This window comes from Streptomyces sp. NPDC001851 (assembly GCF_040297165.1).
Taxonomy (GTDB): Bacteria; Actinomycetota; Actinomycetes; order Streptomycetales; family Streptomycetaceae; genus Streptomyces.
Map to the genome: position 1 here is coordinate 55,203 of NZ_JBEOYR010000014.1, position 111,977 is coordinate 167,179.

A 111,977-nucleotide genomic window follows, 5' to 3' on the forward strand; every position below is an offset into this window, starting at 1 on the left:
AGGTGGAACTGGCCTTCGATCACCGCCGGATCGTGGCGGACGGAATCGAACGCGCGCGTACCAAGCTCGAATCCTCGGCGCTGGCCACGGCATTCTGCGGAGAACTCTTCACCATAGCCGAGTTGCAGCAGGTGTACGAGGCGGTTTGGGGCACCGAACTCGACACCCGTAATTTCTACCGGAAAGTCCAGGCCGTGGACGGATTCATCATCCCCGCCGGCTCCGGACGCAGGAGCACGGGAGGACGGCCCGCACGGCTGTACCGGGCCGGGCCGAAGACGGTGTTGTTCCCGCCGCTGATCCGACCTGTGCCGCCCATGACGGAAGAGAGCACGAGAGGGGAAGGGGAATAGATGCCGAAAGACCTGGTGGTGATTCTCACCGCCCTCAATCTGGAGTACCAGGCCGTGCGCCGGAAACTGGCCGGTCCACAGGTGCACCGTCATGAGCGTGGGACGCTGTTCGAGGTGGGAACCGTGCAGGGCACTTCATGCCGTGTCGCGCTCGGTCTGACGAACAAGGGGAATCATTCTGCCGCGGTGATCGCCGAGCGCGCGATACAGGAGTTCTCGCCGGTGGCCGTGTTGTTCGTCGGCGTCGCCGGAGCGCTGTGGGACACCGCCCGGCTGGGCGACGTGGTGATGGCGACACACGTGTACGCCTACCACGGCGCGACCAGCGAGGACGACGGGACCAAGGCCCGTCCCCGGGTGTGGGAGACGGCGCACGGTATCAGCCAGCTCGGCTCGCATCTGGCCCGCGTGAACGACTGGGCCGACGACACGCCCGGTCAAGGGCGCGCCCCGCAGGTGCGCTTCGGCGCGATCGCCGCCGGCGAGGTCGTACAGAACTCGAAGATCTCCGCCGAGGCGCGGTGGATCCGGCAGCACTACAACGACGCGCTCGCGATCGAGATGGAGGCCGCCGGTGTGGCGCAGGCCGGTCATCTCAACGGGGCACCGGTGGCCATCATCCGGGGAATCAGCGACCGGGCGGACGGTACGAAGAACAGCGCGAAGGACCGTAACTGGCAACCACGGGCCGCGGCGAACGCGGCGGCATTCGCCACCCGGCTGGCCGTGGAACTGGTGGGGGAACAGGAGCAGATCGCCATGTCCCAGGCAGACAAGGCGCACACAGCCGACAGGCTCGGAGGCCACGTCAGCAACACCGCCCACAACAGCACCGTCGGCATCATGGCCGGCTCCGTCAGGGAGAGCAGCGTCCACCTGAACGCGGACCCGAGGGCGGCCGGCCCGGCGGACCTGGTCGCGGAACTGGACGCTTTCCGTGAGCACCTGAAGCGTCACCACGCCGAGGGCACCCTCGACGACGACACCTACCGAGAGGCACTGGCCGAGCTGGGCTTTGCCCGCCGGGCGGCCAGGGAGAACACTCCCGAGCCGGCCAAGAGGGCGACCATGGCACTCAAGAGGTTACGCGGTCTGATCGCGGAGATTCCCGAGCTGGTGGCCATGCTGGCACCGCTGGTCGTTGCGGCGGGTGACCTGTCATGAACGACGGCAGCAGTGTCACGAACAATTCCGCATACGGCTCCACCGTCGGAATCCAGGCCGAGGTCGTACACAACGCCAGCATCACCATCGGTCACCAGGACGCATCGCCGCAGGAAAAGTACAAGGTCGGCGTGCGGTTCCTGGAGGACGGCGTGCCCAGCCGTGCTCGCGACCTGATCAGTGACGCGATCGCCAACGGACACGACAACGCGGAGGTCCGATTCCACTGGGTGCTTGCCATGCTCAGTGGCCGCGCCTACGACGACCTGAGCACCGAAGAGCTCCAGCGGCTGCATCGCGCCTCCGGGCTCGTACGGACCTACGCCGAGGGAGGGTGGAAGGACGCTCTGCGCGTCGCTTTCGAACTGCTGGCGATGCTCAGCACCCCGGACGGCGAGACAGGGCGCGTACGGGAACGGCTGCGAACCCTGCCACCTCACCTGCGCGACCTGATCCTCCACCACTTCGACCTGGTGCTCACCGGGGGGCTGAAGGACAGCCTGTGGGCCGAGAAGCGCGAGCGGGCCGAGGCGGACCGCTTCGGCAACGGCCGGGTCCAGCGGGTCTGGGCGTATTTCGAACCCGACCCCATCGGGCCACGGGCCCTGCCGCCCCATCCGAGCACCGCCGCTGCCGCCCGGGCAGCCCTCCCGGTCCGTGCCGGCCTGTGCGCCGTCGGCACCGCATTCCTCTGGATCCTGGCCCTGGTCGCGGATCCGGCCGCGGCAGCCATCGAGGTACTGGTGGCTGCCGGTGCGGGCCTGACCGCGGTTCACTTCGGCCGCCGGTGGTGGTACCAGGAACATCACCTGAAGACCGGGAACCGTGGGTCCCGGATCCCGCACACGCGCGATCCCGCCTCTGCCGGGGACGGGTTCACCAACCGCGTCCGTCATTCGTTCGACCACTACTTCAGTACCCGCGTGCCCCACGGGCTCGCCCCGCACGAATGGCTCGGCCATACCGTCCACATCCGCAACAGCCTCGTCGCCGAGATCGCGGTTCTGTACCGCGAGAGCCGGATCGGCGTGGAGCGGGTCGACTGGCTGATCCGCCATCTCGCCGAGGACGCCCGGGACCGCTACAGCAAGGGCACTCTGTTCGATCAGGGCCACCGGAACCAGACGCCGGCGGGGGTGAAGGCGCTGTGCGTGGCCGCCCTCGTCGCTCTCGGTGTCATGACTCTGGCCCTGCTCGGCACAGTGGCCTCAGGTGCCGGTGCGGCGCAGCTGCTGCTGGCCGTCCTGGCCGTGGCCGGCGCGGGCTGGTCCGGACGCGCGGCTGCGTCCTCATGGCTGGAGGCCCGGGGTGAGGACCAGCGAGTGGCCGAGGAGACCCGGGCGTACCAGGAGCGGCTGGCCGCGCGGCAAGCCGCTTACCAGAACTGGAAGTCGTTCCTGGACGCCACGCGACCCAGCGAACGGGAAATGGAGACCTGGCTCGCCTGCGACAAGACGCTGTTCGTCGACGAAGCACTCCGCCACTACCAGCTCACCTGGCGCGACCTGGTCACCCACACCATCCTGGTGACACCCGCACGCCCCTACAAGCGAGGGCGTGTGAAGGGCGGTCCCTGGCGGTACTCGCGCTACAGCTTCCGTCTTTTCCTGGTCACCCAGGACGGCGTGCGGGAAATCAGCTCGGAATTCGATTTCACGGACGCACAACGCGGGAACAGGCAGCGAAGCAACTACCGGTTCGACGCGTTGTCCTCCGTGCAGGTCACAGAACGCAGCGAGATCGGCTACGAACTGGAGCTCATCCTCACCAACGGGCCGGCCAGGAACATTCGTGTCAAGGACGCCGACGCCCATCAACTCGCGCCGGACGAGAACGCCCAGGAGATCGCCGAAATCAACCTCGATGCGGCCGGTTTCATCCACACCTTCCGCCTCCTGGAAGGAATCGCGGCGGACGGAAAGGGCTGGATCGAACGAAACAACCCCAAAAACCTGCCGTCCTTCCACGCTGCCGACTGAGTCTTGCGGCCCGAGCTGAGGAATGACCGTGGCCGCCACAGAAGACGTCACCGAGAGCACACTGCTGCTGGCCGAGTACGACCGCATCAAGGAGGAGCAGAAAACCCGGATAGGCTTCCGTGACAACCTGCTGTACTTCACGCTCGCCGCGGTCACGGCGGTCCTGGCGATCACCGTCCAGAGCGGGCGGGCTCAACTGCTGCTCGCCGTCCCCGTGGTCTGCCTGGTCCTGGGCTGGACCTACCTGGTCAATGACGAGAAGATCTCGGCGGTCGGCTGCTACATCCGCGACCGGTTGGGACCGCGGCTGGCCGAGCTCACCGGCGCCCACGGTGCGGTGTTCGGCTGGGAGACCTACCACCGCGACGACGCGGGCCGCACCACGCGCAAGCGACTGCAGACCGCGGTGGACCTGTTCACCTACGTGGCCCTGCCGATGATGTGCGTGACCGCTTTCTGGTGCTCTCCCGCCGTCCAGGCTTTCCTCGTGATCGTCTCCCTCGCGCAGACACTCGCCCTGGCCGTACTGGGCTGGCAGTTCCTGCGCTACACGGAGCGGTGAGGTGCCGCGTCGATGAGCATGAGCGCGTCATCGCCGGCCATGCGTCCGCACCTCCGTTTCCGCTGCCGCAGGAGCCTTTCGCCGGCTGCTGAGGATCGTGGCGATCGGCAGGGCTGCTGCCAGGCCGCTCAGCAGGATGGCGGCGAGCGCTCCGAGGATGGCGGGCTGGTTGTCGAAGGCGATGCCGATCGCGGCCAGGGCGGGACCGGCATTGCGCACGGACGCGACACCGCCCATGGTGGTGCGCCTGACGGGCGGACCCGTGGCCAGCAGCGTTCCCGCGGCGAAGGCGACGGCCGAGAGCAGGAACCCGGCGAGGAGGGCGAGTGAGCCGAGGAGGGCGACGACGCCCTGCCAGTTGCCGAGCAGCATGCCCGCCAGCACGATCAGGAACGTGACGTTGGAGACCGCCGCCGCCGGGGGGTGCCACGACCGGGCGGTGGGCTCGGCGTAGCGGCGTATCAGCAGGCCGATGGCGAAGGGCACGAGTTGCAGCAGGGCCACGGTCCGTACGAGGGCTCCGACGTCGAGGGAGACGTTGGTGCCTGCGTCGGCGGCGGTCAGGAGGCCGTTGACGGTGGGGGCGAAGGTGATGCTGCCGACGGAGGCGAGCAGCACCTGCATCGCCGCGCCGCCGACGACGTCACCGTTCTGCACCATGGCGAGTTTCGCCCCGAAGGGGCCGCCCGGGGACGAGGCGACCAGGATGAGCGCGACGAAGGCGGCGGAGGGGAGGCCGAACAGCGCACCGATGCCCCAGCCGAGCAGCGGGACGACGACCATGTTGGTGATCAGCGCCAGCAGCAGGAGCGGCACGTCGGTGAGGACCCCGCGCAGCGCCGGGACCGTGGCTCCCAGGCCGGCGGCGAACATGGTGGCCGCTATGAAGATGACGGTGACTGCGTTGAGTGCCAGGTGCAGGGTCTCCATCGGGTCACCCACGCTCAGTCATCAAGGCCGCCGAGCCAGCGCAGGGCGGTCAGGCTCGGCAGGAAGCAGTACTCGCCTCCTCGGGTGACGACGAACCGCGGCAGCGCGGCGAGGCGCCGGCGCAGCGGACGCCGGGGAATGGTGAAGTCGGAGGAGCCCTCGCGGGATCCGGTCACGGGGTCCTGGGCGTTGCTCGCGCCGAAGAAGACGCCGTCGTTCATCCACTGGGACTGGACGAACTCGAACTGCCGCCCCAGGTGCGCGCCGATGAACGCGAACATCAGGCCCCGGTCGGCTCCGTCGTCCTCCAGTACCCCCTCGGGCAGCGGCGGCCCGTAGACGGCGCCGCGCCGGATCATGCGATGCAGCCGCACCTCTCCCGCCACCGCGGCGTCACGGGGGTTGGCCCGGCGGATGTGGCAGCCTCCGGGCGTCTTGAATCCCGCCGGATCGTCGCTCTCGTACAGGAAGGTGTTACGGCGGTGCGGGTCCGCGCCGAGGGCTGGATCGTCGGCTTGCGGAGCAAGCGCCAGGGGAGCGCCGCTGCGCCAGCGTCCCATGATCTTCGCGGCGATCAGTTCCTCGTCCTGGGGCCCGCTGGAGTTGTCCTTCAGATAGCGGCGGAACCCGGCGACGTCCTGGTGGAGCTTGCGGAAGACGGCGTAGCTGCCGTTGCGTCCCAGGACGGTGGGCTGCGGGCTCTGGATGCCGCCGATCTCGTCCCGGTGGCCGAGGACGAACTCGCCTGCCTTCAGCGGCACTTCCAGCTGGTTGGATCCCGGTATGCCGCTGCCTTCGACGGCCGGATGGCTGACCCCGTCGCGGTAGCCGAAGTGCTCGGTCTCGGTGGGCAGCGCGTAGCAGTCCTGCCGCCACACCGCCGTCACGCCGGTGAGCCGGTGGTAGGCGGGGCGGGCGCGGTCGACGGCCGCGTCCAGGCGCGCGGGGTCGGGCGCGACCGCCGTGATCACTACGTGCACATCGGGGCCGCCCAGCGGTGCCTCCCAGTGCTCCGGGCTGCTCACGCCCACATCGCCCAGAGCTTCGGCGCGGGCGGCCATCCCCTGCCGGAACTCCCAGGCGAACGTGGACAGCGAGGCGCCCGGCACCCCCAGCGCTTCCAGGCCGCGGCAGGTGACGGCCACACTCACCCAGGTCTCTCCGAGTGGACTGACGGAGTCCGCCGCGGAGGTCACCGCCGTACTCGCGCGCCGCATCAACTCCCGCCCGTCACCCCGGTCGTCGATGCGGAAGGCGAGGTAGGTCGCCGCGTACGGCGTCGGCCGGGCGCTGAGCACCCCACGCTGGATGTCGTCGAGTTCCAGTGCGACGTCGTTGCACACGCTCACGGTTGACCTCCGCGCCGGCCTTACTCGGAGACGAGGTTGCGCCAGAAGTTCCGCAGGCTGTCGTCCTCGCCGAACAGGGAACTGAAGATCGTCGAGTCCGCCAGCAGCAGATCGGCCGCGCGGTCACCGCTGGGCGGCATCCACAGGAACATGTTGAACTCCGTGTTGCCGGCCTCGGTGAACGGATGCGGATTCGAGGTGTCGATCGGTTGCCTGGCCAGCACGCGGATGGCGTCCGGGGCGTCGGTCGTCACGTCGTAGTGCGGCAGGTGCATGTGGAAGTTGAAGTTCGTCACCCCCTCCAGCCAGCCCTTCGGGTCCAGGTCCCGGACCGTGGACAGTGGGGCGATCTGGTGGCCCTCGCGCGTTGCAGGACGCAGCCCGTACCGGTTCATGACCGGCACGTCGAGGCCCTTCATCAGGTCCCTGACGTAGGTGGCGAACCGCTGCTGGCGGGGCACCAGTGGATCGCCGTGGTGGCGGTACTCCATCTCCCGGACCTTCAGATCGTCCGAGGCGCCGACATCGTGGTGCGGGCCCAGGACGAGGCAGGCGTCCTCCCGGCCGAGGAACGCCCGCAGCGCCTCGATCTCCCCGGGCTGCGCCTCCTGTTCGGTGACCGCATGGTCCAGCCCGAACACGAACAATACGTCCGTGTCGCCGAGCACCCGCTCGTCGAGCGGTGTGAAGAAGCCCGCCTGGTCGATGCGCTGATACACCGGGACCGGATGCCCCGTGACCTCCTCGACGTAGTCCTGGAAGGGCACCCAGGCCCAGAAGAACAGCTCCAGCGACCCGGCGATGCCCTGCTGGAACCGGTACGGGTCCGACCACTTCGGGTCCTCGTACGCGGGCCAGGCCACCCGCCTGACCTCGGTCATCGTGGAGAAGCGGTTGTCCAGCTCGGCCGCGTCGCGACCGGCCTCGGCCGGGTAGCTCCACGAGACGTAGATGCTCACCCGCCGCCCGCCGGGGGTGTACTCGCGCGGAATGTGCCGCTGGTTGTACGTGCGCGCGGTCCTGATCTCGCCCATTGCGCTCAGCCTCACTGCATCTGATCGAGCATCTCCGAAAGGGCGCTCTTGATCCGCAGAGCCTTCTTGATCTCGTCCGCCGTCACGTACGGATACTCTCCGTACTCGATGAAGCTCGGACAGTGGTGTTCCCGGACGAAGCGGACGAACGCCTCGGGGTTCGTCCGCCAGTCCTCGGGAAACCCTTCGAGGTTCTCGAAGGTGGTGCTCACGCCCGCCTTGCTGAACAGCGCGACGGCGTCCTCGGTGTACTTGTCGAAGTCGGTGTCGAAGATCCCCTGGTACATGAAGCGCGTGTCGTCGTCGAAGAGCACCCAGCGCAGGTAGTGCAGCTTCAACGGTGCGAGAAGGTACGGATCCTCCTCCAGCGCCTTGGCCAGGGTGTGGCCGTGCTCCCGTATGGCGTCGGCCCTGCCCGGTTTGACGTCGGCGATGATCGTGAACCCGTAGCACGCCGGAGTCCTCGGGAAGACGGGGCCGTACTTCCCCTGTTCCAGATGGTCGGTCTCCTTCGGGATGGCGACCGCCTGCGGCTTGATCTCCATGTCCGCTCCTCCGCACTCCACGGGCCGGAACCCGCCTCCAGCGTGACACCGGACGGCTGGGCGCGCCCGCCGAGCGGGAGGGGGACCGATGGGCCCGCCGCCGGCCACTGAAGGGGGGCGGCTTGCGCGGAGCGTGCCCCGCGGTCGTCGGCGTCGGGCTGGTCAGGCGCCCTTTGCCCACGCCCAGGCCGTGAGCCGCCACTCCGTGTCCACCCTGCGAAGCGCCACCGTGAACACCGAGCCGGTTTGGGTGAGCCGCTTGCCTCGCAGGTCGAACGTCATGGTGGTAGGAACAACCACATAGGCGTGATCGCCGGTGACCTCGACATGCCGTGGCTCGCCGAGGGTGATGTGGTACCCCGACGCCCCTACGTGCTCACCCTCGGCAATCACGTCCCTCCACCAGTCCTCACTGGCTGTCGGCCCCTGCCACACATGAGGTGCCATCCCGTCGAGGATCTGCATCGGGTCAGCGCATACTGCTGCCATCGCCTTCGCATCACCGCGGTTGACGGCGTCGACGTACTGGACCAGCGCCGCCATGGGATCGTTCGGCACACCGGTCTCCTCTTCCTGCGTACTCGGGCCCTTCATGGAGCCCTTTTCATCGTCGCTGGAAGGCGGGACTTCTGCCCGCTACGCGGTACGCGACGTCTCACGTCCGGGGCAGTGGGCCGAAGCCGGTGGAATGCAAGCCCAGTGGGTGGCTGGTGCCGGCGGAGGCCGGAGCCGACGACGGTGACGCGCCCGCTGGCGGCTTGGCGGCAGTACGCTCCGCAGCGCTCCGTCAGGAGCCTTTGCACAGGTTGGAAGCGATGAGGAGGGGCTGGTCGGGGGATACCGGCACTTACTCGTGTGTGAAGTGCCAGTGCAGGCGAACGGAGAGGGCAGCTCACAGCGGGCGATGGCCGGTTATAACGCAAACCGGACGTCCGGCCTGACAGTCGAGGCATGGAGGTGCCCGCGTCGTGAGGAACTGAGATCGCTGGCACCGCTCGGGGGCGAGGTCAGTCTCAGTGTTGGCCCGGCGGCAGACCTGATCGATACGGTCACCACAGGACACGGCACTGACTTCCACCGCCGGACTTAACGAACTACCGGTAGAGGCCCCTCTCAATTGCAACCGCAAGAGAGCGAAGGCGCTTCGCTGCCGATCGCGCATCACTAATCCGATAGGTCGCGTAGCGCGGATCTGGCCCGTCCTCGATACTCCGCACAATATCCGAGCCAAGGCGATCAAACAGCCTGAACGTCTCAAGTAGCTCATCAATATTTGGCGCCAATTGCGATCCGCGCTCAATCAGCGAAATGTCACGAGCTGAAACCGCCTCCTCCGTTTCTGACTCGACTTTCAGTCGAGAAATCACGAGAGTCAAGATGTCAAGCTCCCGCTGCCGTGCGTCGATTAGGCCAGCTAGCCTCGACAATCCATCTGGCGTCTCGAATAGAATTCCGATATCCGCTGGTCTCAGGCCAAGCGCCTCCGATGAGCTGACGACTTGACCCAACTCTTCAGCGGTGATGAGCGCCCACTGCTTCTTCTGGGCCATATTCTTGATGGTGTCGCCACTGAATCCAGGACCAATGATTGCAACGTATTCCGCGGAGCGCTTTTCCTTGTGCGTGTCAATCGCTACGTCACTCACATTGTTGTGTGAGACTCGGCCAGATGACGTCGACTTTCCGTCCACAATTGCGGTCCGCAATGATCCATTGCTGTCGTACCATTGCACCAGGATATCAGTGTCGCCAGGACCGCTAATTCGCTGTGTCCGGAAACCCATATGCCTAAACGCGTTCTCGATGCATCCTTCAAATGCGGCACCCGACGCTTCCCCATCGGCGGACGGGTCGGCGGATGTGCGCAGCAGCGATTCCATAATGAGGGAGACTTCGTCCGGTTCGCCTAGCGCCCGTGGTGTCAATGCGGGCGCTGGCTCAAGCTGTGCAGCAGCCTCCGGAATGCGTGGTTCAGCAAGGGGGAGCGTCTCAATAAGGTGTAGCCCAGTCGCCGTGGCTTGTACCGACGACCAAGATGTCTCGACGAGCAGGCCCGATTCAATCATGAAAGCCGTGAGCCAACGCACCTTGTCCTTATTCAAGCCATACTTGACGCCTTCTTGATACACATCATTACGTGGAGCAGTAATCTTTGCCGCGCGAACCAGTTCGCCGACGAACTTCATATTCGCGTGAAGGATTCGAATGAAATCAATATCCGATCCTGTCTCCAGCCATGCCTTGGCTGCCGGCGTTGCGGAGAATACTCCGCGGCGAACTTCTTGCAGCAGTCCAGCGGCCCGCATGAATGGCAACATGGAATCAACGCTGCTGCGCTTCAGGCCAAACCGATCCGCAATAAACCTTAGCAGTGCATCCTTTTCAATCTGATCTGATGCTGCCGCAATGCAAGTCCGCATATTTTCAATCTTGTTAGGGTCCTCCTTTGGGCTTGGAACCCAAATGTTGTAGGTGTTTCTAGCCTCTTGGGCGCCTTGAGTTGTGGCTAGCTGTTCGAGAAGGGTGGCAATCTCCTCTGGAGCTTCAGGGATGTCAACCACTTCACCTGAGTCGTGAATGGCCAAGGCTGAAGGCGTCACGATTTCCCAGGTGGCAAAGAGTTTGCGCCCCTCAGGCGTCGCGCTTTGCTTCCGCCCTCCGAGCCATTCGACCATCCCCAAGACTTCAAGCCACGTCATCCGAAGGCGTGTATTTTGTACGGATTTCCAGTCGAGATTATATGACTCGACCAATTCAGCGTTAGCCTCTTCGACTGTCAGCGGTTCACGCACGAGTAGTCCGAGCACCTCTGCGAATAGCCGGGTTCGATCAGCCATCAAAGAGGCGAGACGTGAGCACGACTCGTCTGCGAGCAGTTCAGAGCCATCGGTGGTCAGTCGAAGAACGCCCTTTCGATTCTGGATCAATCCCATCTGGCGCAGCGCGTACGAGTATTGCCGCCAAGATCTTGGTGACTCTACACTCGATAGGATTGGGTGCGCGTCGAGATCAACAGCTTCGCCGTTGTCAATCATCCGAACGAGTTCAAGAGTGAGCGGAAGGATCTCATCTTTCCCGCACAGGAGGTTGGGCGCAGATGACGCCTGCTGCATCCACTTGTTTCGCTGGATTGCGAGAGCAGTCATATCCGAAGTGGCGGCCGGTCGACCGTCGGCTGCGCGGAGGTGACCCGGTTTCATCACTTTTCCTACCCCGTCTCTTCCAGCTCCAGGTTTACTGAACCCTCATATTACTTCCTGCCCCAGCAGTGCAGCAGCACTTTGAAGAAATTCCAGTCTTCTGCGGCGCGAGCCCGGATAATGCCACGCACTTACACCTACCGAGCGCTCACGATTTCCCGCTCACGTCAGATGTCCGGCGAGGCGCTGCGCGAGTTCTTCGGGCGTTATGGTTTCGATGCCTAGGGCGCGGATCTTGTTGAGCTTGCTGTCGGTGTTCTCTCCGGCGACGACGAGGTGAGTGCAGACGGAGACGCTTGAGGATGCGCGGCTCCTGCCCTAGTGATCAGTTCGGTCATCTCGGTGGGGACCGGTCCACGAGTGGTCTTGACATAGAGCCGGTGACGATCACGGCCATCCCGGCCAGCGGCAGCTCGCTTGCAACCTTCTCGGCGGTCGACTCCGTGTCCACCTCGGGATCTACGCGCGGGATCCTTGATTGGCACCCGCACTATGTGAAGCCATGTCCCGGCCTGCCAAACACGAGCAGCTCAACGCTCCTCAGCTTGAACTTTTTACGCCTCCATGGTGAATGCTGCTTCGTATGCACTGTCGATCTTGATGTCCTCGTACACGACGGTCTGGCATAGACGGTTCCACCGGTTGCCCAGCAGAACAGCAACTCCCATGGGGCAGGCGAGGAAGAGGTGCATGCGCCGGATCCTACGGGTGGAGCGTCTGGATGAACTGCAGGTGCAGCGTGACCGAGGTGAGCACCTGGGTGCCGTCGGCGGTGAGCAGACACCCCCTGTCGTTCGGTTCGCCGGTGTACAGCACCGGAACGACGTCGATTCAGACCGCTGCTCCGCATGGTGATCCAGATGGCGTGGTCCGACGTCTTTAAGCCGTCCGCCTCCATGGTGGCGCCATAGAACCTCGATACAGCGGCCTCGCAGCCAGGTCGGCATCGTCGAGACGTCGATGTCGGTATTCGTGGTCCGCAGGTAGGCGGCGACGTCTGCATCGGACCCCGTGCCGTTCCTGCGTCGGTCGCCGTGCTACCGGACGATCGGAGCTTCACCAGATCGAAGTCGGGGTGGGCCGCGATGTGGTCCTCCGACCGCTCCCGCAGGTGCTTAACCTGTCGGCGGCGCTCCTCTGCCTCCTCCGCCGGCACGTTCACCTTGCTCTGCGCGAATGCTTTGAGGACCTTGTGGTCGACGTAGCGCTCTCCCGCCATAGCTGTTGCCTTCCACCCGAGAAGCTGATCGGCAGAAGAACAGACTTACCACCCACCACTGACAAACCCGTTCCGAAGTTGCGAGCGATAGCCCCGCTCCGGTATCGGGCCTTCCGTGGTGGTTGGAGCCTGGGGAGGGCCGTCTTCACGCCGTCCCACCACCCGGTTCCTTACCTGAAGGTGAGTTCGCGGAAGGCATTACGGATGTCGGTCAGCGGTCCGCGGTCGCGGGTGTAGTAGAGCTTGTTGGTCAGGAGAACCGCCCAGCGGTCCTTGGTGGCAGAGATCCACATGCCTGTGCCGGTGAAGCCGTAGTGGACCCAGGCGTCCTCGTCGGCGGTCGTGCCGGGAGCGGGGTGCCAGAACAGGCCACGAGTTGGCTGGAGCTCGCCCGTCTGGATGGTCAGGGACCGGGTGATCCACCTGCTGCCGAAACCAGCCCGCACATGGGACGTGTCGGGGGCGAGCATGTACCGGAGGAAGGCAGCGAGATCGTCGAGGACAGTGAAGGCGCCGGCGATGCCGCAGACGCCGCCCAGGAGGCGGGCCGAGAAGTCGTGGGCGACTCCCTTGAGGTGGGTGTCGGTGTCCTGGTCGAGTTCAGTGGGCGCGCAGCGGGCGGCGAGGTCGGCGGGCAGCGGGCCGAAGCGGGTGGAGGTCATGCCCAGTGGGTGCCAGGTGCGGGCGGCGGCCAGTTGGTCCAAAGGCTGGCCGGAGAGGTGTTCGGCGAGGTAGCCCAGGATGAGGGCAGCCCGGTCGGTGTACTCGACGGCTTCTCCAGGTGTCCGATGGAGTCGTTCACGGAGGACGCCTCGGCGGATCTCCTCGGGGTTGGTGCCGTAGAGGTTCTTCAGTTGGGCTCGTAGCGGGACACCGGCGGTGTGGGTCAGCAATTGTTGGGTGGTGACGGTGCCGAGTGGGTGGCCAGCGACCTCGGGCCAGAACGTGCCGAGCGGCTCGTCGAGGTCGAGGGTGCCGTCCTCCCAGAGGGCGCCGACGGAGGACCAGACGGCGAGGATCTTGGTGAGGCTGGCGGCGTCGAAGACGGTGTCAGCGCGCATCGGTACGTCCGGCTCGTCGGGGTCGAGGACGCCGGTGGCGCCCTGGGCGAGGATGCCGGTGGCGTCGCCGACGGCCCACACGGCGCCCGGGTACACCTTGTCGCGGACTCCCTCGTCGAGCAGGGCTTCGATGCGGTCGCGGGCGTACGTCATGGTCTCCCTCTTCGCCGGGGGTATCCCGTCGGTCAGCGTAGTGACGTTCGCGGAGCGGTTCGGGTAGTGACGTGTCGGGTCGTCTGGCGGTCGGTTCATGTGAGCTGTCGGCCGAGGTCGGTCAGGGATCGTGCGGTTGCCGAGAGGGGATAGCGTGCTGCGTTGGCATAGCTCGCCTGTCGGAGGGCGGTCAGCAGCCCGGGTGTCTTTCTCAGCCGGTCGAGGTCGCGCGCGAGTGCGGCGGAGTGGGTGAAGTCGGTTGCCATGCCGGAAGCGGCGAGGACTTCGTTGAGGCCGGGGACGGGCTGGTAGAGGACGGGGAGTCCGCACGCTTGGGCTTCCAGTGCGACCAGTCCCATGGCTTCCAGGGTGGTGGACGGCACGACCAGTACGTCGTGTTCGGTGAAGGCTTTCCACAGCTGTGGGCGGCGGAGCCAGCCGAGGTAGCGCGCTCGTACGCCGGCTCGTTGCAGCAGTGGAGCCAGTGCGCGGAACTGGGCTCTGGGCGCGGCGACGCTCAGTTCGACGCCGGGCACGGGAGCCAGGCTCTTGATCAGTGTCTCGGCGCCCTTTTCGGCGGTCAGGCGTCCTGCGTACAGGAGCCGCAGGTGGCTGGTGGAGGTGCGTGCCGGCTGGGCGGGCGGGGTGGTGAGCAGATGGTCGGGGATGCCCCAGGGGATATGGATGATCTTGCGGTGTTCGATCTGCGGGGCGAGCTTGAGGAGGCGGTCGGCCATTGCGGTGGTCGGGACCACGATGGCGTCGGCGGCCCTGGCTGTTTCGCGTAGCACCTGGAGCTGGTCTCGGTGGGTCTCGGCGAAGAGCAGGTCCGTGCCGTGGACGAGGGCGATCCGGGGATGCGAGGGCAGAGCCCGGATGAGGGCAGGAGTGGCGCCGAATGCGAGGTGCTGCAAGTGGAGGACGCCGATCTGTGTGGGATCGAGCGTGGCTGTAAGCGCTCTGCGCAGGGTGGCGACGTAGCGGCTGAAGGCCGTTCCTTCCAGGCATTTGCCCGCTACGGGGAGCACGTTGAGTCCGGCGGGTGGACGGGGAGCGTGACCAGGTGGTGCGAGCATGAAGGCGCGGGACGGGATGAGGGGTTGTTGGCCGGTGTAGAGGTCGAGGAAGAGCTCGACGCTGCCGCCGGCGCTTCCGACGGGGAGATCCAGGAAGGTGGCGGCCATCGGACCGGAGGCCGAGCGAGGGTTCACCGCGCTCCTCCGTCGATCTCCTCGTAGAGGCGCGAGATGTCGATGCCTTCCGTGGACGCGTACTTGGCAGGCTGCTGCTGGTAGCTGCCCGGGGCGCCGAAGGTGGTGAGGAAGACGAGTTTGCCGAAGGTCATGCCCGGATACACGCGCACCGGTCGAGCGGCGCGGATCTCCAGCGTCCAACGGATCGCATGGCCCTGGTGTCCGAGCGGAGCCGAGACGTGAACCCAGATGCCTAGGGATCCGGTGGTGCGGTCGCCGTTCAGTAGCTGCGCGTACGTCTCCGAACCGGTCCGCTCCAGCGTGATGCCGAGGTAGAGCAGGTCGGGGCGCAGCACGAGGCCGGTGTCGGGGATGGGCTGTTCGGTGAAGGCGGTAGGGGTCGCGGCGTCGAGGTTGCCGTCGCAGACGCGAATCGTGTCGCCGAGCCGCCAGTCGTAGGCGTTGGGGGAGACGCGGCTGGGCTCGTACGGGTCGATGGTGATCTCGCCGGCCTGGACCGCGGCGGCGATGGCGAGGCCGGTGAGGATCACGATGCCACCGCCCGGAGTCGGGCGAGGTCTCGCCAGTAGGCGGAGGGCTGCGGTCCTGCGGCGGCCTGGTACTTGCCGCGGTAGAGGTCGATGGCGCCAGTGGAGACGAAGAACATGATCTGCCCGATCGCCATGCCGGCGTACACGCGCAGCGGTCGGATCGGGGTGAGCATGAGCGTCCACTGGCCATGGAAGCCGATGTCGCCGATGGGGGCGGTGATCTCGACGAACAGGCCGAGGCGGCCGACGGAGGAGCGGCCGAACAGCAGCGGCACGAAGGTGTCGGAGCCGACCTCTTCGAGGGTGTGGCCGAGGTAGAGCTCGCCTGGCTGGAGGATGTGCCCGTCCGGGCCGATGGTGGTTGCGCGGGTGGGGTTGGGCCGGTGTGCGTCCAGGACCGTGCTCGTGTAGGTGATCAGGGTGGGGCCCAGACGCACGTTGTAGCTGTTGGGGTTGACCTGGCCGGCGGCGAACGGGGTGATGCGGAGGCGGCCGTCGTGAGCGGCAGCGTTGATCTCCGGGCCGGTGAGGATCATTGCCTGCCTTCTTCCGCGGTGTCGGGAGCGATGAGGACGTGCTGGACGGCCTGGTCCAGACGCAGGCCGGCCTCGTGCGTGCACTCGCCGAGGTAGGTCTCGGCGAGGTAGTCGGTGGTCAGCACGGTGGTGATCGCGTCAGGCAAGGGATCGGGTGCGATGACGAGCGGGCCGGTCTGGGCGGTCAGATGTGACAGCCAGCCAGTGAAGTCCCTGCGTGCCGGCTCGGGTACGTGGGCGTTCACCAGCTGGTTGGCGAACGGCTCGATGGAGAGCAGGTCGCCCTGGGTGAGGGTGTCGCCGAGTGGTACGGCGCGTAGTGCCGTCTCGTTGAGGATGACCGCGTCTGATCCGAGTGCCGTACGCAGGCGGGTGGTGAGGTCCATGAGCAGGCTGCGCCGGTCGAGGGACTGGTGGCGGTAGGCCGGTCTGATCGGGCCGAGGACGCCGGCCAGCTGCTGCTTGACGTCCTCGATGCGTGAGCGCAGGCCCACAAGCTCCGTGGGAACGACGCTCGGGGCCCGATCCGGGAAGGACGTGGTGCCCGCACCCCATCCCCTGCCCACGGGCGTGGCGATGGCATAGCCGTCGGCGAGTTCCCGGCCCTTGACGACCAGGGTGTCTTCGATCCGGACCGGCCCGTACTGATTGCTGTGGCAGTGCCCGGCGAGGACCACGTCGAGGAAGGGAGAGGCTGCCGCGAGTTTCCGGTCCTCGTCGAAGCCGGAGTGGCTGAGCAGGACCCAGCTGTCCACCTCGTGGTGGTGAGCGAGCATCAGCTCGCCTAGGGCCTGGAGGGGATCGATGACACAGTGGCCGGTTCGCTGGGAGGCTGGGATCGAGTGGAAGGCTTGCCGACCGATCACAGCGGTTACGCCGACGCGACGTCCAGCGATGTCCGCGATGTACAAGCGGCGGAAGAGTGCGTCGCCGGTGTTGGCGTCGACGACGTTGGCACAGACAGTGCGCCGGTGAAGGTCCGGCTCGAAGTGGTGACCCCAGCCGTGGTTGCCGGGGGCCAGCACGTCGTACAGCTTGAGCAGGATCTCCCGCTCGATGGTGCCGCGGGCGAGGCGGTAGTAGCCGCTGCCTTCGAAGAAGTCGCCGCAGTCCACGATGAGCGAGGTCGGGCGCAGCGCGTGGAGGTGGGTCAGGAACGGCGCGGCGTTGTGGAAGGAGGAGTGGACGTCGGTCGTGGCAACGATCTGGCGCAGGTTCCGGCCGTCGGTGGTCATGGGGTGACCTCGCAGATGTCGGCGCCCAGGGTGCGCAGCTTGCCGGACAGGTCGGCGTGGCCGCGGCGCAGTTGGTCGAGGCCGCCGATAGTGGTGACGCCTCGGGCGGTGAGGCCGGCGACCATGAGGGCGGACCCGGTGCGGATGTCAGTGGCTTCGACGCCCGCGCCCGTCAGCTGTTGGGGCCCGGCCAGGCGGCATTCGGTGGGGGAGATCTCGTCGATCTCGGCGCCCAGGCGGGACAGCTGCGGCAGCAGGTTGCCGTGGCGGCCGGGATTGATGGCGTCGGCGAACAGGTGCGTACCGGGCAGTCCGAGGGCGAGTGCCATGAGCGGTGGTTCGAAGTCGGCGTCCAGGCCGGCCGGGCTCAGGGAGGCGATGGCCCGCAGGGGACGGCCAGTGGGGGCTGTCTCCTGGGCGCGGACGGTAAGGCCATTCGGCTCCGCGTCTGCGGGGATGCCGAGCTGATGAAGGGCAGCCACGAACGGGCCCACGTCCTTGCCCTGCACGCCGTCGATACGGGCAGTACCGCGCGTCGCGGCGATCGCGCAGGCCAGTGTGGCTGCCTCGATCTTGTCTCCGGGCACTGTCCAGGCAGCGGGGGCAGTCGGCGGCGAGGAGGGCGGTGAGAGAGTGAGTGCATGCTCGCCGACTCGCGTCTCCCAGCCCACCGAACTGAGGGCGTCGAGCACGCTCAGGACTTCGGGCGAGAGGTTTGGCTGACCCAGCCGTAAAGGTCGGCCGGTTGTGAAGGCGCGCAGTGTCGCGGCCACGGTCGCACCGCGGGAGCGGAAGGGCAGTGCGATGGAGACGGTGCCGGTCTGTGAGGTGTGGGCCTCGATGCCGTATCCGGAACTGTCCTGCCGGCTCTGGTCGCCGAACGCCTCGTACACCTTGAAGTGCAGATCCATCCCGCGCGCACCGATCCGGCAGCCGCCTGGCCAGGGCAGCCGCGCCTGGCCGTAACGCGCGAGCAGGGCGGGGACGAGGTAGTACGAGGCTCGGATGTGGGCTGCCTGCGCCAGATCGGGCAGTCCCCGAGATGACTCCGTCGGCAGGATCACATGGGTGGTCGGTTCGCCGACAGGCTGCGTGACATGCCAGCCCGCTTGTTGCAGCAGAACGAGCATGACCTGGACGTCCGTGCTGTCCGGGACGTTGCTCAGCCGAACCGGGCGGTCGAGGGCAGCCGTGGCGGCCAGGAGCGGCAGAGCGGCGTTCTTGGACCCGTCGACGCTCACGGTGCCGGCGAGCGGCGGCCCAGGGCGTACGGCGATCACCTCGGCGGCCACGCCGGGGGCGTGGGTGGTCGTCATCATCAACTCCTCTGCAGAGGAAGGAAACAGGCCATGTCCTGGCTGGGTTTGGTGATCAGATCGATCTCGGCCCAGCAGCGCTTGCCGTTCTCCGTCGGCTCGGCGCGGTACCGGTCAGCGAGAGCGGCGACGAGGAACAGGCCCCGGCCGCCCTCGCTGTCCGCATCGGGCAGAGCCGGCTGGGGCAGCACCGGGCTCGCGTCGCAGACCTCGACTCGCAGGACGGCCTCGTCGAGACAGACTGTGAGCGAGGCCGATCCGGTGCCGGCGTACTGCACCGCGTTGGTGACGAGCTCGCTGACCACTAGTGCAGCCGCGTGCACCACCTCGGCGTCCAGCTCCGTGTTCCAGCCCGCTATCGCGACCACGGTCTGGTGCCGGGCCTCGCTCGCTGCGGCGGGCGTCGAGGGCAGGGAAAGAGCGAGCTGGTGCGCTTCCATGAGCGGCCTCCCGGTGTAGGTGGGGCCACACCAAGCAACCAGCCCGTCGCCGTGAGCGGTTAGCTCGTGCGCGTGTGCTGCATGAGTTATGCAGGAGCTGCATCACCGCCAACTACGACTGATCTATGCTCGATTGAGCAGGCAGGATCAGCGACGGCGGAGGGAGCCGTGGCAGATGGCCGATGCATATGGGGAAGCGAGACGGATCGGAGAACGGATCCGTCGGGCACGGGTGTTACAGCGGCGTTCACAGCACGACGTGGCCGCAGCGCTCGGGTATCACCAGTCCAAGGTGAGCCGTCTGGAGAGCGGTCGTGGCACGGAGGACATCCGCGTATTACGCGCCGTCGCGCAGGAACTGGACATCCCACCTGACGAGTTGGGCCTCGCCCCCGCTCAGGGCGCCTCTGTCGCCGACCCAGAAGCTGATGACATGCACCGCCGCACCTTCCTTGCCGCGAGCATTGCAGCGCTCGCGACCCCGGCCGGCTCTTCGGCCCCGCACACCGCCCTCGTCCAGGCACTCTTGCCCGGCCCCGGCCACGCGGGCACCGGTGGCCCACAGGACACGGCCGTCCTGTACGAACGAGTCGGATCGGCGCTCAGGCTCTTCCACGCCTGCCACTACACAGAGCTGGAGCGCACCCTCCCGGATCTGATCGGTGACCTGCGACTGGCCGCCAGCGAGGCGACGGCCAGGGGCACGGTGTCCGGGCTCCTGGCCACGGCGTACCAGACCGCGACCAGCCTGCTGCTCAAACAGCACGACCAGGGCAACGCATGGCTCGCCGTCGGCCGGGCGATGGCCGAAGCAGAACGTTCGGGCGACCCGGTGGTCCTCGCCTCCAGCGTCCGTGTCCAGGCCCACGTCCTGGTGCGCGAGAAGCACGCCACCGAAGCTGTCACTTTGGTCAGGCACACCGCCGACCAGCTCACCGGTTCCTACGACCGGCGCCCTCCGAAGTACCTCGCCGCCGTAGGACTGCTGCTCCTGCGCGGCGTGACCGCGGCCAGCAGCCGCGGTGATCGCGCGGCCACGAAGGAATTCCTCACTGAGGCCAAGGAAGTCTCCCGGTACGTGACCCTGGACCGGTGTGACGCCTGGGCCACCTTCAGCCCGACCAATGTCGCCTTGCACGAGCTGAGCGCCCTGGTGGCCTTCGGTGACGCCGGCCTTGCCCTCCAGGCGGCCCGACCCCTCATGCGCCGACACATCCCGGTCCCCGAGCGCCGCGCCGCCCTATGGGTCGAGGCGGCCCGCGCGTACAGCCAGCAGGGCCGCCTCGCCGACGGCTACCAGGCGCTGCGCATTGCCGAGACCTGCGCCGCCCAGGACATCCGCCGTCCCGACGTCCGCAACCTGGTCGCCGACATGGCCGCCCGCGACCGCCGTCGTACGCTGCCGGAACTGCACCACTTCAGCCGCCAACTGGGAGTCCCCGCGTGACCGAACCGACCGCCCCGGACAAGAAGCCCTTCCTGTACGTCGTCGTGTGCGCGGCCGGTGTCGCCCGTGACGTCGGCAAGCTGATCACCGCTGCCCAGGAGGCGAACTGGGACGTCGGTGTCGTCGCCACACCGCAGGGCCTCGGCTTCATCGACGCGACTGCGGTCGAGGCACAGACCGGCTACCCGATCCGCTCCGCCTGGCGCTCGCCGGGCGACCCTCGTCCGCTGCCGCCGGCGGACGCCATCGCGGTCGCCCCGGCCACCTTCAATACGATCAACAAGTGGGCCGCCGGGATATCCGACACCCTGGCGCTGGGCATCCTGTGCGAGGCGTACGGCATGGGCATCCCGACTGTGGCGCTGCCCTACCTGAACTCCGCCCAGGCCGCCCACCCCGCCTACCAGGAGAGCCTGGACCGGCTGCGAGGCATAGGTGTCCTGATCGGCTCATGCGAACCGCACCGGCCGAGGGCTGGCGGCGCGGCGGATGCCTTCCGCTGGGAGGAAGCACTGGAGTTGCTGGAGCCTCTGATCAGCACGGTGCAGTGACGCCATCCTTCCCCATGAGCGGGTCGCGACGATCAGCGCCCACGGCGACCCGCCCGCCGTGTCCGAGTGAAACCACCGTCCCCCTTCGAGGTGCCTGGCCGCCCGACGGCCCCCTCCGGCACTGAAAAGGGCGAGGCCCGAAGGCCCCGCCCGATCCGCAAGGAACGCCGGCTCAGGGCCAGACAAGGCAATAGGGCTGGTGCCCCGCCTCATGCAGCCGATGCGAGAAGTCCTGCCACTCGTGCAGCAACTGGTACACATTGAACGCGTCCCGCGGACCCCCTCGGTCCGGGACCGTCGACCAGATGAAGGCCGCCGCGCCGACCGCCTCCTCGCCGATGCCGCGCAGGGGGTCGACGACGGTCATGGGGAGCTTGACGACCGCGTAGTCGGGGTGCAGGACGACCAGTTCCAGGGGCGGGACCTTGTGCAGGGGGACGCCCTCGATGCCGGTCAGGACCATCGCGGCCATCGTCTCCGGCTTGATCTTGGTGAACATGCCGTTCATGCCCAGCTCGTCGCCGCCGAGTTCCTCGGGACGCATCGAGATGGGGACGCGGGCCGCGGTCGCGCCGTCCGGCGCGCCGAAGTATTTGTACGTCACCCCCACCCGACCACCATTCCTGCTCCCCGCCCTCAGGCGGTCGGCCCGGTGGTCGGACCGGCCGTCGATCGGTCGCTCCAGCCGGCTCTCCAGCTGCCGATCACCCTGCCGGTCGTACCGCTCGGGCTCACCCGGTACACCCTGTGTCTGACGTGCGTCGCTCTGTCGTGCCTCGCTCTGCCGTGCTTCGGTCGCTTCGTCCGCGTCGCGCCGGTGCCTTCCCCGCCGGGCACGTCGAGGACCCAGGTCATCAGTCCCCTCGCCCAGTCCGCCACCGCGATGCATATCTCCACCCGACTGCTTTTCTAGGACGCGTGGCCCCCGCCGCGCAACCCGATCATCGTGTCAGTGACCTCCCCCACGGCCGCCCGCCGAAACGTGCGGTGAACAACCAGTCCACGGGTTCTGGTCCGGCCCCTGATCATTACGTGCGTGAGAGCTGTGTGTATCAGCTCTCAGTCTCGCAGATGGCGGATGGCGGCGCTTGGATCTTGAGGCGGGCCACGCGCCCGTCGGGTCGCGGCCTACCCTGAGGAGGTCACCCCAGCAGCCGGAGTCCGAGAAGCCGGAGAAGCAGCAGGTCATGAGTGCCCTGAGCGAAATGCCCTATCCCTACGACGCGCCCGCCTCCCAGGCGCTGTTCGACCGTGCCTCCGGCGTCACGCCCGGCGGTGTGAACTCGCCGGTGCGCGCCTTCCGCGCCGTCGGCGGCACGCCCCGCTTCATGGTGTCCGGCCAGGGCCCGTACCTCACCGACGCCGATGGCCGCGAGTACGTCGACCTCGTCTGCTCCTGGGGGCCCATGATCCTCGGGCACGCGCACCCCGAGGTCATCGCCGCCGTCCAGGAGGCCGTCGCCCGCGGCACCTCCTTCGGCACGCCCGGTGAGGGCGAGGTCGCGCTCGCCGAGGAGATCGTCGCCCGGGTCGAGCCCGTGGAGCAGGTGCGGCTGGTCAGCAGCGGCACGGAGGCGACCATGAGCGCGATCCGGCTCGCCCGCGGGTTCACCGGCCGGTCCAAGGTGATCAAGTTCGCCGGGTGCTACCACGGGCACGTGGACGCGCTGCTCGCCGCCGCCGGGTCCGGGGTCGCCACGTTCGCGCTGCCCGACACCCCCGGTGTCACCGGCGCCCAGGCCGGCGACACGATCGTGCTGCCGTACAACGACCTGGAGGCCGTGCAGGAGGCCTTCCACCGGTACCCGGGTGAGATCGCCTGCGTGATCACCGAGGCCTCGCCCGGGAACATGGGCGTCGTGCCGCCGGACCCCGGGTTCAACCAGGGACTGAAGGACGCCTGCCGCAAGAACGGCGCCCTCTACGTCTCCGACGAGGTCATGACCGGGTTCCGTACCAGCCGTGCCGGCTGGTACGGCATCGACGGGGTCAAGCCGGACCTGATGACCTTCGGGAAGGTCATGGGGGGCGGTTTCCCCGCCGCGGCCTTCGGCGGGCGGGCCGATGTGATGGCCCACCTCGCCCCCGCCGGGCCCGTCTACCAGGCCGGCACCCTCTCCGGGAACCCCGTCGCCACCGCCGCCGGGCTCGCCCAGCTGCGGCTGCTGGACGACGCGGCGTACGAGAAGGTCGACGCCGTGTCCGCGCAGATCCAGTCCCTGGTCAGCGAGGCGCTCGGCAAGGAGGGCGTCGCGCACCGGGTGCAGACCGCCTCCAACATGTTCTCGGTGTTCTTCACCGACCGGCAGGTCCGCACCTACGAGGACGCCAAGCGGCAGGAGTCGTACCGCTTCACCGCGTTCTTCCACTCGCTGCTGTCGAACGGCGTCTACCTGCCGCCGTCGTCCTTCGAGTCCTGGTTCGTGTCCACGGCCCACGACGAGCGGGCCATCCAGAAGATCGCCGACGCCCTCCCGGCGGCGGCCCGGGCGGCTGCGGAGGCCACCGCGTGAGCATCAGCAACGGCAGCAGGGACAAGGACGTCACCGTCGTCCACCTCATGCGGCACGGTGAGGTCGACAACCCGGACGGGGTGCTGTACGGGCGGCTGCCCGGGTACCACCTGTCCGAGCTGGGGCGGCAGATGGCGGACCGGGTCGCCGAGCACCTCGCCTCCCGGGACGTGACGTACGTCTGTGCCTCGCCGCTGGAGCGGGCTCAGGAGACGGCCACCCCGGTCGCCAAGGCGCACGGCCTCGACCTGGACACCGACGAGCGGCTCATCGAGGCCGACAACGTCTTCCAGGGCAAGACCTTCGGGGTGGGGGACGGCGCGCTGCGCAGGCCCGAGAACTGGAAGCACCTGGTCAACCCGTTCAAGCCGTCCTGGGGTGAGCCGTACGTCGACATCGTCGTGCGGATGATGGGCGCGCTGAACGCGGCCAAGGACCAGGCACGCGGGCACGAGGCGGTGCTGGTCAGCCATCAGCTGCCGGTCTGGATCGTGCGCTCCTACGTCGAGCGGCGGCGGCTGTGGCACGATCCGCGCAAGCGGCAGTGCACGCTCGCCTCCCTGACGTCCTTCACCTATCTCGGCGACAGGATCGTGTCGGTCGGCTACAGCGAGCCCGCCATCGATCTCGTCCCGGCCCATCTGCGGGCCGGTGCCAAGCCGCAGAAGGGCACGGGCACCGCCCAGGGGAAGGCCTTCGGAGCCTGAACCAGCGGTTTCTGACGGTCCGTTTGGAGTCGCTTAGCACGGTTTTTCGGTACCCGTTACTAAAACCATACAAATTAACGGAACCTCCCCGATCGTCGCGCCCTCTGACTGGGTGACCATCAACCGGCGCAACGATCGGGGATCTCCATGCGCACCGTCTCCCGGACCCACTCCCGCAGGGGAATGCTCGGACTCGGCGCGGGCGTGGCGGCCGCCGCCACCCTGGCCGGCTGCGGGAGCCACACGTCATCGGACGGCTCCGGGCGGCCGGACGGTTCCGATCAGGGGAAGAACGCCGAGGGCGGCGGGACCGGCTCGCGTCCGGGCAAGCCGATCGGGGACGGCTCCACGTCCTTCACGGGCAAGCAGCCGCACCAGCCGGCCAAGCCCGAGCCGCTGCAGCCGGGCCAGACCCCGCCGCAGTTCGTCATCTTCTCCTGGGACGGCGCCGGCGAGGTCGGCAACGGACTCTTCCCGCGCTTCCTGGACCTCGCCAAGGAACACGGCGCGAGCATGACCTTCTTCCTCTCGGGGCTCTACCTGCTGCCCGAGTCGAAGAAGCGGCTGTACCTGCCCCCGAACAACCCGCGCGGCGCCTCCGACATCGGTTACCTCACCGACGAGCACATCAAGGCGACGCTCACGAACGTGCGCCGGGCCTGGCTGGAGGGCCACGAGATCGGCACCCACTTCAACGGGCACTTCTGCTCCGGCCACGGCACGGTCGGCAACTGGACCCCGCGCCAGTGGAAGAGCGAGATCGACCAGGCGAAGGCGTTCGTGAAGCAGTGGCGGACCAACACCGGCTGGCACGACCTGCCCTCGCTGCCCTTCGACTACGACAAGGAGCTGGTCGGCGGCCGTACGCCCTGCCTGCTCGGCCAGAACAACCTGCTGCCCACCGCCCGTGAGCTGGGCTGGCGCTACGACGCCTCCTCGCCGGGCGGCCGCCAGGTGTGGCCGCAGAAGCGGCTCGGGATCTGGGATCTGCCGCTACAGCAGATACCTTTCCCCGGACGTTCCTTCGAGGTGCTCTCGATGGACTACAACATGCTCGCCAACCAGTCCGTGAACTCCACCAAGGCGCCCGCCTACAACTACCCGGCCTGGCGCAAGCAGTCCGCGCAGGCGTACATAGCGGGCTTCCAGCGGGCATACGAGACAAACCGGGCACCGTTCTTCATAGGCAACCACTTCGAGCACTGGAACGGCGGCATCTACATGGACTCCGTCGAGGAGGCCTTCAAGCACATCGCGCGGGAGAAGGAGAAGGGCGCGGACGTGCGGCTGGTCTCCTTCCGGCAGTTCGTCGACTGGATGGACGTGCAGAAGCCCGAGGTGCTCGCCAAGCTGCGCACGCTGGGCGTCGGGCAGAAGCCCGCCGCCGGGTGGAAGAGCTTCCTGGCCTAGGGCCGGGCCCTGGCGTGCTGCCGGAAATGTCCCGTGTAAATACGCCCTGAAATGCGGTTTTCCGCCCGGCAGGGGGGTGCCACAGATCGCCGGGACGGGCATGCGAAACTTTTCACATGAGTACCCGTAGCCGCGCCGCCCTGCTCAGCGCCGTGGCCGCCGTGGCGGCCCTGTCCCTGTCCGCGTGCGGCAAGGGCGGCATCTCCGGCGGCGGTGGCAACACCAACTTCGTCACCGGCAACAACGGCATCGAGACCGTGCCGGCGGGCAAGCGCGCCGCGGCCCCGGACCTGTCCGGCGAGACCATCGACGGCAAGACCCTGGACGTCGCCCGGTACAAGGGCCAGGTCGTCGTCATCAACGTCTGGGGCTCGTGGTGCGGCCCGTGCCGCGAGGAGGCGCAGTACTTCTCCAAGGTGTCGAAGCAGTACGAGGGCAAGGGCGTGCAGTTCGTGGGCATCAACACCCGCGACACGAGCACGACCCCCGCGGTCGCCTTCGAGAAGGAGCACGGGATCGCCTACCCGAGTCTCTACGACCCGTCGGGCAAGCTGATGCTCCGCTTCCAGAAGGGCACGCTCAACCCGCAGCTCATCCCCTCCACGCTCGTCATCGACCGGCACGGGAGGGTCGCCGCCAGGGCCCTGGAGGCGCTCGACGACACCTCCCTGCTGGACATGCTCAAGCCGGTCGTGGCGGAGAAGTGACATGAGCGCACTCGTGACGCTGGCCGAGACCGGCCGGAACATGACCGTACTCAACGGCGCCCTGATCGTCTCCGCGCCGATCGCCCTGATCGGCGGGCTGGTCTCGTTCTTCTCGCCCTGTGTCCTGCCGCTCGTCCCCGGCTACCTCTCCTACGTCACCGGTGTCGCCGGCACGGACCTGGCCGAGGCCAGGCGGGGGCGGATGGTCGCCGGAGCCTCCCTGTTCGTGTTCGGCTTCAGCGCCGTGTTCATCTCGACCGGGGCGCTGTTCGGCTTCTTCGGCCAGAACCTGCGGGCCTACCAGGACACGCTCACCGAGGTGCTCGGCGCGCTCATGATCCTCATGGGCGTGTTCTTCATGGGTCTGCTGCCCGGCCTCACCCAGCGCGAGTTCCGCTTCCACCGGCGGCCGGTGACCGGCCTGGTCGGCGCGCCCCTGCTGGGAGCGCTCTTCGGCATCGGCTGGACCCCCTGCCTCGGCCCGACGCTGTCTTCCGTGAGCCTGCTCGCCATGCGGGAGTCCAGCGCCGGACGCGGAGCACTCCTGCTGGTCGTCTACTGCATCGGTCTGGGCATCCCGTTCGTCCTCACCGCGGTCGCCTTCCGCAAGGCGCTCGGTGCCTTCGGCTGGGTCAAGCGTCACTACGTGTGGGTGATGCGCATCGGCGGCGCGATGATGATCGTGACCGGTGTGCTGCTGCTGACCGGGGTGTGGAACAGCATGGTGCAACAGCTGCAGATCTGGTCCGACGGCTTCAATGTGGGGATCTGACCGATGAGCAAGACGGAAACCGGCAAGGGCCGGGACCAGCAGGACGGTCAGGAGGACCTCGGCGCGGCCGGCTCCCGGCTGTCCACCGCGCCGCGGGACGAGATCTCCTCCGCGCCCGCCCTCGGCGTCATCGGCTGGGCCCGCTGGTTCTGGCGCCAGCTGACCTCCATGCGGGTCGCGCTGCTGCTGCTCCTGCTGCTCTCGCTCGGCGCGATCCCCGGCTCGCTGATCCCGCAGAGCAGCGCCGACCTGAACAAGGTCGACGACTTCCGCAAGGCCCACAAGACGCTCGCGCCGGTCTACGACAAGCTCGGCCTGTTCCACGTCTACAGCTCGGTGTGGTTCTCCGCGATCTACATCCTGCTGTTCGTCTCCCTCATCGGCTGCATCGTCCCGCGCACCTGGCAGTTCGTCGGCCAGCTGCGCAGCCGGCCGCCGGGCGCGCCCAAGCGGCTGACCCGGCTGCCCGCGTACACGACGTGGCGTACGGAAGCCGATCCCGAGCAGGTCCGCGAGGCCGCGCTCGCCCTGCTGAAGAAGCGCCGCTTCCGCGCCCACGTCGCCGGTGACGCCGTCGCCGCCGAGAAGGGCTATCTGCGTGAGCTGGGCAACCTCGTCTTCCACATCGCCCTGATCGTGCTGCTGGTCGCCTTCGCCTCCGGCCAGCTGTTCAAGTCGGACGGCACCAAGCTGGTCGTCGAGGGCGGCGGCTTCGCCAACGCGCTCCCCAACTACGACGACTTCAAGTCCGGCAGCCTGTTCCAGAGCGACGACCTCGTGCCGTTCAGCTTCGACCTGAAGGACTTCAAGGGCACCTACGAGGTCACCGGCCCGAACCGGGGCACGCCGCGCACCTTCGAGGCGAAGATCGACTACAGCGAGGGTGCGTACGGCAAGGACAGGTCGACCACCATCAAGGTCAACGAGCCGCTGCGCATCGGCGACTCCAAGGTCTACCTCGTCAGCCACGGCTACGCGCCCGTCATCACCGTCCGCGACGGCAAGGGCAACAAGGTCTTCCACGACGCGGTGCCGCTGCTGCCGCTCGACGGCAACGTCACCTCCAACGGCGTGGTGAAGGTCTACGACGGCTACCGCAACCCGCAGGGCAAGACGGAACAGCTCGGTTTCCAGGCCTTCTTCGTGCCGACCTTCAACCCCAAGGCCGGCACGATGCTCTCGCAGTTCCCCGCGCTGGTGAACCCGCTGCTCGCGGTGAACGCCTACCACGGCGACCTCGGTGCCGTGAACGCGGGCATGGCGCAGAGCGTGTACCAGCTGGACAAGACGCACATGAAGGCGTTCAAGGACAGCAAGGGCCAGCTGCTGAAGAAGCTCCTGCAGCCGGGCGACACGCTCACGCTGCCGAACGGCGCCGGGTCCATCACCTTCGAGAAGGACGTCAAGGAATGGGCCGGCTTCGAGATCGTCCAGGAGCCCGGCGGCGGCTGGGCGCTCGGCGGCGCACTCGCCGCGATCCTCGGTCTGGCCGCTTCCCTGTTCATCCAGCGGCGCCGGGTGTGGGTGCGCGCGGTGCGCGGCTCCGACGGCGTCACGGTCGTCGAGATGGCCGGGCTGGGCCGCAGCGAGTCCGCCAAGGTGCCCGAGGAACTGGGCGCCCTCGCCGGAACCCTCTACGACCGGGCGCCGGGGGCTCCGGACCCCGGCGACGAGCCCGACGACGACTCCCCCGAACTTCCCGTCGTACCTGCCGAAGGGGCTGAGAAATGACTCTCGCCGCCGCAACGAACGAACACCTCGCGAGCGTCAGCAACACGCTGATCTACTCGGCCATGGCCGTCTACACGCTTGCCTTCTTCGCGTACATCGCCGAATGGCTCTTCGGCAGCCGCAGCAAGGTCGCCCGGACGGCCGCGGCGCTGACGGCGGCGTCCCCCGCGAAGGCTCCCGCCGTCACGGTGAAGCGGGCGGGGGGCACCGCCGTGCTGGAGCGGCCCGAGGTCGTCGTCCGCTCGGCGTCCGGCGCCCGTGACGTACCGGACGGGCCGGGCGCGCACGGCGGGGACGCGCAGGGCGACCTCTACGGCCGTATCGCCGTCTCGCTCACCGTGCTCGCCTTCCTGGTGGAGCTGGGCGGTGTCGTCTGCCGCGCGGCCTCCGTGGAGCGGGCGCCGTGGGGCAACATGTACGAGTTCAACATCACCTTCTCCACCGTCGCCGTCGGCGTGTACCTCGCGCTGCTGGCACTGCGGAAGAACGTGCGCTGGCTCGGGCTGTTCCTGATCACCACGGTCCTCCTCGACCTCGGCCTCGCCGTCACCGTCCTGTACACGGCGAGCGACCAGCTGGTCCCCGCGCTGCACTCGTACTGGCTGTACATCCACGTCTCCACCGCGATCTTCTGCGGCGCGGTGTTCTACGTCGGCGCGGTCGCCACGATCCTGTACCTGTTCAAGGACTCGTACGAGAACAAGCTGCAGACCGGCGGCAAGCCCGGCGCGTTCGCGACCTCGGTGCTGGAGCGCCTGCCCGCCTCCGCCTCGCTGGACAAGTTCGCCTACCGGGTCAACGCGGCCGTCTTCCCGCTGTGGACCTTCACGATCATCGCGGGCGCGATCTGGGCGGGCGACGCCTGGGGCCGGTACTGGAACTGGGACCCGAAGGAGACCTGGTCCTTCATCACCTGGATCGCCTACGCCTGCTACCTGCACGCCCGCGCGACGGCCGGCTGGAAGGGCCGCAAGGCCGCCTACCTGGCGATGCTCGCCTTCGGCTGCTGGCTGTTCAACTACTACGGCGTCAACATCTTCGTCAGCGGCAAGCACTCCTACGCGGGCGTGTGAGCCGCGGGTCGCCCACACTGGTGTCATGAGCGGTTCCATCGCACAGGGCACCAGCCAGACCCACGGGAACACGCACATACTCCACTTGCTGGTGCGGCTCCCGAGGCGCATGGAAGACGTCTGGCCGGCGGTGGCCACCCCCGAGGGACTCGGGGCGTGGTGCACCGCCGTCGACGTTCTGGAACCCAGGCTCGGCGGTGCGGTCACCCTGCGGGAGCTGGGCTCCGGCAGGGTCACGGCCTGGGACGTGGACCGGGTCGCGGAGTACACCGTCGCGCGCGGCCGGATCCGGTTCCACCTGGAGCGGGACGAGGGCGGCGGCTGCGCGCTGCGGTTCACCCACGAGTTCCAGGGCGAGGGGGAGTCGGAGCAGAACTGGCGGACCCGATTCGAACGTCTGATCGGACGCGGTGAGGGCGCGCAGGCCCTCCCGGGGCAGGAGCCCTCGCAGCCCACCGAGCCTGCGGAGCCCCTTCCCGGGCAGTTCACCTAGGACACCGCGGACAGGCTTCCGTGGGCCACCGAGGCGATGTGGTCGCGCAGCCGCTCGACGTACAGCCGCAGGTTCTTCGCCGCCACGTCCGTGTCCGGGTACCGGCTCGCCAGCCACAGCCCCTCGTGCAGCCGGTTCACCCACACGCACACCTGATCGCCGTACGACACCCGCAGCAGCGCGTGCGCCCGCTGCTCCGCCCAGCGTTCGGCGCCGGGGAAGGTCCGGGTGTCGACGTAGGAGACGATCGAGTACAGGTCGGGTGAGGTCGGCCGGAAGTCCGCGCCGAGCAGGCGCAGCACCCGGGCCAGCGGCATCCGGGCCAGTGACCGGTTGGCCTGCAGCTGCGCCCGCACCGCCCGCAGGGTCTCCGGGAAGCCCGCCGTACGGCCGACCGGGACCTCGATGGGAGCGCCGCCCACGTACCAGCCCACCGAGTCGTTCCACCGCGACTTCACCCGGGTGTGGAACGGCACCACGGTCCGGTACACCGACTGCCCGCCCAGCTCGTGCACGATCAGCCCGGTCGCGGCCAGCAGACCGACCATGCTGCCGCCGTACGGCCTGCAGTACGCCTCGAACGCCGCCGCCTCGGCCGCGTCCGTCAGCGGCTCGCACAGCATGCGCTGCCTCGGCAGCGGGCCGCCCGGCTCCACCCCCAGGTCGACCGGGAAGCCCGGCAGCATGCCGTCGCAGCGCTGGATGAACTCGCGCCAGCGCTCCACGACCGCGTGCCGGCCGTCGATGCCGTCCGCGTCGGCGCGCTCGATCTCGCAGAAGTCGACGTAACTCGCCGCCGGCGCCAGCGAGCCGGGCTCGGTGCCGGCCAGGCCCGCCGTGTACAGCTCGTCGATCTCGGCGGCGATCCGGGTCAGCGAGTAGGCGTCGACGTTGCTGTGGTCGAAGGCCATGTACACGCTGACGCCGTCGTCCCGGACGACCGCGGTGTAGATCAGGTTCGGCCAGCGCAGCGCGTCGGCGACGGTGTCGAAGCGGTCCTGGAGGTGCCGGACCAGCTCGTCGGCGTCGTCGAAGTCGCCCGCGTCCTCGCGGTGCAGGGACACATCCGCGGCGTCCAGCGTGAAGCGCCGCAGTTCGTCTCCGGAGGGGCCGGCCCAGCGGAAGCCGCTGCGCAGCGTCTCGTGCCGCACCGTCCAGGTGCGCAGCGCCTCCTGGAGCGCGTCGAGGTCGACCGGGCCCGGCAGGTCGAAGGCGGTGCCGAGCCAGGTGGGCACGAACAGCCCGTCCTCCCGGACGCACCTGGCCGTCCTGATGTGCGACTCCTGGATGTAGGCGGGCGGCCGGGAGTCCTCCGGCAGTGCCGTCGCCGCCGCCACGGTCGCCGGGCTCAGCGTCCATTCGACGAGCCGTCCCGGCCGGACCTCGCAGCGCTGGATGTCAGTGATTCGCACGCGTCTCCTATCGGCAAAAAAAGGGGGGCCCTGAAGACGGGCCCCCTTGATGGCAATGCCACGGGACGCGGCCGGGACATGCCCGCCCGGTTCTTTTCAACGGATCGGGTGGTGGGCCGAACGCGGGAGTGAATAACGGGGAGTGACGGAAGAGGGGTGGGGTTCAGCCGACGGTGATCGAGTCGAGCTTCTCGCGCAGGTACACATGCGAGTCGACCGGCGGGTACGCCACCCGGCCCACCGGCGCCGGCACGGACTCCACCCGGGTGCCCGGGGTGCACTCGCCGAAGTACACGAGCGACATCAGCTCCTCGGCGGGCGCGTCGAGCGGCGGCGGCAGCACCCGGTGCCGCCCGGACCGCCACCGGTCACCCGTCCAGCGGGCCAGCAGGTCGCCGACGTTGACGGTGAACGCGTCCGGGTCGTACGGCGCGTCCTCCCAGCCCCCGGCGTCGGTGTAGATCTGCAGCCCGCCCTTCCCGGCCTGCCGGTCGAGGATGGTCACGGTCCCGAAGTCGGTGTGCGGCCCGATCCGGAACTGCCCCGGCAACGGCTCGCCGGTCACCTGGGTGCCCGGATACCAGTTGATGTTGAAGCCGTACGTCGGATGGTCCATGTGCCGCGAGAAGAAGTCGCGCTCCAGCCCCAGCGCGTAGCCCAGCAGGGACAGCAGCTCCTTCTCCAGGGCGGCCATCCGGGCCAGGTACTGCCGGCACAGCGTCCGGAGCGCGGGGACCTCGGCCGGCCACACGTTGGGCGCGTACCACTCCGCGTTGACGACGGGGTCCTCGAAGGGCTCGTCCGTCGCGAAGGTCAGCGACTCCTTCAGGTCGGGCGGGGTCTCGGTGCCCTCCGCGTACCCGTTGGCCTCGGCACCGGGGCCGAGCCAGCCCCGGCCGCCGACCTTCGCCTCGTACGCCTGCTTGGCCCCGACGGGCAGCAGGAAGAACTCCCGCGCCGCCGCCCGGATCCCGGCCCGCAGCCCCGGCTCCACCCCGTGCCCGGTGACCAGCAGGAACCCGGCGGTCTGCAGCGCCTGGTCGACGGTACGGGCGAGGGCGGCGCGGGCCGCCCGGCCGCCGTCGAACCAGGGGCGCAGATCGATGGTGGGGACACGCGTACTACTCACCGATGTCCTCATTCCACAGCTCAGGGTTGTCCTCGACGAAGCCCGTCATCAGGGCCGTGCACGTGGGGTCGTCGAGCAGGACGATCTCCACACCGTGCGCGGCGAGCCAGTCGTGGCCGCCGTGGAAGGTGGCGGCCTCGCCGATCACCACCCGGGAGATTCCGAACTGGCGGACCAGACCGCTGCAGTACCAGCACGGGGAGAGCGTGGTGACCATGGTCGTGCCGCGGTACGTGCGCTGCCGTCCCGCCGCGCGGAACGCTGCCGTCTCCGCGTGGGCGGAGGGGTCGGCGTCCTGGACCCGGCGGTTGCGGCCGCGGCCGAGGAGGGCGCCGTCGGGGGCGTAGAGCGCGGCGCCGATCGGGATCCCGCCCTCGGCCAGCCCGGCACGGGCCTCGTCGAGAGCGGCGGCGAGCCAGGCGCGGGCCTGTTCCTGGTCCATGGCTTCACTGTGCTGGGTCGGCCGCCACGAGGCAACGGGCACCGTTACACGTCACCGGCGTTCCGTGCCGTGTCCGCCTTGGCCCGGCGACGCCTGAGGTGCCTGCACAGGGCCGCCGAGGCGGCCATGACGCCGGCCGTGGCCAGCTGGGCGGGCAGCTCTGTGAGGATTCCGTGGGCGATGACGGACAGCACATGATTGAGTTGACCGGGCATGGGAGTTCCTCCGGAAGAGGTCCGGTGCCGTGCGCCCCGGGGGAGCGGTACGGCGGACGGGCGATGGCGTCAGCGTGCTGGCCCGGCCCACCGCGGCTCCACTAGTCCAGGTCTCCGTGCGTACAAGTCCGGACAAGGCCGGAGCGGGTCGACGCGTGCCGTGGGCGGGCGGGAGAGCGGAGGTTCGGTGGTGGGCAGGGGACGTCGCACGCGCCCGTGGGCGCGGTTACGCGGGCCCACGGAGGAGGCCAACCGCCTCGCGGAGCTCCTTCGGGGATGGCTGGACGATGCCGGCCTCCGCCTGGACGACCTGCTGGGGGAACTGAAACCCGAGCACTTCGAGAGCCAGACCGTGCCCGGCAGGTCGACCGTCGCGGACCGGCTGGCCGGGGTGAACCTGCGGTGGGACTTCGTGGAGGCCGTCGCCGACGCATGCTCCGGCAGCGCCGCTGAGTACGAAGGGTTACGGCAGCAGGCACGCCCCCTCCACCAGGCCGCCGTCGCCGCCGCACGTCACGGGCGGTCCGGTGGCGTCGGCCGGCAGGACCCGTCCCCGGGCGACGCGCGTCCCGGCACCCCGGACCCGGAGCGGGAACTGGTCGTCGCGCAACGGCGGTCGCTGGAACTCTCCGATCAACTCATGCGGGCACTGCACCGCACGGCGGAACTGGAGAAGGCGCGCAACGACGCCCACCACATGGTGCTGATCCTGCTGACGCTCGTCGACAAACTGCACCGTGACATCGCGACGCTGACCGCGGAACGGGACCGCAGCGCCGCCCGCGCCCCGGCCTCCGAAGCCCTCGCGGACCTGCAGGAACAGTTGGGCCACAGCGAGGCCCAGCGTCTGCAGGCCGAAGCCGAACTGACCCGTGCCCGGGACGAACGGGAGAAGGCCGACCGGCTGGCCGAGCAGTCCGCCGAACAGGTGCGCAGGCTCACGGCGGAACTCGCGCGGCTGCGGCTGGAGCAGGACGCCGCGCACCCGGAGGCCGACGCCGTACCGGCGGACCCCGGTCCCGCACCGGTGCTGCCGACGCACCCCACCGCCCACGACGACATCGACATCGCGCTGATGAAGGCCGCGCACATCCTGGACTCGGGAGCCGAGCGGCTCGACCGGCTCGCCGAGGAACTCCGGGAGGAGCCCGACGGACTCCCGGACAACTCCGCCGGGCGCACCCCGGACAACGCTTCCGACGAGGCCCTGCGCACCGTGACGGCCGCAGGCGAGTCCCCGGACAACGAGCCGGACAACAAGCCGGACAGGAAGCTGGACAACCGGTCCGACGACCAGCCGCATGACGAGGACGACGCGGACGTCGACACGTTCGTCGCGTGGGCCCTTGAACTGCCGACCTTCGACGCTCTGGAAGAGGCCTTCCCCCGCCTGATGACCACGGGCCGCGACTGGCCGCCCGGGCCGCTCACCGCTGCCCTGCAACGACTGCGGGCGACGGAGGCGACGGACAGGGCCGACGCCCTGGCCCTCGCGATCGGCTGGGCCCGTCCCGCCCCCGGACTGGTCACCCTGCTCGGCAGCCTCTCCGCCCCGGACACCGACGCGGTGATGATGGGCATGGTGGAACGGCCCGCCCGGAGCTTCCAGCAGGCCATCGGCCACCTGCGCAAGGCCGGCTTCGGCAGGTTCGCCCACCGGGTGCTGCTCGCCGCGGGCCGGCACCGCTCGATGAAGGACCTTCCGCTGCTCCTGTCCTCCTTGCCCGACGAGAGCTTCGCGGACAGGGTGCTCCTCCTGAACGGCGTGTGCGCACGCAGCGCACACCGGGTCGCCCAGATCGTCCAGCGGCTGCGGGAGGTCGGGATGTGCCAGGACGCCCACCTGCTGACGGTCGCCGCCCTGGCGAACCCGGGCGTCACCCTCACCCCGTTGGACTCCGTGCCGTGGGGACCCGAGGCGTGGTTCGACGGGGCACCGGTCACGTCACCGCACAGGCCGACACGGTCATCCGGGCCGACCGACACGGTCCTGACCACCCGTATCCGCATCAACATTCCGGGAAGCCGCCCCATCCCGCCGGTCGTCGTACGCCGCCGCGCCGCCCCGCCGCAGGAGCCGCCCGTCTCCGGGTGAGGGGGAGGATCAACCTGGTTGCAGGACCGCCATCCAGGTGCCGGCGTTCACTTCCTCTCTGCGCTGACCGACAGCCAGATCCTGTCCGGCAGGACCAGCGCCGCCCGGTCCAGGTCCACGTCCTCGATGCCGGACAGCCAGCGGCGGGCGACGCCGACGACCGGGCCGAGGATCAGTGACTCCAGCAGGGGTGCCGGAAGCGGAGCGAGGTCGCCGGAGTCCACGTACCGGTCCGCCCACTGCGCGAGCGGGGAGAGCCGGGCCTCCTGGGCGTCCCGGAGCCGCTTGCCGTCGGCCATGCCCTGGCGGTCGGCGTACGAGGAGTGCAGCAGCAGCGCCGCCTCCCGGTGCTCTTGTACGAAGTTCAGGTAGGCCCGGACGAGGGCACGAATACCGGTATGGGCGGTACGGGTGTGCTCCAGCGCCGCTGCCAGCTCGCCGAGCAGCCGGCCGAGCCAGCGCGTCAGCAGCGCGTTCATCAGCCCGTCGACGCTCCCGAAGTGGTGGTACAGGCTGCCGAGGCTCACCCCGCTCGCCCGGGTGAGCGCCGCGACCGTCAGCCCCTGCTCACCCGACTCGGCGTAGACCCGCAGTGCGGCGTCCAGGAGCTGTTCGACCGTGGCCTCGCCACGCTGCTGCTTGGGGCTCATACTGAAGTGCTTTTCTAGAAAGATATTTTAGTTCTGTGGGCTGCCGGCCCACACTGGTTGCCTCATCCTCACATCCAGGAGCGGCTGGTGTCGTCACCCGAGAATCAAGGAATCCCCGAGATCCCCGTCTCCCTCACCCCGCAGCAGGCCGCCTCCGGTACGGTCCTCAGGCTGCCGCCGGGCACGGGTGTACCGCCCGTCCGCATACCCCCGGTCCGCGACGGCGACCTCGTACGGCTGCGCACCGCCGACGGCGAGGTGCGGCTGCGGATCCGCGTCACGGCGGCCGCCGCCGGGGCGGGCTCCGAGAAGAAGCAGGGCCTCGCCTGTCTGGGCGTGCTCGGCGTCGTCGCCGTCGTCGTGTTACTCCTGGTGCTCGTCAACCGGGGCGGCGGCAGCGACGATTCGTCCGGCGACACGCTCAGCTCGTCGCCGTACTCACCGTCGTACCCGACCGCCACGGCGACCGACGAGCCGTACACCGGCGACCCGTACACCGGCGACCCGTACACCGGCGCCCCGGGCACCGGCGGCACCTACTCCAGCGACCCGTACCGCACCGGCGACCCCTACGGCACCCCGAGCCCGGACCCCAGCCCCTACACCTCCGGCACCTGCCTCGACGGCACCCTGCCGGACTCCACCACCGCGCAGTCCGTCAGCGGCGTCGACGAGGTCTCCTGCTCCGCGTCCGACGCGCACTACAAGGTGATCGAGACCATTCCGCTGACCTCGGACATGAGCCGCTGCAACGACAACCCCCGGACCCAGTACGCCTTTTCCTCGCGCTACACGATCAACGGGGCGACCATCAACGAGTATGTGTACTGCCTGGTGGGCCTCGGCTCCTACGCACGCTGAAACAGGGGGAAAGTGTTGAACGGGGAACACCACGGGGTCGGGCCGCTCGAAGACGACGATCCGCGCCGGATCGGACCGATCCCGCTGGTCGGGCGGCTCGGGGCGGGCGGCATGGGGCGGGTCTACCTCGGTGTGCACGAAGGGCGGTACGCCGCCGTCAAGCAGGTCCTGCCGTCGGTCGCCGGCGAGGACGAGGACTTCGTCCGCCGCTTCGGGCACGAACTGGACAACCTCGCCCGGCTGCCCGCCGGGGCGACCGCGCCGCTGTTCGCCGGGGACCGGGACGCCCGGCCGCCGTGGTTCGCCACCGCGTACGTCCCCGGGCTGACGCTGCGCGAGGCCGTCGAGGCGCACGGCGGGCCGCTGCCGGCCGAGTCGCTGTGGCTGCTGCTGCGGGAGGCGGCGGCGGGGCTGGCCGCGGTGCACGGGCTCGGCATGGTGCACCGGGACGTCAAGCCGTCCAACGTCATGCTGACCCTCGACGGGGTCACCCTCATCGACTTCGGGGTCGCCCGGGCCGCCGAGCAGAGCCGGCTGACCCGGACCGGCATGGTGGTCGGCACCCCGGCCTACATGTCACCCGAACAGGCGTCCGGCGCACAGCGGTTGACCGGCGCGGTGGACGTCTTCGCGCTCGGGTCCGTGGTGGCGTACGCGGGGTGCGGGCGGCCGCCGTTCGGTGACGAGTCCGGGCACGGGGTGCTGTACCGGATCGTGCACGAACAGCCCGACCTGGACGGACTGCGCGCGACCGACCGCGAGCTGGCGTCGGTCGTCGCCTCCTGCCTGGACAAGGACCCCGAGGGCCGCCCCGGCGCGGCCGAGCTGCTGGAGCTGGCCACCGCGCACGTGCCGCCGTCCGACGCTCCGCTGTGGCCCGCCGTCCTCAGCGAGCGTCTCACCGCCCGCGCGGAGTTCGCGGCACAGGTGCCGGAGCCCGGCGGCGTCGGGCCCGGGCCCGAGCCCGAGGCCGAGCCGGAGATCGTCGTACGGCCCGGCGCGCGGCGGCCCGAGCCGGAACGGCGGCGCAGGCGGGTGCTGGTGGCCGTCGTGCCGATCGTGGCCGGCGCCGGTGTCGCGACCCTCGCCTTCCAACTGGCGCCGTATGCCACGGACGCCCACCGCAACGGCGCCGCCGGCACACCGGGCGTCTCCGTCTCCGCGCCGGCCGATCCCGCGCCGGGCGCCTCCTCGGCGACCCCGGCCGGGACGCCCCGGGAGGACGGGAACGACGGGAAGGGCGGGAACGACGGGAAGGGCGCGGGGAAGAAGCGCTCCGTCTCTCCGGCGAGCGGGGAGAAGCAGAAGAAGCACGGAGACACGGGGGACACGGGGCGCGGCGGGAGCTCGCCCACGGATCGGCAGGGCGGCGGCGACAGCGGTAGTGGCTCCGGCGGCTCAGGCAGTTCCGGTGGCGCCGGCAGTTCAGGAACCTCCGGAGGTCCCGGCGGCTCCGGCGGAGCGAGTGTGTTCCGGCTGGAGAACGGCGAGAACGGCAAGTGCCTGATCCAGGTCTACGGCTCCTCGGGCCTCGGCGACTGCTCGGACGCCACGGCCCGCTGGACCTTCCGCAGTGCCACCGGCGGCAGCGTCAAGGTCGTCAACGTCTCGACCGGCGCCTGCCTGAGCGCCAACGGCAACGGCCAGGCGGTCTTCGTCGGCGACTGCTCGCAGGGCGGCGGCAACCTGCGCTGGACGACCGGCCACGGCAACTCCCTGCGCACTGCCTACGACGGCGGCTGCCTCGACCTCGCCTTCGGCGGCGGCGTGGCCGAGGCGGGCTGCCAGTCGGGGGCGTCCTCGCAGAGCTGGGCCCGGACGTGACGACAGCCCCTAGCCGCTGACCATCGCGGTGATCGCCCGTACGGCCTCGGCCACCGGCTGGCCGACCGCTCCGACAGCGGCGGCGATCCCCGCGATCGCCCGCAGCGCCCGGTGCCGCTCCAGCGCGGGCACGGCGGCGTCGGGGCTGAGGGCGGGCAGGGACTCGTCCAGGAGCTGGGCGTCGGGCGCCGACACCTGGGTTCGCAACCGGGTGATGAGCCCGTTCAGTTCGGCGAGTGCGGCGGCCAGGGCCGGGTCCTGCTGCCCGGCTCCGGCACCGCCCTCGTTCCTGACGATGCCCTGGTTGCCCTGGCCGCCGTACATGTTGACGTTGTCGCCGTAGTAGTAGTTGGTGCCGCTCATGCGCCGATCCCCACGTTTCCGCTGCCGCCGTACATGTTGACGTTGTCGCCGAAGTAGTAGTTCCTCGGCGAGACGGTGAGGCTCTCCACCGTCACCTTGAACTCGGCCTCCGGATGATCGATGGCGTAGGAGATCTGGCCGACGATCTGGTCGAGATAGCGCGGGTCCTGGCTGGTGACCAGCGCCGTGGAGGCGCCCGAGGTCTCCACCGCGAGCACGTGGTGCGGTGCGGCACCCAGGACCGAGACCATCTCGATGAGGAAGTAGATCTCGGCGAAGAGGGCCACGATCCAGACGAAGGTGACATAGCCCGCGGCGCCGGAGTCCTGCCCGATCTGCCCTCCCTCGCCTCGGGAGGACATGAGGGAGGGCAGGCCGGGCAGCATCGCGATGAACGCGACGACCAGGATCCCCGCGGTGTACCGCAGGAACCTCAGCACCGCCTCCTTGCGCCTGGGGCGCAGGACGAAGGTGTAGACGCGGGCGATGTTCGCCAGCGGGTACACCGCCGCGCCGATCCACAGGATCCGCTTGCTGACCCGGAGATCGACCCGGTCCGGCGCCTGCTGCGCGGGCGGCGCGGGGACGTCCGGCATGAGCGGGGCCGTGGTGGGCGCGGCGGGCGGGGCCGCAGGCGCCGCAGGGGCCGCCTGCGCGGGCGGCGGATCCTGGGCCGGGCGTTCGGGTGGCTGGCCGGTCTGCATCTGTTTCCGTCCCCCAGAGGTCAGGCGGTCCTTCGCAACTCAGTGACCACCATTAACAACGTCGCCGGTGAGTGATGGCAAGTGGTCGCTGGGCCCGAAGTGGCGTCGGGAGCAGAAAAGTTGATGGACACTCACCTGCGCGTATCGGCGGCGCCGATGGCCCCATCGGCAGTGCCCCGCACCAGCACGTGGAACGCGGCCGGTGTCCGGTCCTAGCGTCGGTGTCATGACCCCGGAACTCAAGGGCACCGCCCAGCTGACCACCGCCATGATGCTCTCCGGCACCCTCGGCGTCTTCGTCGTCGAGTCGGGAGCCCCGCCCTTCGACGTCGTCTTCTTCCGCGTCCTGTTCGGCGCCCTCGCCCTCGGCGGCTACGTCACCGCCCGCGGCTGGCTGCGCGACCACGGCTTCACCCCGCGCACCCTGGGACTCGCCGTGCTCGGCGGGGTGTTCATCGTCTTCAACTGGGTGCTGCTCTTCCAGTCGTACCGGAACACGTCCATCTCCGTGGCCACGGTCGTCTACCACACCCAGCCGTTCTACGTGGTCCTCCTCGGCGCGCTGCTGTTCCGCGAACGGCTCACCGCCGCCAAGGCCGGCTGGATCGCCGTGGCCTTCGCCGGGCTGATCCTGGTCTCGGGCGTCACACCCGGCGACTTCGCGGGCGGCGGGTCGTATCTGACCGGCATCGGCCAGGCCCTCGCCGCCGCCCTGCTCTACGGCCTGTCCACCCTGGTCACCAAGCGGATCACCGGTGTCCGCCCGCATCTGATCGCCCTCGTCCAGGTCCTGGTCGGCATCCCGCTGCTGCTGCCCTTCGCGGACTTCGGCGCCATGAGCGGCACCGGCTGGGGCTGGGGCTGGCTCGCCGGGCTCGGTCTGATCCACACCGGCGTGATGTACGTCCTGATGTACGCCGCGTACGCCAAGCTGCCGACCTCGAAGATCGCCGTGCTCGCGTTCGTCTACCCGGCCGTGGCGATGGTCATGGACTGGGCGGTCTACGGCCACCACATCGGGCTCGTGCAGGCGCTGGGCGTCCCGCTGATCGTGACCGCGAGCCTCAAGGTCACGCTTGCTCGGCCACGAGTTTCCGCGCCTGCTCCACGAACAGCCGCGCATGCGCCGGAAGCCGCTTCCCGGCCCGCCACGCCAGTTGCGTCCGAAGCGTGAACGGGGGCTCCCAGCCGAGCCGTACGAGAGAGCCCTCCGCGAGTTCGGCGGCGACCGTCACCTCGGGCAGCAGCGCCACCCCGAGGCCGGCCGCCGCCGCGCGCTTGGTGGCCTCGATCGTGCCGAACTCCAGGAAGTCCACCGGGTGCAGCGTCGTCAGCGTCCGCTCGAACAGATCCCGGTAGGCGCAGCCCGGCTCGGTGGCCAGCAGGGGCTGCGCGGTCAGCCCGGCCGTGGTGACCTCCGCACCGGCCAGGGCGTGCCCGGGCGCCGCCACCAGGGCCAGCGGCTCCACGGTGAGCACCGCGGTCTCCAGCCCCGGGTGCTCGGTCTCCTCCTCCATCAGGAACCCGACGTCGTACGTGCCCTGACGCAGTGCCTGCCGGGTCTCGTCGCCGATGGTGGTGCGCAGCGCGAGCCGCACCTTGGGATGGCGGTGGTGGAAGTACTCCAGCAGCGGCGGCAGCCGGTAGGAGGTCAGGGACTCCATCGTGCCGACCGTCAGGGTGCCGGACGGCTCCTCCGGCTCGACGACCACCGCCCGGGCCTCCTCGGTCAGCTCGATGATCTGCCGGGCGTACGGCAGCAGCCGCTCGCCGGCCTCGGTGAGCCGGATCCGGCTGCCGAGGCGGTCGAACAGTTCCACCCCGAGGGAGGCCTCCAGGGTGCGGATCTGACCGGTCACACTGGACTGCGCGTACGCCAGGTCGGCCGCGGCCCGGGTGAAGCTCAGTACGGTGGCGACCTTCTCGAAGGTGACGAGCAGCCGGAGTTCCATCACGTGTCCCGGTCGTCCTTGTCGAGGGACTTGAGGAACTCGGGGTTGTCGTCGGGCGCGACCCAGGCCGGTGCCGGGCCGTCGGCCGGGGCCCGCCGCACCCGGCCGGTGATCAGCCAGGCGACCGGGCCGACCAGCACCTCGCCGAAGAGCAGGATGATGACCACCCACACCACCTTCGGCAGATGCCGCACCTCTTCCTCGGGGGTGTTCAGGCAGTCCACGAAGGCGTAGATCCACAGAGCCAGGACCAGCAGGAACGGCAGATACCTGAGCATGGCGTGCGCTCTCCCGACGAAGTGAGACGGGCCCGGTGACCGGGCCAGAGTAGCGGGTGGCCATGATGGACACCTTCGTGATCGCTTGCCCGTCGACGACCGGGGGAGAGGTGGCTGCGCTGAGGACAGGCGCGCGCAGGAGAGGGGCGGCGGCCGCGCTGGCCGCCGGGGGCCTGGTCCTCGGCGGAGTGCTGGTCGCCCGGGAGCTGGCCTCGCCGGTGTTCGGCATGCGGCAGGGGCCGCTGGCGAAGGACCCGGCGTGCGCCCGGATCGCCGCGCACTACCCGGACCGCCTGGACGGCGACCGGCGCGACCCGTTCACCTACGAGGGGCTCGCGGCCTGGGGTCACGGGAAGGTGCGCCTGCGCTGCGGCCTCGTCCCGCCCGCCCCGGCGAAGGACCCGTGCGTCGCCGTGAACGGCGTGGACTGGGTGCTGCGCGAGGCCGCCGCAGGCGACGGACGCGACCTGCTCGTCACCTACGGCCGCCGGCCCGCCGTCGAGGTGACGCTCTCGGCCTCGGTGCGGCGGACCGACACCGTGCTCATGGAGCTGAGCCGGCTGGTCGCACCGGTGCACCAGAGTGACCACTGCCTGGCCGGCCACTGAGCGACTGAGCCACTGACCGCTGAGCCCCTGAGCCCCGCTCAGCGCATCCCGTCCGCCTTCTCGGCGAGCAGCGGACGCGTGATGGTGCGCACGTCCGCCTCGGTGAGCCCGGCCAGGCCCCGCGCGGCGATCTTCCCGTTCCGGTCGATGAACAGCGTGTACGGCAGCGCCTGCGCCAGGTACTTCCGGGGCATCCGGTGGACGAGCTGCCGGCTGCCCGGGTCGTACAGGCTCGGATAGGCCAGGTGGTGATCGCTCGCGAAGGCCCGGCCCTGCGAGCGGTCGGCGTCGGTGTCCACGCCCACCACCTGGAGGCCCTTGGCCGCCAAGTGCCGCTGGGCCTGCGAGAGTTCGGGCGCCTCTGCACGGCACGGGCCGCAGTAGGCGGCCCAGACGTTGAGGACGACGACCTTGCCCCGGTAGTCGGACAGCCGGACGCGCCCGCCGTCGAGGGCGGTGCCGTTGAGGTCGGGGGCGGCCCGGCGTTCGGCGGCCGGGACACGGATCACCGGGGACGCGGCGGAGTTGTCCGGGTCCTGCTGCGGCGTGCACGCGGCGAGCGCGATCAGCGGGACCAACGGGGCCAGGAGCCGTGACACGCGACGACGTCTCATGATCGACGAGTATCCCAGCCACGCCGGACCCCGGCCGCGGAGGGGTGGGCGCAGGCGCGAAGCGGTAGGTCGGCGATACTTGACCGCATGGCTTACGACGATCTTCGCTCCCTGCTGCGGGCGCTGGAGCGCGAGGGCGACCTCAAGCGCATCAAGGCCGAGGTCGACCCCTATCTGGAAGTCGGGGAGATCGTCGACCGGGTGCAGAAGTCCGGCGGCCCCGCCCTGCTCTTCGAGAACGTGAAGGGCTCGGCGATGCCCCTCGCCATGAACGTCTTCGGCACCGACCGCCGCCTGCTCAAGGCGCTGGGCCTGAAGTCGTACGGCGAGATCTCCGAGAAGATCGGCGGCCTGCTGCGGCCCGAGCTGCCGCACGGCTTCGTCGGGGTGCGCGAGGCGTTCGGCAAGCTCGGCGCGATGACGCACGTGCCGCCGAAGAAGGTCAAGGAGGCTCCGGTCCAGGAAGTCGTCCTGCACGGCGACGAGGTGGACCTCGACCGGCTCCCGGCGCTGTTCACCTGGCCCAAGGACGGCGGCTCCTTCTTCAACCTGGGGCTCACCCACACCAAGGACCCGGAGACGGGCGTCCGCAACCTCGGGCTCTACCGCCTCCAGCGCCACGACAAGCGCACCATCGGCATGCACTGGCAGATCCACAAGGACAGCCGCAACCACTACCAGGTGGCCGCGCGCAGGGGCGAGCGGCTGCCCGTCGCCATCGCCTTCGGCTGCCCCCCGGCCGTGACGTACGCCTCCACCGCCCCGCTCCCCGGCGACATCGACGAGTACCTCTTCGCCGGGTTCATCGCGGGCAAGCGGATCGAGATGGTCGACTGCAAGACGGTGCCCCTGCAGGTGCCGGCTCAGGCCGAGGTCGTCCTGGAGGGCTGGCTGGAGCCGGGCGAGATGCTGCCCGAGGGCCCCTTCGGCGACCACACCGGTTTCTACACCCCGCAGGAACCGTTCCCGGCACTGAAGATCGACTGCGTGACGATGCGCAGGCGCCCGCTGCTCCAGTCGATCGTCGTGGGCCGCCCGCCCACGGAGGACGGCCCGCTGGGCCGGGCGACGGAGCGGTTCTTCCTCCCACTCCTCAAGATCATCGTCCCGGACATCGTGGACTACCACCTGCCCGAGGCCGGCGGCTTCCACAACTGCGCGATCGTCTCGATCGACAAGAAGTACCCGAAGCACGCGCAGAAGGTGATGCACGCGATCTGGGGGGCGCACATGATGTCCCTGACCAAACTGATCGTGGTCGTGGACTCCGACTGCGATGTGCACGATCTGCACGAGGTCGCCTGGCGGGCCCTCGGCAACACCGACTACGCCCGCGACCTCACGGTCGTCGAAGGCCCCGTCGACCACCTCGACCACGCCTCCTACCAGCAGTTCTGGGGCGGCAAGGCGGGGATCGACGCCACGAAGAAGTGGCCGGAGGAGGGCTACACGCGCGACGGCGGCTGGCCGGACATGGTGGAGTCCGACCCGGAGACGGCGGCCCTGGTGGACCGCCGCTGGAAGGAGTACGGGCTGTGAGCAGCGCCTCCGCAGCGATCCCCCAGCCGGGACGCACGAAAGCCTTCCTGCGCCTGGTGATGATCGAGCACTCGGTCTTCGCGCTGCCCTTCGCCTACATCGCCTCCCTCACGGCGATGTACGAGTGGGACAGGAGCATCCACTGGGTCCGGCTGCTGCTGGTCACCGTCTGCATGGTGGGCCTGCGCACGTTCGCGATGGCGGTCAACCGGATCATCGACCGCGAGATCGACGCCCGCAACCCCCGTACGGCGCACCGGGAACTGGTGACCGGCGCGATGTCGGTCCGGCACGCCTGGACGGGCGCCCTGATCGCCCTGGTGGTCTTCCTCTGTGCGGCGGCCCTGCTCAACCCGCTGTGCCTGGCCCTCGCCCCGGTGGCCGTCATCCCGATGGTGGTCTACCCCTACGGCAAACGCTTCACGAACTTCCCGCAGGCCATCCTCGGCCTCGCCCAGTCCATGGGCCCCGTCGGCGGCTGGCTCGCGATCTCCGGTTCCTGGAACTGGGACGCGGTGATCCTCGGTCTCGCCGTCGGTGTCTGGATCGGCGGCTTCGACCTGATCTACGCCTGCCAGGACGTCGAGACCGACCGTGAGACCGGCGTCATGTCGGTCCCGGCCCGCTTCGGCGTCCCGGCGGCGATCTGGGGCGCGCGGGCCTGCCACACGGTGACGACGGCCCTGTTCGTCTGGTACGCCCTGGCCACGCACGCCGGTGCCTTCTTCTGGCTGGGCCTGGCGATCGTGGCGGGCGCCTTCGTCTACGAACACCGCGTCGTGCGCCCCCACGACCTGTCCCGCCTCAACCGGGCGTTCTTCAGCGTCAACGGCTTCATCGGGATTGCCCTGTTCGTGTGTGCGCTGCTGGATCTCCTGGTCCGCGGTCTGACCGTCTGAATAGCGTGCGGCCTACCATCGAGTGCAGACAGAGGGAGGCCGACGTGACCGTCTCGGACAGTGATCGCCTGCACTCGCAGCTCGCCCGGTACGAGGACATGTTCCGCGGGTACCGGATGGAGATTGTCGAGGGCAACATCGTGATGAGTCCGCTCAGGCCGTTCCACAACGAGACGATCGTGCGGCTGTGGACGCAGCTCGAACCCCAGCTGGGCCCCGAATGGGGCTTCATCAGCGACGTGGCGATCCCGTTCAGTGACGACTTCGAGTTCTGTCCCGATCTCGCGGTCATCCCCGAGGCCGAGAGGAGCCGCAATCTCACCGCCTATCCGCCCGACCTGGTGGAACTGGCCATCGAGGTGGCTTCTCCGAGCAGCGTCCGCAACGACTACGAGGTCAAGGACAAGCAGTACGCGGCTCGCGGCATCCCGAACTACCTCATCTTCGATCCCCGTACGGGACACCTCGTCACGCTCTGGAACCCGGGCCCGGACGGTTACCTGGGCCGGAACACACTCCCGTACGGAGGCAAGCTGACCGTGGAGACGAACCTCGGCAGCCTCACCGTCGACACCTCCCGCCTCCCCGTCGACCCCAAGGCGCCCGACCCGGCCTGAACCCCACCCGACCCACCGGTACGCTCAAGGTGTGAACGCAGGAGAAACGCAGCGCGTGCCTTGGATCGTGGGGGTGTCCGGTGCTTCCGGGACGCCCTATGCGGCGGCCGTGCTGCGGGCGCTGCTGGGCGCGGGCGAGGCGGTCGACCTGGTGGTCAGCCGGGCCTCGCGGCTGACGCTGCTGGACGAGACGGGTATCTCGTTCCGGGACGCCCACTGGCAGGACGACCTGCGGGAATGGCTGGCCCGGGGCGCCGACGGCAAGCCCGGGACCTTCGACGTGGACGTCAGCGCGGTGCGGTACTGGAGCGCCGGCGACCTCGCCGCCGGTCCGTCCTCGGGGTCGTACCCGGCGAAGGGGATGCTCATCGTGCCCGCCTCCACCGCCTGTGTGGCCGGTGTGGCGCTCGGGCTGTCCAAGGACCTGCTGCAGCGTGCGGCGAGCGTCACCCTGAAGGAGCGCCGGACGCTGGTCGTCTCGGTGCGGGAGACGCCCCTGAACGGGCAGACCCTGCGCCACCTGGTCGCCCTGGACGACGCCGGTGCCACCGTCGTACCGGCCTCGCCCGCCTTCTACGCGGGCGCCACCCACATCCAGGACCTGGTGGACTTCGTCGCCGGGCGGGTGCTGGACGCGGCCGGCGTGGACCACGGCCTGTACCGGCGGTGGCGGGGCGAACTCGGCGGCGGCACACCCAGCTAGTTCAGCAAGCACGTACCTCTCTTCAACTTCGGACCTCTTCAGCGGAAGGCTTCGATCGCATGGACGCGGTGGACAGGCAGCTCATCCAGGCCCTGAGGGAGAACGGCCGGGCCTCGTACGCGGAGCTGGGGCGCCTCGTCGGCCTGTCGGGACCCAGCGTCACCGACCGCATCAACCGGCTGGAGGCGGCCGGTGTCATCACCGGCTACCGCGCCACGGTGAACGCGGCCTCGCTCGGTCTCGGCGTGACCGCCCTGATCGGCATCTCGCTCTCCGACGCCGCCGACCACGAGGACGTCGCCCAGCGGCTGCGGGACCTGCCGGAGATCGAGGACTGCTGGTTCATCGCCGGTGACGACTCCTACATGCTCAAGGTCCGCTCCTCGGACGTCGACGGTCTGGAGAAGACCATCCGCCGGCTCAGCGGGACCAAGGGCGTCTCCCGGACCCGTACCACCATCGTGCTGTCCACGAAGTGGGAGAACCGGGTCGGGGAGCTGCCCGAGGAGGTCTAGGGATACCGTTGGCCGAGCTGTCGTAGAAAGGTGTTGGCATGGACGTCGGGCTCAAGCGCGAGCTGGAGGAGAAGGTCCGCTCCGGTGAGCGGCTGACCCGCGAGGACGGCATCGCGCTGTACGAGTCGGACGACCTGGCATGGCTCGGCGGCCTGGCGCACGAGGTGCGGACCCGCAAGAACGGCGACGTGGTCCACTTCAACGTCAACCGGCACCTGAACATGACCAACGTGTGCACCGCCTCCTGCGCCTACTGCTCGTTCCAGCGCAAGCCGGGCGAGAAGGACGCGTACACGATGCGCATCGAGGAGGCCGTCAAGCTCGCCAAGGCGATGGAGTCGGAGAACCTCACCGAGCTGCACATCGTCAACGGTCTGCACCCCAACCTGCCGTGGCGCTACTACCCGCGTTCGCTCAGGGAGCTGAAGCAGGCCCTGCCGAACGTCTCCCTGAAGGCCTTCACGGCGACGGAGATCCACCACTTCGAGACGATCTCCGGGCTGAGCGCGAGCGAGATCCTGGACGAGCTGATCGACGCGGGCCTGGAGTCGCTGACCGGCGGCGGCGCCGAGATCTTCGACTGGGAGGTCCGGCAGCACATCGTGGACCACCGCACCCACTGGGAGGACTGGTCCCGCATCCACCGCCTGGCGCACGAGAAGGGTCTGAAGACCCCGTGCACCATGCTCTACGGCCACATCGAGGAGCCCCGCCACCGGGTCGACCACGTCCTGCGCCTGCGTGAACTCCAGGACGAGACGAACGGCTTCCAGGTCTTCATCCCGCTGCGCTACCAGCACGACTTCGTGGACATGAAGGACGGCAAGGTCCGCAACCGCCTGCAGGCCCGCACCCAGATGGCGACCGGCGCGGAGGCCCTGAAGACCTTCGCCGTCTCCCGGCTGCTGTTCGACAACGTCCCGCACGTGAAGGTCTTCTGGGTCATGCACGGCGTGCAGACCGCCCAGCTGGCCCTGCAGCACGGCGCGGACGACATGGACGGCTCGGTCGTCGAGTACAAGATCACCCACGACGCGGACAACTTCGGCACGCCGAACAAGCTGACCCGCGAGGACCTGCTGGAGCTGATCCGGGACGCCGGTTTCCGCCCCGTGGAGCGGAACACCCGCTACGAGATCATCCGCGAGTACGACGGCCCCGACCCGGCCCGCAGGGAGTCCCCCCAGCCGATGCGGGTGTGACGAATCGGCGGGGGTACTCGGCACGCATGGCTGTCACGAAGGCCCCCGAGGATGCCTACACGGCGGCGCCCTTCGTCCCGGAGGGCGCCGGTCTCACCGCCCTGCGCAAGGCCGCGGCGGACTGCCGTGGCTGCCCCCTGCACGAGAACGCCACACAGACGGTGTTCGGCGCGGGCAACGCGCACGCGCGCGTGATGCTCGTGGGCGAACAACCCGGTGATCAGGAGGACCGCCAGGGCAAGCCCTTCGTGGGCCCCGCCGGCAAGCTGCTCGACAGGGCGCTGGCAGAAGCCGGTATGGACCCGGCGGACGCGTATGTCACCAACGCCGTCAAGCACTTCAAGTTCACCCGGGCCGAGCCCCGCAAGCGCCGCATCCACAAGGCGCCGAGCCTGCGGGAGATGACCGCGTGCGGGCCCTGGCTCGCGGCGGAGCTGGCGCTGGTCGAGCCCGAGCTGATCGTGGTGCTCGGCGCCACCGCGGGCAAGGCGCTGCTCGGGTCCTCGTTCCGGGTGGGCGAGGTGCGCGGGACCGTACTGGAACGCGAGATCCATGGCCGCCCCGAGCGGCTGGTGCCGACCGTGCACCCCTCCTCGGTGCTGCGGGCGCAGGACGACAAGGACAGGAAGGCCGCGTACGAAGGGCTCGTCGCCGATCTGAAAGTGGCTGCACGAGCTCTCGGGTAATAGGTAAAGTGGCCCCATGGCGCTTACCTTCACCCTTGACCCCGCCATCACCCCCGCCCTGCGCGACGGCATCCTCGACCTGTGGACGGACGTCTCCAACGCGGGCGGCGCCGTGGGCTTCGTGCCGCCGGTGGGCCGGGAGGAGGTCCGGCCGGAGCTGGTGAGGCACTTCGTGGCCATGGCCGAGGGCCGTCACCGGCTGCTCGTCGGGTGCGACGAGACGGGCGGGCCGGCCGCGACCGCCTTCCTCTCCTTCAACGCGCACCCGCTCCAGAAGCACTGGCTGTGGCTGTACACGGTGATGGTCCACCCGAGGCACCAGGGCAAGGGGTACGGCCGCGACCTGCTGGCGGCCGCCGCGGACGCGGCCCGCACCTTCGACGGCATCGACGCGGTACGGCTGACCTGCCGGGGCGGCCAGGGCCTGGAGCGGTTCTACGGCTCCTGCGGCTACCAGGAGGTCGGCCGGGTACCGGGCGCCGTCCGGGTGGCGCCCGGCGACGACCGCGACGACGTGATCATGCTGCTGCCCCTGCGCTGAGGTTCCCCGGCCGACCCCCGTGCAAGATCTCCTGCCGGCCGTGCTTCACTGGACGATGACCTCTTGTGGAATCGGACGACTGGATTGAGATGCTCCGCTACACGCTGATGCGCTTCGGCATCTTCGCCGGCTGCCTCGTGGTCGTCTGGGGAGCCGTCTACTCAGGCATCTTCCCGCGCGGTTTCGGCGACTCCAACTTCCTCTGGGTGCTGCTGCTGTCGCTGGTGCTGTCGGCGCCGATCAGCTGGGTGGTGCTGCGCAAGGAGCGGGATCGGGCCTCGGTGCAGATCGTCGGCAGGGTCGACCGGATGAAGGCCAACCTGGACGCCAACCGCAGCCAGGAGGACCTCGCCGACGACACCGCGAGGGCGCAGGGCGGGGCGGCCGCGTCCTAGTCTTGCCCCCATGGGTGGGGCGAGGACGAAGCGGATGCCGCGTGCGGTGCGGGAGCAGCAGATGCTCGACGCCGCCGTGCGGATCTTCGGCCAACGCGGCTACATGGCCGCCTCGATGGACGAGATCGCCGAACTGGCGGGCGTCTCCAAGCCGTTGGTCTATCTGTACCTGAACTCCAAGGAAGACCTCTTCACCGCCTGCATCCGGCGCGAGGCCGCCGCTCTGACGGCGGCCGTCCGGGGCGGGGTCCGCACGGACCTGCCCGCCGACCGCCGGCTCTGGGACGGGCTCAGGGCCTTCTTCGCGCACACCGCCGAGCACCCCGACGCCTGGTCGGTGCTGCACCTCCAGGCCCGTACGCACGGGGAGCCCTTCGCGGGCGAGGTCGCCGCGATGCGCGAGGAGATCGTCGCGTTCGTGACCCGGCTGGTCGCCGTCGCCGCACGCGAGGCCCACCGGGATCCCGGCCTCGCCGAGCACGAGGTGGCCGGTCTGGCCGAGGCGCTGGTCGGAGCGGCCGAGTCCCTCGCCACATGGGCGAACGCCACGCCCGGCGTCACCGCCCGGCAGGCCGCGGCGACCCTCATGAACGTCACCTGGTCGGGGCTGGACAACCTGATGCGGGGGCGTCCCTGGGTTCCGCCGGCCGAGGCCGGGGGGCTGGAAGCAGCGGAAGGCGAACCGGCCTCACCATAACCCCCGAGGCTGCACATCCCCGGCTCCGGACCATCCCTGAACCCGCACGATCCCCTCACGGTGGAGCCGTACGATCACCTGCCTAACCCGCGGTAACCCCCCTTTTCGTATCTATGAGGGTCCGCCGCAGGTGCACGCACGCCACAGGAGCCGCTCGTGTCCACGCCGTACCCGAACACCCCCGTCTCCGCGACCGACTACGACGGCCGCCCGGTCCTTGTGGAGCCCTGGGTCCAGCGACTGGACGGTGCCGTGCGCGAGGTGTCCGTACCGCCCTTCACCTCCGCGCACAAACACGGCTCACTCGCCGACCTGCCCTTCGAGAACGCGGAGTCCGCGCCCGCCGCGACCGTGCTCAGCCGCAGGCTGCCCGACGGCCGCTGGACGGACATGACGGCCGCGCACTTCGCCGAGCAGGTGCTCGCGGTGGCCAAGGGACTGATCGCCGAGGGCCTGGTGCCGGGCGACCGCATCGCCGTGATGGCCCGCACCCGGTACGAGTGGACCCTGCTCGACTTCGCCGCCTGGGCCGCGGGCCTGGTCACCGTGCCGGTCTACCCCACCTCCTCGGTCTTCCAGACCCGCTGGATCCTGCACGACTCCGGCGCCGTCGCCCTGGTCACCGAGACCACCGCCCAGGCCGCCGCCATCGGCCCCGAGCTCCAGCACCTGCCCGACCTGCGCCATGTGTGGGTGATGGACAAGGAGCACGTGACCCGGCTGGCCGAGGCCGGCGTACAGGTGCCGGACGGCGAAGTCGCCGTACGGCGCGGCATGCTGGGCCCCGACACCCTCGCCACGCTCATCTACACCTCCGGCACCACCGGCCGCCCCAAGGGCTGCGCGCTCTCGCACGGCAACTTCTTCGCCGAGGTCGACAACGCCATCGAGCTGCTCCACCCGGTCTTCAAGGCCCACGACGAGGAGCCCTCGGTCCTGCTCTTCCTGCCGGTGTCCCATGTCTTCGGACGCATGGTGGCCATCGCCTGCGTCCGGGCCCGGGTCCGCCTCGGCCACGCCCCGAGCCTGGCCGCCGAGGACCTGCTCCCGGACCTGGCGGCCTTCAAACCGACCGCGCTGCTGACCATCCCCTACATGCTGGAGAAGGTCTACAACTCGGCCCGCGCGAACGCCGAGTCCGGCGGCCGGGTCGCCGTCTTCGACCGGGCCGCCGCCGTCGCCCGCCGCTATGGCGAGGCGCTGGAGGCCCGCCAGACCGGCACCGGCAGCGGCCCCAGCCGCTCCCTGAAGACGGCCCGAAGCTTCTACGACCCGCTCGTCTACCGCAGGATCCGCTCCGCCATGGGCGGACGCGTCCGGCACGCCATCTGCGGCGGCTCCCCGCTCGGCCGGCGTCTCGCCGCGTTCTACGCCGGCGCCGGCATCGAGATCTTCGAGGGCTACGGCCTGACCGAGACCACCGGCGCCACCACCGTCACCCCACCCCTCAAACCCCGCCTGGGCACGGTCGGCTGGCCGCTGCCCGGCACCCGCGTCCGCATCGCGGCCGACGGCGAGATCCTCGTCTCCGGCGACCACGTCCTGCGCGGCTACTGGGACCCGCAGGGCGGCGGAGTCGTCCCCGCGACCAGGGACGGCTGGCTGCCCACCGGCGACCTCGGCGAGCTGGACGACGAGGGCTATCTCACCATCACGGGGCGCAAGAAGGAACTGCTGATCACGGCGGGCGGCAAGTCCGTGGCCCCGGCCCCGCTGGAGAACTGGCTGCGCCAGCACCCGCTCATCTCCCAGGTGATGCTGGTCGGCGACGGCCGGCCGTACGTCGCCGCGCTGATCACCCTCGACCCCGACGGCGTCACCCACTGGCGGCAGATGATCGGAAAGCACCCGGTGCCGCCGGAACTCCTCATCGGCGACCCCGAGCTGGAGGCCGTCCTGCAACGCGCGATCGACGAGGCCAACAAGCTGGTCTCCCGCCCCGAGTCCATCCGCCGCTTCGCCGTGCTCCCCGCGGACTTCACCGAGGCGGCCGGCCATCTGACGCCCTCCATGAAGCTCCGCCGTGAGGCGATCGCGCGGGACTTCTCCCGCGAGGTGGAGAGCCTGTACGGAAGCTGAGCCCTCACACCTGCGCGGGAGCGACCAGCGCACGCTCCCAGTGCTGCGTGTCGGCGTACTCGCGCATGCTGACGATCTTCCCGTCCCGGACGCGGAAGACCCCGCTGTTCTTCTGCCGGTACGGCCTGCCGGTGCGGCCCGTCGCCCAGGAGTCCCACTCGACGAACACCTGCTCGCCCTCGCCGAAGAGATTGGTGACCCGCAGGCCGATCTCCCGGTCGGGGTCGAGATGGGCGAAGGCGGTCGCGAGGAACCCGTTGATCACCTGGTCCCGGCCCTGCCAGGTACCGGAGATCGGGAGGTCACCGGCGTACCAGCAACTGCCGTCCTCCGCCCACGCGTTCCAGACGGCGTCCTGATCGCCCGCCGCCAGCGCGTCGAAGTACCCCCGCACCACGTCCTTGGCGTCCATGCCCCTGCCTCTCCTCGTACCGGGCGGCTCCTCCGCCCGGCATCAAGTCAAGCCGCCGGGGCGGCACGGACCAAGAGGCGATCGACGCACGCAGCGATCAGCGATCGTGATCGATCGGGGATCGTGAACGGCCGGGGCCCGTGAACGGCCGGGGATCGTGAACGGTCGACACCCGCTCCTCGCCGGTCCCGCCTCGGTCCGGACGCTCGGCGGGGCGGGGAGCGGGTTGCCGCCTGGGTCGATCGCGGCCCGCCATCGATCCTCGTACGGCCCTGACATCCAGTCAATCCTTGGGTTTTCTCAATAACCCCAAGTGTTAGCTTGGGACTTGTGACCCTCGAAGACCTCCGTGTGTTCGTGGCCGTGTGCCGCGCGGGCAGCCTCAGTTCCGTCGCGCGGGACCTCGGCTGCACCCAGTCCGCCGTCAGCCAGCACGTGAAGCGGCTGGAGCGGGAGACCGGGGTCGCGCTGCTGGAACGGCAGCCGCGAGGGGTGGTCCCCACCCAGGCCGGACGCATCCTGGAAGGAGCGGCGGCCGAGGGCATATCCGGACTCGACCTCGCGGTACGGCAGCTGCGCGACCTCGTCGACGGCCACAGCGGGCACGTCCGCGTCGCCACCGGCGCCACCACCGTCCGGCACTTCATGTCCGACGCGGTGGTCACCTTCCGCCGCCGTCACCCCCAGGTCAACCTGGAGTTCCGCACGGTCAGTTCGGGCCGCGGCACCTTCGACGCCCTGGCCGACGGCACCCTCGACCTGGCGTGGATCACCGTCGGCCCCCGGGTCCGCGGCATCGAGCAGCGGACGGTCGCGGAACTGCCCTGGCTGCTCGCCCTCCGCGCCGACGACCCCCTCGCCGAACGGCCGGATCTCGACCCCGCGGAACTGGCCGGCGTACGCCTCATCCGCCTGCCGCCCAACTCCACCTCCGCGGCCCACCTGGACGCCGCCTGCGCCGAGCTGGGCGTGCGGTTCGCCTACGACACGAGCGTCGCCGACTGGGACACGGCACTGCTGCTGGCCGAGCTGGGGGTGGGCCGGGCGGTCGTACCCGCCGTACCCGGACTGCCGGTCCCCGGGGAGGGCGACCTGCGGCTGGTCCCGCTGCGGGGCCTGCGCCCCCTCCCGGTCGGCTGGGCCGTCCGCCGCTGGGACGCCCTCAGCCCGCCGGCCCGGGCCTTCGCGGACACGGTCGCCGCCGCCCGCTGAGCGAGAGCTCCGCCCAGACCGTCTTGCCGACGGTGCGCGGCGCCACGCCCCAGCGGCTCGACAGCACCCGTACGACCGCGAGTCCGCGCCCGTGCTCGTCCTCCGGGCCGCCCTCCAGGAACCGCGGTTCCTTGTCTCCCCGGGCGTCGCTCACCTCGATACGCAAGGTGGCACTCGCGGGCAGCAGCCGGAGCCGCAGCTCGAAGTCCCGGCCCGGTGCACGACCGTGGGTGACGGCGTTCGCCGCGAGCTCGGCGACGAGGAGCTGGGCGGTGCAGTTCGGGTCGCTGTCGTGCGGGTATCCCCAGGTGGCGAGCTGGTGGCCGGTGAGGCGCCGGGCCAGCCGGGCGCCTAGGGCGGTGGCGCTGAGCCGCTGGGTGAGCTCATGTGCGGGGGTGGAGATTTCTACGTTCACGTCACCGAGCGTCGTCAGTTCTCCCTACTCTGACCAGGGGAGTCCTGGCGACTGTGCGTAGTCGTACGGGTGCGTCTGGTTTGCGTACGAGCAGTCGGAGGGTGGAGTGACGGAGGAGCGGGAGCGGCGGCCCGAGACGCCTGCTGAGGAGAACGGGGCGGTGGGGGTCTTCGCGGCGGTGGGCAGGCAGTTGAAGCTGCTGAGGGAGCGGGCGGGGCTGAACCAGCGGGAGTTCGGGAGCCTGGTGAGCTACGGGCCTGATCAGGTCTCGGCGATGGAGCGGGGGGTGCGGACGCCGAGGCCGGAGTTCCTGCGGCAGGCGGATGACATCCTCAAGGCGGAGGGGCTGTTGAAGGCGGTCATCCCGCAGATCGAGGAGGCGATGACCAAGGCGCGTACTCGGCATCCGGAGTGGTATCGAGGTCACGCCGCGATGGAGGCGGAGGCGCTGGAGCTGCACTTCTACGCCAACCAGGCCATGCCCGGCCTCTTGCAGACCGAGGACTACGCTCGCACCGTCTTCGGGCAGCGACGGCCGTTCCTAAGCGAGGAGACCATCGAGAAGAGGGTTGCCGACCGGCTGTCCCGCCAGCAGGTCTTCGACCGGTGGCCGCCGCCTGTCGTGAGCTATGTACTCGAAGAGGTCTTGCTTGACCGGCCGATCGGCGGGTCGGGCATCTTCAAGGAACAGTTGCGGAACCTGCTGCGGGTCGGCAGCTTGCGGAATGTCGAGATCCAGGTGATGTCGACCAAGGCTGAGGAACACCCCAACCTGGACAGCGCGTTCAACTTGCTGGTGTTGCCCAAGGAGGGGCAGGTGGCCTACCTGGAGGCACAGGGCTTTCCGCGGTTGATCACCGACCGAGACGAGGTCCGGAAGATCGCCGATCGCTATGGGATGATGCGCGCGGTGGCCCTCAGCCCCCTGAAGACCCGCTCCCTGATCACGCAGAAGCTGGAGGAGCTATGAGCATCGAGAGCCTCACTTGGTTCAAGTCCAGCTATAGCAGCGGTGAAGGCGGCGAGTGCCTGGAGGTGGCCGCCCACCCCACCGCCATCCACATCCGTGACTCGAAGCAACCCGCCGCCCCTCACCTCACCCTCACCCCCTCCGCCTGGTCAGCCTTTCTTCTGGGCGAGAAGGAACGCCTGGCCCGCTGACTCCTCCAGCGCGGTGTCCCGTTCGCGCACGGTGCTGGAGTGCCAGGAGACGACCCCGGCGAGGGAACCGTCGTCGAGCTAGCCGATCCCCGCCAGCCGCAGCACCGCGGCCGTCGCCGCCGCGCCGAGCACCACCACCGCGAACGGTGCCCGGCGCCAGGCCAGTACGGCGCCGACCAGGACCCCGGCGGGCCGGGCCCAGCCCGCGAAGCCGCCGGACTCCGTCAGCGCGCCGGTGGCCAGGAGGGCGACGAGCAGCACCACGGCCCCGGCGGAGGCCAGCTCCTGCGCCCGGGCGGGTATCTCGACCCGTCCGTGCAGCACCGGCCCCACCAGCCGGAAGGCGTACGTGCCCAGGGCCAGCGCGAGGATCACGAGGACGGTGGCGTTCATGCAGCGGCCTCCGCAGGCTGACGGCGATGCAGGAAGAGCCCGGCCAGGGCGAGCAGCACCGGCACTCCGGCGGGCACGGCGGGTGTCGCCGCGAGGGCGATGGCGGCGCCGAGCACGGCACACCGCCGTACCGCCGCGTCCCCCCGCAGCTGGGGCAGCACCAGCGCGACCAGCACGGCGGGGAACGCGGCGTCGAGTCCGTACCGGGCCGTGTCGCCCAGCGCACCCCCGGCGAGCGCGCCGGCCAGCACCCCGGTGTTCCACACGGCGAACAGTCCGAGCCCGGAGATCCAGAACGCCCGCCGCTGCCGTACCGGGTCGGGCTGGGCGAGGGCGAAGGCGACCGTCTCGTCGGTGACCAGGTGGGCGCCGAGGAAGCGGGCCGCCCGTCCGGTCCCGAGGATCTCGGCGACGGCCAGGCTGAAGGCGGCCGTACGGGTGTTCAGCAGCAGCCCGGTCGCCGCGGCGGCGATCGGGCCGCCCCCGGCGAGCAGCACCCCCACCGCGCTGAACTGGGCCGATCCCGCGTACACCACCAGTGACATCAGCACGGGCACCCACACCGGTAGCCCGCCCGCGACCGAGACGGCACCGAAGGAGACGCCGACGACCCCGCTGGCGAGCCAGACGAGGGAGCTGTCGCGGAGCAGGGAACGGTCACTGGGTGTTCGGAGAAGCGAACGCATGTTTTCTAGAATGGACAGCGGGCCTTCTGTCCGTCAAGCCGAACGATCGTACCGATGGAGCGAACGACATGTCCGAGCCTCCCGCCCGGCTCCCCCTGGAGTGGATCGCCGCATCGCTCAAGCGCGAGCGCACCCGCGCCGGGCTGTCCCTGTCCGAGCTGGCCAAGCGCGCCGGGATCGCGAAGTCCACGCTCTCCCAGCTGGAGGCGGCGAGCGGCAATCCCAACGTGGAGACGCTCTGGGCGCTCGCGGTCGCGCTGGGGGTGCCGTTCAGCGCGCTGGTGGAGCCGCCGGTGCCCAGCGTCCAGGTGATCCGGGCCGGCGAGGGCCCGGCGGTCGCCGCGGCGCACGCGGACTTCGTCGCCACCCTGTTGTCCGCGAGCCCTCCTTCGGCCCGGCGGGACATCTACCGCCTGAGCGCCGAGCCCGGGGCGGCCCGCGTCTCGGAACCGCACATCCCCGGCACGGTCGAGCATCTGATCGTGAGCTCCGGCCGGGTGAAGGCGGGCCCGGCGGGCGAGGAGGCCGAACTCGGCCCCGGGGATTACATGACCTATAGGGGGGACGTGCCGCACTCCTACGAGGCGCTGGAGCCGGGCACGACCTTCGTTCTCGTCATGCAGCACACGTAGTCATCCCGTACGCGTAGTCATCTCGCGCGGGGAGAGAATTCGCGCAGAATTCACCGACGGCCGGCGAGCGAGGGCCGGGAGGGAAAGGCAGGAGCCCCGTCGCCGGAACGGCGCGGGGCTCCTTGGGTACTGCTCTCAGGTTCTGCGATCAGGCAGTGATCAGACGGGGGTGACGTTCTCCGCCTGCGGACCCTTCGGGCCCTGCGTCACGTCGAAGCTCACCTGCTGGTTCTCCTCAAGGGAGCGGAAGCCGGAGGCGTTGATCGCGGAGTAGTGAACGAAGACGTCGGGGCCGCCGCCCTCCTGGGCGATGAAGCCAAAGCCCTTTTCGGCGTTGAACCACTTAACGGTTCCGGTAGCCATAAGCCCTCCTTGGGCTCAAAAGGGTTGCCCTGCTCCAGAACCTGCACGTGCGAAACGGTGCTGCGCAACTGCATACGTCTGAAAACGACGAGAGCCTGCGGTTACATGCTCCGCAGGCTCTGTACTGCAAGGGAAACCAAACTGCAACTTGCGGCAAGCCTAGCATCCGGGCTGCCGAAAGCAATAGAGGGCAAGATCACTTCACCCGGACGTTTGAACGGCCGTTGGGCCATTTGACGGCGTGGCGACGGCGGGGCCGGTCCCGGCACCGTACCGCAGGGGGTCTAGGGTCCCGATGTGGACAATTCTCGCACCCGGCCGCGCGTCGGCCACATCCAGTTCCTGAACTGCCTGCCCCTGTACTGGGGGCTCGCGAGAACCGGCACCCTCCTCGACTTCGAGCTGACCAAGGACACCCCGGAGAAGCTCAGCGAGCAGCTCGTGCGCGGCGACCTCGACATCGGCCCGGTCACCCTCGTCGAGTTCCTGAAGAACGCCGACGACCTGGTCGCCTTCCCGGACATCGCCGTCGGCTGCGACGGCCCGGTGATGTCCTGCGTGATCGTCTCGCAGGTCCCGCTGGACCGGCTGGACGGCCGCCGGGTCGCCCTCGGCTCGACCTCCCGCACCTCCGTCCGCCTCGCCCAGCTCCTCCTCGCCGACCGCTACGGCGTCCGGCCCGACTACTACACCTGTCCGCCCGACCTCAGCCTGATGATGCAGGAGGCGGACGCGGCGGTCCTGATCGGCGACGCGGCACTGCGCGCGAACCTGCTGGACGGCCCGCGCTACGGCCTGGAGGTCCACGACCTCGGCGCGCTCTGGAAGGAGTGGACCGGCCTGCCGTTCGTCTTCGCGGTCTGGGCGGCCCGCCGCGACTACGCCGACCGCGAGCCGGACATCACCCGCCAGGTCCACCGGGCCTTCCTGGAATCCCGCAACCTCTCCCTGGAGGAGGTCGCCAAGGTCGCCGAACAGGCCGCCCGCTGGGAGGCCTTCGACGAGGCGACCCTGGCGCAGTACTTCACCACCCTCGACTTCAGCTTCGGCACCCCGCAGCTGGCGGCGGTCGCCGAGTTCGCCCGCCGGATCGGCCCGACGACGGGCTTCCCGGCGGACGTGAAGGTGGACCTGCTGCGTCGGTGACCACGCGTCACTAGGCTGATGGCGACAGGCGTCGGAGACGAGCCTTGGGGCCGGGGGTTGGCCGGAGGCGTTGGGGGGAGCCCGCCATGCAGCCGCTGGACGTGGACGAGCCGGCCACCGTCGGCCCCTACCGGCTGCTCGGCCGGCTCGGCGCCGGCGGCATGGGCCGGGTCTACCTCGGCCGCAGCGCGGGCGGCCGTACGGTCGCGGTGAAGATCGTGCATCCGCACTTCGCGCTGGACGAGGAGTTCCGCGCCCGCTTCCGGCGCGAGGTGGCGGCCGCCCGCCGGGTCGGCGGCGCCTGGACCGCGCCCGTGCTGGACGCGGACCCGGACGCCCCGGTGCCCTGGGTCGCCACCGCCTACGCGGCCGGCCCGTCCCTCGCCGCGGCCGTCACCGACACCGGCCCGCTGCCCGCGCACACCGTACGGGCCCTGGGCGCGGGCCTCGCCGAGGCGCTGACCGCCGTGCACGCGCGGGAGCTCGTGCACCGGGACGTGAAGCCGTCCAACGTCCTGCTGACCCTCGACGGGCCGTTGCTGATCGACTTCGGTATCGCGCGGGCCATGGACGGCACGGCGTCCCTGACGTCCACCGGTGTCTCGGTCGGCTCCCCGGGCTACATGTCACCCGAGCAGATCCTCGGCAAGGGCGTCACGGCCGCGGCCGACGTCTTCTCCCTCGGCGCGGTCCTCGTCCACGCGGCCACGGGACAAGCGCCCTTCCGCGGTGACTCCTCGGCCGCGCTGCTCTACAAGGTCGTCCACGAGGAGCCCGAGATCGGGCCGCTCGACGGCGAGTTGCGGGAGATCGCCGTGGCCTGCCTGGCCAAGGACCCGGCGGCCCGGCCCGCCCCCGCCGACGTGAGCCGACGGCTCGCCCCGGAAGGCGCCACCCGCCTGATCGCCGGCGGCTGGCTGCCGGGCCCCCTGGTGGAGCAGGTCAGCCGCAGCGCCGTCCGCCTGCTCAACCTGGACACGGGGGAGACGGCGCGGTCGGGGCCCGTCGCCTTCGACCGGCCGGCGGTACCGGGACCGCCGGTACCTGCGGCAGTGCCGGACTCCGGTTCGGCCCCGGGCCCCGCCCCCGCCTCCGTCCCCGCCGAGTCGGACCCCGTCAGCGGAGCCGGTGCTTTCGGGCCCGCGCCCGTGATGAACCAGCAGGGACCCGGCACGCCGGTGCCGTCAGGGGCGGCCGGCGGTGTGTCCGGGGCGGTCCCGGGGGCCGCGACCGGTGCGCCCGGGGCTTCCCCCGGGTCCGCGACCGGTGTGGACGGTGTGCCGCCCGGGGCGCCGACCGTGGTGCCCGCACCGCGCGACGCGCCGCCGCCCGGACGGGTCTCCATGAGCCTGGCGGCGGCCTCCGCGCCGGCCGAGGGCGGCCGGGGTCGCCGGCTGAGCTGCACGGTGGTGCTGGCGGTCGCCGGAGCACTGGCCGTGGGGTCCCTGGTGCTCGGCGCGCTGCTGCGGCCCTGGTTCCAGAGCGACGGTGACGCGGGCGCGGGCAGCGCCCCTCGCTCCCCGGCGCCGAGTGCGGCGCACAGCAGCGCCCCCGGCGGAAGTCCCCGGCCCGGCGCGATCCCGGCCCGCTACCTCGGCACCTGGGAAGGACAGGGCAGCGAACTCGGACTGCCCGCGGGCACCTTCCGGATCACCGTCCACCAGGCGGCCCTGGGCCAGGAGTTGGGGCGGCTCCGGAACACCGACCAGGTCGGCGGCGTGTGCACGGACGTCCTCACCCTGAAGAAGGTGACGAAGTCCCGGATCCTCGCGACCTCGGTGGGCGCGCGGGACAACCCCGGGCACTGTGTGGCGAGCCCCCGCCAGGTCGAACTGACCCCGGTCGGCGACGATCTGCAGTTCACCTCGGACAGCGCGGCCGAGGGCAACGCGCAGGCCCGCATGTCGAAGGTCGGATGAGGACCGTGAACGCGACGGGGAGCGGGACCGGATGAGCACCGGGGCGCTGATGGCCGCCGCCGCGCTGTGGGGCGCCCTGGCGGGCGCGCTGCTGCCCCGCGCCGCCTACCGCCTCGCCGTCCCTGCCGGTGACCCGTGGCGGGCCCGCTGCCCGGCCGGCCACCCGCTGCGCGGCTGGCTCGGCCGCAGGCGGTGCGGCGCGTGCGGAGGAGAGGGGCAGGGAGAGGGAGGAGGAGAGGGGCAGCGCACGGAGGTGCTCCTCCCCGCCCTCGCCACCGCCCTGACCTGCGCCGCTCTCGCCGCCGCCACCGGCACCCGGCCGGAACTGGCGGTCTGGCTGCTGCTCGCGCCCGTCGGGGTGCTGCTGGCCGTGGTCGACCTCCGGGTGCAACGGCTGCCCGACCCGCTGACCCTGCCCCTCGCCGGGGCCGCCCTCGCCCTGCTGGGCCTCGCCGCGCTGCTGCCCGAGCACGCCGGCCACTGGCCCACCGCGCTGTACGGGGCCCTCGCGCTCGGCGCCGGCTACTACGCGCTGTACCTCATCAACCCGGCAGGGATGGGCTTCGGCGACGTCAAGCTGGCCGTCGGCATGGGCGCCGTACTCGGCTGGTACGGCTGGTCCACGGTCCTGCTCGGCGCCTTCGCCGGCTTCCTGCTCGGCGCGCTGTACGGCGGTGCGCTCGTCGTCGTACGGCGCACGGGGCGCAAGTCGGCGATCCCGTTCGGCCCGTTCCTGCTGGCCGGTGCCTTGACCGGCCTGCTGATCGGCGCGTACGCGGCCTGACGTCCTCGCGGGGAAACGGCTGGCGTAGGCTGAGTCAGCCCGTCCACAACCCTTGACGAAAGGGACGCCCTGGTGACCGAGAAGGCCGACCTCCAGTCTGTCCTCGACCGTGCCGCAGCCGGTGGGCGGATCACCCCGGAAGAGGCGCTCGACCTCTACCGCGACGCCCCGCTGCACGCGCTGGGCGCCGCCGCCGACGCCGTACGCCGCCGCAAGTACGCCGGTACCGAGCACATCGCGACGTACATCATCGAGCGGAACATCAACTACACGAACGTGTGTGTCACGGCGTGCAAGTTCTGCGCGTTCTACGCGGCCCCCAAGGACAAGGACAAGGGCTGGACCCGCGACCTCGACGACATCCTGCGCCGCTGCGCGGAGACCGTCGAACTGGGCGGCACCCAGATCATGTTCCAGGGCGGCCACCACCCGGACTACGGCGTCGAGTACTACGAGAAGCACTTCAAGGCCATCAAGGACGCCTTCCCGCAGCTCGTCATCCACTCGCTGGGCGCGTCCGAGGTCGACCACATGGCCCGTATCTCCGGCGTGTCGGTCGAGGAGGCCATCACCCGGATCCACGAGGCGGGCCTCGACTCCTTCGCCGGCGCCGGCGCGGAGCTGCTCCCCGAGCGCCCCCGCAAGGCCATCGCGCCCCTCAAGGAGTCCGGCGAGCGCTGGCTGGAGATCATGGAGACCGCGCACCGGCTGGGCGTGGAGTCCACCTCCACCATGCTGATGGGCACCGGCGAGACCAACGCCGAGCGCATCGAGCACCTGCGCATGATCCGGGACGTCCAGGACCGTACGGGCGGCTTCCGCGCGTTCATCCCGTACACCTACCAGCCCGAGAACAACCACCTGAAGGGCCGGACGCAGGCCACGATCTTCGAGTACCTGCGGATGATCGCCATCGCCCGCCTCTTCCTGGACAACGTCCAGCACATCCAGGGCTCGTGGCTGACCACGGGCAAGGAGGCCGGCCAGCTCTCCCTGCACTACGGCGCGGACGACCTCGGCTCCATCATGCTGGAGGAGAACGTGGTCTCCTCGGCCGGCGCCAGGCACCGCTCCAACCGGCTGGAGATCATCGACCTGATCCGCAAGGCGGGCCGGGTACCGGCGCAGCGGGCCACGACGTACGAGCACCTCGTCGTGCACGACGACCCGGCGAACGACCCCGTCGACGACCGTGTGGTCTCCCACATCTCCTCCACGGCCATCGAGGGCGGCACGGCCCACCCCGAACTGAAGCTGCTGGCGTCGAACTAGGGGCGCCTTGCTGACGATTCACGCCGACTCCCGGGGCCACGCCCTCGCCGTCGAGGGCGAGCGGGTCGCGGCCGCCGGCCCCCTGGAGGAGCTCGCCGCCGCGTACCCGCACGCGCGCGTGCGCACCTGGCCCGGCATCCTCACGTCCGGATTCGTCAACCCGCACGGCAACGAGCTGCTGGAGGAGACGTACCACCCGGATCCCCGGGAGGCCGACACCCTCGGCACCGAGCCGCTGACCGGCGACGCGCTGACCGCGCTCGCGCTGGACGACGCCCGCTGGGGCGCGAGCGCCCGGCGCGGAGTGCAGCGCATGCTGGCCCACGGCACGGTCGCGGCAGCCTGCGAACCGCTGCGCAACCGCGCGGTACAGGACGCCGTGCGGCGCACCGGCCTGGTGCTCACCGGCCGGCAGGGGCGCCCCGGCGGGGTGCCCTCCCTCGACCCCTTGGCCTCCGGCCTGGAGCCCGTGTACCCGCCTGCCCGCACGCCCGGCTCCGCGGCCCGCTTCGCGGTCTTCGACGTCCGTGACGAGGCCGAACTCGCCGAGCGCGGAACGGCGACATGCGTGGCGACGGTGCTGGCGGGCCGCCTGGTGTTCAGGCGCCGGTAGGCCCGCGGCGCGCGGGAAGCCGGGGCTCCTGGCGTGCGACCGGGCTGCAACAATGGGCGGGTGACCCGCGCTTCCCTGAACAAGCAGCCGCACGAAGTCGCCTCGATGTTCGACGACGTGGCGGAACGGTACGACCTGACGAACGACGTGCTGTCGCTCGGCCAGGACCGGCGCTGGCGCAAGGAGGTGGCGAAGGCGGTCGACGCGCGCCCAGCGCAGAAGGTCCTCGACCTCGCCGCCGGCACGGCCACCTCCTCGCTGCCCTTCGCGCGGACGGGCGCGTACGTCGTCCCCTGCGACTTCTCGGTCGGGATGCTCCGGGTCGGCAAGCGGAAGCACACCTGGCTGCCGTTCACGGCCGGGGACGCGACGAAGCTGCCGTTCAAGGACGACACCTTCGACGCCGTCACCATCTCCTTCGGGCTGCGCAACGTCCAGGACACGGATGCGGCCCTGCGGGAGATGTACCGGGTGACCCGCCCCGGCGGGCGCGTGGTGATCTGCGAGTTCTCGTCCCCGACATGGGCGCCGTTCCGCACGGTCTACACCGAGTACCTGATGCGCGCCCTGCCGCCGGTCGCGCGCGCGGTGTCCTCGAACCCGGACGCCTACGTCTACCTCGCCGAGTCCATCCGTGCCTGGCCCGATCAGCCCGCCCTCGCCGAAAGGCTGCGGAAGGCGGGCTGGTCGAAGGTGGCCTGGCGCAACCTCACCGGCGGTGTGGTCGCCCTGCACCGGGGCTTCAAGGAGAGCTGAGCGGTCCGTCCCACGGGGCGGCGGGATCAGCGGTTGATCATCTCGAAGGCGTCACCGGGCTCACCGAGTTCGCGTGGGAGCCCGCCCGTGGGCGGCCGCGGGATGCGGGGCTCGCGCACGCCCCCGCCGCCCTCTCCGTCGCCGAAGTCGAACCACACGTACACCATCGACTCCCGCGGCACCTCGGCGCCGGGCTGCGGGTACTGGCGTACGACGTAGTCGACGACCGTGCGGTGGAAGTCCGGGCGGTCCGGCGCGTTGAGGAACAGGCCCCGCGCCCGGGCCGTTTCGCGCGCGTCCACGGCCATCAGTCCGACCAGCCGTGGCACGCGCACTTCGGGTGTTTTGGGTGTTATACGCACAGATGTCACCCCCAGCGGTACTGGAAGGGTAACTCCCGTGCGCCCGGGCCGGAAGGACTCGGTGTCTTTCTGTGACAGACGACTACGCTGCGTTATCGGTACGGGTGTTGAGGGCGAGCCGGAAGCAGAGGGCCGACTCGTTCAGCGTGGGATGCGGGTAGGACTCCGCCGGGCGCATCCCGAGCCGCCGGGTCACCGCGACCGACCGCTCGTTGCCCGGCCGGACCATCGCCACCACCTCCGGCACCCCGGCCGCCCGCACCCGCTCCAGCGTCTCGTGTGCGGCCGCGGTGGCGTACCCCTTGCCCCAGTGCGCCCGGCCCAGCCGCCAGCCGATCTCGATCTCGCCGACCGGCCCCCAGTCGGGCCGCCACGGCTGCGCTCCGGTGAAGCCGATGACCTCCCCGGCCTCGTCCAGCAACGTCCACAGGCAGAAGCCGCGTTCCGCGTCGTGCCGCCGCTGGCGCGCGGTGAGTTCCTCATAGACCGACAGCGCGGCCGGCCTGCCGCCGTAGAACTCCATGACCTCGGGGTCGTCGAAGACCCGGTGCCAGGCGATCGCGTCCTCGTGGGTCGGAACGCGCAGCCGTACCGCGGGGAGGGGTCGGTTCACAGGGCAGCCCTTCAGCCGGGTGATCAATTCTGCTGAATAGACTGCCCATGTCCAGTGCCGGTCGGCACGCTGATTTCGAACTTGGGGAGATCCCGCCGTGACCGAGCCCCTCTCCGACCACACCGCCGATGTGATCGTCGTGGGCGCGGGGCCAGCCGGCTCCACGACCGCGTACCACCTCGCCAAGTCCGGTCTCGACGTCCTGCTCCTGGAGAAGACCGAGTTCCCGCGCGAGAAGGTCTGCGGCGACGGCCTCACCCCGCGTGCGGTGAAGCAGCTCGTGGCGATGGGCATCGACATCTCGGAGCAGGCCGGCTGGCTGCGCAACAAGGGCCTGCGCATCATCGGCGGCGGCGTCCGCCTCCAGCTGGACTGGCCGGAACTGGCCTCCTACCCGAACTACGGACTGGTCCGCAAGCGCGACGACTTCGACGAGCAGCTCGCCCGCAACGCCCAGAAGGCGGGGGCGCGGCTGTACGAGCGCTGCAACGTGAGCGGCCCGGTCATCGACGACCGCACCGGGCGGATCACCGGCGTCACCGCCAAGCTCGGCGAGGAGAAGCGCGAGGTCACCTTCCACGCGCCTCTGGTGGTCGCCGCCGACGGCAACTCCACCCGCCTGTCCCTCGCCATGGGCCTGCACCGCCGCGAGGACCGCCCGATGGGCGTCGCGGTCCGGACGTACTTCGAGAGCCCCCGCCACGAGGACGACTACCTGGAGTCCTGGCTGGAACTGTGGGACCGCCGCGGCCCCCAGGACCGTCTGCTGCCCGGCTACGGCTGGATCTTCGGCATGGGCGACGGCACGTCGAACGTGGGCCTCGGCGTGCTGAACACCTCCGCCTCCTTCAAGGAGCTGGACTGGCGCGAGATCCTCAAGGCCTGGTGCGCCTCCATGCCCGAGGACTGGGGCTACACCCCCGAGAACATGACCGGCCCGATCCGCGGTGCCGCCCTCCCCATGGCCTTCAACCGCCAGCCGCACTACACGCGCGGACTGCTGCTCGTCGGCGACGCCGGCGGCCTGGTGAACCCCTTCAACGGCGAGGGCATCGCCTACGCCATGGAGTCCGGCCAGATCGCCGCCGACGTCATCGTGCAGGCACACGCGCGTGCCACGCCCGCACAGCGCGAGATCGCCCTCCAGCGCTACCCGCGCGTCCTCAAGGACACCTACGGCGGCTACTACACCCTCGGCCGCGCCTTCGTGAAGCTCATCGGCAACCCGAAGGTCATGCAGATCGCCGCCCAGCGCGGCCTGACGCACCCGATGCTGATGAAGTTCACCCTCAAGCTCCTCGCGAACCTCACCGACCCCACGGGCGGCGACGCGATGGACCGCATCATCAACGGCCTGAGCAAGGTGGCCCCGAAGGCGTGAGCCTGCGCTATTCCGTGCTCAGCCCTTCCGCCCTGGCGGCCCGGCGGGCGAACACCTCGTCCCGCCGGACCGCCATCTGCCGCAGCGCGTCCTTTTTCTCCCGCTTGGAGAGCCGATCCAGGTAGAGGTACCCGTTGGTGTGGTCGGTCTCGTGGATGAGGCAGCGCGCGAAGTACCCCGTGCCCTCGATGACGACCGGCCGGCCGTCCTTGTCCCGCCCGCGCACGACGGCCCGGTCCGGCCGCGGTACGGCCATCACGGCACCCGGCACCGACAGGCACCCCTCACCCTCGTCCAGCAGCCGTCGCCCGTGCGTGGGCGTTTCGAGCACCGGGTTGACGACGTGTCCGACATGCCGGATACCGTCGTCATCGGGGCAGTCGTACACGAAAAGCCGGAGATCGACCCCAACCTGATTCGCCGCCAGTCCGGCCCCTTCGGCGACATACAGGGTGCGGAACATGTCGTCGATGAGTGCGGCGAGGTCGGGCCCGAACTCCGTGATGTCCCGGCACGGCTTGTGCAGGACCTCCTCGCCGGCCTCGGCGATCCGGCGCACCGCACCACGCCGGGCCTCGGGGGCGTGGCGCGGGTAGCAGTCGGCGGGCCTTCCCTGTACGAACACGCGTGGCATCGCGCGGTCTCCTTCGCTCATGGACGGACCGCCGGGCGGCGGCCCGCGCCGAGCATGCCAGGAACACCGCCCCGGGCGTGCCGGGAACGGCGCAAGGGCCGCTGCCCCCGAGCGGCTGCGGCCCTACGCGCGTTGAGAGGCGCGGGAGTGCTCAGAGCACCCGCACGGCGCCGGTCGGCGGGTCGTACGACAGCGGGTGCTCCCCGACACCGCTGGAGGGGTTCTGTGCGCCGACGAACATACCGTCGCCCACGTACACCGCGACGTGGTAGGCGCTGCCCGCGCTGCCCCAGTACAGGATGTCACCCGGCTGCAGGTTGCTCAGTGACACCTGGGTGCCGGCCGTCGACTGGTCCTGGGAGACGCGCGGCAGGCTGATGCCCACCTGCTTGAAGGCCGTCTGTACCAGGCCGGAGCAGTCGTACGCCGACGGGCCGGTGGCGCCGGAGACGTACGCCTTGCCGATCTGCGCCTTGACGAAGCTGATGACGGCCGCGGCGGAACCGGTGGCCGTGGAGGTGCTCGTCGAGGTGCTGCCGGAGTCCGACGTGGTGGCGAGCGTCGTACGCTCGGCGTTGCGGGAGGCGCGCGCGGCGGCCTCCTTGCGGGCCTCCTCCTGCGCCTTCTTCTTGGCCTCGGCGGCCTTCTGCTTCGCCTCGGCGAGGTCCGCCTCGGCCTGCTTCGCGGCCTTTGCGGCGGCCGCGTCACGCTCGGCCTGCAGCTGGTAGTTCGCGGCGGCCTGCTGGGTGGCGTCCGCGGACTTGGCCGCCTGAGCCAGGTCGGCCGTCAGGGTGGGCAGTTCAAGGGTCTGCGTCACCGGCTCGGCCGCGTTCGCCGAGCCGGACGCCCCGGCGACTGCCAGGGTGCTGAGGACGCCACCGGCAACTCCGGCCCGCATCGCGAGGGTCGACGCGCTGCGGCGGGGCTTCCGGTGGCTGCGTATGTGAGCGGTGTGGGACATGGGAACAACCGGTACCAGGGGCTCCTTCATATCTTCAAGAAACGTGTGCTGCGCCACAGTTGCTCAATCGAGACCCAGAATCCCGGGCGTGTCGCTCTTTATTGACGCCGTAACGGACATTGCGGACGTCGGTGATCAAGCCCTTGATCACGGTCTTTGATCATTACGTCCGGATTGCCCCCCGCCTACCATCGGTCGGGGTCGTTGGCCAAGCCCGGTTCTTAGGGGCCACTCATCGATGTGGCGGAGGTCACGGAACGGTTACCGGAAGCACGGCGTCCCGTGCGCGCGGCGCTCGTGAACGCATGCACGCGCCCCCGCCCCCGTCCACACCACGCCTGCACCTCCCTCTGAGGTGTGAACGCCGCCCTCTACCAGGCACCCCCGTCCAGCGCCAATTTGCATGCAGCGGAACTCTCTTGATATTGAGACGCCCCCTCCGGCCTGCGGGGACAAGTGAAAATGTCACTTCTGGTGATCAACTGAACGCTTCCCGTATGAAGATCACTCATCATCCGACTTCATGAACCTTCGTCAGGTGGTGTAGATCACAAAGCTTGTGGAATACCCCGTGTCGCAGATCACAGAGCGGCGGGCATAAGATGCGTGGCAACTGGGCTTGTGACCTGCTTCACATGTTCTCGATCTTCGCCCGGGACGACGGGGCTCGTGGGACCGGTGAGGCGGAAGTGAGCGCAGTGCACCAGTGCAACCGCCAGCAGTCAGCGCCGACTGAGAGGAGCGAGGAGCGGTGAACGCGTATGCGCCCATCCTCGTACTGGGAGCCCTCGGGGCAGGCTTTGCGATCTTCTCCGTGGTCATGGCCACGCTGATCGGTCCGAAGCGGTACAACCGCGCCAAGCTTGAGGCCTACGAGTGCGGCATCGAGCCGACCCCCACGCCGGCCGGCGGCGGGCGCTTCCCCATCAAGTACTACCTGACGGCGATGCTCTTCATCGTCTTCGACATCGAGATCGTCTTCCTCTACCCCTGGGCCGTCACCTTCGACGCCCTGGGGATCTTCGGGCTCGTGGAGATGCTGCTCTTCGTGCTCACCGTCTTCGTCGCCTACGCGTACGTATGGCGGCGCGGCGGCCTGGAATGGGACTGAGGGGCCTTAAGGACATGGGACTCGAAGAAAAGCTGCCGAGCGGCTTCCTGCTGACCACCGTCGAGCAGGCCGCGGGCTGGGTGCGCAAGGCGTCCGTCTTCCCGGCCACCTTCGGCCTCGCCTGCTGCGCCATCGAGATGATGACCACCGGCGCCGGCCGTTACGACCTGGCGCGCTTCGGCATGGAGGTCTTCCGCGGCTCGCCGCGCCAGGCGGACCTCATGATCGTCGCCGGCCGGGTCAGCCAGAAGATGGCACCGGTGCTCCGACAGGTCTACGACCAGATGCCCAACCCGAAATGGGTGATCTCCATGGGCGTCTGCGCCTCCTCGGGCGGCATGTTCAACAACTACGCGATCGTCCAGGGCGTCGACCACATCGTGCCGGTCGACATCTATCTCCCGGGCTGCCCGCCCCGCCCCGAGATGCTGATGGACGCGATCCTCAAGCTCCACCAGAAGATCCAGTCCTCCAAGCTCGGCGTCAACGCCGAGGAAGCGGCCCGCGAGGCGGAGGAGGCGGCGCTCAAGGCCCTGCCCACGATCGAGATGAAGGGGCTGCTGCGGTGAGCGACGCGAACGGCAACGGCGCAGGCGGCGTGAACGGCTCCGCGAACGGAGTGAACCCCGAGAAGGACCTCTCCGCCTCCAACCTCCCCGGCCAGCGCGGCCAGGGCGGCGAGGAGATCCGCGTCCAGCGCGGCATGTTCGGCGCCACCAACGGCGGCGACACCTCCGGCTACGGCGGCCTGGTCCGCTCGGTCCGGCTCCCGGGACCGGCGCACCGCCCCTACGGCGGCTGGTTCGACGAGGTCGCCGACGAACTGGAAGGCGCCCTGGAGGAACAGGGACTCCTCCCGGACACCGCCATCGAGAAGACGGTCGTCGACCGCGGCGAGCTGACCTTCCACATCGAACGCGAGTACCTGCTCCGCGTCGCCCGCACCCTGCGCGACGACCCGGCCCTGCGCTTCGAACTGTGCACCGGCGTCAGCGGCGTCCACTATCCGCACGACAAGGGCCGCGAGCTGCACGCCGTCTACCACCTGCGCTCGATCACCCACAACCGGCTGATCCGCCTCGAAGTCAGCGCCCCCGACGCCGACCCGCGCATCCCGTCCCTCGTCGCCGTCTATCCGACCAACGACTGGCACGAGCGCGAGACCTACGACTTCTTCGGGATCGTCTTCGACGGTCACCCGGCCCTGACCCGGATCATGATGCCGGACGACTGGCAGGGCCACCCGCAGCGCAAGGACTACCCCCTCGGCGGCATCCCCGTCGAGTACAAGGGCGCCCAGATCCCGGCTCCGGACCAGCGGAGGTCGTACTCGTGAGCAGCACCCAGTCAGCAGCCGCCCGGGAAACCACCGAGGGCACCGTCTATACGGTCACCGGTGGCGACTGGGACGAGGTCGTCCAGTCCGCGACCCGCGCCGACGACGAACGCATCGTCGTCAACATGGGTCCCCAGCACCCGTCCACCCATGGAGTGCTCCGTCTGATCCTGGAGATCGAGGGCGAGACGGTCACCGAGGCCCGCTGCGGCATCGGCTATCTGCACACCGGCATCGAGAAGAACCTCGAGTACCGCACGTGGACGCAGGGCACCACCTTCGTCACGCGCATGGACTACCTGACGTCCTTCTTCAACGAGACCGCCTATTGCCTCGCCGTCGAAAAGCTCCTCGGCATCGAGGACGACATCACCGAACGCGCCAAGATCATCCGGGTGCTCCTGATGGAGCTGAACCGCATGTCCTCCCACCTGGTGTGCATCGCCACCGGCGGCATGGAGCTCGGCGCCACCACGATCATGATCTACGGCTTCCGTGATCGTGAAATGATTCTCGACCTCTACGAGCTCATCACGGGCCTTCGGATGAACCACGCGTACATCCGCCCCGGCGGACTCGCCCAGGATCTGCCCCCCGGCGCGGTGGACCAGATCCGCGAGTTCGTGAAGAAGATGAAGAAGAACCTCCCGGAGTACGACAAGCTCGCCACCGGGAACCCCATCTTCAAGGCCCGCATGCAGGACATCGGCTACCTCGACCTGGCCGGCTGCATGGCCCTCGGCGCCACCGGCCCGATCCTGCGCTCCACCGGCCTGCCGCACGACCTGCGCAAGGCACAGCCGTATTGCGACTACGAGACGTACGACTTCGAGATCCCGACCGCCGACACCTGCGACGCCTATGGCCGCTTCCTGGTCCGCCTGGAGGAGATGCGCCAGTCGCTCAGCATCGTCGAGCAGTGCCTGGACCGGCTCGCGCCCGGTCCGGTCATGGTCGCCGACAAGAAGATCGCCTGGCCCGCCCAGCTCGCCCTGGGACCGGACGGACTCGGCAACTCCCTCGACCACATCAAGAAGATCATGGGCACCTCCATGGAGGCCCTGATCCACCACTTCAAGCTCGTCACCGAGGGCTTCCGCGTCCCGCCGGGGCAGGCGTACGCGGCCGTCGAGTCCCCCAAGGGCGAACTCGGTGTGCACGCCGTCTCCGACGGCGGCACCCGCCCCTACCGGGTCCACTTCCGCGACCCGTCCTTCACCAACCTGCAGGCCATGGCGGCGATGTGCGAAGGCGGCCAGGTCGCCGACGTCATCGTCGCCGTCGCGTCCATCGACCCCGTGATGGGAGGCGTCGACCGGTGACCACCTCTTCTTCGGAGCGGGGCGTCAGCCTGGGCATGCCCGAACTGCCCGCGCCCGCCTACCCGGACGACGTCCGCGCCCGGCTGGAGGCGGACGCGCGCGAGATCATCGCGCGCTACCCGGACTCCCGGTCGGCCCTGCTGCCGCTGCTCCACCTCGTGCAGTCGGAGGAGGGCCATGTCACGCGCACCGGAATGCAGTTCTGCGCGGACATGCTGAACCTCACCACGGCCGAGGTCACCGCCGTCGCCACCTTCTACACCATGTACCGGCGGGGGCCGTCCGGCGACTACCAGGTCGGTGTGTGCACCAACACGCTGTGCGCGGTGATGGGCGGCGACGCGATCTTCGAGACCCTGCAGGAGCACCTGGGCGTCGGCAACGGCGAGACCACCGACGACGGCAAGGTCACCCTGGAGCACATCGAGTGCAACGCGGCCTGCGACTTCGCCCCGGTCGTGATGGTCAACTGGGAGTTCTTCGACAACCAGACGCCGGGCAGCGCCAAGCGCCTGGTCGACGACCTGCGTGCGGGGCGGCCCGTACAGCCCACGCGCGGGGCGCGGCTGTGCACGTTCAAGGAGACCGCGCGGATCCTGGCCGGCTTCCCCGACGAGCGGCCCGGGGCCGTCGAGGAGGGCGGCAGTGCGGGACCGGCGTCGCTGGTGGGCCTTCGCCTGGCAAGGGGAGAGACCGCACCCGCGCGCGTGGTCCATCCGCGCGGAGGTCCGCAAGGGGAACGGCAGGACAGGGTGCACGAGCCGTCGCCGGCCGAGCACCTCAGTTCCCATGACGCGCCGCAGGAGACATCGGCCTCCGACCCGGCTCACCCCGCAGGGCCTACCGCAGAGGAGGGGGAGTGATGACCGTGGCAGCCGAACTGAAGGACTCCAGCCCCGAGAAGCTGCTCGCACCCGTGCTGTCGGCCTTCTGGGACGAGGACCGGTCCTGGACTCTGGACGTCTACCGGAGGCACGAGGGGTACGAGGGGCTCCGCAAGGCGCTCGCCATGTCACCGGACGACGTGATCGCGTACGTCAAGGAGTCCGGGCTGCGCGGCCGCGGCGGCGCGGGATTCCCGACCGGAATGAAGTGGCAGTTCATTCCGCAGGGGGATGGAAAGCCGCACTATCTAGTTGTCAACGCCGACGAGTCGGAGCCCGGGACCTGCAAGGACATCCCGCTCCTCTTCGCGAACCCGCATAGCCTCATCGAGGGCATTGTGATCGCGTGCTATGCCATCAGGTCGTCGCATGCCTTCATCTATCTGCGTGGTGAAGTCGTCCCTGTTCTGCGGCGGCTGCACGAGGCCGTGCGCGAGGCCTACGCGGCGGGCTACCTCGGCGAGAACATCCTGGGCAGCGGGCTCGACCTCCAGCTCACCGTGCACGCGGGCGCCGGCGCGTACATCTGCGGTGAGGAGACCGCACTGCTCGACTCGCTCGAAGGCCGCCGTGGTCAACCGCGGCTCCGTCCCCCCTTCCCTGCGGTGGAAGGCCTCTACGCCTGTCCGACTGTTGTGAACAACGTCGAGTCGATCGCGTCGGTTCCCGCGATCCTGAAAAACGGAAAAGATTGGTTCAGGTCGATGGGCAGCGAGAAGTCCCCGGGCTTCACGCTGTACTCGCTCAGCGGCCACGTCGCCAGCCCCGGCCAGTACGAGGCCCCGCTCGGCATCACGCTCCGCCAGCTCCTCGACATGAGCGGCGGCATGCGGCCCGGCCACCGGCTGAAGTTCTGGACGCCGGGCGGCTCCTCCACACCGATGTTCACCGACGAGCACCTCGACGTCCCCCTGGACTACGAGGGCGTCGGCGCCGCTGGTTCCATGCTCGGCACCAAGGCCCTGCAGTGCTTCGACGAGACGACCTGCGTGGTGCGGGCGGTGACCCGCTGGACCGAGTTCTACGCCCACGAGTCCTGCGGCAAGTGCACGCCGTGCCGCGAAGGGACGTACTGGCTCGTGCAGTTGCTGCGGGACATCGAGGCCGGCAAGGGCGTCATGTCCGACCTCGACAAGCTCGCCGACATCGCCGACAACATCAACGGCAAGTCCTTCTGCGCCCTCGGCGACGGCGCCGCGTCCCCGATCTTCTCCTCGCTGAAGTACTTCCGTGCGGAGTACGAGCAGCACATCACGGGCCGGGGCTGCCCCTTCGACCCGGCCAAGTCCACGGCCTGGGCGGACCGCCCGGAGGTGAACGCATGACCGTGACCACCAACGCCCCCGCGGGTGGCGGAGAGGCGGCGGTCCCGCCGGAAGACCTCGTCACGCTGACGATCGACGGCATCGAGCTCAGCGTGCCCAAGGGCACCCTGGTCATCCGGGCCGCCGAGCAGCTCGGCATCGAGATCCCCCGGTTCTGCGACCACCCCCTGCTCGACCCCGCCGGCGCCTGCCGTCAGTGCATCGTCGAGGTCGAGGGCCAGCGCAAGCCCATGGCGTCGTGCACCATCACCTGCACCGACGGCATGGTGGTGAAGACTCAGCTCACCTCGCCGGTCGCCGAGAAGGCCCAGCACGGCGTGATGGAGCTGCTGCTCATCAACCACCCGCTGGACTGCCCGGTCTGCGACAAGGGCGGCGAGTGTCCGCTGCAGAACCAGGCCATGTCGCACGGCAACGCCGAGTCCCGCTTCGACGGCAAGAAGCGCACCTATGAGAAGCCCGTACCGATCTCCACGCAGGTGCTGCTCGACCGCGAGCGGTGCGTGCTGTGCGCCCGCTGCACCCGGTTCTCCAACCAGATCGCGGGCGACCCGATGATCGAGCTGATCGAGCGGGGCGCGCTCCAGCAGGTCGGCACCGGCGAGGGCGATCCGTTCGAGTCGTACTTCTCCGGCAACACCATCCAGATCTGCCCGGTCGGAGCCCTCACCTCGGCGGCCTACCGCTTCCGCTCCCGCCCCTTCGACCTCGTCTCCTCTCCCTCGGTCTGCGAGCACTGTTCCGGCGGCTGCGCCACCCGCACCGACCACCGGCGCGGCAAGGTCATGCGGCGGCTCGCCGCCAACGACCCCGAGGTCAACGAGGAGTGGATCTGCGACAAGGGACGCTTCGCGTTCCGGTACGCGCAGCTCAGGGACCGCCTCGACACGCCCCTGGTGCGCAACGCCGACGGCGCCCTGGAACCCGCGTCCTGGCCCGAAGCCCTGGAGGCCGCCGCGCGGGGCCTGACCGCGGCCCGCTCCCGTGCCGGTGTCCTCATCGGCGGCCGGCTGACCGTCGAGGACGCCTACGCGTACAGCAAGTTCGCGCGCGTGGCGCTCGACACGAACGACATCGACTTCCGCGCGCGCGTGCACAGCGGCGAGGAGGCCGACTTCCTGGCGTCCCGGGTGGCCGGGCGAGGCCGTGACCTCGACGGTACGGGCGTCACGTACACCGCCCTGGAGAAGGCTCCGGCCGTGCTGCTGGCCGGCTTCGAGTCGGAGGAGGAGGCGCCCGGTGTCTTCCTGCGGCTGCGCAAGGCCTGGCGCAAGCACAAGCAGCAGGTGTTCGCGCTGGCCACGCACGCGACCCGGGGCCTTGAGAAGGCGGGCGGCACCCTGCTGCCGGCCGCGCCGGGCACCGAGACGGAGTGGCTGGACGCCCTCGCGAGCGGCGTCGGCCTGGAGGAGCCCGGCGCACGGGCCGCTGAGGCCCTGCGCACCGACGGCGCGGTCATCGTCGTCGGTGAGCGGCTCGCCTCGGTCGCCGGCGGCTTCACCGCCGCCGTGCGGGCCGCCACCGCGACCGGCGCCCAGCTGGTGTGGATTCCGCGCCGGGCCGGTGAGCGGGGCGCCGTCGAGGTGGGCGCGCTGCCGTCGCTGCTGCCGGGCGGCCGCCCGGCGACCGACCCGCGCGCGCGGGAGGAGGTCGCGGCCGTCTGGGGACTCGCCCAACTCCCGCTGCGCTACGGACGCGACACCCACCACATCATCGAGGCCGCCGCCACCGGCGAACTGTCGGCCCTCGTGGTCGCCGGAGTGGAGGTCGCCGACCTGCCCGACCCGGCACGCGCGCGTGAAGCACTCGGCGGTGTGGGCTTCCTGGTGTCGCTGGAACTGCGGCCCAGCGAGGTCACCGAGCACGCCGACGTCGTCCTGCCGGTCGCCGCGGTCGCCGAGAAGGCGGGCACCTTCCTCAACTGGGAAGGCAGGGTGCGTTTCTTCGAGGCGGCCCTCAAGCCCGAACAGATGACCCGCCGCCTGGCACCGACCGACGCGCGCGTGCTGCACATGCTGGCCGACGCCATGGCCCGCGCCGAAGGCGCTGAGGGACGCAGCCACCTGGGCCTGCCGGACCTGCGCAGCACGCGCGCGGAGATCGACCGGCTCGGCGCCTGGGACGGCCCGCATGCCACCGAGCCCCAGGAGTCCGCGGGCGCGCTGCCCCGCCCGGCCGTCGGCGAGGCCGTACTCGCCGGGCACCGGCTGCTGCTCGACCGCGGTGTCCTGCAGGAGGGCGACGAGGCGCTCGCCGGAACCCGGCACGCCGCACACGCGCGCGTGTCCGCCGCGACAGCCGCAGAGACAGGCGTCAAGGACGGTGACGTCCTCGCCGTCACCGGCCCCGCAGGCACCGTCGAACTCCCGCTGAAGATCACCGAGATGCCCGACCGGGTGGTCTGGCTCCCGCTGAACTCGGCCGGCGCGGGCGTTGCCTCCGACACCGGGGCACAGCCCGGCTCCCTCGTCCGCATCGGCCCGGCGGCACCCGCCGAACAGGCCCCCAAGGAGGTGGAGGCATGAGCCCGTACCTCGCAGCTGAAGACCTCTCGATGTTCGGCCGCGACCCCTGGTGGCTGGTCGTCATCAAGGCCGTGTTCTGCTTCGCCTTCCTGATGGTGACCGTCCTGTTCTCCATCGTCTGGGAGCGCAAGGTCGTCGCCTGGATGCAGCTGCGCATCGGCCCCAACCGGCACGGTCCCTGGGGGATGCTCCAGTCGCTGGCCGACGGTGTGAAGCTGATGCTCAAGGAAGACATCATCGTCAAACGCGCGGACAAGGTGGTCTACGTCCTCGCGCCGATCGTGGCGGCCGTCCCGGCCTTCATGGCGATCGCGGTGATCCCCTTCGGACCGGCCGACAACGAGATCTCGATCTTCGGCCACCGCACCGCGATGCAGCTGACCGACCTGCCGATCGCGATGCTCTACATCCTCGCGGTCGCCTCCGTCGGCATCTACGGGATCGTTCTGGCGGGTTGGAGTTCTGGATCCACCTATCCGCTCCTCGGCGGCCTGCGCTCCTGCGCGCAGATGATCTCCTACGAGATCGCCATGGGCGCCGCGTTCGCCTCGGTGTTCCTCTACTCGGGGTCGATGTCGACGTCCAGGATCGTGGAACAGCAGCACGACCGCTGGTACATCCTGCTGCTGCCCGTCTCCTTCATCCTCTACATCGTCACGATGGTCGGCGAGACCAACCGCGCCCCCTTCGACATGCCGGAGTCCGAGGGCGACCTGGTGGGCGGTTTCAACACCGAGTACTCGTCCATCAAGTTCGCGATGTTCATGCTCGCCGAGTACGTGAACATGGTGACGGTCTCGGCCGTCTCGACCACGCTGTTCCTCGGCGGCTGGCGCGCCCCATGGCCGATCAGCTCCTTCTGGGCGGGCGCGAACCATGGCTGGTGGCCGTTGCTGTGGTTCGTCATCAAGGTCCAGCTGCTGCTGTTCTTCTTCATCTGGCTGCGCGGCACGCTCCCACGGGTCCGCTACGACCAGCTGATGAAGCTCGGCTGGAAGGTTCTCATCCCGGTCTCCGTGACCTGGCTGATGCTGGTGGCGACCGTACGGGCCCTGCGCAACGAGCACTACGACTTCGCCGACATCGCCCTGTATGTGGGCGGCGGAGTCCTGGCCCTGTTGCTGATCTCCTTCGTCGCCGACATGTTCCGCGAGAAGGCCAGGACGGCCGGTCAGTCCGCCGCCGAACAGGCCGGATTCGACCCGATGGCGGGCGGGTTCCCCGTGCCGCCGCTGCCCGGTCAGGAGCTGCCGCCGGTGCCGAGGCGCCGCCCGCGCCGCGAACGGGAACTGATTGTCAGTGGCGGGCCGGACACTGTAAGTGACGGATCTGCGGATGGAAAGGAGGCGTCCGATGGCTGAGGAGCCGAAGGAGACCAAGCCCGGTTTCCAGAACCCCGTCGCCGGCTTCGGCGTGACCTTCAAGGCCATGTTCAAGAAGCGGCTGACCGAGCAGTACCCGGAGCAGAAGAAGACCACGGCTCCGCGGTTCCACGGACGGCACCAGCTCAACCGCCATCCGGACGGCCTGGAGAAGTGCGTCGGCTGCGAGCTGTGCGCGTGGGCCTGCCCCGCCGACGCCATCTACGTGGAGGGCGCCGACAACACCGACGAGGAACGCTACTCGCCGGGCGAGCGGTACGGCCGCGTCTACCAGATCAACTACGCCCGCTGCATCCTGTGCGGGCTGTGCATCGAGGCCTGCCCCACGCGCGCGCTGACGATGACCAACGAGTTCGAACTGGCCGACTCCAGCCGCGCCAACCTCATCTACACCAAGGAACAGCTCCTCGCCGGCCTCGAAGAGGGCATGGTCGACACACCGCACGCGATCTTCCCCGGGACGGACGAACAGGACTACTACCGGGGCCTGGTCACGCACGCCGCGCCCGGCACGGTCCGCCAGGTCGCCGTCTCCAAGGGCGAGGTCCCGCAGGAGGCCGCGTCGACCTTCGGTGAGGACGAGCCGGCCTCGGAGAAGGTGATCGGCCGATGATGACGCCCCTCGCCGCCTACACCACCTCCACTGGTGAGGCCTTCCAGTTCTGGGTCCTCGGCACCGTCGCGGTGCTCGGCGCCCTGTGCACCGTCTTCATGAGGAAGGCCGTGCACAGTGCGCTGTGCCTCGCCGGGACCATGATCGTCCTGGCGGTGTTCTACCTCGCCAACGGCGCCTACTTCCTGGGCATCGTGCAGATCGTCGTCTACACCGGCGCGATCATGATGCTGTTCCTGTTCGTGGTGATGCTCGTCGGCGTGACGGCGGCGGACTCGCTGAGGGAGACCATCAAGGGCCAGCGCTGGCTGGCCCTTCTGTGCGGGGTCGGGTTCGGCGTCCTGCTGCTCACCGGCATCGGGAACGCGTCCCTGAAGGAGTTCGACGGCGTCGGCCAGGCCAATGCGAACGGCAACGTGGAGGGCCTCGCCTCCCTCATCTTCACCAAGTACGTCTTCGCCTTCGAAATCACCGGTGCCCTGCTGATCACGGCCGCCGTCGGCGCCATGGTGCTCACCCACCGCGAGCGCACCGAGCGCGCCAGGACCCAGCGCGAGCTGTCCGAACAGCGCATCCGCGAGGGCAAGCACGTGCCGCCGCTGCCCGCCCCCGGTGTCTACGCCCGGCACAACGCGGTCGACATCGCGGGCCTGCTCCCCGACGGCACCCCGTCCGAGCTGACCGTCAACAAGACGCTGCGCGAACGCGGCCAGATCCGTGACGTCTCCGCGGAGGCCCTCAACGACCTCCGCGCACTGGAACAGCGCGCGGAAGACCGCCTGGAGCGCACGACGATCGAACCGGCGACGTTCAAGCGGCCCGAGGAGGCGTCGAAGTGAACCCGGTCAACTACCTCTACCTCGCCGCCCTGCTGTTCACGATCGGCGCGACCGGCGTACTGATCCGGCGCAACGCCATCGTGGTCTTCATGTGCATCGAGCTGATGCTGAACGCCTGCAACCTCGCGTTCGTCACCTTCTCCCGGATGCACGGCAACCTCGACGGCCAGATCATCGCCTTCTTCACGATGGTCGTCGCCGCCGCGGAGGTCGTGGTGGGCCTCGCGATCATCGTGTCGCTGTTCCGTACCCGCCACTCGGCCTCGGTCGACGACGCCAGCCTGATGAAGCTGTAAGGGGTCGGAAGAATCGTGGAGAACCTGATCGCGCTGCTCATCGCGGCGCCCCTGCTCGGAGCGGCCGTCCTCCTGGTCGGCGGCCGGCGGCTCGACGCCGTCGGCCACTGGATCGGCACGGTGCTCTCGTTCGTCTCCTTCGCCTTCGGCGTCGTACTCTTCGCCGACCTGCTGGGCAAGGCGGCCGAACACCGGACGCTGATGCAGCACCTGTTCAGCTGGGTCCCGGTGGCCGGCTTCCAGGCGGACGTCACCTTCCGCCTGGACCAGCTGTCGATGACGTTCGTGCTGCTGATCACGGGCGTCGGCTCGCTGATCCACCTGTACTCGGTCGGGTACATGGAGCACGACGAGCGGCGCCGCCGCTTCTTCGGCTACCTGAACCTGTTCCTCGCGGCGATGCTGCTGCTCGTCCTCGCCGACAACTACCTGCTGCTGTACGTCGGCTGGGAGGGCGTCGGCCTCGCCTCCTACCTGCTGATCGGCTTCTGGCAGCACAAGCCCAGCGCCGCGACGGCCGCGAAGAAGGCATTCCTGGTCAACCGCGTCGGCGACATGGGCCTGTCGATCGCGGTCATGCTGATGTTCACCACGTTCGGCAGCTTCGCCTTCGGCCCGGTCCTCGGTCACGCCGGGGACGCCTCCGAGGGCAAGCTCACCGCCATCGGCCTGATGCTCCTGCTCGCCGCCTGCGGCAAGTCCGCCCAGGTGCCGCTGCAGTCCTGGCTCGGCGACGCCATGGAGGGCCCGACCCCGGTCTCGGCCCTGATCCACGCGGCGACGATGGTGACGGCGGGCGTGTATCTCATCGTCCGCTCCGGAGCCGTCTTCAACGCGGCGCCCGACGCTCAGCTCGCGGTCACGGTGGTCGGTGCGGTCACGCTCCTGTTCGGTGCGATCGTCGGTTGCGCGAAGGACGACATCAAGAAGGCGCTGGCCGGCTCGACCATGTCGCAGATCGGCTACATGGTCCTCGCCGCGGGCCTCGGCCCCATCGGCTACGTCTTCGCGATCATGCACCTGGTGACGCACGGCTTCTTCAAGGCCGGGCTGTTCCTCGGCGCCGGTTCCGTCATGCACGGCATGAACGACGAGGTCGACATGCGCAAGTACGGCGGCCTGCGCACATACATGCCGGTCACCTTCGTCACCTTCGGCCTCGGCTATCTCGCCATCATCGGATTCCCGGGCCTGTCCGGGTTCTTCTCCAAGGACAAGATCATCGAGGCGGCTTTCGCCAAGGGCGGCACCGAGGGCTGGATCCTCGGCGGCGCGGCTCTGCTGGGCGCCGCCATCACCGCCTTCTACATGACGCGCGTGATGCTGATGACCTTCTTCGGAGAGGAGCGTTGGAAGAACCAACCCACTCGCTCCCCGGAGGCACCGAGCGCCGAGCCCGCCGCCGAGCACCGCGGCGAACACGCCGAGCCGCACCCGCACGAATCCCCGAAGGTCATGACGATCCCGATGATCGTGCTGGCCGTCGGCTCCGTTCTGGGCGGTGGTTTCTTCAGCATCGGCGACCGCTTCCTGCACTGGCTCGAACCGGTCACCGGCCACAGCGAGGGCAACTCCCCGGTCAGCGCATGGATGGTCACCGCGGCGACCCTCGTGTGCCTGGTCATCGGCGTCGGCATCGCCTGGGCCCAGTACGGCCGCAAGCCCGTCCCCGCCGTCGCCCCGCGCGGCTCCCTGCTCACCCGCGCGGCCCGCCGCGACCTGCTGCAGGACGACTTCAACCACGTCGTCCTGGTGCGCGGCGGTGAACACCTCACGCGCTCCCTGGTGTACGTCGATCACACCCTGGTCGACGGCGTCGTCAACGGCACGGCAGCCGGCTTCGGCGGCCTGTCCGGACGGCTCCGCCGGATCCAGAACGGCTTCGCCCGCTCCTATGCGGTCTCGATGTTCGGCGGTGCGGCACTCCTGGTCGCCGCGACCCTGCTGATGAGGGCGGTCTGATACCGATGTCCTTTCCTCTGCTGACAGCGACGGCGGCGCTTCCGGCCGTCGGAGCCGTCGCCACGGCCGCCGTGCCGGCCGCGGGGCGCACCGCAGCCAAGTGGCTGGCGCTGCTCGTCTCGCTCGCCACGCTCGCCCTGGCGATCACCGTCCTGGTCCGTTTCGACCCGGACGGCGCCCGCTACCAGCTCACCGAATCACACGCCTGGATCAAGGACTTCGGGGTGCGGTACGAGCTGGGCGTCGACGGCATCGCGGTGGCGCTGGTCGCGCTGACCGCCCTGCTGATCCCGTTCATCATCCTCGCCGGCTGGCACGACGCCGACCCGCTGGAGACCGGCAGTCGCCGCTGGCGGCCCACCCAGGGCTTCTTCGCGCTGATCCTGGCCGTCGAGGCGATGGTGCTCATCTCCTTCGAGGCCACCGACGTCTTCGTCTTCTACATCTTCTTCGAAGCCATGCTCATCCCGATGTACTTCCTCATCGGCGGCTTCGGAGACCGCGCCCACGCGCAGGGCGAGGCGGCGGCCTCGACGCAACGGTCGTACGCGGCGGTGAAGTTCCTGCTCTACAACCTGGTCGGCGGTCTGATCATGCTGGCCGCGGTGATCGGCGTCTACGTAGTGGCCGGGAACTTCAGCCTCCAGGAGATCGTGCAGGCCCGCGCCAACGGTTCGCTGCACATGGCGACGAGCACCGAGCGCTGGCTGTTCCTGGGCTTCTTCTTCGCCTTCGCGGTGAAGGCGCCACTGTGGCCGCTGCACACCTGGCTGCCCAACGCCATGCAGGAGGCCACCGCCCCGGTCGCCGTCCTCATCACCGCGGTCGTCGACAAGGTGGGCACCTTCGCGATGCTCCGCTTCTGCCTCCAGCTGTTCCCCCAGGCCAGCAAGTGGGCGACACCCGCGATCCTCGTACTGGCGCTGATCAGCATCGTCTACGGCGCGCTCCTCGCCGTCGGCCAGCGGGACATCAAGCGCCTGGTGGCCTACGCGTCGATCTCGCACTTCGGCTTCATCATCATGGGCATCTTCGCGATGACCAGCCAGGGCCAGTCCGGCGCGACGCTCTACATGGTCAACCACGGCATCTCCACCGCCGCGCTGATGCTGGTCGCGGGCTTCCTGATCTCGCGGCGCGGGTCGCGGCTCATCGCCGACTACGGAGGTGTGCAGAAGGTCGCCCCGGTGCTCGCCGGCACCTTCCTGATCGGCGGCCTCGCCACGCTGTCCCTGCCCGGCCTCGCGCCGTTCGTGAGCGAGTTCCTGGTCCTGGTCGGCACCTTCGCCCGCTACCCGGCGATCGGCATCATCGCCACCTTCGGCATCGTCCTCGCCGCGCTCTACACCCTCGTCCTGTACCAGCGGACGATGACGGGCCCGGTGAAGCCCGAGGTGTCGGCGATGCCCGACCTACGCGCGCGTGAGCTCGTGGTCGTCGCCCCGCTGATCGTGCTGCTGATCTTCCTGGGCGTCTACCCGAAGCCCGTCACGGACATCGTCAACCCGGCGGTCAAGCAGACCATGTCGGACGTTCACCAGAAGGACCCCAAGCCCTCGGTGGAGGCGGTCAAGTGAGCACAGCAGCCGTCCACAGCCTGTGGACAACCGCGGCCGATCCGATCTCGAAGATCCCCGCACCGAAGATCGAATACGGACAATTGTCGCCGACACTGATCGTCGTCGGCGCGGCGCTGGTCGGAGTGCTCATCGAGGCGCTCCTCCCGCGCAGGTCCCGCTACTACGCGCAGGTGTTCGTGTCCGCCGTCGCGCTGTGCGCCGCGTTCGCCGCGGTGGTCGGGCTGGCGGCCGACGGCTACGGCACGACGAAGGCGCACATCGCCGCGATGGGCGCCCTCGCGGTCGACGGCCCGTCCCTGTTCCTGCAGGGCACGATCCTGCTGGCCGGCCTGGTCGGCCTGTTCACCTTCGCCGAGCGGCGCCTGGACCCGGCCGCGCACGGCAACCGCGTCGACTCCTTCGCCGCACAGGCCGCCTCCGTACCGGGCAGCGACAGCGAGAAGGCCGCGGTGAAGGCCGGCTTCACCACCACCGAGGTCTTCCCGCTGCTGCTCTTCGCCATCGCCGGCATGCTGGTGTTCCCCTCGGCCAACGACCTGCTGACGCTGTTCGTGGCCCTGGAGGTCTTCTCCCTGCCGCTGTACCTGCTGTGCGCGCTGGCCCGCCGCAAGCGGCTGATGTCGCAGGAAGCAGCGGTCAAGTACTTCCTGCTCGGCGCGTTCGCCTCCGCGTTCACGCTGTTCGGCATCGCCCTGCTCTACGGCTACGCCGGCTCGGTGTCGTACGCGCGCATCGCACAGGTCGTCGACGGCACGGTCACCAACGTCGACCCGGCACTCGCCAACACCATGGGCAACGACGCGCTGCTGCTGCTCGGCAGCGCCCTGATCGTGATGGGCCTGCTGTTCAAGGTGGGCGCGGTGCCGTTCCACATGTGGACGCCGGACGTCTACCAGGGCGCGCCGACACCCGTGACCGGCTTCATGGCGGCGGCGACGAAGGTGGCCGCGTTCGGCGCGCTGCTGCGCCTGCTGTACGTCGTTCTGCCCGGGATGCGCTGGGACTGGCGGCCGGTCATGTGGGCGGTGGCGATCATCACCATGCTCGGCGGAGCGATCGTCGCGATCACGCAGACGGACATCAAGCGGCTCCTGGCGTATTCGTCCATCGCGCACGCCGGATTCATCCTCGCGGGTGTCATCGCCACCTCGAAGGACGGCGTCTCGTCGGTCCTCTTCTACCTGGCCGGCTACTCCTTCGTGACGATCGGCGCCTTCGCGGTGGTCACGCTCGTGCGTGACGCGGGCGGCGAGGCGACCCACCTGTCCAAGTGGGCCGGGCTCGGCCGCAGGTCACCGTTGGTGGCGGCCGTGTTCGCGGTGTTCCTGCTTGCCTTCGCGGGCATCCCGCTGACCTCCGGCTTCGCGGGGAAGTTCGCCGTCTTCAAGGCGGCGGCGGCCGGTGGCGCGGCCCCGCTGGTCGTGATCGGTGTGATCTCCTCGGCGATCGCCGCGTTCTTCTACATCCGCGTGATCGTGCTGATGTTCTTCAGCGAGCCGAAGCCGGAAGGCCCGACCGTGGCCGTGCCGTCCCCGCTGACCATGGTGGCGATCGCCATGGGTGTCGCGGTCACGCTGGTGCTCGGTGTGGCGCCGCAGTACTTCCTGGACCTGGCGAGCCAGGCAGGGGTGTTCGTGCGCTGAGTCCCCCGCACAGGCCCCGGTCTCCCAGGGGACCGGGGCCTTCGCACGCCGTCAGCCCGGTGCTCCGGGGTACGGGCACTTCACGTCGGGGTTCCACTCGAAGAACAAGCCGCTGGGGTTGTTCTTGTAGATCCAGGCGTGCAGGGAGTAGTGGGTCGGAATGGTCGAGCCGTGCGGGGTCACCGGGCCCTCGAAATCATGACCGAACATTTTGGGCCGTGGTGTGTCCTTGTCGGCCTTCACGATCCATTCCACCCCGGTGAGCCTGCGCCCCCCGACGCCGTCGTCCTCGTAGAGGAGGGCCGTGGGCCTGGCCGGGTCGAGAGAGCCGTAGAGGGACGTGTTGATGTAGTGGTACCCCATGGCACCCTGCCCGCCCGCCACGTCCACGGTGCACGGGTTGGGCTCGTATCCGTCGGCCAACGCGTTCGGAACGTACAGGTACTTCGCGGTAGCCGCGTACGTCGGGACGAGCTGTGCCCATTCGGCGGGGTCCGGATCGGCGGCACGGGCGGGCGCGGTCGTCAGAGCGAGGGCGGCGGTGGTGGTGACGGCGAGAGCGGCCTTGGCGAGGTGAGCGGGCATGGGGCGGAGCTCCTTGGAAAGGGCGCGCGGTCGGGTACGGGAGCGAGTGCCGAGTGGAGGTCTGTGCGGCCGGCCTCCGCCTTCTCCCGCCCGAGCAGCATGTCCCCGGTGTGATCGCCGGGCCATCCGGGACGCCCGATGGGGTGACCGGGCTGGTCCGTGCGAGGACCCGCAGACCGCGGACCGATCTTCCCCGGCCTGTGGATAACTCCGAGGCTGTCGGTCCGGACCCCTATGGTGGAGGCAGCGGTCGAGAGACGACACACGGGGGACCGACGGGGGACAGGACGATGGGCGTGACGGGCGGGATCAGCGAGATGCCACAGGTGACCGAGGGGCCGGGCGCGGCCGACAGCGAGGCGCTGGCCACGCTGCACCGGGTCTTCGGATACGAGTCCTTCCGGGGCGAGCAGAAAGCGATCATCGAGCATGTGGTGGCGGGCGGCGACGCCGTCGTCCTCATGCCCACCGGCGGCGGCAAGTCGCTGTGCTACCAGATCCCCGCCCTGGTCAGACCCGGCACGGGCATCGTGATCTCCCCGCTGATCGCGCTCATGCAGGACCAGGTGGACGCCTTGCGCGCCCTCGGCGTGCGGGCCGGCTTCATCAACTCCACGCAGGATTTCGACGAGCGGCGCATGGTCGAGGCCGAGTTCCTGGCCGGCGAGCTGGACCTGCTGTATCTGGCGCCCGAGAGGCTGCGTCTGGACGCCACGCGGGATCTCCTCTCACGCGGCAAGATCTCCGTCTTCGCGATCGACGAGGCGCACTGCGTCTCCCAGTGGGGCCACGACTTCCGGCCCGACTACCTCACCCTGTCGCTCCTCGGCGAGCGCTGGCCGGACGTCCCGCGGATCGCCCTCACCGCCACGGCCACCCGGGCCACCCACGAGGAGATCACCCAGCGGCTGAACCTGCCGACGGCCCGCCACTTCGTCGCCAGTTTCGACCGGCCCAACATCCAGTACCGGATCGTGCCCAAAGCCGACCCGAGGAAGCAGTTGCTCGCCTTCCTCCGGCAGGAGCACGCGGGTGACGCCGGCATCGTGTACTGCCTGTCGCGCAACTCGGTGGAGCGGACGGCGGAGTTCCTGACCGCCAACGGCATCGAGGCCGTTCCGTATCACGCGGGTCTGGAGGGCGGCACGCGCGCCGCCCACCAGTCGCGGTTCCTGCGCGAGGACGGCCTGGTCGTGGTCGCGACGATTGCCTTCGGCATGGGCATCGACAAGCCGGACGTACGGTTCGTCGCCCACCTGGACCTGCCCAAGTCGATCGAGGGCTACTACCAGGAGACCGGCCGAGCGGGCCGCGACGGACTGCCGTCCACGGCCTGGATGGCGTACGGCCTGAACGACGTCATACAGCAGCGCAAGCTGATCCAGTCCGGCGAGGGCGACGAGGCGTTCCGCCGCCGGGCCGCCACCCACCTCGATGCCATGCTCGCCCTGTGCGAGACGGCCCGGTGCCGCCGCGGCCAGCTGCTCGCCTACTTCGGCCAGGACCCCGACGCCGCGGACTGCGGCAACTGCGACACCTGCCTCACTCCGCCGGAGACCTGGGACGGCACGGTCGCCGCGCAGAAGGTGCTGTCGACGGTGGTCCGGCTGCAGCGGGAGCGCGGGCAGAAGTTCGGCGCCCTGCAGATCGTCGACATCCTGCTCGGCAAGCGCACCGGCAAGGTCATCCAGTTCGACCACGACCAGTTGTCCGTCTTCGGTATCGGCCAGGACCTCGCCGAGGCCGAGTGGCGTGGCGTCATCCGGCAGCTGCTGGCTCAGGGACTGCTCGCGGTCGAGGGAGAGTACGGCACTCTGGTGCTCACCGAGGCGAGCGGCTCCGTGCTGCGCCGTGAGCGGGAGGTGCCGCTGCGCAAGGAGCCGAAGAAGCCGGCCGCCTCCCGGTCGCGATCGGCAGGCGCCTCCGGAGGCGACCGCAAGGCCAGGACGGCCGCGGCGGAACTGCCCGACGAACTGCTGCCCGCCTTCGAGGCCCTGCGTGCCTGGCGCGCCGAACAGGCCCGCGAGCAGGGCGTGCCAGCGTACGTCATCTTCCATGACGCCACCCTGCGGGAGATCGTCAGCCGGCGGCCCGGTTCCGTGCGCGAGCTGGGCACGGTGAGCGGTGTCGGCGAGAAGAAGCTGGCGACGTACGGGGAGGGCGTGCTGGCCGTGCTGGCCTCCCTGGACGTGCCGGCCCCGGCCGCAGGCGACGCGCAGCAGGCCGACTGGCCGGAGCCGGACAGGGAGCCGGAGCCGGACGAGGAGCCCGAGCCGGACGACTGGATATAGCGGGCCGGTCCGAGGCGATGCGGGGGGACCGTCGCCGTCACAGTCCCCGTGCCGCGTAGGCCCTGACGTCCGCGTCCGAGTCGCCGGTGGCCGTCGTGAGGGCCGCGCGTGCCTCTGCCGTGGCCCGGTGCCGGGTCAGAGCCAGCACGGCCGCCTTGCGTACGTCGGCGTTCGGGTCGGCCAGCGCCTTGGCCAGGGCGGGGACGGCGGTCCCGGCGGACGCGACCGACAGCGCGGTGGCGGCGCCGGAGCGGACCTGCCAGGCCGGGTCCGACAGCGCGGCCACGGCTCGGCGGGCGAGCGGGGCCGGGCAGCCGGTGCCGGCCAGTGCGGCGAAGGCGGCACCGCGCACCAGGGGATCGGTGTCCCCGGTGAGCCGGTCCAGGGCGGCGGTGAGCAACTCCCGGTCGGCGGCGGTCGGAGACGCCGGGCCGACGGCGGCCAGGGCCTTGGCCACGGTGACCCGGACCTCCCGGGAGGGATCGTCCGCGGCACCCGCCAGCGGCCGCACCGCGTCGACGGAGACGAGCGCCCGTACGGCCTCGGTGCGGACGGCGATGTCGGGATCGTCCAGCGCGGCGGCGAACACCGCAACACCACCGAGCCGCAGGGCGCGCAGCACATCGAGGGCGGCGGCGCGGACCACGGGGTCGGCTGCGGCGAGGGCGTCGGTGAGGGCGGTGCCCAGAGCCGGTTCGGGCGGCAGGGTCTCGACCAGTTCGCGCAGTGAGGCCGCGGCGGTCGCGCGGACCTCGGCGTCGGAGTCGGCGAGAGCACCGGCCAGGGCCAGCCCGGTGCCGGGCGGCGCGGACTCGGTGAGGATCGAGACCGCCGTACGCCGGACGACGGGATCCTCATCGGTCAAGTACGGCTCGATGACATCGAGTTCGGGCCCCGCTTCGGCCAGCTCCAGCAGCTGCAGGAGCCGGGGCGAGGCGGTGCCCGGCGCGCCGGGCCGGTCGGCGGAGGCGGTGGCACGGGCGGACGTCGGTCCTGCGGCGACCGGCGCCACCTCGCGCGGCCCGGCCGTGGCCACCTGCTCGGCGTGGACCTCGCCCAGCCACCGGGAGGGACCGCCGGCCGGCGCGAACTCCTCGACCGGGACCAGATACGGCGCCACGGGACGCGCCGTGAACTCCATTGCACCAGAGGAGGACTTGTGCAGATCGAGATGGTGGAACCAGGAGACGTCGTCACGACCGGGGTGGTCGAGACGGTCGTGGTAGAGGCCCCAGCGGGACTCGGTGCGGGCGAGAGAGGCGCGGGCGGCCATCTCGGCGCAGTCACGGATGAAGGTGACCTCCGCGCAGCGCATCAGCTCGTGCGGGGTGCGGGCGCCCATGGCGGCGATGTCGGCGCGCATCCGCTCGAAGGCCTCCAGGGCGAGGGAGAGACGCGCACCGGACTTCGGCGGTGCCACGTAATCGTTCACGAAACGGCGCAGCTTGTACTCGACCTGGGGCTGCGGCGGGCCGTCCGGGTTGCGCAGCGGGCGGTAGATCAGCTCGTGCGCGGCGCGGACCTGGTCCGCGGGAAGCTCACCCTCGTAGGCGGTGTACTGCGCGGCGTCCGCGCCCGCGAGATCGCCGAAGACGAACGCGCCGATCATGTAGTTGTGCGGGACGCAGGCGAGGTCACCGGCGGCGTACAGGCGGGGGACGGTCGTACGGGCGTGGTCGTCGACGCGGACCCCGGAGGCGGAGTGACCGCCGCACAGACCGATCTCCGAGATGTGCATCTCGACGTCATGGGTGCGGTAGTCATGCCCGCGGCCGGCGTGGAAGGTGCCGCGGGTGGGCCGCTCGGTGGAGTGCAGGATCGACTCCAGGGCGGAGAGCGACTCCTCGGGGAGATGGCTGAGCTTGAGGTAGACCGGGCCGCGGTCGCTGGCGATCTCGGCGGCGAACTCGGCCATCATCTGCCCCGACCAGTAGTCGGAGTCGACGAACCGCTCGCCGTGCCGGTTGACCTGGTAGCCGCCGAAGGGGTTGGCGACATAGGCGCAGGCCGGCCCGTTGTAGTCCTTGATCAGCGGGTTGATCTGGAAGCACTCGATACCGGTCAGCTCGGCGCCCGCGTGGTAGGCCATGGCGTACCCGTCACCGGCGTTGGTGGGGTTCTCGTAGGTGCCGTACAGGTAGCCGGAAGCGGGCAGACCGAGTCGGCCGCAGGCGCCGGTGGCGAGGATGACCGCACCGGCGCGGACGGTGACGAAGGCGCCGGTACGGGTGTGGAAGCCGACGGCACCCACGGCCCGCCCCTCGGCGGTGAGGACCCGGACCGGCATCACCCGGTTCTCGATCCGGATCCGCTCCCGCATCTCGCGCCGCCGCAGCTGCCGGTACAGGACCTTTTTGACGTCCTTGCCCTCTGGCATCGGCAGTACGTACGAGCCGGAGCGATGCACCTGGCGCACCGCGTACTCACCGTGCTCGTCCTTCTCGAACTTGACGCCGTACGCCTCCAGCCGCTGGACCATCGCGAAACCGCGGACGGCGGTCTGGCGGACGGTGGACTGGTCGACGATGCCGTCGTTGGCGCGGGTGATCTCGGCGACGTAGTCGTCGGGCTCGGCACGACCGGGGATGACAGCGTTGTTGACGCCGTCCATGCCCATGGCGAGCGCGCCGGAGTGGCGGACGTGGGCCTTCTCCAGCAGCAGCACGTTCGCGCCGCGCTCGGCGGCGGTCAGGGCGGCCATGGTGCCGGCGGTGCCGCCGCCGATGACGAGGACGTCGCAGGCCAGCTCCTCGGCGTCGGCGACGGCGGGAATCTCCAAGGAGGGGGACGCGGGGGTGGTCACCGGGGTGCCTTTCAGGAGCCGAGCGAGGTGAGGATGTCGCGGCGCAGAGCCGTACGGGCCGGGTCGTCGACGGCCCCACGGTCGCGCGGCCCGGGTACGTCGCGTACGGCGGCCACCCGGCCGGAGCCGAGCAGGGCCACGCGGTCACCGAGGAAGAGGGCCTCGTCCACGTCGTGCGTGACGAAGACGACGGTCGCGCCCGTGCCGCGCAACACCTCCACCAGCAGGTCCTGCATGCCGGAGCGGGTCTGGGCGTCGAGGGCGCCGAAAGGCTCGTCCATGAGGACGGCGCGCGGGCTGTCGGCCAGCGCGCGGGCCAATTGGGCGCGCTGGCGCTGCCCGCCGGACACCCGGTGCGGCAACTGCCCTGCCTGCGCGCTCAGTCCGACTCGGGCGAGCCAGGACTCGGCCCGGGACCGGCGCGCCGAGCGCGGTACGCCGCTGATGGCGAGCGGTAGTTCCACGTTCCCGCGCAAGGTGCGCCAGGGCAGCAGCGCGTCCTCCTGGAAGACCAGCGCACGGTCCGCCGAAGGCCCCGCCAGCGGGACGCCGTCCACCTCGGCGGCGCCGCCCAGGGGAGGCAGTAGCCCGGCGAAGGTGCGCAGCAGCGTGGACTTGCCGCAGCCGGAAGAGCCCACGACGGTCAGGATCTCGCCAGGGGAGACGTCCAGGTCGACGTCGTACAGCACCGGCGCGTCCGGGTGGCCGAGCACGGCGGAACGGAAGGTGAGCCGGGTACCGCGCACGGCCTCCGATGCCGATGCGACGGGAGAGGTGACGGTCTCAGACGAGGTGCTCATCACGGGCCTCCTCGATGTCCTTCTGGCCCTGCTGCTCGCGTTGGGCCTGGTGCTGGGGATCACCGTCGGCGCGCACGGGGGCGGCGGCGACAGGCCGGGGCGCACGGGGGCGGCCACCGGGGACGTACGAGGTGCGGGGCAGCCAGCGGGTCAGACGCCGGCCGAGGAGTTCCACGGCCGTGGAGGTGACCCAGCCGAGAACGCCGATCGTGACCATGCCGACGAAGACACCCGGGTAGTTCACCACCGTGTAGTCCTGCCAGGTGCGGTAGCCGACGCCGTACTGGCCGGAGATCATCTCGGCGGAGATCACGCAGATCCACGACACGCCGATGCCCACCGACAGCCCGCCGAAAATACCGGGCAGCGCGCCCGGCAGTACCACCGAGCCGAGGATTCGCAGCCGGCCGCCGCCCATGGTGCGCACCGCTTCCTCCCAGACGGGGGTGAGCGCGCGGACCGCGTGCCGGGTGGAGACCAGCACCGGGAAGAAGGCGGCTGTGCAGGTGATGAAGACGATGCCCTGTTCATTGGAGGGGAAGAGGAGGATCGCGACGGGGACGAGGGCGATCGCCGGGATCGGGCGGATCACCTCCAGGACCGGACCGATCAGATCCTCGGCGAGGCGCGAGCGGGCCACGAGCACGCCCGTCGCCACGCCCAGGACGGCCGCCAGCGCAAAGCCGGTGAGGATCCGGGTGAGGCTGTCGGTGAGGTCGGTCCAGTAGTCGCTGCCAGTGAGCCGGCCGGCGAAGGCGCTGGCCACGTCGGTGACGGTCGGAAACTGCGAGAACCGCAGCCACAGGTTCACGTCCAGGCCGGTAAGCAACTGCCACAGGCCGAGGAAAATGGCCAGGGAGACCGTACGCAGCGCATACCGGGCCAAGGGCCGCCGGGTCATGAGGCCCGCTCCAGCGCGCCGCGGTACGACACCGTACGGGCGCCGCGGTGGGCGGCGAGGTAGGCCTGCGCGGTCGCCGGGGTGACGAAGGGCAGCAGCTGATCGCCGTCGGCCACCCACACCGCCTTGTCGGCGAACCAGAGGGTGCCGGTGGTGGCATCGGGCACATAGGCGGCGCGGATGCTGGCCTGGTGCCCGGCCACGTAGGCCAGCAGTTCCTTCGCGGACTTGAAGGAGACGGTCTTCTCGCTGCCCTTGGGCCACACCTCGCTCGTGGCCGGCGCGGGTGCGGCGGCCAGGCGCTCGGCGTAGGAGGCGCCGAGGGCTTTCTTGACGTACTGGTCGTCGAGGAAGGAGCCCACGTCGATGTCGCCGGTCAGCTTGGCGGCCTTCAGCACGGACACGTCCTGTTCGAGCGCGGAGACGAGCTGCGGCTTGACGGCCGGGTCGAAGGTGGCGATGCCGTGGGCACCGTTGTAGAGGTAGACCACCTCGGCGGGAAGACCGGTGGCTTCGGCGACCTTTTCGGAGGCGGCGACGGGGTGGGTGTTGAGGTAGTCCGTCGCTTCTGCCTGGGCCTTGAGGAAGGCCTCCAGGACGGCCGGACGCTGCTGGGCGAAGTCCTCGCGGGCGGTGACACCGTGGAAGGTGGGCAGGTTCAGCTGGGCGCCGTCGTACAGGGCCTTGGCCCTGCCCTGGTAGGTGAGCAGGCCCGGCCAGGCGACGAACTGTGACAGGGCGTCCACGCTGCCGGAGGAGAGCGCCGAGGCGCCAACGGCAGGCTGCTGGTTGAGTTTGGAGATGCCCTTGTCCGGGTCGATGCCGGCGCGTTGCAGGGCCCGCACGAGAGTGCCGTCGGCGGCGGAACCGACGCTGGTCGACACCCTCTTGCCCTTCAAGTCCTTCAGGGAGCTGAGTTTCGAACCGGGAGCGGTGACGATGGTGTTGAGGCCGCCGCGCAGGTTGTAGCCGGTCACCGAGACCAGGCGGGTGCGGCGGCCGAGCTGTTTGCCGCGGGCCGCGTTGAGCAGCAGCGGGAAGTCGCCCATCGAGCCGATGTCGATCTTGCCGGCGGTCATCTGCGCGGTGATCGGGGCGCCGGTGGCGTAGTCCTGCCAGTCGACCTTGTAGGTATGGCCGTCGTGCAGGGAGTCGAGCTGCTTCTCGAAGTAGCCGAGGGAGCGCAGCAGCGTGCCTGCGGTGACGGTGTTGATGGTCTTGGACTGGTAGCCGACGGTCACGGTGACCGTGGAGCCGCTGCCCGCTTCGGCGCTGCCGCCGCAGGCGGACAGGGGAAGCAAGAGCGCGACGGCGGATACGGCGACTGCCGATCGTTTCATGGTGGTTGTCCCTCTCACCGCAGCAGGTAGGGCATGTTGACCGTGACGGCTCCGGTGGGGCAGCGGGCCGCGCACGGGCCGCAGTACCAGCACTCGTCGACGTGCATGTACGCCTTGCCGTTGGTCTCGTCGATGGCCAGGGAGTCCAGCGGGCACATGTCCACGCAGAGGGTGCAGCCGTCGATGCACTTCGACTCGTCGACGGTCACGGGCACGTCGGCCCGCTGGGGCGCCAAGGGCATGGCTGTCTCCAGGAAACGTGCAGGCAGGGGCGGATGCGGCGAGGTGTCTACGACCGGTGGAGCAGGCCGCTCATGGTGATCCGGTCGCCGCGGAAGCGGATGAACTCCAGGTCGACGGGGCGGCCGTCGGCGAGGTGGGTGAGGCGTTCCAGCATCAGTACGGCGGCGCCGCGGGGGGCCTGGAGCACGGCGGCGGAATGGGTGTCCGCGTTGACCGCCTCCAGGGTGATCTCGGCGTGGCCGAGGCGCTGGCCGGTGATGGCTTCCAGGAGGCGGAAGACATCGGTGTTCTCCAGGTCGGCGCCGAGCAGGGCGGTGCCGATGTCGAGCGGGATGTAGGTGAGGTCGAGGGAGAGGGGGAGGCCGTTCAGGCGGCGCAGGCGTTCGATGTAGAGGACGTCGGCGCCGGCGGGGATGCGGAGGCGGTCGGCCACCGGGGCGGGTGCGGGGGCGGGGCCCATGGTGCGGACCTCGTTGGTGACGCGGCCGTGTTCGCGGAGGGTTTCCGCGAGGCCCATCAGCCGGTCGAGCCCGTGCGGGTACTTCTGGGCGACGACCACGGTGCCGACCCCGGGCAGCCGTTCCACCAGGCCCTCGGCCCGGAGCAGGTCCAGGGCCTGGCGGACGGTGTTGCGGGAGGCGCGGTAGTCGGCGGCGAGGGTCGACTCGTGGGGGAGGGGGCCGTTCTGGAAGGCGCCGGTGAGGATCTGGTGGCGCAGCAGGTCGGCCAGTTGCCGGGCCCGGTCCGCGCGCAGCCGTCGACGCGTGCGGTGGGCGGCGACGGTGGTCGCTGCGCCCTGACCCGCGTGGTCTCGGGGACGGTCGGTGGGTGGCATGGCCGAAACCATACCGACCCGGTAGGGAATGGGGTGTTGCTGAAGTGTTGCGCCAGGTGAGGGGGCGTTGGGTACGGCGCTGAGCTGCGCGTTTTCCGCTGCGGGCGGGAAGATCTGCCACCCGCGGTCCGGTCAGGACAGTGCCGTCAGACCCGGCGCGAACGTGATCAGGAGCGGCAGCAACGGCACCAGCGCGGCCACCGTCGTCGTCAGCGCCCGGTGCCGGCGCAGCAGCCGCGGTGGTGGCTCCAGCAGGCGGTCCACGCGCTCGCCGAGCAGGCGCCGGCTGGAGTCGCAGGACAGGACGCCCCGGTGCTGGTTCAGCTCGATCAGGGCGAGGGCCGTGGTGAGGTGCCCGCAGCGCCTGGACGCGGTGTCGTCGGCGGCCAGCTCGACCAGGCGATGGGTCTGGTCGCAGAAGTGCGCGAAGAGCGGCACGCGCGGGAAGCCTGTGGCGAGCGCGGTGGACAGGTGCAGCAGCCAGTCGTGGTGGGCACGCGCGTGCCCGCGCTCATGGGTGAGGACGGCGTCCAGCTGGTGGTCGGTGAGGCGCTGCAGTGCTCCCGTCGTGACGACCAGTTGCGGCGGGTGTCCCGGCATCCACCAGGCGTCCGGGTATTCGTCCTCCAGCACCAGCATCGGGCCGCGCGCCGCCGGCAGTCCGTCCGGCAGATCGGGGGCGCGCTCCCGAAGCTGTGCGCGGGCCTGGCCGCGGCTGCGGCGGGCCTCGACGAGTTCCCGGCCGAGCATCGCCGTCGTCCAGGCGGCTCCGCAGGCCAGCAGCACGGTGAGGGCGGCGGCCCACACCGGCGCGGAGGAGATGTCGTAGGCGGCGGTGACGGATGGCGGTGCGGGGGCGAAGACACGGTCGCGGACGGTGTGGAAGACGGCCGCCGTGCCCAGCACCAGTGCTGCCAGGCAGCACAGCAGGACGGTGGCGACCAGGCACTGCCACACCCACAACGCGACCACCGGTTCCCGCTCGGGCCAGGCCGCACGGGTCAGCGCGCGTGGCGCCGGCAGGGCGGCCGTCAGGGCGACGGCGCTCAGCAGGAGCAGGCAGACGGTCATGCCGGGGCTCCGGTTCCTGGTCGGAGAGTTGCGCGGGTGTCGTGGTGCGGGGTGACGCGCCGAAGGCGCGTCGCGTGTGGTGCGTGTCCGCCCAGTATGACGGTGAGGGGCGGCGAGAGTCAGGTCTCGGCGGTGATCGGTCCCGCGGTTGTGGTCGCCCGCTTTACTTCCTGTTGGCGTGGCCGCTCTTCTTCCTGCCGGCGTGCCCGTTTTCCTTCCCGTCGGCGTACCCGGTTTCCTTCCGTTCGGTCGTGCCGGGCCGTCGGGTGCGGAAGCGTTACGCGTCCCGCTCCCGGAACGCGCGCCGTACCGCCTCCAGCACGTCGTCCTCCCCGAAGCCCAAGGCCGCCGCCCAGGCCACGTAGTCCCGTGTACCGTCGGCCAGTGCCGCCGTCTCGCCGCGGCGGGCCCCCGGTGGTGGCGGAGCCACCCGCGTCCCCGCGCCCCGCCGGGTCCGGATGAGGGACGCCGCCTCCAGTTCCCGATAGGCGCGGGCGACGGTGCCCGCTGCGAGGCCGAGGTCCGCGGCCAGTTGCCGTACCGTCGGCAGCCGCTCGCCCTCGGCCAGCCGTCCGCTGCTGATCAGCGTGGCGAGCTGGGCGCGGATCTGCTCGTAGGGCGGGACGGGGCTGGTCGTGTCGACCCGGACGGCGGTGCCGCTCACCGGCGCGCCCCCGCTCGGCGGTGCCACCCCGCCCGGGGCGAGCAGACGGTGCAGAGCATCCACGGCGCGGTCACCAGCGAGATCAGCGCGAGCGGCAGTAGGACCGCGTTGGCCGCGGTGCCCGCCGCGCCGTCGCACGTCATGCTCGTCAGGGCGCCCGCAGCCGTTGTGGCCGCGCCCAGCAGCGAGGTGGAGACGACGATCCCCCAGGCGGCCACGATCGCCAGCGAGCGGTCGCGGCGGGACTGTTCGTCGCCGGGCCGGGTGGCGATCCGCCGCAGCGACCAGCCGCACGCGCCCGTGGCGACGGCGAGGGAGGCCAGCATGGGCAGGCCGTAGGCGAGACCGGGCCAGGGGCCGTGTCCCTCCGTCATGCCCCGGCAGGTGAGGGTGAGTTCACGGCCCGCCCGCCCCAGGTCGTCCGGCGAGGCCACCGCGCCCGCCGTCGCCAGCACTGCCATCAGGGCGACTGCGAGGACGGCCAGCAGCCGGGTCATCCGCGGCGGTACGTAGTCGCGGACCCGGCGTGGTGCGAGCCCGGCGGTGCGGACGGTTCCGCGGGCCGGCGCGGTCAGCGCGTCGCCCGCCAGGACGCCGGCGACCGCGCACAGGCCGAACGCCGGGATGGCGTACAGCACGCCGTCGCCGTGGCCGAGTGGGAACAGCCAGACGGCCGCCAGGGCGCCCGTGGCGAGACCCGTCCAGCGGGCGTAGCGGTCGACCGGCGCCCGGGCGGCGATCGCCGGCGAGGTCACGTCGAGATCGGTCATGGAAGCCCCCGTGAAAGCACTTGTACTCACCGCTTGTATCAAACGGTGAGTACAAGATGCTTTGCGCGGCGGGCTTGTGTCAACTCCTTGCTACAAGAGCCTGCTCATCCCGCCACGACCCGGCCGCTGACCTCTCCCAGGCCGATGCGGCGCCCGTCCGCCCCGGGAGCCCATGCCGACAGGGTCGCCACGTCGCCGTCCTCCAGGAAGGCCCGCTTGCCGTCCGGGAGTTCGAGGGGGTCGCGGCCGTTCCAGGTCAGCTCCAGCAGGGAGCCGCGCTGACGCTCCTCGGGTCCGCTCACCGTGCCGGAGCCGTACAGGTCGCCGGTGCGCAGTGAGGCACCGTTCACCGTCATGTGGGCGAGCTGCTGGGCAGCGGTCCAGTACATCGTCGAAAAAGGCGGCTCGGAGACCACGTGGCCGTTGATCGCGACGGAGATCCGCAGGTCGTAGCCGCCGGCCTCGATGCCGGCCGCCGAGTCGTCCAGGTACGGCAGCAGTGGGTGCGTGCGCCGCGGAGGCGCCACGCGCGCGTGCTCCAGTGCTTCCAGCGGGGTGATCCACGCCGACACGGAGGTCGCGAAGGACTTGCCGAGGAAGGGTCCGAGGGGAACGTACTCCCAGGCCTGGATGTCGCGCGCGGACCAGTCGTTCAGCAGGCACAGCCCGAAGACGTGGTCGCGGAAGTCGGCCAGCGCGACCGGACGGCCCAGCGCGGACGGCACGCCCACGACGAAGCCGACCTCCGCCTCGATGTCCAGCCGGATCGACGGCCCGAAGACGGGTGCCGGGTCGGCCGGGGCCTTGCGCTGCCCGGAGGGGCGTGCGACGTCCGTGCCGGAGACCACGACCGTGCCGGAGCGGCCGTGGTAACCGATGGGCAGGTGCTTCCAGTTGGGGGTGAGGGAGTCCTCGGCGTCCGGGCGGAAGATCTGGCCGACGTTGCGGGCGTGGTTCTCGGAGGCGTAGAAGTCGACGTAGTCCGCCACCTCGAAGGGCAGGTGCAGGCTCACCTCGGACAGGGGGTGGAACAGCGGCTCGACGGCCTCGCGGTGCGCGGGGTCCGTGACCCAGGCGGTGACGGCGCGCCGTACCTCCGACCAGGTGGGGCGGCCGGCGGCCAGCAGCGCGTTGAGGGTGGGGCGCGCGAGCAGCGCGTGGTGGGGCGAGCGCAGGGCGGCGGCCGCGGCGCCCGCGTCGAGGACGTGGTCCCCGAGCCGGACGCCGACCCTCCGCTCCGTGCTGCCGGAGGGCGAGAACACGCCATAGGGAAGGTTGTGCGGGCCGAAGGGGTCGCCCTCGGGGACGTCGAAGGGGGGCATGGGGTGCTGCCTCACTCTCATCCGGGCCGTGCGCGGCGCTCGTTCCATGTGGTCGCGCCACACGTTACGGCCGTGACGCGTGTCTTGGGCAGAGCCTCCTGCGGCACCTGCCGCGGTGTCCGAAAGGTGTGTGTCGAAGGGTCTTCGAAAGGTTGCTCGCACCCTGTCTAAAGAGTTCGCAATGTCCGGAAAAGCCTTGTCGGAGGCGGCAATTCCGGCTTAGCGTCCTTTGGGGACACGGACGGGGTGGGTCCGTTCCATTGGGGGGACACGTGGGGGGACCCGTGGCCGGAGACACCGTCGGTGTGCCGTTCGAGGCGGACCGGGACGTACCAGCACTGATCGTCAAGTTCGGCGACTATCCGCTGCACCACGGCGGCGTCGGCGCGATCCGCAGTCTGGGCCGGCTCGGCGTGCCCATGTACGCCATCACCGAGGACGCGTACACACCCGCGGCCTCCTCGCGTTATCTGAAGAAGGCCTTCGTGTGGCCGACGACCGGTGCGGAGGACCCGGGCCGCCTGGTCGAGGGCCTGCTGCGCATCGGCCGCCGTATCGGCCGTCCCGTCGTCCTCGTGCCGACCGACGAGGAGGCCGCCGTACTGATCGCCGAGCACCAGGACGAGCTGGCCGGATCCTTCCTCTTCCCGCGTGTCGATCCGGCGCTGCCGCGCCGGCTCGCCAGCAAGCAGGGTCTGCACGAACTGTGCGCGGAGCACGGCATCGCGGCCCCGGCGTCGGCGTTCCCGGAGTCGTACGAGGACGTCGTCGCCTTCGCCGGCACGGCCCGCTTCCCGGTGGTGGCCAAGAACCGGGAGGCGTTCGTCCGGCGCACCCGGCCCGCCGTGGGCGGCACCACGCGGATCGCCACCCGCGAGGGCCTGCTCGCCCTCGCCCGCGACTGGGGGGCGCGGCCGGGCGTGATCCTCCAGGAGTACCTGCCGCGCGAGGAGGCCGAGGACTGGATCGTGCACGCCTGCTTCGACCAGGACTCCAGTCCCCTCGCCCTGTTCACCGGCGTCAAGGTCCGCTCCTGGCCGCCGCACGCCGGAATGACGGCGAACGCGTACGTCGTCGACAACCCGGAACTCGCCGACCTCGCCGCACGTTTCATCAAACAGATCGGCTACAGCGGCATCATCGACCTCGACCTGCGCTTCGACCGGCGCGACGGACACTACAAGCTCCTGGACTTCAACCCCCGCATGGGCGCCCAGTTCCGGCTCTTCGAGAACGAGTCGGGAGTCGACGTCGTACGCGCCATGCACCTGAACCTGACCGGCCGCCCCGTTCCGGAGGGGGAACAGCGCGCCGGACACCGCTACATCGTGGAGAACATCGACCTGCCCGCCCTCCTCGCCTACCGCCGCAGCGGCTATACGACGCCGCACGCGCCGGCGAAGGCGAGCGGGACGGAGCTGGCCTGGCTCGCGGGTGACGACCCGCTGCCGTTCCTCACGATGCTCGCCCGCTTCGTCCGCCCCGGCGCGAAGCACCTCTATCAGCTGTGGCGGACCAACCGCCGCGGCGGCAGCACCACCACGAAGTAGGCAAGGCCACCCAGCGTGGCGCACCGTGTCCTGGGGAGGGACTTCGTGACACGACCGGTTGCAGTCATCGGGGCCGGGCCGTTCGGCCTGTCCACCGCCGCCCATCTGCGGGCGCGCGGCATCCCCGTCCGCGTCTTCGGCGACCCCATGGTCAGCTGGCGCGACCACATGCCCGAGGGCATGCTCCTGAAGTCGACGCCCGCCGCCTCCAACCTCGACTGCCCGCAGCCCGGCCACACCCTCGCCGACTACTGCGACGCGGCCGGGATCCGCCGTCTGGTGACCGACGAGGACATCATCCCGGTGGAGACGTTCATCGCCTACGGCGAGTGGTTCCAGCAGAAGCTGGTCCCCGGCCTGGAGCGGGTGCGGGTCGTCTCCGTGGACCGCGACAAGAGCGGCGGCTTCGAACTCAAGCTGGACTCCGGTGAGACGTTCACCGCGCGTGCCGTCGTCGTCGCCACCGGCCTGTCGGGCCTGGCCCACGTCCCGGCGGAGCTGGCGGGAGCCGCGGCCGACGGGCCGGCGCCCACGGGGCCGGTCTCGCACAGCTCCCAGCACCACGACCTGAGCCGTTTCGCCGGCAAGGAGCTCATCGTGGTCGGCGCCGGGCAGTCCGCGCTGGAGACGGCGGCGCTCGCCGCCGAGGCGGGGGCACGCGTGCGTGTCGTCGCGCGCGGCCGCGGCCGGGTCGCCTTCGGCGCCCCGCCCTGGGACCAGCCGAAGCTGCGCCCCGAGTCCCCGTTCGGCCGGGCCTGGTCGCTGTGGGCGTTCAGCTACTACCCGCACCCCTACCGCTATCTTCCCGAGGCCACCCGCCACTTCCTGGTCCGCCGGGTCCTCGGACCGCTCGGCGCCTGGTGGCTGCGCGAGCGCTTCCAGAGCACCGTGCTGGTCCAGGACGTGGAGCGGGTCGTGGGCGCCGAGGCGCCGGACGGCACCCCCGTCCTCACCGTCCGCACGCACGGCGGCCGTACCGAGCGGCTCACCGCCGACCACGTCATCGCCGCCACCGGCTACCGCGTCGACATCGCGGCGATGGACTTTCTCGGCCACGAACTGCGCACCCGGCTCGCCGTGAGCCGTGGCACGCCCAAGCTGGGCCCCGGCTACGTCTCCTCCGTCCCCGGGCTGTATTTCACGGGCCTGCCGGCGGCGGCGTCGTACGGCCCGGTGATGCGCTTCGTCTGCGGTACGGAGTTCGCCTCTCCGCGCCTGACGAAACACCTGGCGGCGGCCCACGGCTGAAGCCTGCGGGAGAACCGGCCCGGGTCCGTCGCCTCTCCTGCCCGTGCTCCGGCGGTGCGGTGACGTGACCGTGCGGGGGCCGGCCGCATCCGCACCGCCATCGAGGAGCCGGCGGACGCCACTTGGGGCTGTCCGGTACGCAAGTACGCAGGCCGACAAGATGAGTCGGCGGGGCGAGGTATCCGTATTCTCTGATCATGGCAGCCTCCCCCGCGTACGCTCTGATCGCCACCGACCTGGACGGAACGCTGCTGCGCGGCGACGACACGGTCTCCGACCGGTCGCTCGCCGCGCTCGCCCGGGTGGCGCGGGCCGGTGTCCGGCACCTGGTGGTGACGGGCCGGCCGGCCCCGCGGGTACGGCCCCTGCTCGAACACCTCGGCTGCACGGGGCTCGCGGTGTGCGGGCAGGGTGCGCAGGTCTACGACGCCGCGTCCGGCCGTCTGCTGTGGTCGGTCCGGCTGGACCGGGAACTGGCCGAGACCGCGCTCGGCAAGATCGAGGCCGAGGTGGGGCAGGTCTACGCGGCCGTCGACCAGGACGGCGTCGACGGGCTCACGCTCATCGAGCCCGGCTATCTGATGCCGCACCCGACCCTGCCCGCGGTACGGGTCGGCCGGCGCGACGACCTGTGGTGCGAGCCCATCAGCAAGGTGCTGTTGCGCCATGCCGAGCTGTCGGACGACGAGTTGGCGGCGGTCGCGCGCGCGGTGGTGGGTTCGCTGGCGACGGTCACCATGTCGGGGCCGGGAACCGTGGAGCTGCAGCCGTCCGGGGTGACCAAGGCGACCGGCCTCGCGCTGGCCGCCGAGCGGCTCGGGATCGCCGCGAAGGACGCCCTGGCGTTCGGCGACATGCCCAACGACATCCCCATGTTCGAGTGGGCCGGACACGGGGTCGCCATGGCCAACGCGCACCCCGAGCTCAAGGCGGTGGCCGATGAGATCACCCTGTCGAACGAGGACGACGGCATCGCCGTCGTCCTCGAAAGACTGTTTCCGGCCGACTGGCCGGCGTCGGCGCCGACCGACTGACCGGCCCATCAGTACGGGTCTGTCGTGCCGGTCGGCGGAGCCGTCAGTACGCGCCGAAGACGTTGTCGATCGACCCGTACCGCTTGGCCGCGTAGTTGCAGGCGGCGGTGATGTTCGCGACCGGGTCGTAGATGTTGAAGGACGTTCCGGCCACGTGGTACGCGTTGAACGTCGGGTCGATGACCTGGAGCAGGCCCTTGGACGGGATGCCCGCGGCGGCGTTGGAGTCCCAGAGGTTGATGGCGTTGGGGTTGCCCGAGGACTCCCGCATGACATTGCGGTAGATGCCGTTGTAGCTGCCCGGGATGCCCTTCTGGGCCATGATCGCGAGGGACTCGCGGATCCAGCCGTCGAGGGTGTTCGGGTAACCGGCGGGGGTGGTGGAGACCGTGGTGGCGGCCGGGGTCGCGGCGGAGGCGCTGGTCGCCCCGATGAGCGGCAGGGCGAGGACGGCGGCACCGGTGCCGACGGCGGCGAGGGCGCGGACGAGGCGGTTGTTCCGGGTACGGCGGTGCTGAGCGGCAGCAGGCATGGGAAAGTTCCTCTCCGACGCCTGCGAGGTGAGCTGTCGGGTTCGGGCGGGGAGGTGCCCGGCCGTGCCCGGGAAGGCACGGCTTCACCCCGAGCCGTCCCGGCGCGACGTGTGTCGTCCGGTCCGGCGACTTACCTGGGTCCCCCGCTCCTGCCATACGAATGTGTCCGTGGATGGGTATGCGGGCGGTGGCAGGATTCGGCGTCCGCCCGACGGCCCGGAACGTATGCGAGAGCACATGTCGGGAACAAGTACCGGATTCACACAACGTCCCGTTTGACCTTGATCTATTCCCTATGGGGTGCTTGATCCTTTGCGGTTGCCAAGCCTCAACTCGCCAGCGCGGCAAGGAGGAAGGGGGGGTCCGCGGGGGTGGGGGGCCGGCGGGCGCCCGTGACCCAACTCACGAAATAGCAAAGTGCTTCAAGTCGGACATGGGGGATTCGGGTGGGTCGGCCGGTGCCGCTTCCCTCGCCTCTCCGCTCGCGACAAAGCGGACAGAATCTTGATAAGTCGATAAATATACGTTCATATCCTGTGATCAAAAACATCCCCTCGTGACCCGATACCTCCCAGGCTGGACTGGTGGGCGCTATCGGTGATCGAAACAGGACCGGATACGCTGACTTGAGTGATGGCAGCGACCTATCGACAAACCGTGTAATCGCCAGCAGACACCAGCAGACAGGAGACCCCTCGTGACCGTCGTCGGGCCGTTCGGGCTGAGCGTGCGGGACCAGGCTCTGGAAGCCGATGTCCAGGCCGGATTGACGGCTGTCGAGGAAGGCTTGCTTGAGGCCACCAAGAGCGAGGTCCCGTTCATCACGGAGGCCGCGCAGCACCTCGTGCGGGCCGGCGGGAAGCGGTTCCGGCCGCTGCTCGTGATGCTCGCGGCCCAGTTCGGCGACCCCTACGCACCGGGTGTCGTGCCGTCGGCCGTGGTCGTGGAGCTGACCCACCTGGCCACGCTGTACCACGACGACGTCATGGACGAGGCGGCCGTACGGCGTGGCGTGGACAGCGCCAACACGCGCTGGGGCAACTCGGTCGCGGTCCTCACCGGCGACTTCCTCTTCGCCCGGGCCTCCCAGATCCTCGCCGACCTCGGCCCCGAGGCCGTGCGGGTGCAGGCCCTCGCGTTCGAGCGGCTGGTCACGGGCCAGATCCTGGAGACCGCCGGCCCCTCCGACGGCCGCGACCCGGTCGAGCACTACCTGGACGTGCTCGGCGGCAAGACGGGCTCCCTGGTGGCGGTGTCGTGCCGGTTCGGCGCGATGATGTCCGGCGCCGACGAGACGGTCGTCGACGTGCTCACCCAGTACGGCGAGCGGCTCGGCGTCGCCTTCCAGCTCGCCGACGACGTCCTGGACATCGCCTCCGACTCGCACGAGTCCGGCAAGACCCCCGGCACCGACCTGCGCGAGGGCATTGCGACGCTCCCGGTGCTGCGGCTGCGCGAGCGGGCGGCCCGGCTGGGGCTGCCCGAGGACATCGCGCTGTGCCGGCTGCTGGACTCCGACCTCGCCGACGACGCCCGGCACGCCGAGGCGCTGGCCGCGCTGCGCGTCCACCCCGCGCTGGAGCAGGCCCGCCGGGACACCGTCCGGTACGCGGAGGAGGCCCGCGCCGCGCTGGCGCCGCTGCGGGAGTGCGACGCCAAGGCGGCGCTGATGGAGCTGTGCGACGCGGTGGTGCACCGCGCCGGCTGACCCCGGCCGTCCGCGCGGGCCACGCCGCGGGGCAGCGACCGGCCGTACGGTCCCTGTGCGACCCGTACGGCCCATCGGCACGACCTGGTGCGATACCCGACTCCGGGACGCCCAAGCCCCCGTACGGCCCCCTCCGTTCCGGTGAGACCCCTACGGGTCGGGGGACCCGTTGCCCCTACGTGTCATACCGCAGGCGTACACGGAGTTGGCTCCGTGGTCTGACGCTTCCTCATGGCCGATTTGGTGAGATGGACACCACGGACATCACCACTCCTCACCGATTCGGGTGAGAATGGCGGCTCTGGTGGACCAACGTGAGGACAGCCGCCGCCGACGACGGAGGTAAGGCACACATGGCACCGTACGAAACCGACGACGCAGTGGACGCCGCGCAGGAGGAAGCTCCGCGCGCCGGACGCCGCAAGGCCGCCCGCTACGCGGTCCCGGTCGCGGTGGTGGGGGTGGCGGCGGCCACGATCGGGCTGGTCCCGGCGCTCGCCGCCTCCGGTGACCCCGACCTGCCCAGGATCACCGCACAGCAGCTCATCGAGAAGATCGCCAAGTCGGACGTGCAGCAGCTGTCCGGCACCGTGCGGACCAGCACCGACCTCGGCCTGCCCGACCTGGGCGGCATGGAGAGCAGCCTGGCCTCGGGGGCGGCCAAGGGCTCCGGCGGCGGTTCCTCCGCCGACCCGCAGTCCAAGCTCACCTCGCTGGTCTCCGGCACGCACACGCTGCGCGTCGCCGCGGACGGCCCGCAGAAGCAGAAGCTGTCGCTGCTGGAGAGCGGCTCCGAGTACAGCCTCATCCACAACGGCAAGGACGTGTGGGGCTACGACAGCAGGAGCAACGAGGTCTACCACGGCACCTCGGCCGACTCCGGCAAGGAGCACAGGGCCGAGCCCCCGGCCACCCCCAAGGACTTCGCCGACGAGGCGCTGAAGTCGATGGACGACACCACGTCCGTCACCGTCGACGGCACCGAGCGGGTCGCCGGCCGTGACGCCTACAAGCTGCTGATCAAGCCTCGGCAGTCCGGCACCACGGTCGGCGCGATCAGCATCGCCGTCGACGCGAAGACCGGCATGCCGCTGAAGTTCACGCTGACCCCGAAGAGCGGCGGCGCCGCCGTCCTCGACGCGGGCTTCACCCAGGTCTCCTTCGCGAAGCCCGACGCCTCCGCCTTCGCCTTCACCCCGCCCAAGGGCGCGAAGGTGACGGAGGAGAAGAAGGAGAAGAAGGAGCCCATGGCGCGGCAGCACGCGCCGGAGCGGGGCGAGTTCGGCAAGGGCCTCGGCGGCACCGCCGTCCTCGGCAAGGGCTGGACGTCCATCGCCACCTTCGACACCGGCGCCAAGGGCGGCCTGCCGACCGGCTCCAAGGCCGGTGACCTCGGCGGCTTCCTCGGCTCGCTCGGCGACAAGGTCTCCGGCAAGTTCGGCAAGGGCACCGTCTTCTCCACCCGGCTGGTCAACGCCCTGATCACCGACAACGGCAAGGTCTACGTCGGCACGGTGACCAAGGACGCCCTGGTCAAGGCGGCGAACACGGGAAAGTAGCCCCTCTCGGGCACCACGAGCCGTGACTGCGCGTTGACCCTTTCAGGGCGGGGAGCAGGACGAGTCGAGGGGGAGCCGATGGACGAACCGTCCGCCATGGAGCGGGAGGCGGGGGACACCGGGGAATCGGGGGACGCCGAGCGGCGTGCCCCGGCCCGCGCGGAGACGGGCGTCATCGTCACCCGCGGCCTCACCAAGCGCTACCGCGGCGGACAGCTCGCCGTCGACCGCCTCGATCTGACCGTCCCGGCGGGCAGCGTCTTCGGCTTCCTCGGCCCGAACGGCTCCGGCAAGACCACCACCATCCGCATGCTGATGGGCCTGATCGAGCCGACGGCGGGCACGGCCCGCGTGCTGGGCCGCCCGATGCCCCGGGCGGCCCGTGCCGTTCTCCCGCAGGTCGGCGCGCTCATCGAGGGCCCCGCCCTGTACGGCTTCCTCTCCGGCCGGGACAACCTGCTGCGCTACGACGCCGCCGACCCGGCCGCCGACCCCCGCACCCGGCGTGCCCGCGTCGCCGCAGCACTGGACCGGGTGGGCCTCACGGCGGCCGCCGGCAAGAAGGCGAAGGCGTACTCGCTGGGCATGAAACAGCGCCTCGGCCTGGCTGCCGCGCTGCTCCAGCCACGCCGGCTGCTGGTCCTGGACGAACCCACCAACGGCCTGGATCCGCAAGGCATGCGCGAGATCCGCACCCTGATCAGGGAGCTGGCCGCCGACGGCACGACTATCTTCCTCTCCTCCCACCTCCTCGACGAGATCGAGCAGGTCTGCACCCACGCGGCGGTCATGGCCCGGGGCCGGCTCGTCACCCAGGGCGCGGTGGCCGATCTGGCGGCCGGGGCGCGGGGCCGGCTGGTCGTGACCACCCCGGATCCGGCCGAGGCGGCCCGGGTGCTGAAGGAGCAGGGCGTCGGGGACGTCAGCGCCGACGGCGACCGGGTCGGCGGCGAACCGCCCGCACGCGACCTCGCCGAGGTGAACGCGGCCCTGGTCGCGGCCGGGGTGCGGGTCCGCGGCTTCACACTCGAACGGGCGTCGCTGGAGGACGCGTTCGTGGCACTGACGGGGGAGGGCTTCGATGTCGCGGGCTGAGCCGGTCCAGGCGACCGGCGTACGGCGGCCGAGCCCGCTGTGGACGCTCGGACTGCTGCGCAGCGAGCTGGTCACGACCCTCCGGCGCTGGCGCACCCTCGCCCTGCTCGGCGTGCTGACCGCGGTGCCGGTGCTGGTCGGGATCGCGGTGAAGATCCAGACGCGCGGCGGCGGGACGGCGGACCACAGCGGCCGGGGCCCGGCGTTCCTCACCCAGATCACCAACAACGGCCTGTTCCTGGTGTTCACGGCGCTGGCCGCGACGCTGCCGTTCTTCCTGCCGATGGCCGTCGGGGTCGTCGCGGGCGACGCGATAGCCGGCGAGGCGGGCGCGGGCACCCTGCGCTATCTGCTGGTCGCCCCGGCCGGCCGCACCCGGCTCCTGCTCACCAAGTACACGACCGTGATGGCCTTCTGCCTGCTGGCCACCCTGGCCGTCGCCGTCTCCGCCCTGATCGTCGGCGCGCTGCTCTTCCCGCTGGGCGACCTGACGACCATCTCCGGCACCCGGATCAGCTTCGCCGAGGGCCTCGGCCGGGCCCTGCTGATCGCCCTGGTGGTCGCCGCCTCACTGGTCGGCGTGGCGGCGCTGGGCCTGTTCGTGTCGACGCTCACGGGCAGCGGCATCGCGGCGATGGCCACCACCGTCGGCCTGCTCATCACCGTCCAGATCCTCGACCAGATACCCCAGCTGCACGCGCTGCAGCCGTACTTGTTCCCCCACTACTGGCTGTCCTTCGCCGACCTGATGCGTGACCCCGTCTACTGGGACGACCTGGAGAAGAACCTCGGCCTGCAGGCGCTGTACGCGGCGGTGTTCGGCTCGGCCGCCTGGGCGCGGTTCACGACGAAGGACATCAGCGCGTAGGGCCTGACCCGGCGGCCTTCTCGTACGGGAAGCGGGCGAGGGGCGCGTCCTGGGCGAAGAAGGTCTTCGCGCGTGCCAGCGCCTCGGTGTCCTTCAGTACGTCGCCGGGCGCGGTGCCGTTGCCGAGCAGCACCCCGCCGAACCGCATCCCCATGTAGGCGGCCGAGTTGTTGAGTGTGCCGATGTACGGGTCGGCGACGGACGGCTCGTCGTGCGCCAGCGCCGCGATGCCCCAGAGCGTGCGGCCGGTCAGGGTCTCCCTGAAGTCCAGGCCCGGGGTGCGCAGCCAGCCGGACCAGTGGTCCAGGTAGCGCTTGGTGAGACCGGACACCGAGTACCAGTACAACGGCGACGCGATCACGATGTCGGTGGCCGCGAGCGTGGCGTCCAGCAGACCGTTGGCCGTGTCCGACGGCGGCCGTACGTGGCCGCTGTCGTGCCGCAGGTCCGTGAAGTCGGGAAGCGGGTGCTCGGCCAGCCGTATCCAGCGCTGTTCGACGTCACCGGGCAACTGTTCGGCGGCCCTGCGGGCCAGCAGCTCGGTGTTGCCCTCGGCGCGGGAGCTGCCCAGGACGAAGAGGAAGCGGCGGCTCATGGATCCCCCAGGTGAATGCTGCCGTACGACGATTAGAAGCATGTGCATTTTATGCATACGCAAGCAGTTGGGTCCAGGGCGCGGCTGGTGCGAGGCTGTGACGCTGCGGTGACGTGGAATCCGACGGAAACCGACACACTGGTCGGCAGGACGCGTACGACCGGATCGCGACGGCGGGGGAGTGAGGGAAAACCGATGGCCCGACTCAGCTTCGAGAAGAAGCGGGTGCAGCAGCCCGCGGTGCATCCGGCGGCGGTGGCCGTGCGGGTGTTCGGTGCGGCGAGCGCGTCGGTGGGTGGGACGTCGGTGGTGGCGGCGCCGGGCGAGGAGATCCAGCAGGCCGTCCTCAACCACCTCCAGCGCCTGGCCATCAGCCTCGGCGCCCCGATACGCGCCACCATCCACGACGACCGCGCGGGCTGCGTGGTTCCTCTGGAGGTCTCGGCGGACGGCTCCAGCCGGGTCACGGGACGGGCGGTACGGGTGGCTGCGCCGAGCGGGACGAGCGGGTCCGGTGGTCCGCGCCCGGCGGACGGGGCGTCACCGGCGGCTGTTCCTGCGCAGGGTGGGCCGGACTCGGCCGACGTGGCGTCACCGGCGGGCGTGGCTGTGGTGGAGGGCGCGGAGGATGTGCCCGGCGTGGCGCAACCGGAGCCCGTGCCGGCCGGCACGGTGCAGGCGCCCACGGGACAGTTCGGCCCCGCGCCGGTCATGCCGGCCAGGGAGGTGCCGGTGCCCGCCGCCGACACCCCGAAGCCCCAGCCCGCGGCCTACGTCCCCGCGGCGTACGCCCCGGCGGCCCCGGCCTCCGGTCCTGTGACCTCGGCCTCCGTGGTCTCCGCCCCTGCTGCTCCGTCGGCCCCGGCCTCCGTCCCCGCGGCCCCGGCCTCCGCAGCTCTGGCCTCCATGGCCTCTGCTCTCACGGCCTCCGTCTCCGACCCCGCGCCGACCCACACCCCCGCCCGGGGCTTCGACGCCGTCGCCGAGGAGGTGCTCGGGGACGAGCCCGTGACCGAGACCGCGGAGGGGGCCGAGTTGCTCACCGAGCCGATGGCGCGGATCAACGAGGCCGTGCGGGACGGCCGTATCGAGGCGGCGGCGGAACTCGCCGACCGTACGGTCGCCGAGGCAACCGCCGTGCTGGGCCCCCGCCATGCCGAGGTGCTGCACCTGCGTGAACTGTCCGCCTACATCGCGTACTTGGCGGGTGAACCGGTCCGTGCGTGCCGGCTGTCCCTGGACCTCGCCCGGCTGCGCCGGCAGGCGCGGGACGCGGAGGCCGCCTACGGCAACGTACAGAGCGCGGCGACCGCCTGGCGCGCGGTGCGCGACCCGGAGGAGGGGCTGCGGCTGGGCCGGGACCTGATCGACCTGTGGGCGGAGCTCAGCGCCGAGCCGGGCCCCGCCGCCGACGACCCGCGCCCGCTGGAGTCCGCCCGCGCCCGCATGGTGCGCCTCACCGACCGGGCGGCCCGCGCCGCCCAGGTCTGACGCCCGCCCGGACCGGACCTGCCCAGGGGATGACGCCTGCCCGGACCGACGACCGCCTAGGCGTGGCACCAACCGGAACCGGCCCGCGCCGGGACCGGGCTCGGCGTCAGCCCTACTGCACGCAGAACTCGTTGCCCTCCGGATCCGTCAGCACCACCCACTCACCGGCGGGTTCCTTCACCTCGCGCAGTACACGCGCGCCCAGTGCCCGCAGGCGTGCCACCTCGTCCGCGCGTCGGCCGGCGGTGGCGTGCAGGTCGAGGTGGAGTCGGTTCTTGACGGTCTTCGGCTCCGGTACGCGCTGGAACAGCAGTCGCCGTCCGAGTCCCGTGCCGGTCTCCGGGTCGTACGGGTCGTCGGGGTGCCGTACGGCGATCAGGTCACGGAAGGCGGGTCGGCCGTGGTACTCGACGGTGGCCTCCCCGGGCAGCGCGCCGAGGGACAGCAGCCGTTCGATCAGGGCGCTGTTGTCCTCGGCCGTGTAGTGCAGCGCGGCGGCCCAGAAGTCGGCCTGGGTGTGCGGGTCGGCCGCGTCGATCACGAGCTTCCAGTGCAGCGGGGCGGGGGCCTCGGTGGGCGGGGGAGTCGACATGCTCACCACTTATAGCGGGGAGTACTGACATCAACGGCGTACATGGGGGCGGACGCCCCCGGGAAGCCCCCGGTTCACACGTCCACAGGCGCGGAGTCCGGCGTTTCCACCCGGGGTGCCCCGAGTGGCTCCCTCGGCCTCCGTGCCGAGCGCAGCGCGTCGCCCGTCAGCAGGATCAGGGCCAGCCAGACCAGGGCGAATCCGGCCCAGCGCTCGGGCGGCATGGCCTCGTGGAAGTAGAGGACTCCGCACAGGAACTGGAAGACGGGGGCCAGGTACTGCAGCAGCCCCAGCGTGGACAG

General features: G+C 70.2%; 113 protein-coding genes, 1 pseudogene and 1 riboswitch (2 of these 115 cut by a window edge). Of the genes and pseudogenes, 64 read left to right on the forward strand and 50 right to left on the reverse strand.

Features of this window, described 5'->3' with window-relative positions:
- The 4 genes in view from ABT171_RS21585 to ABT171_RS21600 are tightly spaced (at most 22 nt apart) and all read left to right on the forward strand, a layout consistent with a single transcriptional unit that may run on beyond the window.
- Positions 1-353, forward strand: the end of a protein-coding gene (locus ABT171_RS21585; protein ID WP_351246124.1) for an NUDIX hydrolase. The gene continues 391 nt to the left of window position 1, outside the view; only the last 353 of its 744 coding nucleotides appear in the window; the start codon falls outside the window, past its left edge; the stop codon is at positions 351-353.
- On the forward strand, positions 354-1,517 hold the full coding sequence (locus ABT171_RS21590) for a 5'-methylthioadenosine/S-adenosylhomocysteine nucleosidase family protein (RefSeq protein ID WP_351246126.1): 1,164 nt from the start codon (positions 354-356) through the stop codon (positions 1,515-1,517).
- Positions 1,514-3,496 carry a hypothetical protein gene (locus ABT171_RS21595; RefSeq protein ID WP_351246128.1) on the forward strand — a complete coding sequence of 661 codons (1,983 nt, stop codon included), beginning with the start codon at positions 1,514-1,516 and terminating at the stop codon, positions 3,494-3,496. Before ABT171_RS21590 ends, ABT171_RS21595 begins: the two co-directional genes overlap by 4 nt.
- Before the next feature lie 22 nt (positions 3,497-3,518).
- Positions 3,519-4,058 (forward strand): hypothetical protein, encoded by a 540-nt coding sequence (locus ABT171_RS21600; protein ID WP_351246130.1) that lies wholly within the window; start codon positions 3,519-3,521, stop codon positions 4,056-4,058.
- Between the two features lie 27 nt (positions 4,059-4,085).
- Here the strand turns inward: ABT171_RS21600 and ABT171_RS21605 are convergent, their stop codons facing one another.
- From ABT171_RS21605 to ABT171_RS21675, 15 genes and pseudogenes are all read right to left on the reverse strand, one after another.
- Positions 4,086-4,988: a bile acid:sodium symporter family protein gene (locus ABT171_RS21605; RefSeq protein ID WP_351246132.1), complete on the reverse strand. Its 903-nt coding sequence runs from the start codon at positions 4,986-4,988 to the stop codon at positions 4,086-4,088.
- 14 nt (positions 4,989-5,002) lie between these two features.
- The gene (locus tag ABT171_RS21610) at positions 5,003-6,337 is read right to left on the reverse strand and encodes a Dyp-type peroxidase (protein WP_351246134.1); all 1,335 of its coding nucleotides are present in this window, start codon (positions 6,335-6,337) and stop codon (positions 5,003-5,005) included.
- A 20-nt stretch (positions 6,338-6,357) separates the two neighbouring features.
- Positions 6,358-7,371, reverse strand: coding sequence for a hypothetical protein (locus ABT171_RS21615; protein ID WP_351246136.1), 1,014 nt, complete (start codon positions 7,369-7,371; stop codon positions 6,358-6,360).
- Between the two features lie 11 nt (positions 7,372-7,382).
- Positions 7,383-7,916, reverse strand: coding sequence for a hypothetical protein (locus ABT171_RS21620; protein ID WP_351246138.1), 534 nt, complete (start codon positions 7,914-7,916; stop codon positions 7,383-7,385).
- A gap of 162 nt (positions 7,917-8,078) precedes the next feature.
- On the reverse strand, positions 8,079-8,474 hold the full coding sequence (locus ABT171_RS21625; protein WP_351246140.1) for a YybH family protein: 396 nt from the start codon (positions 8,472-8,474) through the stop codon (positions 8,079-8,081).
- A gap of 536 nt (positions 8,475-9,010) precedes the next feature.
- Positions 9,011-11,062: a restriction endonuclease gene (locus ABT171_RS21630; RefSeq protein WP_351246142.1), complete on the reverse strand. Its 2,052-nt coding sequence runs from the start codon at positions 11,060-11,062 to the stop codon at positions 9,011-9,013.
- A gap of 216 nt (positions 11,063-11,278) precedes the next feature.
- A pseudogene (locus ABT171_RS21635) lies at positions 11,279-11,407 on the reverse strand (hypothetical protein); the annotation flags it as partial.
- Between the two features lie 263 nt (positions 11,408-11,670).
- Positions 11,671-11,808, reverse strand: coding sequence for an SAVED domain-containing protein (locus tag ABT171_RS41930; RefSeq protein WP_503076023.1), 138 nt, complete (start codon positions 11,806-11,808; stop codon positions 11,671-11,673).
- A gap of 697 nt (positions 11,809-12,505) precedes the next feature.
- Positions 12,506-13,549, reverse strand: a complete 1,044-nt coding sequence (locus ABT171_RS21645) for a serine hydrolase domain-containing protein (RefSeq protein WP_351246146.1) — start codon at positions 13,547-13,549, stop codon at positions 12,506-12,508.
- Positions 13,550-13,644: 95 nt separating this feature from the next.
- A complete protein-coding gene (locus ABT171_RS21650; protein ID WP_503076180.1) occupies positions 13,645-14,733 on the reverse strand; it encodes a glycosyltransferase family 4 protein in 1,089 nt (362 codons plus the stop codon).
- A gap of 23 nt (positions 14,734-14,756) precedes the next feature.
- Complete coding sequence (locus ABT171_RS21655; protein WP_351246150.1) at positions 14,757-15,293, reverse strand: dCTP deaminase; 537 nt, start codon at positions 15,291-15,293, stop codon at positions 14,757-14,759.
- Positions 15,290-15,829 (reverse strand): dCTP deaminase, encoded by a 540-nt coding sequence (gene dcd / locus ABT171_RS21660; protein WP_351246152.1) that lies wholly within the window; start codon positions 15,827-15,829, stop codon positions 15,290-15,292. The genes ABT171_RS21655 and dcd overlap by 4 nt, the downstream gene beginning before the upstream one ends.
- Positions 15,826-17,064 (reverse strand): metallophosphoesterase, encoded by a 1,239-nt coding sequence (locus ABT171_RS21665; protein ID WP_351246154.1) that lies wholly within the window; start codon positions 17,062-17,064, stop codon positions 15,826-15,828. The genes dcd and ABT171_RS21665 overlap by 4 nt, the downstream gene beginning before the upstream one ends.
- Positions 17,061-18,380, reverse strand: coding sequence for a carboxyvinyltransferase (locus tag ABT171_RS21670; protein ID WP_351246156.1), 1,320 nt, complete (start codon positions 18,378-18,380; stop codon positions 17,061-17,063). Before ABT171_RS21670 ends, ABT171_RS21665 begins: the two co-directional genes overlap by 4 nt.
- Positions 18,381-18,382: 2 nt before the next feature.
- Positions 18,383-18,820, reverse strand: a complete 438-nt coding sequence (locus ABT171_RS21675) for an ATP-binding protein (RefSeq protein WP_351246158.1) — start codon at positions 18,818-18,820, stop codon at positions 18,383-18,385.
- Between the two features lie 175 nt (positions 18,821-18,995).
- Between ABT171_RS21675 and ABT171_RS21680 the strand changes: the two genes are divergently transcribed.
- Together ABT171_RS21680 and ABT171_RS21685 are read left to right on the forward strand one after the other, a co-directional pair.
- Positions 18,996-20,267: a helix-turn-helix domain-containing protein gene (locus ABT171_RS21680; protein ID WP_351246162.1), complete on the forward strand. Its 1,272-nt coding sequence runs from the start codon at positions 18,996-18,998 to the stop codon at positions 20,265-20,267.
- Positions 20,264-20,818: a flavoprotein gene (locus tag ABT171_RS21685; RefSeq protein ID WP_351246164.1), complete on the forward strand. Its 555-nt coding sequence runs from the start codon at positions 20,264-20,266 to the stop codon at positions 20,816-20,818. Before ABT171_RS21680 ends, ABT171_RS21685 begins: the two co-directional genes overlap by 4 nt.
- A gap of 172 nt (positions 20,819-20,990) precedes the next feature.
- Here the strand turns inward: ABT171_RS21685 and ABT171_RS21690 are convergent, their stop codons facing one another.
- Positions 20,991-21,428: a hypothetical protein gene (locus ABT171_RS21690; protein WP_003974483.1), complete on the reverse strand. Its 438-nt coding sequence runs from the start codon at positions 21,426-21,428 to the stop codon at positions 20,991-20,993.
- A gap of 586 nt (positions 21,429-22,014) precedes the next feature.
- Here ABT171_RS21690 and hemL point away from each other — a divergent pair.
- The 8 genes from hemL to ABT171_RS21730 all read left to right on the forward strand — a co-directional run bounded on the left by hemL (position 22,015) and on the right by ABT171_RS21730 (position 30,224).
- A complete protein-coding gene (gene hemL, locus ABT171_RS21695) occupies positions 22,015-23,331 on the forward strand; it encodes a glutamate-1-semialdehyde 2,1-aminomutase (RefSeq protein WP_351246466.1) in 1,317 nt (438 codons plus the stop codon).
- Positions 23,332-23,378: 47 nt separating this feature from the next.
- Positions 23,379-24,038: a histidine phosphatase family protein gene (locus ABT171_RS21700; RefSeq protein WP_351246468.1), complete on the forward strand. Its 660-nt coding sequence runs from the start codon at positions 23,379-23,381 to the stop codon at positions 24,036-24,038.
- Between the two features lie 147 nt (positions 24,039-24,185).
- On the forward strand, positions 24,186-25,448 hold the full coding sequence (locus ABT171_RS21705; protein WP_351246166.1) for a polysaccharide deacetylase family protein: 1,263 nt from the start codon (positions 24,186-24,188) through the stop codon (positions 25,446-25,448).
- A gap of 116 nt (positions 25,449-25,564) precedes the next feature.
- Complete coding sequence (locus ABT171_RS21710; protein WP_351246168.1) at positions 25,565-26,155, forward strand: TlpA family protein disulfide reductase; 591 nt, start codon at positions 25,565-25,567, stop codon at positions 26,153-26,155.
- A gap of 1 nt (position 26,156) precedes the next feature.
- A complete protein-coding gene (locus tag ABT171_RS21715) occupies positions 26,157-26,927 on the forward strand; it encodes a cytochrome c biogenesis CcdA family protein (protein WP_351246170.1) in 771 nt (256 codons plus the stop codon).
- A 3-nt stretch (positions 26,928-26,930) separates the two neighbouring features.
- Positions 26,931-28,658 carry a cytochrome c biogenesis protein ResB gene (gene resB, locus ABT171_RS21720; RefSeq protein ID WP_351246172.1) on the forward strand — a complete coding sequence of 576 codons (1,728 nt, stop codon included), beginning with the start codon at positions 26,931-26,933 and terminating at the stop codon, positions 28,656-28,658.
- Positions 28,655-29,731: a c-type cytochrome biogenesis protein CcsB gene (gene ccsB / locus ABT171_RS21725; protein WP_351246174.1), complete on the forward strand. Its 1,077-nt coding sequence runs from the start codon at positions 28,655-28,657 to the stop codon at positions 29,729-29,731. The genes resB and ccsB overlap by 4 nt, the downstream gene beginning before the upstream one ends.
- Positions 29,732-29,756: 25 nt before the next feature.
- A complete protein-coding gene (locus tag ABT171_RS21730) occupies positions 29,757-30,224 on the forward strand; it encodes an SRPBCC domain-containing protein (protein ID WP_351246176.1) in 468 nt (155 codons plus the stop codon).
- On the opposite strand, the gene ABT171_RS21735 is transcribed toward ABT171_RS21730, so the two are convergent.
- From ABT171_RS21735 to ABT171_RS21750, 4 genes are all read right to left on the reverse strand, one after another.
- Positions 30,221-31,636, reverse strand: coding sequence for a condensation domain-containing protein (locus tag ABT171_RS21735; protein WP_351246178.1), 1,416 nt, complete (start codon positions 31,634-31,636; stop codon positions 30,221-30,223). The genes ABT171_RS21730 and ABT171_RS21735 overlap by 4 nt on opposite strands.
- A 163-nt stretch (positions 31,637-31,799) precedes the next feature.
- Entirely contained in the window at positions 31,800-32,777 is a 978-nt protein-coding gene (locus ABT171_RS21740) for an isopenicillin N synthase family dioxygenase (protein ID WP_351246180.1), read from the reverse strand.
- Positions 32,758-33,207: a nucleoside deaminase gene (locus tag ABT171_RS21745; RefSeq protein ID WP_351246182.1), complete on the reverse strand. Its 450-nt coding sequence runs from the start codon at positions 33,205-33,207 to the stop codon at positions 32,758-32,760. Before ABT171_RS21745 ends, ABT171_RS21740 begins: the two co-directional genes overlap by 20 nt.
- 44 nt (positions 33,208-33,251) lie before the next feature.
- Complete coding sequence (locus ABT171_RS21750) at positions 33,252-33,422, reverse strand: hypothetical protein (protein WP_351246184.1); 171 nt, start codon at positions 33,420-33,422, stop codon at positions 33,252-33,254.
- A 190-nt stretch (positions 33,423-33,612) separates the two neighbouring features.
- On the opposite strand from ABT171_RS21750, the gene ABT171_RS21755 reads away from it, so the two are divergent.
- The gene (locus tag ABT171_RS21755; protein ID WP_351246186.1) at positions 33,613-35,517 is read left to right on the forward strand and encodes a hypothetical protein; all 1,905 of its coding nucleotides are present in this window, start codon (positions 33,613-33,615) and stop codon (positions 35,515-35,517) included.
- 47 nt (positions 35,518-35,564) lie between these two features.
- On the opposite strand, the gene ABT171_RS21760 is transcribed toward ABT171_RS21755, so the two are convergent.
- Complete coding sequence (locus ABT171_RS21760; protein ID WP_351246188.1) at positions 35,565-36,167, reverse strand: TetR/AcrR family transcriptional regulator; 603 nt, start codon at positions 36,165-36,167, stop codon at positions 35,565-35,567.
- An 87-nt stretch (positions 36,168-36,254) separates the two neighbouring features.
- On the opposite strand from ABT171_RS21760, the gene ABT171_RS21765 reads away from it, so the two are divergent.
- Positions 36,255-37,028, forward strand: a complete 774-nt coding sequence (locus ABT171_RS21765) for an LppU/SCO3897 family protein (RefSeq protein ID WP_351246190.1) — start codon at positions 36,255-36,257, stop codon at positions 37,026-37,028.
- Between the two features lie 12 nt (positions 37,029-37,040).
- Complete coding sequence (locus ABT171_RS21770) at positions 37,041-38,852, forward strand: serine/threonine-protein kinase (RefSeq protein WP_503076039.1); 1,812 nt, start codon at positions 37,041-37,043, stop codon at positions 38,850-38,852.
- A 9-nt stretch (positions 38,853-38,861) separates the two neighbouring features.
- On the opposite strand, the gene ABT171_RS21775 is transcribed toward ABT171_RS21770, so the two are convergent.
- Positions 38,862-39,215 carry a hypothetical protein gene (locus tag ABT171_RS21775; protein ID WP_351246194.1) on the reverse strand — a complete coding sequence of 118 codons (354 nt, stop codon included), beginning with the start codon at positions 39,213-39,215 and terminating at the stop codon, positions 38,862-38,864.
- Positions 39,212-39,919: a DUF6232 family protein gene (locus tag ABT171_RS21780; protein WP_351246196.1), complete on the reverse strand. Its 708-nt coding sequence runs from the start codon at positions 39,917-39,919 to the stop codon at positions 39,212-39,214. Before ABT171_RS21780 ends, ABT171_RS21775 begins: the two co-directional genes overlap by 4 nt.
- 226 nt (positions 39,920-40,145) lie before the next feature.
- On the opposite strand from ABT171_RS21780, the gene ABT171_RS21785 reads away from it, so the two are divergent.
- Positions 40,146-41,093, forward strand: a complete 948-nt coding sequence (locus tag ABT171_RS21785; protein WP_351246198.1) for a DMT family transporter — start codon at positions 40,146-40,148, stop codon at positions 41,091-41,093.
- Here ABT171_RS21785 and ABT171_RS21790 read toward each other — a convergent pair.
- Complete coding sequence (locus tag ABT171_RS21790; protein ID WP_351246470.1) at positions 40,990-41,871, reverse strand: LysR family transcriptional regulator; 882 nt, start codon at positions 41,869-41,871, stop codon at positions 40,990-40,992. The genes ABT171_RS21785 and ABT171_RS21790 overlap by 104 nt on opposite strands.
- On the reverse strand, positions 41,871-42,149 hold the full coding sequence (locus ABT171_RS21795; protein WP_351246200.1) for a PLD nuclease N-terminal domain-containing protein: 279 nt from the start codon (positions 42,147-42,149) through the stop codon (positions 41,871-41,873). The genes ABT171_RS21790 and ABT171_RS21795 overlap by 1 nt, the downstream gene beginning before the upstream one ends.
- Before the next feature lie 62 nt (positions 42,150-42,211).
- Here ABT171_RS21795 and ABT171_RS21800 point away from each other — a divergent pair, with 62 nt between their 5' ends.
- Positions 42,212-42,757, forward strand: coding sequence for a DUF3515 family protein (locus tag ABT171_RS21800; RefSeq protein WP_351246202.1), 546 nt, complete (start codon positions 42,212-42,214; stop codon positions 42,755-42,757).
- 38 nt (positions 42,758-42,795) lie between these two features.
- Here ABT171_RS21800 and ABT171_RS21805 read toward each other — a convergent pair whose 3' ends face one another.
- Positions 42,796-43,371, reverse strand: coding sequence for a TlpA family protein disulfide reductase (locus tag ABT171_RS21805; RefSeq protein WP_351246204.1), 576 nt, complete (start codon positions 43,369-43,371; stop codon positions 42,796-42,798).
- 87 nt (positions 43,372-43,458) lie between these two features.
- On the opposite strand from ABT171_RS21805, the gene ABT171_RS21810 reads away from it, so the two are divergent.
- The 11 genes from ABT171_RS21810 to ABT171_RS21860 all read left to right on the forward strand — a co-directional run bounded on the left by ABT171_RS21810 (position 43,459) and on the right by ABT171_RS21860 (position 53,244).
- Positions 43,459-44,910 (forward strand): menaquinone biosynthesis decarboxylase, encoded by a 1,452-nt coding sequence (locus ABT171_RS21810; protein ID WP_351246206.1) that lies wholly within the window; start codon positions 43,459-43,461, stop codon positions 44,908-44,910.
- Positions 44,907-45,809, forward strand: a complete 903-nt coding sequence (gene mqnP / locus ABT171_RS21815) for a menaquinone biosynthesis prenyltransferase MqnP (protein ID WP_351246208.1) — start codon at positions 44,907-44,909, stop codon at positions 45,807-45,809. Before ABT171_RS21810 ends, mqnP begins: the two co-directional genes overlap by 4 nt.
- 44 nt (positions 45,810-45,853) lie before the next feature.
- Positions 45,854-46,426 (forward strand): Uma2 family endonuclease, encoded by a 573-nt coding sequence (locus tag ABT171_RS21820; protein ID WP_351246210.1) that lies wholly within the window; start codon positions 45,854-45,856, stop codon positions 46,424-46,426.
- Between the two features lie 55 nt (positions 46,427-46,481).
- Positions 46,482-47,129, forward strand: coding sequence for a UbiX family flavin prenyltransferase (locus tag ABT171_RS21825; protein ID WP_351246212.1), 648 nt, complete (start codon positions 46,482-46,484; stop codon positions 47,127-47,129).
- A gap of 59 nt (positions 47,130-47,188) precedes the next feature.
- Complete coding sequence (locus ABT171_RS21830; protein WP_351246214.1) at positions 47,189-47,644, forward strand: Lrp/AsnC family transcriptional regulator; 456 nt, start codon at positions 47,189-47,191, stop codon at positions 47,642-47,644.
- 38 nt (positions 47,645-47,682) lie between these two features.
- Positions 47,683-48,846 carry an aminofutalosine synthase MqnE gene (gene mqnE / locus ABT171_RS21835; protein ID WP_351246216.1) on the forward strand — a complete coding sequence of 388 codons (1,164 nt, stop codon included), beginning with the start codon at positions 47,683-47,685 and terminating at the stop codon, positions 48,844-48,846.
- Between the two features lie 26 nt (positions 48,847-48,872).
- Positions 48,873-49,532 (forward strand): UdgX family uracil-DNA binding protein, encoded by a 660-nt coding sequence (locus ABT171_RS21840; RefSeq protein ID WP_351246218.1) that lies wholly within the window; start codon positions 48,873-48,875, stop codon positions 49,530-49,532.
- A 16-nt stretch (positions 49,533-49,548) separates the two neighbouring features.
- Entirely contained in the window at positions 49,549-50,073 is a 525-nt protein-coding gene (locus tag ABT171_RS21845) for a GNAT family N-acetyltransferase (protein ID WP_351246220.1), read from the forward strand.
- Positions 50,074-50,162: 89 nt separating this feature from the next.
- Positions 50,163-50,468: a DUF4229 domain-containing protein gene (locus ABT171_RS21850; protein ID WP_351246472.1), complete on the forward strand. Its 306-nt coding sequence runs from the start codon at positions 50,163-50,165 to the stop codon at positions 50,466-50,468.
- Positions 50,469-50,478: 10 nt separating this feature from the next.
- The gene (locus tag ABT171_RS21855; protein WP_351246222.1) at positions 50,479-51,165 is read left to right on the forward strand and encodes a TetR/AcrR family transcriptional regulator; all 687 of its coding nucleotides are present in this window, start codon (positions 50,479-50,481) and stop codon (positions 51,163-51,165) included.
- A gap of 156 nt (positions 51,166-51,321) precedes the next feature.
- Complete coding sequence (locus tag ABT171_RS21860) at positions 51,322-53,244, forward strand: AMP-dependent synthetase/ligase (RefSeq protein ID WP_351246224.1); 1,923 nt, start codon at positions 51,322-51,324, stop codon at positions 53,242-53,244.
- Between the two features lie 4 nt (positions 53,245-53,248).
- Here the strand turns inward: ABT171_RS21860 and ABT171_RS21865 are convergent, their stop codons facing one another.
- Positions 53,249-53,656, reverse strand: coding sequence for a nuclear transport factor 2 family protein (locus tag ABT171_RS21865; protein ID WP_351246226.1), 408 nt, complete (start codon positions 53,654-53,656; stop codon positions 53,249-53,251).
- A 330-nt stretch (positions 53,657-53,986) separates the two neighbouring features.
- Here ABT171_RS21865 and ABT171_RS21870 point away from each other — a divergent pair, with 330 nt between their 5' ends.
- The gene (locus tag ABT171_RS21870; RefSeq protein WP_351246228.1) at positions 53,987-54,868 is read left to right on the forward strand and encodes a LysR family transcriptional regulator; all 882 of its coding nucleotides are present in this window, start codon (positions 53,987-53,989) and stop codon (positions 54,866-54,868) included.
- Here the strand turns inward: ABT171_RS21870 and ABT171_RS21875 are convergent.
- Entirely contained in the window at positions 54,819-55,283 is a 465-nt protein-coding gene (locus tag ABT171_RS21875) for an ATP-binding protein (protein WP_351246230.1), read from the reverse strand. The genes ABT171_RS21870 and ABT171_RS21875 overlap by 50 nt on opposite strands.
- A 106-nt stretch (positions 55,284-55,389) precedes the next feature.
- On the opposite strand from ABT171_RS21875, the gene ABT171_RS21880 reads away from it, so the two are divergent.
- Entirely contained in the window at positions 55,390-56,253 is an 864-nt protein-coding gene (locus ABT171_RS21880) for a helix-turn-helix domain-containing protein (protein WP_351246232.1), read from the forward strand.
- On the forward strand, positions 56,250-56,444 hold the full coding sequence (locus ABT171_RS21885; RefSeq protein ID WP_351246234.1) for a DUF397 domain-containing protein: 195 nt from the start codon (positions 56,250-56,252) through the stop codon (positions 56,442-56,444). Before ABT171_RS21880 ends, ABT171_RS21885 begins: the two co-directional genes overlap by 4 nt.
- A 78-nt stretch (positions 56,445-56,522) precedes the next feature.
- Here ABT171_RS21885 and ABT171_RS21890 read toward each other — a convergent pair whose 3' ends face one another.
- On the reverse strand, positions 56,523-56,837 hold the full coding sequence (locus ABT171_RS21890; protein WP_351246236.1) for an AzlD domain-containing protein: 315 nt from the start codon (positions 56,835-56,837) through the stop codon (positions 56,523-56,525).
- The gene (locus tag ABT171_RS21895) at positions 56,834-57,523 is read right to left on the reverse strand and encodes an AzlC family ABC transporter permease (protein WP_351246238.1); all 690 of its coding nucleotides are present in this window, start codon (positions 57,521-57,523) and stop codon (positions 56,834-56,836) included. Before ABT171_RS21895 ends, ABT171_RS21890 begins: the two co-directional genes overlap by 4 nt.
- A gap of 68 nt (positions 57,524-57,591) precedes the next feature.
- Between ABT171_RS21895 and ABT171_RS21900 the strand changes: the two genes are divergently transcribed.
- Positions 57,592-58,155: a helix-turn-helix domain-containing protein gene (locus tag ABT171_RS21900; RefSeq protein WP_351246240.1), complete on the forward strand. Its 564-nt coding sequence runs from the start codon at positions 57,592-57,594 to the stop codon at positions 58,153-58,155.
- A 159-nt stretch (positions 58,156-58,314) separates the two neighbouring features.
- On the opposite strand, the gene ABT171_RS21905 is transcribed toward ABT171_RS21900, so the two are convergent.
- On the reverse strand, positions 58,315-58,518 hold the full coding sequence (locus tag ABT171_RS21905) for a cold-shock protein (RefSeq protein ID WP_003992177.1): 204 nt from the start codon (positions 58,516-58,518) through the stop codon (positions 58,315-58,317).
- Positions 58,519-58,815: 297 nt separating this feature from the next.
- Between ABT171_RS21905 and ABT171_RS21910 the strand changes: the two genes are divergently transcribed.
- The 6 genes from ABT171_RS21910 (at position 58,816) to ABT171_RS21935 (ending at position 65,008) form a co-directional block, all read left to right on the forward strand.
- Complete coding sequence (locus ABT171_RS21910) at positions 58,816-59,664, forward strand: menaquinone biosynthetic enzyme MqnA/MqnD family protein (RefSeq protein ID WP_351246242.1); 849 nt, start codon at positions 58,816-58,818, stop codon at positions 59,662-59,664.
- Positions 59,665-59,750: 86 nt separating this feature from the next.
- On the forward strand, positions 59,751-61,583 hold the full coding sequence (locus ABT171_RS21915) for a protein kinase domain-containing protein (protein WP_351246244.1): 1,833 nt from the start codon (positions 59,751-59,753) through the stop codon (positions 61,581-61,583).
- A 31-nt stretch (positions 61,584-61,614) separates the two neighbouring features.
- Positions 61,615-62,367: a prepilin peptidase gene (locus ABT171_RS21920; protein WP_351246246.1), complete on the forward strand. Its 753-nt coding sequence runs from the start codon at positions 61,615-61,617 to the stop codon at positions 62,365-62,367.
- Between the two features lie 72 nt (positions 62,368-62,439).
- Positions 62,440-63,639 (forward strand): cyclic dehypoxanthinyl futalosine synthase, encoded by a 1,200-nt coding sequence (mqnC, locus tag ABT171_RS21925; RefSeq protein WP_351246248.1) that lies wholly within the window; start codon positions 62,440-62,442, stop codon positions 63,637-63,639.
- A 7-nt stretch (positions 63,640-63,646) separates the two neighbouring features.
- Positions 63,647-64,252: an imidazolonepropionase-like domain-containing protein gene (locus ABT171_RS21930; protein WP_351246250.1), complete on the forward strand. Its 606-nt coding sequence runs from the start codon at positions 63,647-63,649 to the stop codon at positions 64,250-64,252.
- A gap of 60 nt (positions 64,253-64,312) precedes the next feature.
- Entirely contained in the window at positions 64,313-65,008 is a 696-nt protein-coding gene (locus ABT171_RS21935) for a demethylmenaquinone methyltransferase (RefSeq protein ID WP_351246252.1), read from the forward strand.
- A 26-nt stretch (positions 65,009-65,034) separates the two neighbouring features.
- On the opposite strand, the gene ABT171_RS21940 is transcribed toward ABT171_RS21935, so the two are convergent.
- Complete coding sequence (locus tag ABT171_RS21940; RefSeq protein WP_351246254.1) at positions 65,035-65,343, reverse strand: PASTA domain-containing protein; 309 nt, start codon at positions 65,341-65,343, stop codon at positions 65,035-65,037.
- 109 nt (positions 65,344-65,452) lie between these two features.
- Entirely contained in the window at positions 65,453-65,983 is a 531-nt protein-coding gene (locus tag ABT171_RS21945; RefSeq protein ID WP_351246256.1) for a GNAT family N-acetyltransferase, read from the reverse strand.
- A 97-nt stretch (positions 65,984-66,080) separates the two neighbouring features.
- Here ABT171_RS21945 and ABT171_RS21950 point away from each other — a divergent pair, with 97 nt between their 5' ends.
- Positions 66,081-67,364 (forward strand): geranylgeranyl reductase family protein, encoded by a 1,284-nt coding sequence (locus ABT171_RS21950; RefSeq protein ID WP_351246258.1) that lies wholly within the window; start codon positions 66,081-66,083, stop codon positions 67,362-67,364.
- Between the two features lie 7 nt (positions 67,365-67,371).
- Here the strand turns inward: ABT171_RS21950 and def are convergent, their stop codons facing one another.
- Positions 67,372-67,998 carry a peptide deformylase gene (def, locus tag ABT171_RS21955; protein ID WP_351246259.1) on the reverse strand — a complete coding sequence of 209 codons (627 nt, stop codon included), beginning with the start codon at positions 67,996-67,998 and terminating at the stop codon, positions 67,372-67,374.
- A 151-nt stretch (positions 67,999-68,149) separates the two neighbouring features.
- Positions 68,150-68,959 (reverse strand): C40 family peptidase, encoded by an 810-nt coding sequence (locus tag ABT171_RS21960; RefSeq protein ID WP_351246261.1) that lies wholly within the window; start codon positions 68,957-68,959, stop codon positions 68,150-68,152.
- A gap of 751 nt (positions 68,960-69,710) precedes the next feature.
- Between ABT171_RS21960 and ABT171_RS21965 the strand changes: the two genes are divergently transcribed.
- Genes ABT171_RS21965 through nuoN form a run of 14 tightly spaced genes read left to right on the forward strand, consistent with a single transcriptional unit; the run spans position 69,711 to position 85,777 of the window.
- Positions 69,711-70,070: an NADH-quinone oxidoreductase subunit A gene (locus tag ABT171_RS21965; protein WP_003992243.1), complete on the forward strand. Its 360-nt coding sequence runs from the start codon at positions 69,711-69,713 to the stop codon at positions 70,068-70,070.
- A gap of 14 nt (positions 70,071-70,084) precedes the next feature.
- Entirely contained in the window at positions 70,085-70,639 is a 555-nt protein-coding gene (locus ABT171_RS21970; protein WP_007383964.1) for a NuoB/complex I 20 kDa subunit family protein, read from the forward strand.
- The gene (locus ABT171_RS21975) at positions 70,636-71,406 is read left to right on the forward strand and encodes an NADH-quinone oxidoreductase subunit C (RefSeq protein ID WP_351246263.1); all 771 of its coding nucleotides are present in this window, start codon (positions 70,636-70,638) and stop codon (positions 71,404-71,406) included. Before ABT171_RS21970 ends, ABT171_RS21975 begins: the two co-directional genes overlap by 4 nt.
- Positions 71,403-72,728 carry an NADH-quinone oxidoreductase subunit D gene (locus tag ABT171_RS21980; RefSeq protein WP_351246265.1) on the forward strand — a complete coding sequence of 442 codons (1,326 nt, stop codon included), beginning with the start codon at positions 71,403-71,405 and terminating at the stop codon, positions 72,726-72,728. Before ABT171_RS21975 ends, ABT171_RS21980 begins: the two co-directional genes overlap by 4 nt.
- Positions 72,725-73,591 (forward strand): NADH-quinone oxidoreductase subunit NuoE, encoded by an 867-nt coding sequence (nuoE, locus tag ABT171_RS21985; RefSeq protein ID WP_351246267.1) that lies wholly within the window; start codon positions 72,725-72,727, stop codon positions 73,589-73,591. The genes ABT171_RS21980 and nuoE overlap by 4 nt, the downstream gene beginning before the upstream one ends.
- A complete protein-coding gene (gene nuoF / locus ABT171_RS21990) occupies positions 73,588-74,937 on the forward strand; it encodes an NADH-quinone oxidoreductase subunit NuoF (RefSeq protein WP_351246270.1) in 1,350 nt (449 codons plus the stop codon). The genes nuoE and nuoF overlap by 4 nt, the downstream gene beginning before the upstream one ends.
- The gene (locus ABT171_RS21995) at positions 74,934-77,462 is read left to right on the forward strand and encodes an NADH-quinone oxidoreductase subunit G (RefSeq protein WP_351246272.1); all 2,529 of its coding nucleotides are present in this window, start codon (positions 74,934-74,936) and stop codon (positions 77,460-77,462) included. The genes nuoF and ABT171_RS21995 overlap by 4 nt, the downstream gene beginning before the upstream one ends.
- Entirely contained in the window at positions 77,459-78,823 is a 1,365-nt protein-coding gene (nuoH, locus tag ABT171_RS22000; RefSeq protein ID WP_351246274.1) for an NADH-quinone oxidoreductase subunit NuoH, read from the forward strand. Before ABT171_RS21995 ends, nuoH begins: the two co-directional genes overlap by 4 nt.
- Positions 78,816-79,457, forward strand: a complete 642-nt coding sequence (gene nuoI / locus ABT171_RS22005) for an NADH-quinone oxidoreductase subunit NuoI (protein WP_351246276.1) — start codon at positions 78,816-78,818, stop codon at positions 79,455-79,457. Before nuoH ends, nuoI begins: the two co-directional genes overlap by 8 nt.
- Complete coding sequence (locus tag ABT171_RS22010) at positions 79,454-80,296, forward strand: NADH-quinone oxidoreductase subunit J (RefSeq protein WP_351246278.1); 843 nt, start codon at positions 79,454-79,456, stop codon at positions 80,294-80,296. The genes nuoI and ABT171_RS22010 overlap by 4 nt, the downstream gene beginning before the upstream one ends.
- Positions 80,293-80,592 carry an NADH-quinone oxidoreductase subunit NuoK gene (gene nuoK, locus ABT171_RS22015; RefSeq protein WP_023547474.1) on the forward strand — a complete coding sequence of 100 codons (300 nt, stop codon included), beginning with the start codon at positions 80,293-80,295 and terminating at the stop codon, positions 80,590-80,592. The genes ABT171_RS22010 and nuoK overlap by 4 nt, the downstream gene beginning before the upstream one ends.
- A 15-nt stretch (positions 80,593-80,607) precedes the next feature.
- Complete coding sequence (gene nuoL, locus ABT171_RS22020) at positions 80,608-82,554, forward strand: NADH-quinone oxidoreductase subunit L (protein ID WP_351246280.1); 1,947 nt, start codon at positions 80,608-80,610, stop codon at positions 82,552-82,554.
- A 5-nt stretch (positions 82,555-82,559) separates the two neighbouring features.
- Positions 82,560-84,131: an NADH-quinone oxidoreductase subunit M gene (locus ABT171_RS22025; protein WP_351246282.1), complete on the forward strand. Its 1,572-nt coding sequence runs from the start codon at positions 82,560-82,562 to the stop codon at positions 84,129-84,131.
- The gene (gene nuoN, locus ABT171_RS22030; RefSeq protein WP_351246284.1) at positions 84,128-85,777 is read left to right on the forward strand and encodes an NADH-quinone oxidoreductase subunit NuoN; all 1,650 of its coding nucleotides are present in this window, start codon (positions 84,128-84,130) and stop codon (positions 85,775-85,777) included. The genes ABT171_RS22025 and nuoN overlap by 4 nt, the downstream gene beginning before the upstream one ends.
- 51 nt (positions 85,778-85,828) lie before the next feature.
- Here the strand turns inward: nuoN and ABT171_RS22035 are convergent, their stop codons facing one another.
- Positions 85,829-86,362, reverse strand: a complete 534-nt coding sequence (locus tag ABT171_RS22035) for a hypothetical protein (protein ID WP_351246286.1) — start codon at positions 86,360-86,362, stop codon at positions 85,829-85,831.
- Positions 86,363-86,652: 290 nt separating this feature from the next.
- Here ABT171_RS22035 and recQ point away from each other — a divergent pair, with 290 nt between their 5' ends.
- Complete coding sequence (gene recQ, locus ABT171_RS22040; protein WP_351246288.1) at positions 86,653-88,653, forward strand: DNA helicase RecQ; 2,001 nt, start codon at positions 86,653-86,655, stop codon at positions 88,651-88,653.
- A 37-nt stretch (positions 88,654-88,690) separates the two neighbouring features.
- Here recQ and ABT171_RS22045 read toward each other — a convergent pair whose 3' ends face one another.
- The 10 genes from ABT171_RS22045 to fahA all read right to left on the reverse strand — a co-directional run bounded on the left by ABT171_RS22045 (position 88,691) and on the right by fahA (position 99,402).
- Positions 88,691-91,456, reverse strand: a complete 2,766-nt coding sequence (locus ABT171_RS22045; RefSeq protein ID WP_351246290.1) for a fumarate reductase/succinate dehydrogenase flavoprotein subunit — start codon at positions 91,454-91,456, stop codon at positions 88,691-88,693.
- An 11-nt stretch (positions 91,457-91,467) separates the two neighbouring features.
- Positions 91,468-92,256 (reverse strand): ABC transporter ATP-binding protein, encoded by a 789-nt coding sequence (locus ABT171_RS22050; RefSeq protein ID WP_351246292.1) that lies wholly within the window; start codon positions 92,254-92,256, stop codon positions 91,468-91,470.
- Positions 92,240-93,157, reverse strand: coding sequence for an ABC transporter permease (locus ABT171_RS22055; RefSeq protein WP_351246294.1), 918 nt, complete (start codon positions 93,155-93,157; stop codon positions 92,240-92,242). Before ABT171_RS22055 ends, ABT171_RS22050 begins: the two co-directional genes overlap by 17 nt.
- A complete protein-coding gene (locus tag ABT171_RS22060) occupies positions 93,154-94,497 on the reverse strand; it encodes an ABC transporter substrate-binding protein (RefSeq protein ID WP_351246296.1) in 1,344 nt (447 codons plus the stop codon). Before ABT171_RS22060 ends, ABT171_RS22055 begins: the two co-directional genes overlap by 4 nt.
- Positions 94,498-94,511: 14 nt before the next feature.
- Positions 94,512-94,739, reverse strand: a complete 228-nt coding sequence (locus ABT171_RS22065) for a 4Fe-4S dicluster domain-containing protein (protein WP_351246298.1) — start codon at positions 94,737-94,739, stop codon at positions 94,512-94,514.
- 47 nt (positions 94,740-94,786) lie between these two features.
- The gene (locus ABT171_RS22070; RefSeq protein WP_351246300.1) at positions 94,787-95,575 is read right to left on the reverse strand and encodes a GntR family transcriptional regulator; all 789 of its coding nucleotides are present in this window, start codon (positions 95,573-95,575) and stop codon (positions 94,787-94,789) included.
- Positions 95,576-95,707: 132 nt separating this feature from the next.
- Complete coding sequence (locus ABT171_RS22075; RefSeq protein WP_351246302.1) at positions 95,708-96,646, reverse strand: M56 family metallopeptidase; 939 nt, start codon at positions 96,644-96,646, stop codon at positions 95,708-95,710.
- 277 nt (positions 96,647-96,923) lie between these two features.
- The gene (locus ABT171_RS22080) at positions 96,924-97,310 is read right to left on the reverse strand and encodes a GntR family transcriptional regulator (protein WP_351246304.1); all 387 of its coding nucleotides are present in this window, start codon (positions 97,308-97,310) and stop codon (positions 96,924-96,926) included.
- Positions 97,307-98,080: a hypothetical protein gene (locus tag ABT171_RS22085; RefSeq protein ID WP_351246306.1), complete on the reverse strand. Its 774-nt coding sequence runs from the start codon at positions 98,078-98,080 to the stop codon at positions 97,307-97,309. The genes ABT171_RS22080 and ABT171_RS22085 overlap by 4 nt, the downstream gene beginning before the upstream one ends.
- A gap of 104 nt (positions 98,081-98,184) precedes the next feature.
- On the reverse strand, positions 98,185-99,402 hold the full coding sequence (gene fahA, locus ABT171_RS22090) for a fumarylacetoacetase (protein WP_351246308.1): 1,218 nt from the start codon (positions 99,400-99,402) through the stop codon (positions 98,185-98,187).
- 305 nt (positions 99,403-99,707) lie between these two features.
- Between fahA and ABT171_RS22095 the strand changes: the two genes are divergently transcribed.
- The 3 genes from ABT171_RS22095 to ABT171_RS22105 all read left to right on the forward strand — a co-directional run bounded on the left by ABT171_RS22095 (position 99,708) and on the right by ABT171_RS22105 (position 103,234).
- Positions 99,708-100,952 carry a carboxylate--amine ligase gene (locus ABT171_RS22095; protein WP_351246474.1) on the forward strand — a complete coding sequence of 415 codons (1,245 nt, stop codon included), beginning with the start codon at positions 99,708-99,710 and terminating at the stop codon, positions 100,950-100,952.
- 45 nt (positions 100,953-100,997) lie between these two features.
- Positions 100,998-102,200, forward strand: a complete 1,203-nt coding sequence (locus ABT171_RS22100; RefSeq protein ID WP_351246310.1) for an FAD-dependent oxidoreductase — start codon at positions 100,998-101,000, stop codon at positions 102,198-102,200.
- Positions 102,201-102,397: 197 nt separating this feature from the next.
- The gene (locus tag ABT171_RS22105) at positions 102,398-103,234 is read left to right on the forward strand and encodes an HAD family hydrolase (protein ID WP_351246312.1); all 837 of its coding nucleotides are present in this window, start codon (positions 102,398-102,400) and stop codon (positions 103,232-103,234) included.
- A 43-nt stretch (positions 103,235-103,277) separates the two neighbouring features.
- On the opposite strand, the gene ABT171_RS22110 is transcribed toward ABT171_RS22105, so the two are convergent.
- A complete protein-coding gene (locus ABT171_RS22110; protein ID WP_351246314.1) occupies positions 103,278-103,766 on the reverse strand; it encodes a transglycosylase SLT domain-containing protein in 489 nt (162 codons plus the stop codon).
- A gap of 3 nt (positions 103,767-103,769) precedes the next feature.
- A riboswitch (cyclic di-AMP (ydaO/yuaA leader) is annotated at positions 103,770-103,945 on the reverse strand.
- 519 nt (positions 103,946-104,464) lie between these two features.
- Here ABT171_RS22110 and ABT171_RS22115 point away from each other — a divergent pair.
- From ABT171_RS22115 to ABT171_RS22130, 4 genes are all read left to right on the forward strand, one after another.
- Positions 104,465-105,475, forward strand: coding sequence for a polyprenyl synthetase family protein (locus ABT171_RS22115; RefSeq protein ID WP_351246316.1), 1,011 nt, complete (start codon positions 104,465-104,467; stop codon positions 105,473-105,475).
- Between the two features lie 353 nt (positions 105,476-105,828).
- Positions 105,829-107,034 carry a LolA family protein gene (locus tag ABT171_RS22120; RefSeq protein WP_351246318.1) on the forward strand — a complete coding sequence of 402 codons (1,206 nt, stop codon included), beginning with the start codon at positions 105,829-105,831 and terminating at the stop codon, positions 107,032-107,034.
- A 78-nt stretch (positions 107,035-107,112) separates the two neighbouring features.
- A complete protein-coding gene (locus ABT171_RS22125; RefSeq protein WP_351246320.1) occupies positions 107,113-108,129 on the forward strand; it encodes an ABC transporter ATP-binding protein in 1,017 nt (338 codons plus the stop codon).
- Positions 108,116-108,997, forward strand: a complete 882-nt coding sequence (locus tag ABT171_RS22130) for an ABC transporter permease (RefSeq protein ID WP_351246322.1) — start codon at positions 108,116-108,118, stop codon at positions 108,995-108,997. The genes ABT171_RS22125 and ABT171_RS22130 overlap by 14 nt, the downstream gene beginning before the upstream one ends.
- On the opposite strand, the gene ABT171_RS22135 is transcribed toward ABT171_RS22130, so the two are convergent.
- Complete coding sequence (locus tag ABT171_RS22135) at positions 108,987-109,592, reverse strand: flavodoxin family protein (protein ID WP_351246324.1); 606 nt, start codon at positions 109,590-109,592, stop codon at positions 108,987-108,989. The genes ABT171_RS22130 and ABT171_RS22135 overlap by 11 nt on opposite strands.
- A gap of 195 nt (positions 109,593-109,787) precedes the next feature.
- On the opposite strand from ABT171_RS22135, the gene ABT171_RS22140 reads away from it, so the two are divergent.
- Positions 109,788-111,083 (forward strand): tetratricopeptide repeat protein, encoded by a 1,296-nt coding sequence (locus ABT171_RS22140; RefSeq protein ID WP_351246326.1) that lies wholly within the window; start codon positions 109,788-109,790, stop codon positions 111,081-111,083.
- Positions 111,084-111,195: 112 nt separating this feature from the next.
- Here the strand turns inward: ABT171_RS22140 and ABT171_RS22145 are convergent, their stop codons facing one another.
- Entirely contained in the window at positions 111,196-111,675 is a 480-nt protein-coding gene (locus tag ABT171_RS22145) for a VOC family protein (protein ID WP_351246328.1), read from the reverse strand.
- Between the two features lie 74 nt (positions 111,676-111,749).
- Positions 111,750-111,977, reverse strand: partial view of an EamA family transporter RarD gene (rarD, locus tag ABT171_RS22150; protein ID WP_351246330.1) — the 3' portion only. It continues 723 nt past the right edge of the window; 228 of the gene's 951 nt are visible here — the last part of the coding sequence; the start codon falls outside the window, past its right edge; the stop codon is at positions 111,750-111,752.

Bases quoted from the DNA above. Each gene is read 5' to 3' on its own strand.
- ABT171_RS21740 (WP_351246180.1), bottom strand. From the start codon at position 32,777: ATGAGGACATCGGTGAGTAGTACGCGTGTCCCCACCATCGATCTGCGC.
- ABT171_RS22025 (WP_351246282.1), top strand. From the start codon at position 82,560: ATGTCCTTTCCTCTGCTGACAGCGACGGCGGCGCTTCCGGCCGTCGGA.
- ABT171_RS22035 (WP_351246286.1), bottom strand. From the start codon at position 86,362: ATGCCCGCTCACCTCGCCAAGGCCGCTCTCGCCGTCACCACCACCGCC.
- ABT171_RS21960 (WP_351246261.1), bottom strand. From the start codon at position 68,959: ATGTCCCACACCGCTCACATACGCAGCCACCGGAAGCCCCGCCGCAGC.
- def (WP_351246259.1), bottom strand. From the start codon at position 67,998: ATGCCACGCGTGTTCGTACAGGGAAGGCCCGCCGACTGCTACCCGCGC.
- ABT171_RS22125 (WP_351246320.1), top strand. From the start codon at position 107,113: ATGGACGAACCGTCCGCCATGGAGCGGGAGGCGGGGGACACCGGGGAA.
- ABT171_RS21760 (WP_351246188.1), bottom strand. From the start codon at position 36,167: ATGAGCCCCAAGCAGCAGCGTGGCGAGGCCACGGTCGAACAGCTCCTG.
- ABT171_RS21590 (WP_351246126.1), top strand. From the start codon at position 354: ATGCCGAAAGACCTGGTGGTGATTCTCACCGCCCTCAATCTGGAGTAC.
- ABT171_RS22140 (WP_351246326.1), top strand. From the start codon at position 109,788: ATGGCCCGACTCAGCTTCGAGAAGAAGCGGGTGCAGCAGCCCGCGGTG.
- ABT171_RS21840 (WP_351246218.1), top strand. From the start codon at position 48,873: ATGGCTGTCACGAAGGCCCCCGAGGATGCCTACACGGCGGCGCCCTTC.
- ABT171_RS21855 (WP_351246222.1), top strand. From the start codon at position 50,479: ATGGGTGGGGCGAGGACGAAGCGGATGCCGCGTGCGGTGCGGGAGCAG.
- ABT171_RS21730 (WP_351246176.1), top strand. From the start codon at position 29,757: ATGAGCGGTTCCATCGCACAGGGCACCAGCCAGACCCACGGGAACACG.
- ABT171_RS22145 (WP_351246328.1), bottom strand. From the start codon at position 111,675: ATGTCGACTCCCCCGCCCACCGAGGCCCCCGCCCCGCTGCACTGGAAG.
- ccsB (WP_351246174.1), top strand. From the start codon at position 28,655: ATGACTCTCGCCGCCGCAACGAACGAACACCTCGCGAGCGTCAGCAAC.
- ABT171_RS22055 (WP_351246294.1), bottom strand. From the start codon at position 93,157: ATGACCCGGCGGCCCTTGGCCCGGTATGCGCTGCGTACGGTCTCCCTG.
- ABT171_RS21805 (WP_351246204.1), bottom strand. From the start codon at position 43,371: ATGAGACGTCGTCGCGTGTCACGGCTCCTGGCCCCGTTGGTCCCGCTG.
- ABT171_RS21670 (WP_351246156.1), bottom strand. From the start codon at position 18,380: ATGACGACCACCCACGCCCCCGGCGTGGCCGCCGAGGTGATCGCCGTA.
- ABT171_RS21665 (WP_351246154.1), bottom strand. From the start codon at position 17,064: ATGACCACCGACGGCCGGAACCTGCGCCAGATCGTTGCCACGACCGAC.
- ABT171_RS21750 (WP_351246184.1), bottom strand. From the start codon at position 33,422: ATGCCCGGTCAACTCAATCATGTGCTGTCCGTCATCGCCCACGGAATC.
- ABT171_RS21715 (WP_351246170.1), top strand. From the start codon at position 26,157: ATGAGCGCACTCGTGACGCTGGCCGAGACCGGCCGGAACATGACCGTA.
- nuoH (WP_351246274.1), top strand. From the start codon at position 77,459: ATGAGCCCGTACCTCGCAGCTGAAGACCTCTCGATGTTCGGCCGCGAC.
- ABT171_RS21595 (WP_351246128.1), top strand. From the start codon at position 1,514: ATGAACGACGGCAGCAGTGTCACGAACAATTCCGCATACGGCTCCACC.
- ABT171_RS21705 (WP_351246166.1), top strand. From the start codon at position 24,186: ATGCGCACCGTCTCCCGGACCCACTCCCGCAGGGGAATGCTCGGACTC.
- nuoI (WP_351246276.1), top strand. From the start codon at position 78,816: ATGGCTGAGGAGCCGAAGGAGACCAAGCCCGGTTTCCAGAACCCCGTC.
- ABT171_RS21810 (WP_351246206.1), top strand. From the start codon at position 43,459: ATGGCTTACGACGATCTTCGCTCCCTGCTGCGGGCGCTGGAGCGCGAG.
- ABT171_RS22050 (WP_351246292.1), bottom strand. From the start codon at position 92,256: ATGAGCACCTCGTCTGAGACCGTCACCTCTCCCGTCGCATCGGCATCG.
- ABT171_RS21780 (WP_351246196.1), bottom strand. From the start codon at position 39,919: ATGCAGACCGGCCAGCCACCCGAACGCCCGGCCCAGGATCCGCCGCCC.
- ABT171_RS21700 (WP_351246468.1), top strand. From the start codon at position 23,379: ATGCGGCACGGTGAGGTCGACAACCCGGACGGGGTGCTGTACGGGCGG.
- ABT171_RS21650 (WP_503076180.1), bottom strand. From the start codon at position 14,733: ATGGCCGCCACCTTCCTGGATCTCCCCGTCGGAAGCGCCGGCGGCAGC.
- ABT171_RS21785 (WP_351246198.1), top strand. From the start codon at position 40,146: ATGACCCCGGAACTCAAGGGCACCGCCCAGCTGACCACCGCCATGATG.
- ABT171_RS22110 (WP_351246314.1), bottom strand. From the start codon at position 103,766: ATGCCTGCTGCCGCTCAGCACCGCCGTACCCGGAACAACCGCCTCGTC.
- ABT171_RS21605 (WP_351246132.1), bottom strand. From the start codon at position 4,988: ATGGAGACCCTGCACCTGGCACTCAACGCAGTCACCGTCATCTTCATA.
- ABT171_RS22135 (WP_351246324.1), bottom strand. From the start codon at position 109,592: ATGAGCCGCCGCTTCCTCTTCGTCCTGGGCAGCTCCCGCGCCGAGGGC.
- ABT171_RS21620 (WP_351246138.1), bottom strand. From the start codon at position 7,916: ATGGAGATCAAGCCGCAGGCGGTCGCCATCCCGAAGGAGACCGACCAT.
- ABT171_RS21830 (WP_351246214.1), top strand. From the start codon at position 47,189: ATGGACGCGGTGGACAGGCAGCTCATCCAGGCCCTGAGGGAGAACGGC.
- ABT171_RS21885 (WP_351246234.1), top strand. From the start codon at position 56,250: ATGAGCATCGAGAGCCTCACTTGGTTCAAGTCCAGCTATAGCAGCGGT.
- ABT171_RS21680 (WP_351246162.1), top strand. From the start codon at position 18,996: ATGGCCGATGCATATGGGGAAGCGAGACGGATCGGAGAACGGATCCGT.
- ABT171_RS21615 (WP_351246136.1), bottom strand. From the start codon at position 7,371: ATGGGCGAGATCAGGACCGCGCGCACGTACAACCAGCGGCACATTCCG.
- ABT171_RS21920 (WP_351246246.1), top strand. From the start codon at position 61,615: ATGAGCACCGGGGCGCTGATGGCCGCCGCCGCGCTGTGGGGCGCCCTG.
- ABT171_RS21895 (WP_351246238.1), bottom strand. From the start codon at position 57,523: ATGCGTTCGCTTCTCCGAACACCCAGTGACCGTTCCCTGCTCCGCGAC.
- ABT171_RS21630 (WP_351246142.1), bottom strand. From the start codon at position 11,062: ATGACTGCTCTCGCAATCCAGCGAAACAAGTGGATGCAGCAGGCGTCA.
- ABT171_RS22075 (WP_351246302.1), bottom strand. From the start codon at position 96,646: ATGACCGTCTGCCTGCTCCTGCTGAGCGCCGTCGCCCTGACGGCCGCC.
- ABT171_RS21710 (WP_351246168.1), top strand. From the start codon at position 25,565: ATGAGTACCCGTAGCCGCGCCGCCCTGCTCAGCGCCGTGGCCGCCGTG.
- ABT171_RS21675 (WP_351246158.1), bottom strand. From the start codon at position 18,820: ATGGAAGCGCACCAGCTCGCTCTTTCCCTGCCCTCGACGCCCGCCGCA.
- ABT171_RS21645 (WP_351246146.1), bottom strand. From the start codon at position 13,549: ATGACGTACGCCCGCGACCGCATCGAAGCCCTGCTCGACGAGGGAGTC.
- ABT171_RS21915 (WP_351246244.1), top strand. From the start codon at position 59,751: ATGCAGCCGCTGGACGTGGACGAGCCGGCCACCGTCGGCCCCTACCGG.
- ABT171_RS22105 (WP_351246312.1), top strand. From the start codon at position 102,398: ATGGCAGCCTCCCCCGCGTACGCTCTGATCGCCACCGACCTGGACGGA.
- ABT171_RS21600 (WP_351246130.1), top strand. From the start codon at position 3,519: ATGACCGTGGCCGCCACAGAAGACGTCACCGAGAGCACACTGCTGCTG.
- recQ (WP_351246288.1), top strand. From the start codon at position 86,653: ATGGGCGTGACGGGCGGGATCAGCGAGATGCCACAGGTGACCGAGGGG.
- ABT171_RS22010 (WP_351246278.1), top strand. From the start codon at position 79,454: ATGATGACGCCCCTCGCCGCCTACACCACCTCCACTGGTGAGGCCTTC.
- dcd (WP_351246152.1), bottom strand. From the start codon at position 15,829: ATGATCCTCACCGGCCCGGAGATCAACGCTGCCGCTCACGACGGCCGC.
- ABT171_RS21900 (WP_351246240.1), top strand. From the start codon at position 57,592: ATGTCCGAGCCTCCCGCCCGGCTCCCCCTGGAGTGGATCGCCGCATCG.
- ABT171_RS21995 (WP_351246272.1), top strand. From the start codon at position 74,934: ATGACCGTGACCACCAACGCCCCCGCGGGTGGCGGAGAGGCGGCGGTC.
- ABT171_RS21865 (WP_351246226.1), bottom strand. From the start codon at position 53,656: ATGGACGCCAAGGACGTGGTGCGGGGGTACTTCGACGCGCTGGCGGCG.
- ABT171_RS22070 (WP_351246300.1), bottom strand. From the start codon at position 95,575: ATGCCACCCACCGACCGTCCCCGAGACCACGCGGGTCAGGGCGCAGCG.
- resB (WP_351246172.1), top strand. From the start codon at position 26,931: ATGAGCAAGACGGAAACCGGCAAGGGCCGGGACCAGCAGGACGGTCAG.
- ABT171_RS21890 (WP_351246236.1), bottom strand. From the start codon at position 56,837: ATGAACGCCACCGTCCTCGTGATCCTCGCGCTGGCCCTGGGCACGTAC.
- ABT171_RS41930 (WP_503076023.1), bottom strand. From the start codon at position 11,808: ATGCACCTCTTCCTCGCCTGCCCCATGGGAGTTGCTGTTCTGCTGGGC.
- ABT171_RS22130 (WP_351246322.1), top strand. From the start codon at position 108,116: ATGTCGCGGGCTGAGCCGGTCCAGGCGACCGGCGTACGGCGGCCGAGC.
- ABT171_RS22065 (WP_351246298.1), bottom strand. From the start codon at position 94,739: ATGCCCTTGGCGCCCCAGCGGGCCGACGTGCCCGTGACCGTCGACGAG.
- ABT171_RS22060 (WP_351246296.1), bottom strand. From the start codon at position 94,497: ATGAAACGATCGGCAGTCGCCGTATCCGCCGTCGCGCTCTTGCTTCCC.
- ABT171_RS21850 (WP_351246472.1), top strand. From the start codon at position 50,163: ATGCTCCGCTACACGCTGATGCGCTTCGGCATCTTCGCCGGCTGCCTC.
- ABT171_RS22085 (WP_351246306.1), bottom strand. From the start codon at position 98,080: ATGACCGATCTCGACGTGACCTCGCCGGCGATCGCCGCCCGGGCGCCG.
- ABT171_RS21775 (WP_351246194.1), bottom strand. From the start codon at position 39,215: ATGAGCGGCACCAACTACTACTACGGCGACAACGTCAACATGTACGGC.
- ABT171_RS21905 (WP_003992177.1), bottom strand. From the start codon at position 58,518: ATGGCTACCGGAACCGTTAAGTGGTTCAACGCCGAAAAGGGCTTTGGC.
- mqnE (WP_351246216.1), top strand. From the start codon at position 47,683: ATGGACGTCGGGCTCAAGCGCGAGCTGGAGGAGAAGGTCCGCTCCGGT.
- ABT171_RS21800 (WP_351246202.1), top strand. From the start codon at position 42,212: ATGATGGACACCTTCGTGATCGCTTGCCCGTCGACGACCGGGGGAGAG.
- ABT171_RS22120 (WP_351246318.1), top strand. From the start codon at position 105,829: ATGGCACCGTACGAAACCGACGACGCAGTGGACGCCGCGCAGGAGGAA.
- ABT171_RS21790 (WP_351246470.1), bottom strand. From the start codon at position 41,871: ATGGAACTCCGGCTGCTCGTCACCTTCGAGAAGGTCGCCACCGTACTG.
- ABT171_RS21745 (WP_351246182.1), bottom strand. From the start codon at position 33,207: ATGGACCAGGAACAGGCCCGCGCCTGGCTCGCCGCCGCTCTCGACGAG.
- ABT171_RS21970 (WP_007383964.1), top strand. From the start codon at position 70,085: ATGGGACTCGAAGAAAAGCTGCCGAGCGGCTTCCTGCTGACCACCGTC.
- ABT171_RS21795 (WP_351246200.1), bottom strand. From the start codon at position 42,149: ATGCTCAGGTATCTGCCGTTCCTGCTGGTCCTGGCTCTGTGGATCTAC.
- fahA (WP_351246308.1), bottom strand. From the start codon at position 99,402: ATGCCCCCCTTCGACGTCCCCGAGGGCGACCCCTTCGGCCCGCACAAC.
- ABT171_RS21845 (WP_351246220.1), top strand. From the start codon at position 49,549: ATGGCGCTTACCTTCACCCTTGACCCCGCCATCACCCCCGCCCTGCGC.